Origin of the sequence: Streptomyces cyaneochromogenes (assembly GCF_003963535.1) — a bacterium.
GTDB lineage: Bacteria > Actinomycetota > Actinomycetes > Streptomycetales > Streptomycetaceae > Streptomyces > Streptomyces shaanxiensis.
In genome coordinates, this window is sequence record NZ_CP034539.1 from 1,255,150 (window position 1) to 1,369,767 (window position 114,618).

Consider the following 114,618-nt stretch of genomic DNA (forward strand, 5'->3'; position numbering starts at 1 on the left):
GATTTCTTCTGCGCAACGCGTTGACTAGAAAGCGCTTGCACCCTACGTTCCGTTCAACAGTGTGACCGAGCTGCCTACATCAGACCCCCACAAGGCCGCACTGTCCGCACGCGGCGTTCAACATGACGCACATCGTTCACCTACACGATCGAATCAGCCCTTCCGAAGGGACGCACCCGCATGCGCACTCTCCCCCCACGTGCACGCCCGCAAAGAACCGCGGTGGCGACAGCCGCCGCAGCAGCAGCACTCGCCACTGCGGCTGTCATGATCCTGCCCACTCCAGCGGGAGCGGCCGAGACCTCGCCGATCGGGTTCGGCGCCGGGACGACCGGCGGCGGCAGCGCCTCGGCGGTCACCGTCTCGACGCTGAACGCGTTCAAGTCGGCGGTGACCGGCAACTCGGCCAAGGTCGTACGGGTCAACGGCCTGATCTCGCTGAGCGGTCAGGTCGACGTCGGCTCCAACACCACGGTGCTGGGCGTGGGTTCCGCGTCCGGGTTCACCGGGGGCGGGCTGCGGCTGAAGAACGTCACGAACATCGTCGTCCGGAACCTGAACATCAGCAGGCCGCTGGCGCCGTCCGACGGCATCACGGTGCAGGCGTCGACGAAGGTGTGGATCGACCACAACTCCTTCTCGGCCGACCGCGATCACGACAAGGACCACTACGACGGTCTGCTGGACATCAATCACGGCTCGGACAACGTGACGGTGTCCTGGAACACCTTCAAGGACCACTTCAAGGGCTCGCTCGTCGGACACAGCGACAACAACGCGAGCGAGGACACCGGGCACCTGAAGGTGACGTACCACCACAACCAGTTCAACAACGTCTACTCGCGCATCCCCAGCCTGCGCTTCGGCACCGGGCACTTCTACAACAACTACGTGGCCGGCGCGGACACCGCCTGCCACTCACGCATGGGCGCCCAGATGCTCGTGGAGAACAACGTCTTCCGCGACACGAAGATCGCCGTCACCACGAACCGCAGCAGCGACGTCGACGGCTACGCCACCCTGCGCGGCAACGATCTCGGTGGAGCCGCGACCGAGATCTCCCAGGCCGGCACCTTCACCACGCCGCCCTACGGCTACACCGCCGAGTCCGCGTCCACCGTCGTCGCCTCGGTCACGGCCGCTGCGGGTGCCGGAAAGATCTGATCACCCTCCAGGAAAAGAAGGATCCACCCCCCAACTGGAAGAAGGCATACGGGACATGACTTCACCAGCAAAGCCCCGCGCCCGCCGGCGCGCACTGACCGGCGGTCTGGCTGCACTCGGGCTCTCGTCTGTCATGATCACGACAGTCGGTGCACCCCCGGCGAGCGCCGCCACCTGGCCCACGCCCACCAGCAGCCAGCCGGTGAGCTCCACGATCTCCGTGTCCGGTGTCCGCGACGGCGGCATGGTCCGCTACTACGGCAGCGGCGACCTGGCCGGCGACGGCCAGGAAGAGGGCCAGGACCCGATCTTCAAGCTGGCCGCCGGCGCGACGCTGAAGAACGTCATCATCGGCGCGCCCGGCGCCGACGGCATCCACTGCGAGGGCAACTGCACTCTGCAGAACGTGTGGTGGGAGGACGTCGGCGAGGACGCCGCCACCTTCCGGGGCGGCTCCACGTACACGGTGACCGGCGGTGGCGCCAAGAAGGCCGCCGACAAGGTCTTCCAGCACAACGGGCCGGGCACGCTGAACATCTCCAACTTCGCCGTCAGCGAGTTCAAGACGCTGTACCGCTCGTGCGGCGACTGCTCCACGCAGTACACGCGCAAGGTCAACCTCAGCAACATCGAGGTGACCGGCACCGGGTCCACGGCGCGCCTCGTCGGCATCAACGTCAACCGGGGCGACGTGGCGACGCTGCGCGGCATCACGATCCTCAACGACGCCGGCCGCAAGGTCATCCCGTGCCAGAAGTACAACAACAACACGGCCGTGGGCACCGGCCCGGACAGCACGAACTGCCTGTACTCCAGCTCGGACATCACCTACAGGTAGGCACCGGCCGCAGACACCCCCCACGGTGAAGGCGGCCGTACGAAGCGTCCCCGCACGGCGCTTCGTACGGCCGCCGCGGTATGTGCGGGCACGCGCGCGCGTTCGCTCTCCACCCACCGGCGTTTTCGGCTACCGGCCGCCACGCGCGCGTGCGTCTTCGGCCGCCTCCTCGCGGTCACGCGCGCGTACGGCGTCGGCCACCTCCCGCCGGTAGTCCGCGTACACGTCCCGCAGCCGCGCGCCCGGCCAGTCGGGCGGGAGGAGTTCGGGTGGCAGCACCGGATCGGCGAGCAGGTGCCGTACGACGGCCGCGAAGGCGGTGAAGCGCGCGGAGGGGTGCCGCGCGCGGGCGACATGGGCGAGCAGGGCGTGACCCGTTCCGCTCCACGTGTCCAGTGGCCACAGGGTCGCGGCGAGCTCGCGCGCGGGGCGGTCGGGGCGGGCCGTGCAGAGCTCGGCGACCTGGCCGAGGTCGTCCGGCAGCGGGCGGAGCAGGTTGGCGGGCCGCAGCCAGACGCCCTCGCGCAGCTCCGCGAGCCGGAGCCGGGTCAACTCGGTGCGCAGTTCCGCCCGTTCGGCCGGGCCTCGACCGGTGGCCGTGACCACGACCATCTCCCAGTCGCCGGCCCAGGACAGGGTCTCGGGGTGGACCGCCTCGTCCTGGCGGCGCTGGCGGTCCAGGAGCCGGTCGCTGAGCCGGTACACGGTGTCCGCCCGCCGCAGGTCTCCGGCCGCCACCATCCGGCTGAGCGCGGCCCGCACCGTGGATCCCGCGATGCCGAACGGCTCCACGCTGCGCACCAAGTCCTTCACCGGCAGCTCGGGCGGATGCAGCCCCAGCAGCAGGCTCAGGACGACCGACCGGGCGGACAGCGGGCGCAGTTCCACGTCGTCGGCCTGCGGTGACGCGTTGTTCGGCATGGCCACGACTGTACGGGGCGGGGTGACGCACCACAGGAGACGTATTACAGGATTGCTACAGTCGCAGCTATGGTGCAACACTGACGCCATGGTCTCGATACTCGCCCAGGAGCCGTCCGGAGCCGCGCACGAGCGGTCGTCCGGGCAGTACGCCACGCACGACGTCACCAACCAGCCCCCGCCCCTGGCCCCCTACGACGCGTCCGAGGACGCGGCCCTCCTCGAAGGGCTGCGCCGTGAGGGCGCCGGGTGGGCCGAGGAGGACATCCGTCGGCTGGGCCGGCGGGCCGGCAGCGCCGAGGCGCAGGAGTGGGGTGAGCAGGCCAACCGCTTCGAGCCCGAACTGCGGACCCACGACCGGTACGGCCATCGCGTCGACGAGGTCGAGTTCCATCCGAGCTGGCACCAGCTGATGCGGGTCGCGGTCGCCGAGGGGCTGGCGGCTGCGCCCTGGGCGGACGAGCGGCCCGGCGCCCATGTCGCCCGGACCGCGGGCGGGCTGGTGTGGGGGCACACCGAGGCCGGGCACGGCTGTCCGACGTCGATGACGTACGCCGCCGTCCCCGTGCTGCGTCGCCGGCCCGAGCTCGCGAAGGTCTACGAGCCCCTGCTGACCAGCCGGGAGTACGACCCGGGGCTGCGTGTGCCGACCGAGAAGCGGGGTCTGCTCGCGGGCATGGGGATGACCGAGAAGCAGGGCGGCTCCGACGTCCGTACGAACACGACCACGGCCTGGCCGAGCGCCGAGCCCGGCGTGTACACGCTGCGTGGGCACAAGTGGTTCACCTCGGCGCCCATGTGCGACGTCTTCCTGGTGCTGGCCCAGGCACCCGGCGGCCTGTCCTGTTTCCTGGTGCCACGCGTCCTGCCCGACGGCAGCCGCAACACCTTCCGGATCCAGCGCCTCAAGGACAAGCTGGGCAACCGTTCCAACGCCTCCTCCGAGCCCGAGTTCGACGGGACCGTCGCCTGGCTGGTCGGACCCGAGGGGCGCGGCGTCAAGACGATCATCGAGATGGTCAACTGCACCCGGCTGGACTGCGTGATGTCCTCGGCGACGCTGATGCGCAAGACGCTCGTCGAGGCGGGGCACCATGTGCGCCACCGCAGCGCGTTCGGGGCGCGGCTCATCGACCAGCCGCTGATGCGCAACGTCCTGGCCGACCTCGCGCTGGAGTCCGAGGCCGCGACGACGCTCACGCTGCGGCTGGCCGGTGCGGCGGACCGGACGGTGCGCGGGGAGGACGCGGACGGGGGCGAGGCCGCGTTCCGCCGGATCGCCACCGCCGTCGGCAAGTACTGGGTCACCAAGCGGGGCCCGGCCTTCACCGCGGAGGCCCTGGAGTGCCTGGGCGGCAACGGCTACGTCGAGGACTCGGGCATGCCGCGCCACTACCGCGAGGCTCCGCTGCTGTCGATCTGGGAGGGCTCGGGGAACGTCAACGCCCTCGACGTGCTGCGCGCGTTGGTCAAGGAGCCGGGTACCGCCGAGGCGCTCTTCGCCGAACTCGCCCTGGCCCAGGGTGCGGACACCCGGCTCGACGCGTCCGTCACCCGCCTGAAGAGCCTGCTGTCCACCGGCTCCGAGGCCGGCGCCCGCCGCCTGGTCGAGCTCATGGCCCTGACCCTCCAGGCCTCCCTCCTGGTCCGCCACGCCCCCACGACCGTCGCCGACGCCTTCTGCGCGACGCGCCTGGGCGGCGACTGGGGGCACGCGTTCGGGACGCTGCCGGATGCGGCGGACGTGGACGGGATCCTGGGGCGGGCGCTGCCGGGTGGGGAGTGACGGTGGGGTGGGGTGGCGGGGGTGGCCGTCGCCGCGATGGGATGCTCGGGTGGGGGTTGAGGGATCGGGGACTTGCCGGCGACGTGGGCGACGATCGCCGAGATGAGGTGGCGCGGGTGGTGGAGCCGAGGGGCCGGGGCGTAGTCGGCGGCGCGGACGGTCATTGCCGAGGTGAAATGGCCCAGTGACGGCGACGAGGCATCGGGACGGCGCCCACGACCTGGACGTCCGACGCCAGACTGACGTAACCCTGGTGACGGCGCCACGGATTGGGGCGCGCAACCCGCCGCGTGGTGGCCGGCGCCGAGATGAGCTGACCCTGGTGACGGCGCCGAGGGACCGGTGTCGGCGGAGCCGTTGGTGCGACGGGGCGCCTACGCACCAAGGGTGCACGGCCGGTGTGACGGGCCGCGGATTTGTCAGCGGGTTCGCGGAACGCCTGCCGCAGGCCGATCCACATCAGACCGGCGGCCGGGGCGGCCTCGGCCGCGCGAGCGGGTCCCCGTAGCCGAGGGGGCGGGCCGATCCATTTCAAGCCCGCGTCCGGCGCAGGCCCGGGCCGCGTGAGCGCGTCCCGCCCCATCACGCCGACCGCTCCCCGCCCTCCGCGCCACTCTGCCCAGATCCCTCACCTCGTCGTCCGTCCTTCTCCCCCCCCAGCCCTCACTTCGCCGTCCCCCTGCAGCCCCACAACCCTCACTCCGCCGCCCCCTGCAACCCCTCACCCCGTCGTCCGCCCACCCCACAACGGTCCGAACCGCGCCCACTCATACCCCCACTGATCGATGCGCCGGCTCTCCAGGCGGCTGCGCAGGGCTCGGCCCGCGACGAAGGGGACGGACGCGGCGGACACGCCGGCGAGGCCGCCGACCAGGGCGGCGCGTGAGCGGGCCTCGGACGGAGAGGCGGGCTTGGTCACCAGGCGGCCCTCGGGGTCCGTCCAGACGGTGACCGGTGTGCCGACGCCGCTGCCGGGCCGGACGCGGGCCTGGCCGGTGTGCGTGGAACCGTCCTGCGCGCTCCAGCGGACCTTCGCCCAGATCGTCGCGCCACTCGGCGTGACCGTGCGCGAGTCGGCCGTGCCGGGCGCCTGCTCGGTGAGCAGGGCGACGACCGGCCGCCACTCCACGCGCTCTCTGGCCATGCCCCGCTCGACCGTGCCGGCCGTCGCCAGGCCGGCCAGCACTCCGGCGAGGGCAGTGAGTGCCCAGGCGGCGAGCAGTACCCAGGCCTCCACCGCATCGGCCCGGCGCTTGAGCGGATTGCGCCGCCAACGCCACAGCCACACCTTCGGACCACGGAACGCCATCGAAGGCTTCCTCCTCATGAGCACACGAACATGCCGGACCGACCGCTCTTCCATACGGGAGACGGCAGCCGGTTGCTCACGGCACGCACCCTCGGAGTCGAGCGTCACACGGACCCGGCGGCCCGCGCGGCAGACTTCGCGAAAATGCCCCGCGGCTCCCGGCCGCGAGCTATCCTCGCCGCTCTGACCTGCGATGGAGGCCTTTGCAGGGGTGACTGTCAGTGCCGGGGTGCAGACTGGCCGGTGTTCGGGACAACGACGTCGCGGAGGTGATCGGCATGACCGAGGTACTGCTCGCCGTGGGCACGCGCAAAGGCCTGTTCATCGGGCGGAGGCGAGGTGGCACCTGGGAGTTCGACGAGAGTCCGTACTTCAACGCGCAGGCCGTGTACTCGGTCGCCATCGACACCCGGGGTGAGCGTCCGCGGCTGCTGGCCGGCGGCGACAGCGCGCACTGGGGCCCGTCAGTGTTCCACTCCGACGACCTCGGGCACACCTGGACCGAACCGGCGCGGCCGGCCGTCAAGTTCCCGAAGGACACGGAGACCTCCCTGGAGCGGGTCTGGCAACTGCACCCGGCGGCCGCGGAGCCGGACGTGGTCTACGCGGGCACGGAACCTGCCGCGCTGTACCGCTCGGAGGACCGCGGCGAGACCTTCGACCTGGTCCGCCCGCTGTGGGAACACCCGACGCGGTCGAAGTGGGTGCCGGGCGGCGGCGGTGAGGGCCTGCACACCGTGATCACGGACAAGCGCGACCCGAAGGCCGTGACGGTCGCCGTCTCCACGGCCGGGGTGTTCAAGACCGCCGACGGAGGCGCGAGCTGGGCTCCCTCCAACTCCGGTGTCTCCGCGGTGTTCCTGCCGGATCCCAACCCGGAGTTCGGCCAGTGCGTGCACAAGATCGCGCAGGACGCGACGACTCCTGACCGTCTCTATCTGCAGAACCACTGGGGCGTGTACCGCAGCGACGACGCGGGCGCGCACTGGACGGACATCGGCGAGGGCCTGCCGTCCACCTTCGGCTTCGCTGCCGCCGCCCACCCCCACCGCGGCGGGACGGCGTACGTCTTCCCGATCAACGCCGACTCCGACCGTGTACCGGCGGACCATCGATGTCGCGTGTTCCGTACGGCGGACGCGGGCAAGACCTGGGAGCCGCTGTCGACGGGCCTGCCGCAGGAGGACCACTACGGCACGGTGCTGCGCGATGCCATGTGCACGGACGACGCGGACCCGGCGGGCGTGTACTTCGGCAACCGCAACGGCGAGGTGTTCGCGTCGGCCGACGACGGCGACAGCTGGCAGCAGTTGGCGTCGCATCTGCCGGACGTGCTGTGCGTGCGGGCCGCGGTGACCGGATGAGCCGTCAGGGCTTACGGGCCGGCCTTGGCCACTGGTTGATCGCCACTGTCCGTACGGCAGTAGGGTGACGCCCGTGGCACCACGACCCTTGCATGAAATCGTCGAACCGGGCTGGGCGAAGGCCCTGGAACCCGTTGCCGAACGGATCGCCTCGATGGGCGACTTCCTGCGCGCGGAGATCGGCGCGGGACGCACCTATCTGCCGGCCGGGCCGAACGTCCTGCGGGCCTTCCAGCAGCCCTTCGACGACGTGCGGGTCCTGATCGTCGGACAGGACCCGTACCCGACACCGGGACATGCCGTGGGGCTGTCGTTCTCGGTGGCGCCCGACGTGCGTCCGCTGCCCGGCAGCCTCATCAACATCTACCGGGAGCTGAACACCGACCTTGGGCTGCCGCAGCCGTCCAACGGCGATCTGACGCCGTGGACCCAGCAGGGTGTGCTGCTGCTCAACAGGGCGCTCACCACGGCCCCGCGCAAACCGGCCGCCCACCGCGGCAAGGGCTGGGAGGAGGTCACCGAGCAGGCCATTCGCGCACTGGCCGGACGCGGCAAGCCGCTGGTGTCCATCCTCTGGGGGCGCGACGCCCGCAACCTCCGCCCCCTGCTCGGCAACCTCCCGTCGGTCGAGTCCGCGCACCCCTCCCCCATGTCCGCCGACCGCGGCTTCTTCGGCTCCCGCCCGTTCAGCCGGGCCAACGACCTGCTGATCCGGCAGGGAGGACAGCCGGTGGACTGGCGCCTGCCGTGACCGAGCCCTCCGGGTTCCTCGCCGTCGACTCCGGTGGGTCCGGGCTGCGCGTCGTCATCGGGACGGTGGCCCGGGGTGTGCTGGCCCGCCGGGAGTCACGCGATCCGGTGCGTATCGGGGACCGGGGCATCGACCCCGGGCATCTGATGGAGCAACTGGTGCCCATGGTGCGGTCGTCGGTCGCCGAGGCCGGTGTCGACCGGCTGGGGGCGGCCGTGATCGGGGCCGCCGGGCTCGCCTCGCTGGGTGACGCCCTGCGCGCCGAGCTTCCGGCCGCGCTGGGGCGGGAGTTCGGCATCGGGCGGGTCGCTCTCGTCGCCGATGCCGTCACCGCGTATGTCGGCGCCCTCGGGTCCCGGCCGGGTGCCGTCGTCGCCGCCGGTACGGGGCTGATCGCGATGGGCACGGATCTGACGCGCTGGAACCGTGCCGACGGCTGGGGGCATCTGCTCGGCGACTGCGGCAGCGGTGCCTGGATCGGTCGGGCGGGGCTGGAGGCGGCGCTGCGCGCGTACGACGGGCGCAGCGGTGGGTCGGCCGGGCTGCTGGCCCGCGCCGAGGAACTGTTCGGCCCGATCCGGGGGCTGCCGGGCAAGCTGTATCCGCGCCCGGACCGCCCCGCTGTCCTTGCCTCCTTCGCTCCCCACGTGGCCGCCGGCGCCGACGCCGACCCGGTCGCCGCGGACATCCTGCGCGCCGCCGCTCGGCACATGGCCGAGTCCGCGGCGGCTGTGTGCCCCGGCACCGGAGAGCCCCAAGTCGCGCTCACCGGCGGCCTGTTCAAGATGGGCGACCCTCTTGTCGTACCTCTGGACGAGGAGTTGGCGAAGCGGCTGCCGCACGCACGGCGGGTGCCGGCCGCCGGGGATCCGTTGCTGGGGTCGGTGCGGATCGCGACCGATCTGGCGACGGACGCGCTCGCTCTGCCGAGTGACGAGAGGCTGCTCTGCGTGGTGGCAGAAAGCCGGTGACACAAAAGGGGGACTGATCCCCCACGCCGTTCGGTTCCGCACTGCAGGTAACTCAATCAGACAAAAGCGGACGGATACCGCTCACCTGCACCCTCCCCGAACAGGGGAGCCCAAGAAGCCAGTAACATGCGTCGCCATGAGCTCCCCCACTGGGCCCGCGTCCGGCCTGCCAGTACGAATGCCGCGACCTCGTCAGCCCGGGCGGCACCGCCGACCCGAGCCCCTGGCGGCTCCCGAGGGCGCGCCCGCGCTCGTTCTAGCGGTGCCGGGCACGCCGAGCGCCGCCACCCGTGGCCTCGCCGAGGAGGTCGTGAGCATCGCCCGCTCCGAACTTCCCGGTCTCGACGCCCGGATCGGGTACGTCGACGGTGACGACGCGGAGTTCCCCACGATCCAGGCCGTGCTCGTGCACGCCGCGGAGGAGCGCACCGCCCGCTACGAGCAGGCGCTCGCCGCAGGCGTGGAGGTCAAGGAGCCGGAGGGCCCCGTCGCCGTAGTGGTGCCGCTGCTGGCCGGCCCGGACAACGCGCTGCTGCGCGTCATCCGCCAGGCCGTGATGGACAGCCGGGTCGCGGCCGACCTGACCGACGTGCTGGGCCCGCACCCGCTGCTGGCCGAGGCGCTGCACGTGCGCCTGTCGGAGGCCGGTCTGGCCCGCGCCGACCGTGCCCGTCTGTTCACCGTGGCGACCGCCGCGGACGGCATCGTCCTGGCCTCGGTCGGTGGCGAGGAAGCCGTGCAGGCGGCCGGGATCACCGGCATGCTGCTCGCCGCGCGCCTGGCCGTGCCGGTGATGGCGGCGGCCCTGGACCAGGACGGCTCTATCTCGGCGGTGGCCGAGCAGCTGCGGTCCTCGGGCTCGCAGCAGCTGGCGCTGGCGCCGTACCTGATAGGGCCGGAGATCGACCCGAGCCTGATCGCGGAGGCCGCGCAGGAGGCGGGCTGCTCCGCCGCCGAGGCGCTCGGCCCGTACCCGGCGATCGGCAAGCTCGCCCTGTCCAAGTACACGACGGCGCTGGGTATCGCCCCGCAGCAGCCGCAGGGCACGCCGGTCCGCTGACGCCGGGCCGCAGCCGCAGCCGCACACGTATCGCCGAAGGCCCGCTCCTCATCGGGGAGCGGGCCTTCGGCGTACGGTCATGCCCGGCCCGTCTCCGGGCCGATGACCACGCAGGACGCTGCGGGGGCCTCGATGGAGCCCTCGTAGCGCGGGAGGCCCCGGTCCGGGTCCAGGGCGAACCAGGACACGTCACCGGAGCGTTCGTTCGCGACGTACAGGAACCCTCCCGCCTCGGTGATCGCGCGCGGCCAGTGCCCGGCGCAGGTCACCGTCCCGGTCAGCCGCAGTTCGTCGCCCTCGACGACGAACGTGGACAGCACGTCCTCGCCGCGTGTCGCGGTCCACACGAAGCGCCCGTCGGGCGAGGCGACGATCCCCGAGGGATAGGCGTCGCCGGCCGGAGCCCCTGGCAGGACCGGCGTCTCCACCAGGGGTTTCAGCGTGCCGTCGTCGGCGTCCCAGTGGCAGACGGTGACGGTGGGGGTGAGTTCGTTGAGGACGTAGGCGTAGCTGCCGTACGGGTGGAAGGCCAGGTGGCGAGGCCCGGAGCCCGGCCGCAGGGCGATCTCCCGGTGCAGGTCGAGCGGGCCGTCGGCCAGGGTGCACACCCGTACCGAGTCGGTGCCGAGGTCGATGCTCACGGCCCAGCGGCCACTTGGGTCGGGCAGCACCTGGTGGGCGTGCGGGCCCTGCTGGCGGGGCGTGTGCGGGCCGGAGCCGGTGTGGCGCAGGACGGCGGACGGGACGTCCGCGAGGGTGCCGTCGGCGCGGACGCGGACGGCGCTGACGCTGCCGGAGCCGTAGTTGGCGGTCAGGACGTGGCCGGCGAACAGGCTGAGGTGCACGGGCCCGCTGCCGCCCACCGGCACCGGCGGCCCGAGCGGCTCCGGCGTGTGTCCGGTCACGCGGTACGCGGCCACCGCGCCCTCGGCCGTCTCACTGACGGCGTAGAGCGTGTCGCCGCCCGGCGACAGGGCCAGGTAGGCGGGGTCGGGCAGGTCGTCCACGCCGCTCAGGACGGTCAGCGCCCCGCTGCCCCCGTCCACGGCGGCCGTGATGATGCCCTGGCCACCGGCCGCCGTGAACGACCCGATGTAGGCCCGCCCTCGCCGTCTGTCGACGTCTGCCACCGTTGTCCCCTTCCGGTCGAGTGCCGTCCGGGGCGACGTTAGCAGTGGATCAGTATCGGTCTAGACCAAGAATCCCGTGCCGCAGGGAGAGTTCTGTACGCACACCCCACCGAGCTCACCCAGCAGGCTCACCCGCGGGCCGCTCCCGCGCGGCTCGCGAGGTCCGTGACGTCCGATGGCGCGGAGTTACCCGGCGATGCGGCTGATCCACCCTCCGGATGGCCGATAAAGCGACTTGTCCATACGGGTGGGTCAGGAGAGCCAGTCGCTGTAGCGGGTGGGAGCGAGGTGGGCCTCCTTGTCGGTGAGCACGTCGCCCTTGACGACGGCGAACATGCCGGCCGTGGGGTCGGTGACGACCGTGCGGCTGTCGCCCTTGTGGGACAGCGTGATCCGGCCCAGCTCGTCCAGGGCGAAGATCTCGGGGCCGCCGATGTCGCGGATGCCGTTGAGCGGGGTACCGACGGCGACCTTCGCCACCGCCTCGGCCACGTCCCTGGCGGCGATCGGCTGGATCGGCGTGGCGGGCAGCCGGACGGTGTCGCCGTCGGCGGTCCAGGACATGACGGCGTCGATGAACTCCATGAACTGCGTCGCCCGGACGATCGAGTAGGGGACCGGCCCGGCCGCGAGGACGGTCTCCTGGAGCGCCTTGGCCCGGTAGTAGTCCAGCTCCGGCACCTGGTCCACGCCGACGATCGAGAGGATGACGAAGTGGGCCGCGCCGGCCTTGTGGGCCGCGGCCAGGAGGTTGTCCATCGAGGTCCGGAAGAAGGCCAGGGAGGCTTCGTCGAAGGTCGGGGAGTTCGTCAGGTTGACGACGACCTCGGCTCCCGCGACCGCCTCGTCCACCCCCTGGCCGCCGATGACGTCGACCCCGGTGGACTTCGCGTGCGGCACCGCCTCGTGCCCGGCGGCGTTCAGGATGCTGACGACCTGGGAGCCGATCAGTCCGGTACCGCCGATGACTGCGAGCTTCATGGCATGCCTTTCGTTGCGGTTATCTGCCGAAGGTGGCGTGAGAGCCACCGCGCGGGCGCGGCGGGAGGCAGCGCCCCGGTCGACCGAAGGCGGGCGGTCCTACCCACCATCGACGAACGCGAGCGTCTCGTCGAGCGGAGACCGTCCGGTGCGGGCGTGGTCCACGGTGGTGTCCTCGAACCTGATCGACATCCCGCGGAAGAGCATCTGCAGGTCCATGCCGACGTCGGACCACTGGGCCCGGCCCAGGTCGCGGTCGATGTAGCAGAACAGCGCGGCCGGGGCGCCGAAGCACTCCCCGTTCGCGGAGGATGCCCGCCGGCGGGCCTCGATGTCCTCGCCCGGGCACTGCTCGTACTCCGGCTCTCCCCAGGGGTCGCCCGCGGCCAGGCGTTCGCCGGCGCGCTTCTTGAGCTCGGCCAGGGGCGCTGGTCAGCACGGGGGCGTGCCAGGGCTGGAGGTTCGACGCGGAGGGCGCCCAGGCGGCGGACAGGACGCGTTCGAGCACCTCCCCCGGGACCTCCCGGTCGGTGAAGCCGCGGACCGCTCTTCGGCTGGTGACCGCCGAGGCCGTCCTCGGGCGCACGCTCGGCCCGGACCTCGACTTCGTCGTCCCGGAGCTCACCATGGCGCCCCGCAACCCGGCCATCTCAGAGCTGGTCCCGCTCTACGAGGCCTCCCGCAGGCGCGCCTTCGAGGACGCGGCCGCCAAGGCCAAGGAACTCGCGCAGCGCCAGGCCGCTCAGCCCTGGGCCGAATCAGCCCCGAGCCGAAGACCCACGGCGCGACCGCGCGTCGGACAAACGTCGTGCGGGCGCGCTCACGCCTCGCCGTCCGCGGCGGGATGGGCGAACCGGGTCAGCAGATCCATCAGTTCGGTCTCGCCGGGCGCCAGTCCGGCGACGAGCCCCTCCGCCGGCGGTTCCGCCGCCGCATGAGCCGTCTCGAAGAGTTCGAGCCCCGTGGGCGTGATCTCCACCGACCGCGCCCGCCGGTCCCCGGGGACGGCCTTGCGGACGGCCAGCCCCTTGCGTTCCGGGTCGTCGACGACCCGCATGCTCCCGGCCTTGTCCGAGCCGGTCGCCGCCGCCAGGTCCCGCTGCACCGTGGGTCCCTGGTTGACCAGCACGATCAGCACGGCGAAATGCCGCAGCCCGACACCCAGCGGCCGGAGCGCCTCGCTCATCACCGCGGCCGCGCGCCAGTGCGCCCGGCGCAGCAGCAGCCCGAGAGCGAACGGCGAGGCGTCACCGGGACGGTCGGTGGCACGCGCGGCGGGGGCGGGGACATCGGCGGTCATGAGGTCGCCGTACCGCCGCCTGCTCGATCGATACGGTATCGGCTGAAACCGATGGCCCGCGCAATGGCGGAAGCCCTACGGCTGCTGCGCCACGAGCCGTGAACCGGAACCGGACGGTGTGCGCAGCGGCTGGGCCAGTTCGGCCAGCGCCCGCTCCAGCCCGTGCAGATGGGCCAGCGCGGGGTCCGACACGGCCGGCTGCGTGGTCGGGGCGGTGACGTCGGTGCCGCCGGTGAGGGCCTCGACCGCGGCCTCCACACGCCAGCACGCGGCGGCCAGCCGGGCGTCGTGCGAGGCCTCCGGATCGGCGGCGACGGCGACCAGGCCGCGGATCTCGCGGGCGCATTCGTCGAGCAGGGCCAGGACCTGTCGAGCGCGCCGCTTGCGGGCCGGCATCGGGTTCAGCGGGTGCACGAGGGGGGCGACCGAGAGCCGTACCCGGGCCAGCAGCTGCTCCAGGTCGGCCACCCGCGAGGCCGGGTCGGCACTCTCGTCACCGGCGAGGCGGGCGGCGGCCTCGGCGGTGGCCGCGTGGACGCAGCGCAGAGCGCGCTGGATCCAGGCGTCGGTGACGGTGTGGGTGGTGACGGGCAGGACGAACAGCACGGCCAGCACGGCGCCGACCGCACCGACGCCGGTCTCGGCGAGCCGCAGCGCCAGCAGGGCGGGATCGAGGACGCCGAGGAGGCCGTAGAGGAGCTCGGCGAGCACCGTGACGCAGAGCATCATCCAGGTGTAGGAGACGGCGGCGGTGTAGAAGATGCCGAAGACACAGACGGCGAGGAGCACGGCCGTCGGGACACCCGCTCCCTGCAGCGGCACGGCGACGAGCAGACCGAGCCCGATACCGATCACCGTGCCGAGGACCCGGCGGAAGCCGCGGACCAGGGTCTCGCCGCGCGAAGTGGTGTTGACGAAGATCCACCAGGTGGCGCCGACGGCCCAGTACCAGCGCTGCCCGGACACCAGCTGGCCCACGACCAGGGCGAAGGCCGCGCCGGCGGTGGCCTGGATCGCCTGGCGCGTGGTCACGCGGGCCAGTCCGCTGCCACCCGGCGGTGCGGGTACCGGTGCCGGGGGCATCCGGCGCTCGTAGCACCACAGCCCGAAGCGCACCGCCGACGCGGTGAGCAGGGACAGCAGGACGGCGGCGTAGAGCTCGGGGAGCTGCCCCGAGGTCGCCTGGAGGAACTGCGCCACGAAGAAGGTCATGAACGCGAACACGCCGAGGCTGTGCCCGCGCGGCCCCCAGCGGCGGGCGTACACACCGGCGCCGATCACGGCGAGGAAGGTGAGGTCGCGGGCGACCGGGTGGTCGTGCAGCTCGGCCGCCGCCGCGAGGACGGGGAGGCCGACGAGGGGCAGCAGGGCGGTGGTGAGCGCCTGGCCGCGGACGGTGGCGTCGGTGACCGTGAACAGGGCGAGCAGCGCGGCGAGACCGCCGGTGACGGCGCCGACGAGGGAGTGTCCGGCCATGGCACAGACGACGACCGCGAGCCCGATGCCGAGGACGGCCCGCACGGCGAAGCGCAGCCGCGCCCGCCCCGGGTCCGGCGCCGCGAACACCCTCTTCAACACTGCTCTCCGCCCCTTCGCACCGGCATGAAAAAGGCGCCGCGGGGGTCCGCAGCGCCATCGACCGGTCCATTGCAGCATCACCGGGGATACTGGCTCAAGTGGCACCCAATATGCTGGGCCATTGGCACAGACATACCGGTCCCGGCTCGCCCATCAGCGAGCCAACGGACCACAAGCGCGGAAAGGCCGGACCCCATGGCCGTGGACGAGCTCGACACCCGCATCCTGCGGCTGCTCCTGGAGCAGCCCCGCACCAGCGTGCGTGAGTACGCCCGCATCCTCGGCGTCGCGCGCGGCACGCTCCAGGCGAGGCTCGACCGGCTGGAACGGGACGGCGTGGTCACCGGCACCGGGCCCACCCTCTCCCCCGCCGCCCTCGGCCATCCGGTGCTGGCCTTCGTGCACATCGAGGTCACCCAGGGCCACCTCGACGACGTGGGCGACGCACTGGCCGCCGTACCGGAGATCGTCGAGGCCTTCTCGATCACGGGCGGCGGGGATCTGCTGACCCGCGTGGTGGCCCGCGACAACGCCCACCTGGAGGACGTGATCCAGAAGCTGATCAGCCTGCCCGGCGTGGTCCGCACCCGCTCCGAGGTGGCCCTGCGCGAGCGCGTCCCGCACCGCCTGCTTCCGTTGGTGGAGTCGATCGGGCGGGCGGCGGCCCGGAGATGACCTTTGACATGCTGGGGCCATGAGCGGTCTCGGCGGCACTTCGGTCATCTTCGATCTCGACGGAACACTCGTGGACAGCGAGCCCAACTACTTCGAGGCGGGCCGCGACACCCTGGCCGAGCACGGGGTTCCCGGCTTCACCTGGGCGGATCACGAGCGGTACGTCGGTATCAGCACGCTGGAGACGGTCACGCTCTGGAAGCGGGAGTACGGTCTGCGGGCCTCCGTCGACGAGCTGCTCGCCGCCAAGAACCGTCGCTATCTGGAACTCGCCCGCACCTCCACGCGCGCGTACCCGCAGATGCGCGAGTTCGTGGAACTGCTGGCGAGCGAGGGTGTCCCGATGGGCGTGGCGTCGGGCTCGTCGCCCGAGGCCATCACGGCGATCCTGGCCGGCACGGGCCTGGACGCCCATCTGCGCACCGTCGTCTCGGCCGACGAGGTCGACCGCGGCAAGCCCGCTCCCGACGTCTTCCTGGAGGCGGCCCGCCGACTGGGCGCCGTACCGGGCGACTGCGTGGTCCTGGAGGACGCGGCCCCCGGCGCCGCCGCGGCCCACGCGGCCGGGATGCGGTGCATCGCGATCCCGTACGTGGCCGCGCAGGCCGATGCCCCGGAGTTCGCGACGGCCGATCTCCTACTGCGGGGCGGTCAGGGGGAGTTCACGGCGCGTGCGGCGTACGACTGGCTCCTGAACTGACCGGAATCAAACGCTCCAGGCCCATTGACCCCTACTCTCCTCACCCCTATCGTCCGGTCGACCATCCGCACGCTGTTCGTAATACCGAACGGACGTCCCCCCGCGTGGAGGAGCACACATGGCAGAGCCCCTCTCCAGACGATCCCTTCTGCAAGCCGCGGCGCTCGCGGCGGCGACCCCGACGGCCTCGCTCGCCGCACCAGGCCGGGCCTCGGCCGCCGTCGAGGCACCGCAGGCGCTGGTCACGCGAGTGCGGTCCACCGTGAACGCATGGGTGAGCGCGGGTCTGCTGAGCCAGACCGACGGGGCGACGGTGGTGCGTACGGCGGAGCAGGCCACGTACGCCTCCTGAGCCGCCGGCGTCAGCCGTCCAGCCATCCAGCCGTCCAGCCGTCCAGCCGTCCAGCCGTCCAAGGGCCCCGGGAGCGTATCCAGGGCCCTGCCGGTCTCAGCGGTTGCGGGGCTTGCCCCGCCGGGTGCCCTTGGCGCCCTTCGTGCCCTTCGTGCCCTTGGCTCCGCCGGAGCCGCCGCGCCCGCTCCGGCCGCCGGCTGCGGGCTGCCGCCGTGCGCTGCCGCCGCCCTCGGGGCGCCCCCGCTTCGGCTGCTCCTTGGCGGCCGGGGCCTGGGACGTCGTACGACCCCGGGTGCTGTTGACCGTGCGGCCGCGGACGACGCCGATGAAGTCCTCCACCTGGTCGGTGGTGGCGTCCTCGGGCCAGGACAGGGCGACGCTCGACTGGGGGCCGTCCACGAGGGGGCGGTAGGTGAGGTCCTTGCGGTGGTGGAGACGGGCCAGTGACTGGGGCACGACGAGCAGGCCGACGTTCGCCGCGACGAGCTCGACGGCGTCAGCGGTGGTCGCCGGGCGCTCGAAGGCGGGCTCCCCCGGGGGCCGCTCCCAGTCGAGGACGTCGTCGAGGGGGTGGAAGACGACCTCGTCGGCCAGGTCCTCGACGCTCACCTCGTCCACGGCGGCGATGACGTGGTCCTTCGGGACGACGACGACCGTCGTCTCGGTGTAGAGGGGGATCGCGCTGAGGACCGTGCGGTCGACCGGCAGCCGTACGAAACCGGCGTCGGCGTCGCCCGCGCGGAGCACGTCCGGCGCCTCGGCGGCGGTCACCGAGTGCAGGGCGAGGGGGACGTCCGGGAAGCGCTCCTGCCAGACCCGCACCCACTTCGCGGGGGTCACGCCCGGGACGTATGCGAGCCGAAACGAAGGGGGTACTTCCGAGCCTGTCACCTGGCCAGGTTACCGGCCGTGGTCGGTGGCCGTTCACCCAGTCGATACCCTGGGGAGCATGACGTCGCACCAAAGCACCCAGACCATGAAGCCCGCGACCGCGGCGAAGAAGCTGGGTGTGTACCTCGAAGCCACCCCCGCCGAGTTCCGGGAGGGTGTCGTCACGCGCGCCGAGCTGAACGCTCTCCAAGCGGAGCCGCCCCAGTGGCTGCAGGACCTGCGGCGCAACGGCCCGCACCCCCGCCCGGTCGTCGCGCAGAAGCTGGGCGTCTCCATCGCGGGGCTCGCCCGCGGCGGCCTCACCGAGGCACTCACCACCGAGCAGATCGAGGCGCTGAAGCAGGAGCAGCCCGAGTGGCTGCAGAAGGAGCGCGCCACTCAGGCCGAGGTCCGCAAGGAGGCGGCCCGGCTGAAGGCACGGGACGCCGAGCGCTCCTGACCTCATCCGTAGCCGTAGCCGTCGCCGTAGCGTCTCCGGGTGAGGCGAGCCGCCCTCGCGACCCGCCTCACCGCCGGACGGTTCAGTCCGTCACGGAGCGTTCCGGAATCGCCTCCAGGAAGGTGACCGAGGGGATGAAGAACAGGGTTCCGGTGACGGCCTGGGAGTAGTCCAGGATCGGGTCGGGGCCGGATTCCCGGCCGCCCAGGAACATCTTCCGGAGCATGGCCTCCGGTATCTCGGGCGTACGGGCGTAGGCGATGAAGTACGTGCCGAACTCGCCGTGCCCCGGCCGGCCGAACGGCATGGCGCCGCGCAGTATCTCCAGCTCCTCCCCGTCCGGGCCGGTGACCGTGTTCACGTCGATATGGGAGCCGGGTACGTCGAGTTCGATGTTGGTCAGCTTGGAGCGGCCGATCACCTTCTCCTGGGCCTCGACCGCCAAGGCCTCCCAGGCGTCGACGTCGTGCAGGTACTTCTGGACGATCGCGTAGCTTCCGCCCGTGAACGCGGGATCCTCGTCTCCGACGATCGCCGCCTCGGCCGCCGCCTGGCCCACCGGGTTCTCCGTGCCGTCGACGAAGCCGAGGACGTTGCGCGAGTCGAAGTAGGCGAAGGCCTGGACCTCGTCCTGGACGGTGACCGCGTCGCGCAGCCGTTTCATGATCTCCGCGGCCAGGGCGAAGCACAGGTCCGTGCGGGTGGCGCGGATGTGGAACAGCAGGTCGCCCGGGGTCGCGACGGCGTGGTGCCGGGACCCCTCCAGTTCCTGGAACGGATGCAGCTGCGCGGGGCGCGGGCCGCCGAAGAGCCGGTCCCACGCCGCTGACCCCACTCCTGCGACGCAGCACAGGCCGCCGTCGGGGCTCGGGAACCCGACGGCCCGTACGAGTCCCGCGAGCCCGGCGAGCAGATCGAGCGCCTCGGGCTCGCCACCGGGTTTGATCGTGACCACCAGGAAGACGGCAACGGGCGCCGGCGGACTGAGCATTGCTTGTGGCTGTGCTCCGGCCCACCGTATGGACGACGACGGCATGGTTCCCCTCTCACCCTCAAACCCCGCCAACTAACGATGCCCGGCCGAACGGCGAACGATACCCGCCGAATTCCGCACATCCGGCGACTGCGACGGGTGAGGAAGACCGGCTCCGACGCGGGAAAACCCGCATGCGAACAGGCGTATGGGTCTGGGACCATCCCGGCATGGTCCACCGCCTCGAACCCCTGGTCGTCCGGCATGCCCACCGCCTCCCCTGCCCCGCGGGACCCGCCGGGGAAGGCGCCGTCGCGGCACGGCAGTTCGACGCCGCTCTGATCTCCGTGGGCTTCAAGCTCTCGGGCGAGCTGCTGACCCGTCTGTCGGGGCTGCCCGAGGGAACGGTCGTCGACACCGCCGTACGGACGCTGGACACCGTCCGCGAAATGGTCGGCGACCATGTGCGGCACAACGTGTACTTCATCGACTTCCCGGCCAACGTGCCGGACACCTACGACTTCTGGACGCGCTGCATCACCGAGGCGCTCGCCGACGACGCGACGCGCGAGAGCGTGCTGGAGCAGTTGAGCGACGGTGTCGTCGACCTGCTCACCCTGCCGTCGTACGGCCGCTACCAGCACTCCTACACCGAGATGCTCGGCCACCACGAGGAGCTGATCGCGGCGGCGGGCGACCGTATGACGGTGCTGCACGCGGGCGGCGACGCGGGCGCCGAAGTCACCGCCCTGTACCTGGCGTTGGCGGGCAGCAGCACCCCGCTCGGCGAGGACACGCTGCGGGATCTGGAGGTGCTCGCCGAGGCTTGCGTGGGCGGGCCGCAGCCCTCGGAGATCCCGGTCCGGGAGAACCGTGCCGTGATCAACCGAGCCCGACTGCGGACCGGTTCGGAGCCGCTGCTGGACACGGTCACCGATGTGCTGCGGCTGGCCTGCGCGGTGTCGGGCGGTGACGTGACCCTGCTGGAGCCGACACGTTTCCGGGGGCTGTCCCGGCCGGTGCGCCGTGCCCTGCTGGCGGGCCTCGACTCGGTGGTCGCCGCCGCGCCGGCCAAGCTCGCGGACGTCCATGCGCACCGCGAGGAGTTCAAGCGGCTCGGCGAGCGGCTGCACCCGCACGAGTACCCGCAGTGGCCGCACGCCGCCGACGTGTTCGCGGTCGCCCGCGGGGAGAAGAAGGCGCGTTCCCTCGACAGCCTGGTCGAGGAACTGCTCGGGGCGCATGACGTCACCGGCGCGGTGGGGCTTCTCAAGTCCGCGCCGGGCAAGCTGTTCCGGGCCCTGGACCGGCTGCTGCGGATGGCGCTCACGCAGGAGGAGCGGTTCGCGGTCGTGGCCGCCGCCGAGGAGGTCGCCCCGCAGGTCGCCGGACGGGTGCTGCTGTCGGTGCGTGAGCACCTCCACAACCGGGCGAAGGAGACCGGCGAGCGCCGTGTGTTCGTCAACCGTCTCGGCCGTGCCTGGGTCACCGAGGACACCCGTCAGGGGGTCCTGCCGTCCTTTCGGCTGCGCCTGACCACCGTGCTCGACGCGGAGCTGCGGCGCCGTCTGCCGGCTCCGGGTCATCTACTGATCGACCCGGCCGTGCTCGATGTCGCGCTGCCGCTGAGCGGCAAGGCGGTCTCGTCCGGTCTCGGCGTGCTGCCGCGCGGTTCCCTGTCGACGATCGACGGCGAGCTGCTGCGCTTCTTCGTGTACTGGAAGCAGAAGAGCCGCGACACCGACTACGACCTGTCGGCGCTGATGCTGGACAACGACTACCGGACGGTCTCCTGGCTGTCGTACACCAACCTCGCCGAGGTCGACGGCGAGCACTCCGGTGACATCACCGAAGCGCCCGACGGTGCCTCGGAGTTCATCAACGTGCGGCTCGGCGCCGTGCGGGGCACGTTCATCGTGCCGCAGGTCAACCTCTTCTCCGGGGAGGGCTTCGAGGAGGTCGAGGAGTCGTTCTTCGGGTTCATGCTGCGCGAGGGTGAGCAGCAGGGGCGTCCGTTCGAGGCGCGTACCGTGCGGATGAAGTCGGAGCTGCGCGGCCCCGGCCGGGTGGCGCTGCCGCTGGCGTTCCGGCGCGGGGAGGACGGGCAGTGGCGTGCCAAGTGGCTGCACCTGTATCTCAAGGGCAGCCCGGCGGCCAACCGGGTCGAGGGCAACCAGGTGTCGGTGGCGACCCTCCTGCGCGGCATCGTGGAGCGCGAGCAGCTGACGGTGCGCTATCTGACGGGCTTGATGGACGCCGCGACGACAACCCTGTGGGACGGCGAGAAGGTCCCGGACGGCCCGGTCACCTTCATCGGTCTGCAGCGCCCGGACGGGCTGCACCCCGAGTCGCGGATCCTCACTCCCGAAAATCTGCGCGACCTGATCCCTGCGTGAGTGCTAGCGTTCGTCGTGGCGAGGCCATGAAGGGGCTTCCTTCTCAACCTCCTTGAATTAGTCCCTTCGCTTTCCTCGCCACCCAACTCCTTCTTCCGTCGGCTCAGCTGTCGTAGTCCACCGTCAGCGTCTCGGACACCGGGTACGACTGGCAGGTCAGGACGTATCCCGCGTCCACCTCGGCCGCCTCCAGCGCGAAGTTGCGCCGCATGTCCGCCTTGCCGTCGGTGACCAGCGCCCGGCAGGTGCCGCAGACGCCGCCCTTGCAGGCGAACGGCAGGTCGGGGCGGGTGCGTTGGGCGCCGTCGAGGATGGTCCGCTCCCTCGGCAGGGCGGCCGTGGTGGAGCGGCCGTCGAGGGTGATGGTGACCTGGCTGACGGGCCCCTGCGGGCCGGCCTCCTCGTGGTGCACCTCCCGTACGGGCTCGTCGTCGGCGTAGAACAGCTCCTGGTGCACCCGCTCCGCCGGAACCCCGAGGCCCTCCAGCACCCGCTGCGCGTCCCGGACCATGCCGTGCGGGCCGCACAGCCACCAGTGGTCGGCGGTCGTCACGTCGACCAGCGCGCCGATGAGCGTCGAGAGCCGGTCGGCGTCGATACGGCCGGAGAGCACCTCGGCCTCGCGCGGCTCGCGGGAGAGCACGTGGGCGAGCTGGAACCGGGTCGGGTAGAGGTCCTTCAGGTCGGCGAGTTCGTCGGCGAACATCACCGTGTCGGTGCGGCGGTTGCCGTAGAAGAGGGTGACCGTCGAGCGGGCGTCGGCGGCCAGGACGGACTCGGCGATGGACATCATGGGCGTGATACCGGAGCCCGCCGCGATCAGTACGTGATGGCCGGGGGTGGTGAGGTCGGGGGTGAAGGCGCCGGTGGGTGCCATGACCTCGACGGTGTCGCCGGGGCGTACGTCGTTGACGAGCCAGGACGAGAACAGGCCTCCGGGTACGACCCGGACGCCGATGCGCGGACTCGACCCGGCCGGCGAGCAGATCGAGTACGACCGCCGCTCGTCCCGCCCCTCGATCTCGCGCCGCAGCGTCAGCGACTGACCGGGCGTGAAGGCGAACTCCTCGGCCAGCTCCGCCGGGATGTCGAAGCCGACGGCTACGGCGTCCGCGCACAGGGGCTGTACGGCGGCGACGGTCAGGGTGTGGAAGGCCGGACGGCGGCGGGTGAGCGGGCGTACCTCCGGGGCGGGGCCGACCCCGGTCCCGGCCTTGGCCCCAGGCCCAGGGGCGGCCGGAGTCGGGCCGGCCGACGCCGGGATGCCCGGGGCCTGGCCGGCCGACGCCGAGACGCCCGGAGCCGAAGCAGCCGTGGCCGGGACACCCGAGTGCGCTCCGGCCGGGGCCGGTGTGCCCCGAGCAGGGTCGGTCCGGGCCGTCGGCTCTTCCCTCAGGCCTTCCATTCAGATCTCCTTGACGTACTCGAACGGCTCGCGACAGGCGCGGCAGCGCCACAGCGCCTTGCAGGACGTGGCGGCGAAGCGGGAGGTCTCCTCGGTGTCCGCCGAGCCGCAGCGCGGGCAGCTCACCGTGTGCCGGGTGGGTGACAGCACGAGCGGGACGGGGCCGGCGCCGCGCGGTGCGGGTCCGGGCGGGGCGATGCCGTGCTCGGCGAGCTTGCGGCGGCCGGCCGGGGTGATCCAGTCGCTGGTCCACGGCGGGTCCATGACCGTACGGATCTCCACGCGCTCGTACCCCGCGTCACGCAGCCGCGCCGCGACGTCGGCCCGCATCTCGGCCATGGCCGGGCAGCCCGAGTAGGTCGGGGTGAGGCGGGCGACCACCGTGCCGTCCTCGGTCAGTTCGACGCCGCGCAGGACGCCCAGGTCGGCCAGGGTGAGCATGGGCAGCTCGGGGTCCGGCACCTGTTCGGCGACATGCCGGGCGCGCCGTGCGTCGAGCAGGGTGGTCACCATGTCGCCTCCGGGTGGGCGCGGGCCACGCCCTGCAGCTCGGCCAGCAACGGGGCCAGATGCTCGGTGTGCTCGCCGTCGCGGCCAGAGCCGGGCAGCGGGCGGTACACGGGCATGGGCAGTCCGGCGGCCTCGGTGACCTGGCGCAGGACGGCGACGACCTCGTCCCGTACGTCGTACGCCGTGAACAACTCGCCGAGGTACGGGGCGACTTGCTCCTGGGCCCGGCGCATCCGCCGGTGCGACTCCTCGGTGCCGTCACCCAGGCGCACCGCCCACTCGGCGGCGTACTGCCGGTGGTAGGCCAGCTCCTTGACGCCCTTCGCGGCGATGGCCGCGAGCACCGGGTCCGGGTGCGACGCCAGCCGTTCGAAGTGCGCGAGGCGCCAGCTGGAGAGCATCAGCAGCCGCGCGATCGAGAACGCGAAGTCGGCATTGGGCAGTTCGGCCAGGCGTACGTTGCGGAAGTCGCCGGCGTCCCGGAAGTAGGCGTAGGCGTCCTCGTCGCGACCGGTGCCGTCGACCTGGCCGGCGCGGGAGTAGAGCAGGCGTGCCTGGCCGAGCAGGTCGAGGCCGATGTTGGCGAGCGCCACCTCCTCCTCCAGCTCGGGGGCGCGGGTGATCCACTCGGCCAGACGCTGCGCCGAGACCAGGGCGTCGTCGGCCAACGCCACGCACAGGGCGGCCAGTTCGCCGGCGTCGATGCCCTCGGGCACGGTGGTGTCGACGCCGTGCAGGGGGTCCTCGAAGCCGGTGCCGTACGCCCAGCGGGCGTCGTCCTCGTGTCCCTCGGCGAGGGTCAGATAGACGTGGTCGTCACTCATGCCCTCTCCTTCAGATGTGGGGGACGTCGTCGGGGATGTCGTAGAACGTCGGGTGGCGGTAGACCTTGTCGGCGCTGGGCGCGAAGAACGGGTCCTTCTCGTCGCGGGTGGAGGCGGCGATGTGCTCGCTGCGCACCACCCAGATGCTGACGCCCTCGTTGCGGCGGGTGTACAGGTCGCGGGCGTGGGTGAGTGCCATCCGGTCGTCGGCGGCGTGCAGCGAGCCCACGTGGACGTGGTTGAGTCCGCGCTTGCCGCGCACGAACACCTCGTACAGCGGCCAGTCCTGCTTGTCGGCGCTCATGCCACCGCTCCCTTCTCCGCGCGGGCGGCCTGCTTGGCCGCGTGGGCGGTGGCCGCCTCCCGCACCCAGGCGCCCTCCTCGTGGGCGCTCCTGCGCCGCTGCATCCGCTGGTCGTTGCACGGCCCGCCGCCCTTGATGACCCGCATCAGCTCGTCCCAGTCCGGGGTGCCGAAGTCGTGGTGGCCGCGTTCGGCGTTCCACCTCAGGTCGGGGTCGGGAAGAGTGACACCGAGCTTGTCGGCCTGCGGGACGGTCATGTCGACGAAGCGCTGACGCAGCTCGTCGTTGCTGTGCCGCTTGATCTTCCAGGCCATCGACTGCGCGGAGTTGGGCGAGGAGTCGTCGGGCGGGCCGAACATCATCAGCGAGGGCCACCACCAGCGGTTCACGGCGTCCTGCACCATCTCGCGCTGGGCCTCGGTGCCGCGCATCATCGTCATCAGCAGTTCGTAGCCCTGCCGCTGGTGGAACGACTCCTCCTTGCAGATCCGCACCATCGCGCGCGCGTACGGCCCGTACGAGCTGCGGCACAGCGGCACCTGGTTGCAGATCGCGGCGCCGTCCACGAACCAGCCGATCACTCCGACGTCGGCGAAGCTCATGGTCGGGTAGTTGAAGATCGACGAGTACTTCTGGCGCCCTTCGATCAGCCGGTCGGTCAGGTCCGCACGGTCGGCACCCAGGGTCTCCGCCGCCGAGTACAGGTACAGCCCGTGTCCAGCCTCGTCCTGCACCTTGGCGAAGAGGATCGCCTTGCGGCGCAGGGACGGCGCCTTGGTGATCCACTCGCCCTCGGGCTGCATGCCGATGATCTCCGAGTGGGCATGCTGGGCGATCTGGCGGACGAGCGTCTTGCGGTAGCCGTCCGGCATCCAGTCCCGGGGCTCGATGCGCTGGTCGCGCGAGATCGTCGCATCGAAGTGCTCCTGCAGGTGCCCCGGTGGGGGCGCCTCGGCGGAGAGTGAAGTCGTCATCGATAACCAGCTTCCCAACCGACCATTCGTTCGGTTCCAGTGTGACGTGTTTCCGGTGGGTGGGCAAGACCTTCGACGTGCGCGAAGACGGCCCAGGACACCCCCGAGGGGTACCTGGGCCGTTCAGTGACCGGGAGAAACCGTCACACGTTGGGCACCTTCAGCTTGTCCCAGCTGACCTTGCCGGGAATCCCGTCCGCGTCCTTGCCCCTGAAGTGCAGCTTCTGCTGCCAGGCGGCGTAGGAGCGGCGGTCGGCCTCGGTCCACTCGGGGCTCGGGCCCTCCTCGTAGCGACCGCAGCCCTCGGCGACCAGGCGGTGACCCATGGCCGTGATGATCGGGGACTTCTGGCCGATGTGGAAGAAGCCGCTGCCGGGGAAGGGCTCGTACTTCGGCTTGGGCGCGGGCTTCGGGTCCGGGGTCGGGGTCGGATCCCCTCCCCCGCCGCCCTTCAGCCGCTGCGCGATCCGCTTGCGCATGCCGTCCATCGTGAAGCCGCGCGGGTCCGTCTTGCCCGGCTGCCACTCCTTGTGGCCGATGACCGAGCGCTCGGTCCAGCCGTGGTGGCGGCAGATCGCCGCCGAGACCCTCTCGATGGCCTCCTTCTGCGCCTCGGGCCAGGGGTCCTTGCCGTCGCCGAGGTTGATGCACTCGAAGCCGTAGAAGTGCGCGTTGCCGTCGGTGTCGGCCTCGTTGTCGGGCGGCAGCCTCGACTCGTTGATCACGGCGCGCAGGACGTCGCTGTCGCCGAGGCCGGCGTGGTTGGCCCGGCCGTTGCCGACGAGGTGGATCTCGCCCTTCTTGTCGATCACGCCGTGGCACAGCGGGCCCGGCAGGCCGGAGTAGCCGTTGTAGCAGATGTTCACCGAGGACTCGGTGCCCTTGGTGACGGTGTGGTGGATCATCACGCCGTTCACCGGGCCCCAGGGGCCCTTGCTGTTGCGGTTGTGGGTGCGCCACTTGCGGACCTCGTGGACCGTGAGGCCCTCCGCGCGCAGTATCTCCACCATCTTGGACGCGCTCAGGGGCTTGGCCATTACTCGTCTCCCTCCGCCGCCGCCTCCGCGTCCGCCGTGGTCTGCGACCTCCCGCGCGACGGGTCCTCCGCCAACTGCTCCTCGCGGCGCGCCTGTTCCTCCGCAGCGAGCGACGCCTCGTCCGCGGCCTGGACGCTGCTCGCCAGCGGGTTGAAGGCGAGGCGCAGGTCGACGGTGCTGCCCTCGCCCTTGACCAGGGCCAGCGGCGCGAAGCCGCGGACGATGCCGGCCGGGCCCTGGAGCAGCGGGCGGCGTGCCGCGTCCGTGGGCCACTCGACGCTGCCGGTGGCGGTGCGGGCCGGGATGATCCAGTGGTCGCCGGTGCGGTAGGAGGCGCCCTTGGCGAAGTACACCTCGACGCCGTCCTCCAGCGTCAGCCACTCCCCCTCGGCGACGGGCACGGCGCCGCCCTTCAGAGCGGTCGTACGCCCCTTGCGCCTCGGTCCCTCGTGGTGGTCCCAGCGGCGCAGGAACGGGTTGAGGTGGGGCAGCCGTCCGACGCCCTGGTCCGGCTCGGCGGACAGGCGGACCCGGCGGCCCGGCAGGTCCAGCTCCTCGACCCGGAGCAGGGGCAGGGGCTCGAGGCGGGAGGCGTACGCGGTGTCGACGAGCTCCACGTGGTCGCCGACGTCCAGGTCCAGCTTGTCGTCGTACCCGAGCGACGCCAACTGCACCCACGTGCCGTCGAGTTCGTCGACCGGGAAGACCACGGAGCCGTTCTCGCGGGACCACTTGAAGGTGGCGTCCTTCGCCGCGCCGCCGGCGTGCACCTCGACGCGGTACAGCTGGTTCTCCTGGCCGCGGTAGCGGGCGTCCGGCTTGACCAGGCAGGGGTCCTCGTCGGCGTGGTCGGGCCGCTCGCTGCGGGCGGCGAGGCGCGCGGTCGCGGCCTGCTTCAGCGCCCACTTGTCGAAGGCGGCCCGCACGACCTCCTTGGACGGGTTGCCGTCCTCGATCTCCAGCGCGGCGAGCGACAGCGGCAGCACCTGCCACACGACCTTCACGCGGGCCGCGGTGTCCGGCATCGCGGCGCCGAGGGCGACCTCGCGCAGGGCCGGGTCCTCGGCGGCGGAGACGGCGCGCTCCCACACCTTCAGATAGACCACGAACGGCGTCGTGGCGGGCGAGGGCAGCCGGTCGCCGGGCTTCTCCGGGTCGCGGAAGCCGTCGGGCTGGTCCCAGTAGGTCCAGTACGCCGGCGGGGCGGCGGTCTCCTGCTCCTCGGCGTCCTCGTCCGGGACCGGCACGCCGGGCGCCGGGCGGGTCGCGTCCAGCAGGATGCCGTCGACGTAGTAGCGGCCGCCGTTGATGTGGAGCGTGTCGATGTCGTGCTTGCCGCCCACATAGTCGATCTTGAAGCCCGCGGCGTCGCGCGGCCCGCCGTGCCGGCCGATCAGGTCGGCGGCGAGGGTGCGGGCCTGGTGGAGCTGGATCGCGGTCTGCTCGTTGATGTCGGCGTCGAGCTGGACGCGCCCCTGCTGGGCGATGACCGCCGAGTAGCGCCGCTGCGGGCGGAACGTGAGGCGGGAGAGATCAGCGTGCATGAAGGGGGTCCCCCTGGTTCAGGAAAGTGCGGGTAGGGCTTACGGCGGCGTCGCGCACGGCTCGGCTCATGGCCGGCATCACGTCAGGGATCACGTCACGCCTCACGTCACGAAGAAGATCCCGGCGTCCGTGCCCGCCGGCGTGTACTCCGCGAGCCGTGCCCTGAGGCCGTCCTCGCGCTGCGGCCGGTACAGGTCGTGGAAGGCGCCCATCTCGGCGCCGTCGTCCGAGCCGCGCCGGATCTCCTCGGCGCACCGGTCGGCCAGCAAGCCGTACCAGGGCGTCCCGTAGCGCTCCGAGGTGAACAACGGCCGTACACGAGCGGCCTGTTCGGGTCCGGCCAGGTCGGGCTGGCAGCGGAACCGGCGCGGGGTGCGCGAGCCCGGCGGCACATACGAGTACCGCACGCAGCCGATGCCGCGCCGGGCCACATGGAGCCTGCCGGTGAGGATCGAGTTCTCGGCGATCTTCACGGCGTGGGTGTGGATCTCGCCGATCACGGTGGTGCGGTGCAGATGCAGCACGGCGTGCGCGTGGCGGCAGTCCGGTGCGGACAGGGCCTCACGGCTCGGGCCGGTGGCGTCGAGGATGCTGTCGCGCAGGTGGATGTCGAGGGGGTCCTCGCTCACCTCGTCGCCGATGACCTCGATGGTGCCGAGGATGCTGTGCTCGACCTGGAGGCACGCGGTGGTGCGTTCCAGGACGATGCTGGGCTCCTCGGGCGAGTGCGGGTCGCACTCGGGCTCCAGCGACCAGCCGGGCACGAGCGTGGAGTGCCGTACGACGACCGCGCCCATGGGGCCGGTGACGTTGATGCCGCGTCCGGCGACCAGCAGGCCGTCCAGGACGATGCGCGGACGCTCGTGCGGGGCGCAGTCCTCGGACACCGCACGGATGTTGAGGGCGTCCGGCCGGTTGCTGTACCAGTCGAGCAGGCGTATCACCGGCCGGGTGCCCTCGGCGGCCCGCACTTCGAGGCGGTCGCCGGGGTCGAGGTCGAAGTCCAGCTGCTCCTGGTAGGCGCCGCTGTGGGTGATCTCGATGATGCCGTCGGGGCCGCTGCGGCCGGCGCGGCGGTCGTGCTGCCAGGCCCGGTACGCGTCCATGATCTGGCGGTACGGCTGCCCGGGCCCGACCCGGTAGAACTCGGCGTCCGGACGCGGCTGGCGGTCCAGCCGGTCGTACTCGCCGCCGCCCATGTCCGCGCCGAACGCGTGGTGGTAGTCCACCCACACGCCCTGCCGGGGCGCAGACCGCGCCCCGAAAGCGATCCGGCCGAGCTCCGGGTCGACGGCGACCTGCCCGCGCTTGGGCCGGTAGCGCCAGTCGGACAGGTCGGCGACCACGATGTCGGAGGGCGGCACCGGCTGGTCCTCGCCGTCTCGCCGGATGACGAGGCTCTTGCCGGGGCCGTAGTAGTCGGTGAGCCGGTCGTGGAGCTGACGGCGGGTGACGAACGCCGGGACGTTGTCGATCGTCGCGATGTGCGTGGGCGAGGGCTCCGGGAACGGCTTGGTGACCAGCTGGGTGTCGTTGCCCAGGATCGAGAAGGTGTAGAGGTTGCGGGCGCGGTCGATGCAGTACGCCGGGGACTGCGTGAGCGAGTGCGCCTTCAGCCGCCAGACGAAGAGCGCGACCCCGGCCGGAGTCCAACCACCCTGACGGTGCCGGGAGTTGGCGCGGCGGACGTCGACCGTGCGGGCCGTGGCGCCGAAGGGGCCGCCCGCGAGGTCGAGGGCGGAGTTGTCGCGCAGGTCGACGAGCCGGCCGCGTCCGCCGCGGTGGACGCCGGTGTCGCCGTGCAGCTTCACGGGCTGGGTGTGGGACACCTGCCGGGACAGTTCGACGGCGCGGGCGGGCCAGCCGGTGACCTGGCCGGAGAGTTCCTCCAGGAGGTGCAGGGTGCCCTTGCGGCGGCGGTTGGCGACGGTGGCGGCCACGTCGGCGCGCGGGGCGACGGCCTCGGCGAGGGCGGCGCGGCCACCCTCGTGCAGGCCGGTCGTCAGGACGCGTTCGTAGCCGGGCAGGGTGCGGTAGCCGACCAGGTCGCCGAGGTACGGCAGCACCCAGGGCGCCGCCGTCTCCACGAACAGGTCCTCGTAGCCCTGCTGGACGCCGTCGCGGACCCGGTCGAGCTGCTCGGCGATCACCGCGAGCAGCGCGCGCAGCGGTTCGCCCTCCTCGGCGTCGCGCAGCAGGTGCCAGCGGGGCAGCAGCGCGGCGAGCCCGTCGGGTTCCCTGGACGTCGTCGCCGGGGTCGCGGTCTCCAACTGGACATCCGCCGAGTGCGCGGCCATCACTTGACCTCCGTCAGAATCAGTGTGTCCGCGGCCTTCGGCGACAGCATCGCGAGCTGTGCCGGGCGGATACCGCGGAAGACGAACACCGAACGGCCCTTCGCCAGGCGGCGGGTGTCGGTGATGTCGGGGTTCAGGCGCAGCAGTTCGGCGAGCGGGACGCCGTACCTGGCACTGACCTCCGACAGTGTCTCGCCGTTCGCGGCGCGGACCGTGTGGGTCTTCTCGTCGTACGTCGCCGGGTGGGCCGGGACCGATGCCCTGGGCGGGCCGGGATCGGCGAGGATCCCGGTGAGTTCCTCGGGCGTGGCGGACGCGGGGACGCCGGTGAAGACGTCGACGTCGACGTAGTCGACGCCGGGTACCGAGTGCGCCGTGGCGAGGACGTCGGAGAGCCGGGCAGGCCGGCCCAACTCACGTCCCTCGTAACCGAGTCGGCGCAGCAGGGCCTGACGCAGACGGGGCTCTACGATCTCCCACGCGTGGTCGGGAGCGACCTTCACCTTGGCGGCGACCAGCAGCAGCACGAGTTCGCGCACGTCCACCCGGACGGGGATGTTGATGTCCCCGTACTCGGTCAGGGCTCCGCGCAGCGCGCGCAGCGTGTCCGAGTCGCCGTCGATCGGTACGTCGTCCGTGCCGGCGACCGTCACGTGCAGGACGCGCCGCCGACCGTCGAAGAGTTCGCGCGCAAAGGCCCGGCCGATGCCGGCACGGGAGCGGGAGAAGTCCTCGTAGTCGGACTCGGAGACCAGGCGGTCCAGGGCCGACACGGCGAGCGGGATCGTACGGCGGGTCAGGCCGGGGCCGTCCGCGTCCGCGCCGCCCTTGGCCGGGCGCGGGTTGGTGACCTGCGTGACGCCGAGCGGGCGGGTGAGCGGCTGGGTGACGCGGTCGGCCGCGACGTTCGCCGCCTTGCCGGTGCCGAAGCGGTAGCGGGCGCGGATGTTCTCGTGGCCGGAGGGCAGCCGGGCGCCGTGGACGCCGTCGCCGAAGGTCACCGTCGTGCGGCCGTCGGCGGTCGAGCCGGTGATGTAGACGCGCTCGCCGGGGCCGCGTCCGGCGAGGCTGTCGACCTCGTGCCAGAGGACACCGTCGACGCGGATCTCCAGCACCGGCGTGGCGCCGAGGGGGTTGTCGTCGGCGAGCCAGGTGAGCGGGGACTGCCACAGCGCGAACGTCTGGTTCACGCGGCCCGAGTCACCGCTGCCGATGGCCTCCTCGCGGCTCTCGCCGTGGGTGGCCTCGACCACGTTGCCGAGGATCCGGACGGTCTCGCGGCGGTAGCGGTGGGCGAGGTCTGCGGTCAGGGTGAGCCTGGTGTGGACGTGGTCGCCGGGCAGTTGGAGGTCGACGGCCGGGTCGGCGGCGGCGATCGTGACGACCTCGGTGGCCTGGACGCCCGCCGTCCCCGGGATGTCGCTGCGCTCGCCGCTCACGATGAGCGTCCGTCCGGGCCGCAACCCGTCGTACAGCACGGCGAGTTCGATCTCGTTGCCGTGGACGTCCTCGCCGAGCGGTTCGTCGGCCAGGCGCAGCGGCTCGCCGGCCGCGTGCACCGTGGTGTCGCGGATGTGCGAGAGCAGGACGTCGAACTCGTCCAACCACGGGTCGGCGAGGGTGAGTTCGGTGCCGCGGCCGGTGATGCCGTAGTTGGTGTACGCCGCAGTACGCGCCGCGACCACCTTGGTGGTGACGAACGCGAGCCTGGCGTCGCCGGGGATGCCCTCCTGGGCGCCCTTGGCCGGGCGCTGGATCGCGACCCAGCTGTCGACCGTGATGCCGGGGTGGACCGTGTCCAGCTGAAGGATTCGGCGGTTGAGAGGCTCGGGCTTGCTGGCGATGACGACCTCGACGTTGGGCTCGGTGCTGCCCACCGTGTACTTGAGGCTGACCTCGTACTCGCCGTGCGTGAACTGCTCGCTCGTGTTCGGCCGCAGCGCGATCTGCTCGGACGTGCCGTTGTGGACGCCGACGTGGACCAGGCCCTCGTCGTCCGGACGGGACACGAAGAGGGTGCGCTCGGGAAGGCCCGAGTGGAGGCGGGCCGTGACACCGGGGTCCTGGGAGTCGGTGGGGCGGCGGTTGAGCCAGTTCAGGTCGCGGTCCTGGCCGGAGCGCACGGACAGCTCGACCTGGCCGGTGCCGAGCGGGAAGTTCACCGGCTGCGGGACCGGCAGGTTCTCGGCGCGCTGGTCGGAGCTGCTGCCCTCGACGTACTGGAACTCGGCCCGGACCGGGGTCCGGCCCGACGTGTCGTAGACGACCCGCAGGCTCGCCAGCACGGCGCCCGTGAGGGGCCAGTCGGCGGTGCGGATGACGCGGCCGCGGTCGTCCTGGACCGGTTTGAGCGGGGCCGTGGCGCCGAAGGGCGCGGCCGTGACCCGCATGGCGAGCAGTTCGCGCAGGAGCTGCGGGGTGCCGGGGACGGCGGCCGCCGCCGTACGCCAGGCCGGGTAGAGGCTGCCGAGGGCTGGGTTGAGGGCGGAGAGCAGGCGCGCGGTGTCGCTGCCCGGACGCCGGGCACCGGTGCCGCCGCGGGGCGCGGGGGTTGCGGCGCGCAGGGCGGGCAGGACGGCGCTCAGGGTCCGCAGAGCGGCCGCGCGAGGCTCGACGGCGGCCTGCCCGCTGCCCTCGCTCTCCTGCGCGCTGCGCACCCCCGGCTCATTCCCGGCGTCCTGCGCGGGCGCCAACCGCAGTGCCCGCTGGGCGAGTTCGGCGAGCACCGCTTCCAGCTGCTCGAACCAGGCCGCGACGTCCTCATACGGCTCGGCCAGCACCTGGGCCTCGCCGAGCCGGGCGACGGGTTCGGCGAGCCGGGCCGCGAGCCGCTCGGGGGTCTTGATGCCGTCGAGGTCGTCCCGCAGGGGCGCGAGGACCTGGTCCTCGAAGTCCTCGATCAGCCGGCTGACCGGCCTCGGGTTGGGGACCTCGGGCGTGGGCGGCTCGTCGCCGGGCTCGCCCGGTGCCGCGGGGGCGGCGGTCCAGCGCCGTACCTCGTCGACGAGTTCCCTCAGGGTGGGCGGGGTCGACCTCGGCAGGGAGATCGCCGTGACCTCGTCCTCGCGGTCGACGCGTGCCTTGGCTACGGGCAGCAACGTGCGCTCGCCGCCCGCCTGTTCACCGAAGACGAAGAGCAGCTGCTCGCCGGTCTGCAGCGAGTTGGCCGTGCCCTCGACGAAGATCTCCGAGCGGCGCTCCAGGTCGGCGGGGGTGATGAGGGAAGGGCGCCGGCGGCGCACCTTCAGCTCGTTCCAGTCCCAGCGGGCCGTCAGGTCGCGGCTGGTCTCGAAGGTCAGGGACTGCTCGTCGGCCGACGCGGGCACGCTGTGGCTGCGCGCGCCGCGCGGGATCAGCACGGGCAGCGCCTCGGCGCGCGGGTCGCGCTCCAGGGTGTACGCCAGGTGCGTGGCGGCGGCGACGCCGGGGCGCGGGCGGTGGCCGACAAGGCGGCCGAGCAGGACCAGGGACCGGTGCTCGTTGGCCGTACGGATGTAGGCCTCGTCGGCGATGCGCTCGGAGTGGAAGGTGAGCAGGTCGCCGAGGACGGCGGTGGCCTCCAGGAGGCCGATCGCCGGGTCGTCCGGGGTGCGGACGGTGAGTCCGGCCAGGGCCGGGTACGCCGGTGAGGCGAGGCGGTCGAGGAGGGCGGCCCGGAAGGATCCGTACTCGCCGACGCGGTAGTCAAGGGCCGTGCGGCCGGGCGGGTTGTGCACGGGGGCCGGAGCGAGGCGCTCGTCGTGGCCGCCGCGGCAGGCACCGCCGCAGCCGCACTCGTCGGTGATCGCGCCCTCGGTCGTCGGGACGCCGGTCATCGGGCACCTCCCAGGGAAATCGCCAGCCGGCCGTTCTCCGGCCGGTCCGGGTCGTTGTCACAGGTGGCGATCTCCAGCGGGCCGAGCCGCAGCACGCCGTCCTCCCTCTCTCCTCGGTCCGGCTCGAACAGCCGTTGCAGCCGGGTGACTTGGACGCTCTCCACGCCGGGGACCGCGGCCGCGACGGCGACGAGCCGGCTGAGCCGTACCGGTTCGCCGAAGGTCAGCGCGTCCGGGTGGAAGAAGCCCCGCACACCGCTGCCGAGTACGCGGTACAGCTCGGCCAGGATCTGCCCGTGCTGGTGGCCGGGCTTGGCGCACACGGTCAGCGCGATGTCCAGCGGGACGAGCCGCGCGGCGCCGACGACGAGGTCGTGGCCGATGCGCCGGTACGGCTCCAGCGCCTGGGCGACGGAGGTGAGCAGTTCGCCGGACGGGGCGCCGGTGCCGTACGCGTCGACCGCGATGTGCGCCTCCTGGACGCTGCCGGTCCAGCGCAGCTCCGCCGCCGCGCGCTGCACGCCGGGCAGTGCGGTGGCGAGGGCCGTGTAGTCCTCGGCGGTGACCGCGCGCAGGCGGGTGCGGCGCAGGTCGAGCGGGGCCAACTGGCGTACCTGCTCGACGGGTTCGGGCTCGACACCGCCGACGGCGGGCAGCGGGTTGCGGACCACGGCGGCGGGCGGCGTCTCGCAGTCGGACTGGACGACGAGGTGGTTGATGGCTTCCGCGCCCACGTTGCCCGCGGTCCCTCCGCCGAGCCGGTAGTGCAGGGCGAGCCGGGATCCGGGCGTCGGCTTCGCACCGTGGCGCCCGTCGCCGAATCGCAGGGCCAGACGACCGTCGTCCTCCAGTTCGCCGACGAAGTGCCGGTCGCGGGGGCCGCTGTCGAGCAGGTCGCGGCGCGGTTCCCAGGCGAGGGCCTCGCCCTCGTTCTCGTGGACGCGTACGGCGGGCAGCGCCCGGCGCGGGTCCTGGTCGAGGCCGGCGGTCGCGGAGCCGCGCAGCACCAGCTCGTCCGGGTGCAGTCCGGCCGCGTACGACGGGCCCCAGCTGTGGGCGATCTCCCAGGCGATGTGCCCGTCCAGGACCGTGCCCGCGCGGGCACGTGCCGTGAGGACCTCGATCCGGCGCAGCTTGGCGTCGAGCAACTCGTCGCTGCGGTACAGGAGTTCACGCAGGGCACGGACGGGGTGGCGGCGCAGCTCGATGCGCTCCAGGATCCGCAGGCCGTAGATCACCGCGAGTTCGGCGATCTCGGCGTCGGCGAGGCCGTCCCGGTCGCGGGCGCTGCGCCACAGCTCGACGAGCCGCTGCCGCACCCGTCCCGGAATCGCGGCGATCCGCTCGGCCTGCCCGGCGGCGACGGTGCCGCGCTCGGGGAACGGCACCGCCTGGGTCACGGGCGCGCGGCCGAGGACGGCGCGAAAGCGGGGCTGGATGCCCGGGTAGACGGACTGGGCGAGCAGTGTGCGCAGGGCGGCGGTCTGGGCGTACGCCGTGCCGGGCACGACGCGCTCGTGGCGCTGCCCGGCGCGTTCCAGACCGATTCCCGCCCTGGTGGTCGCCCCTTCGCCGACCACCTGGAACAGCTCGCGGACGTCGTCGGGCGACAGGGCGTCGCCCGACTCGGCCTTGTCCGTGAGGGAGTTGATGAGCCGGGCGGGCGCGTTGCCCTCGTCGCGGTCGGCGCACCCGAACACGGGCGGGTCGCAGGGGGCGGTCTCCGCGGGGACCTGCGGGACGGTGAACGTCTCGGGCAGCCCGTGCAGGGTACGGCCGTGGTCGACGAGGACGACGTTGCCGCGGGCGAGGCTCACGTCCTCGACGGGCAGGCAGTCGCGGCCACCGCGCGTGGTGAGGCAGAGCGGGAAGCGCAGGGCGTCCCCGGCGGCCCAGGTGACCTCCAGGACCGGCTGGTCCTCGATGCGGTCCACGGCGGGGGTGACGGAGGTCAGGCGCACGGCCTGGCGATGGCCCGGGTCGGCGTCGCCGGGGGTGCCGGTGCGCGGGCCCTTGACCTCCTCCAGGATCAGCAAGTCGCCGGGCCTGAGGTCGAGTTGACGTTCGCGGCAGGTCTCCGGGTCGACCCACTCGTCGCGCAGGGTGGCGGAGGTGGCGCCCTTGGGCAGGGTGCGGACCTCGTCGCCCCACGTCCACAGGCGGATCGCGTTGTGCGCGACGCGCAGTTCCAGCGGGTCGGCGGTGACGACCGGTTCGAAGACCTCCACCGAGCCGCGCTCGTCGAGGTCGCCGAGGTCGGCCTCGTCGACGACCGTGCCGGGTTCGGGCCGGTCGTGCGGGTCGAGGGTGCGGACGTCGACGGAGGCGAAGCGGAAGGTGCCCGGGGCGAGCGTGTGGTCGCCGGCGGTCTCGACGGCGACGTACGCGCGGGCGGTGCAGCCGTCGTGCATCGCGTAGTCGATGAGCCGGACGTGCCGCCGTACGGAGACCCTGCGGCGCGCGGTGTCGAGGTAGGCCTCGGTGGCGACCGCGTCCTGCTGGTAGCTGATCTGGTCACCGGTGTGGGCGAGCAGCTCGACCAGGGTCATGCCGAGGTCGGCGGGGTTGCGTTCGACCCAGTCCGGGGTGGTGAGCGCGAGCCGGTCCAGGAGCAGCTTGCGGATGGTGTCGTAGTCGCGGGCCGTGTAGTCGATGACGGGCGCGGCCGGGAAGTCGGACGCGTCCTGCTCGTCTTCCTTGCAGTCGAAGGGAGTCGGGCAGTCGGGCCGGAAGACGAAGGTCGCGCTGTGGTAGCGCTGGTCGAAGCCGCGATACGGCTCGGTGCCGGGCCGTCCGTACGGGTCGGTCTCCACGAGGGAGAGCCGGTAGCGGGAGGTGTCGCCGGCCTTGTCGAGGGTGACGTAGAGCCGGTCGTCGAGCTCGGGGTCCTCCTCGCGCTCCACGCTGACGTCCACGGCGGTGACGCCCGTGATGCGGCGGCCGCCGTCGATGCGGACGTTCTCGGGGACGAGGCCGTGCGGGGCCTTGCCGAGGAAGGTGACGGTGAGCAGCAGACCGTCGTCGCCGACCTCGACGGAGTCGACCCCGTTGAGCTGGGCGGCGCGGACCTTGGCCCGGCGGGAGGTGGTGGTCGTACCGGTCATGCCGCGGCCCTCCCTTCGAACACGTCGTCGCGCCGGGCGCCGTCGGCGCGTATGACGTACGACAGGTACACACGGACGACGTTGTCCTCGCTGACCACGTCGAGGGCCTCCACGTCGATGAGGTCGCCGAGCCAGCGCTGGAGCGAGGCCTGGACGGAGAGTTCGAGGGTGCTGATCAGTTCCGGGCTGGTCGGCGCGAAGACCAGGTCGAGGAGCCCGCAGCCGAAGTCGGGGCGCATGACGCGCTCGCCGGGGCTGGTGAACAGCAGCTGCTCGATGAGGTCGTGGACGTGCTCGCCGCGGGTGGCGTGCGCGGTGCGGCCCCGGCGGTCGGGACGGAACGGGAACGCGATGTCGGAACGGGTGACCGGCCTGGTCATCGTGTGGACACCTCCTGCTGCGCGGCGTTGACGACGGGTGGTCCCTGTGCGACCAGGGCCGCGCTGAAGCACTGGGCCGCGGAGATGTCGAGCAGCACGGGGGCGCCCGCGACGGATACGCCGCTCGCGGGGGCCGTGAACCGTACGGACACGCAGGGCTGCGGCACACCGTTCACGGTGTGGACGCAGCCTGCGACGGTGTAGGTATGAGCGGCGGTGGCCGCCGCCCGGCCGCCGATCAGCACCGCCGGGGACGGCGTGTGCGCCGGTGTGGCGCGCCCCCCGTGCGGGCAACTGATCACCGTGTCGGCGGCCAGCAGCTTCCCTGCTGCCCCGGATGTCCCGGACACGTTCGTCGTTCCCCCGTTCCTAACGCTTCGGTTCCACGGTCAGCTGGCCCTCGTTGACGATGACCCTGCCGTCCTGGAGTGTGATGCGGGCGTTGCCGGCGGCGATGACGATCGCCGCCTCGGTGATGCGGATGTACGCCCCGTTCTTGGCCTGCAGCAGGATTCCCTCGTCGGGGCCGGTCACGTCGTTCATCACGATCTTGTGCGCCAGCTGGGTCTGGACGACGACGGGCTTGAGCTCGGAGGGCCGGGCCAGCTCCCGGCGCGCGTCGGGCGGCAGCTCGGCGCGGTCCCCGTACCAACACCCCGTCCAGATCGGGAAGCTGGGATCGCCCTGCTCGAACTCCACCCACACGCCGGCGTCCTTCGGCGGCACCACGACCTGCCCCGCCTCCTGCCCGGTGAAGGGCAGGCAGGGCAGCGCCCAGGTCGAGGGCTCGTCGCCGAGCACATCGGGGACCTGGACCGTGATCCGCCCGATGCCCAGCGGGTCGTTGTTGTCGATCACCCGGCCCCGGAACTTGCCCAGGTACCGGTTGTTCGGTGCCGCCATGCGTCAACTGCTCCTGTTTTCGGTGTTCCGGTGTCCCGGAGTTCCTGCGTTCCGGTGTTCCGGCGTTGCTCGGGTTGTCGCCGTCGTCACGGCCGTACGGTGTCGCCGCGCGCGACCAGGCCCTCCCGGGAAAGCGTGAAGTTCTGGGTGAACGAGCCCGGGCGCAGGCTGTGCGTGACCGACTTGACGTAGTAGTCGCCGTCGTACATCGGTCCCGAGCCGCGCACTCCGACGAGGCTGCGCGGGTGCAGCAGGTAGCCGTGCCGGGTGACGTCGAGAGAGCCGGAGCCGGTGATGACGTCGGCGGATGTCGCGGCCCGGGCGAGTAGTTCGGCCTGGGCCTGCTGGATCTGCTGCTTGGCCGTGCCGGCCAGGGTCCGGCGCTTCAGCGCGGGCGTGGGGCGGCGGCCGAGCGGGGGCCGCAACGGGCTGATCGACGGCTGACCGAGCAGCGTGGCGTGCCGGTTCTCCGGGTTCTGCCACCGTGCCTGGGGCTCCTCGCGGGCGGTGCCGTCGTAGGCGAACGTCAGCTGGTCCACGGTCGAGTTGGCGTCCATGTTGACGTTGAGGGCGTGCTGACGCACACCGAGACGCACCTCGGGCCCCCAGTAGGCGGACGACAGCCCCGGCGCGGGCCCGGGCTCGAGGTAGAAGACATAGCCGTTGGCCTTCGCCAGCTCCGTCACGTACTGCAGATCCGTACTGGTCTGGTACGGCACCCGCAGCTGCTCCTGCGGGGGCTGCAGGATCTGCTCGTCCTTGACGTCGGGGCGGATGCCGTAGTCCCTGTACCGCCCGAGGATGGAAAGAACGCGCCGCGAAGGTGCCAGGTTGGGGTACCCGGCGGTGCGCTCTTCCAGATCCATGAGCAGGGTCAGGTCCTCGCCGGTCACGGTGAGGGTGGTCTGGCCGGGCTGGTTGCTGGCACCGACCTCCTGCCGGACGATCAGCCCGTCGAACAGCACCTGGGAGGTGCCGCGCACGCTCACGCTCACGATGACCCGGGTCTTGGGGTCGAAGAAGCCTTCGGGCAGCAGATTGCGCTGGATGAGGCCGCGTTTGGTGAGGTCGAAGGCGAGCTGGAACCCGCTGCGCTCCCCCGCGGTCGCGGTGATCTGCGCGGACAGCAGCGCTTCCATGACCTCGGCGGGCACGGGGCGGGTGAGCCTGGGCCCCATCTGCAGGGACATATGGACGGGCCCCGGCCCGACGGGCAGTTCGTCAGGCACTCCTACCCCCCTGTGGGAACCCGCCGGGGAGCGGTACGTCGATCGCGCGCCCGGGTTCGGCGGTCAACTCCTGCGGATCGAGTACCGGATTGGCGTCGGCGATCTGCCACCACTGCCCCGGATCGCCGAACAGCCGCTGCGCGAGGAGGTCGGGACGCTCGCCGGCGCCGACGGTGTGGACCTCGGTCTCCTGCACCCCGATGTGCGGCAGCAGCCTCCGCTTCGTGTACCTGACTTCGGTGCCGTCGGGTCCGGTGTGCACCCCGATCTCGGCGTCGTGGTACCGGCTGTCCCGGGGATACGGATGAGCCCCCGGGATCGAGTCCAAGGCACTCCCGTACGGCTGTACTCCCTCGGCCATACGCAGCTCAGCCCCTTCCCAAGGTCATCGTGTCGCGCCCGGCCAGCCCGAGCGCCCCGAGGCTCCCGCCACGGGCGGCCGCGGCGAGCCGCTCCTTCTGCGCGAGGTGCGCCATGTACAGATCGGCGCCTCGGTGCCCGGCTGGCAGGTCGCTCACGCTCAGCACCTTCAGCCCGATGCTCAGGCTCGCCCGGATCGGGTTGAGGTTGACGTCGAACGCGGACTCGTTGATCGACAACTCGGTGAGCCGCACGGGCATGACGCGCTTGCTCCCCCAGGTGAAAAGGGTCAGCGGCATCTCGATCGGCGTGATCTCGATGGTCCCCTTCTGCGTCTGCCGTGCCGCCTCCCGCAGTTGGGCGGTGGTCGGCTGCACCAGCATTTCCAGCACGGCGAGTTGGGGGTGAATCCCGTCGGGAGCGGCGACCTCCAACTGGTCGGTGGCGTCGATCTCGGCGGTGAACTTCCAGGTCTCCTCGGCGGGGCCCTTGAGGCGGAGAGCCTCGTTGCGGTCACCTCCGCCCGTACCGCCGCCTTCGGCGTTCTGGCCGCCGGCGGTTTGGGGGGCGAGGGAGCGTTCCAGGGTGTCGGGGTTGAACTGGAGGATGATGATGCGTTGGGGGGTGCCGGTGTCGGGGTTTACTACGACCAGGCCGGAGCGGATGGGTTTGGGGATGTCTGCGTAGCGGGTCACTTGGTCTCCCTGTCGTCTTCTCGCAGGAGCCGCCGGACGTCCGCGGCCGGGTAGGGAGCCCCCTCGGGCCAGGAAGCCGCACGTTCCTCGACAAGGCCGCGGTAGGTGGCCATGTCGTGGAAGGCGAGTGCCTGAACGGCCGTCACCTGCAACTCGAGGTCCTCCAGAGCCGAGGCCCGCACCATGACGGCCAGTACGCGGGGAGAGCTCCCCTGGGCGAGCGCCTGCAGCGCTTCCAGCCGTTCGTCGAAGTCCTGGGAGTCGTCGAAAACGAGTCGCTCGACGGCGGCGACGAGGCGGTGGCCGGGCTCACGGACGGAGTCCAAGATCGTACCGGCCGCGCCGAGAGCCGCGGAAAGCGCATCGGGGCCGGGAGCCTCCTCGATGCTTCGCGCGATGAGATCGGAGTCCTCGGGCGTCGCCTCATTCACCAGAACGAGCAGCGCACTGGCACGAGCAGCTCTGTCCGTTGCCGCACCTTCATCGGCCGCGGAGGGCAGAGGGCGGCGCAAAATCTTCCGCACGCACTCCACGACCTCGGAGGCATGGGAGGCGAGGAGGCTCGACATTCCGTGCCGTTCACCCGAGAGCGCATAGTGGTAGTGGTCCAGGGCGATCCCCATGGCCGGAATGCTGTCGCTGTGCAGAAGCCGGATGAACGCGCGCCGTGCGGCATCACCGCTTTGCGGGGACACCAGCTCGAGCCGAGCCTCCTCGAGTTCCGGATCCTCAAGGCGCCGACCCTGCCAGTAATACGTGTCGAATTTCTCCATGTTCTTTCCTGGTTCGCAGCCTGGGGGTTCAGCTGGTGACGCGCTTCCCGTTCTTGTCAATGATCAGCTTGATGGCGTCCTTGGGGATGCTTCCGCGGATGAGGACCTCCTGGGTCCGCACAACGTCCCGCAGCGCCTGTTGCATGATCTTCTTCCCGGGCGCTTTAAGGTTCCACTCCTGTTGGCCCTTCCTCGTGGTGAGGTCGAGAATATAGTCGGGATTGATGTGCGCGAGGTCGATCTCGATCGTTCCGTAGAACTCGAATCCTTCGGCCGTGGCCCACTTCTCCCCCTTCGGATCGGTAATGTTCCCTTCCTTCATCTTCGTCGTGGATATGAAGGGAGAGTTTTTGGCGCCCGCGACATGCTGCCACGGGGCGATGTTCGTGCCCTTCTTGCGTGCGGATATCCCCTTGTCCTTGTAGTTCTGCAGATCCGCCTGGGACATGTTTCGGGTTACGCGGCGAGGGACGTACTGCCCCTTCTGATCGCGAACGTACTGACCGCCATTGCTGTCCATGAACACACTTTGGGCAATCACTTCACCGGTGGGTTCGTACAGGCTCTGCTTCTGGAAGCGTCCTACCGCCGAAATGGCAGCGCCCGGGTGATCCAGCAGAAGAGTCGACGCATCGGGTGATTCGTCGAGCCACCTCAGCTGTTGAGCCTTGATTCCACGCGATTTGTTAGCGAGACGCGCACACAGCCCCTTGACCTCACTCAGAGGGGCATCCTCGTCGAGCTCCTTCAACTCCCCGGCGATGGCCCTCCGGAATGCCGCCACGTCAGGATCATCCTCTTTGAGATCCTTGTCCTTTTTGCCCTGGGGATCGGTTTCGAAAGGCTCGAAGCGGGCGACCTTGTACCCGTCCTCGTCCTCGTCCCATGTCCCCGGCGTGACAGTGCCACTGGGGTTGAGGGTGGCGGTGATTCGGAAATCCGGCTGGCCGGACGAGGCCAGGCGTGTCAGCCGATGCCACACTCGCAGAGCTTGGAGGAGCCCGTAATAGATCGGCCCTCGCAGTCCTCGCTTGAGGAGCGGAACAATCGTGCGTCGAAGGCGCTCAATGATCAGGGAGAGGCGCCGCTGCTTCGCCTCGGGAGATCGCTCTTGCCTGCGCCGATCATCGCGGCGCTGTTTCCTTTCATCCGTGCGCCGCTTGTGCCGATCACGCAGTTGGTCGCGCTTCTTCTTGAAGGCGTCACGCAGCTTCGACGCACTGTTCTTAAGGGCTTTGCCCGGCTTGCTCTTCTTGAGCTTGCTACCGAGAGTCCTCGCCGCGTTGCCGACCTTCTTCAGGGCCGACTTGACCGCACCCTTGGCCTTCGACAGGGCTTTCCCCGCAGGGGACTTGGGCTTCTTCGGCTTGGTCGGCTTGGGGCCCTCGATCTCCTTTTTCTTCTTGAGGGTCGGGGAATCGGGGGTCTTGCCTCCGGCGGGTCCCTGGTCCTTGTCGGGGGTCCGGTCCTTCGCCGACTCCTGCGTACGGTCCTTGCCCGGCGTCTCCTGCTTCCCAGGTGCCGCATCCTTCGGCTTCGCCGCCACCGGATCCGGCTTGGCCGGCCCCTTGGGCGTAGCCGTGTCCTTCGGCTTCACCGGCGCCTTCGGCCCAGGTGAAGGCGCCGACTTCGGCTTCGGCGCCGCAGCCCCAGGCGCCGAAACCTTCTGATTCGCGTTCCGCAACGCCCCTCGCGCGTTGTTGACCGCGTCCCCCGCCGCTTGCTTGGCGCCCTTCCCAGTCCGCTTCAGCCCATCCGTGATCTTCTGCGCCATCCCCTGAAGCCGCTTGCCCACGCCCTTCGTCGCCGAAGACAGGCGGATCATCAGGAAGTTGGCGATGAAGTCGAGCAGGGCCACCACGCCCGCCGCCACCGCCTCCGCGAACAGACACGCAGCCGGGCCGGCCTTGACCGCCTTCAGGTACGCCCAGAACTTCGAGAAGGCCGCCAGGATGGAGCTGATGCTCTGCCAGGCGGCCATCAGGCCCTGGACGATCGTCAGGATGGCGCCGGCCGCGGGCATGATCATCGAGACGACCTTCTCGATGACCAGGGAGGCGATCATCATCGGGAGGGAGGCGATGATCGCGTCCCAGGCCATCTTGCCGATCTGCTTCAGCGACACGCAGCCCTTGACGAGGACGTTGATGACCGCCTTGCCGAGGCCGAGGATGCCCTCGACCTTGGTGTCGAACCACCGCTTCACGGCCACCTTGATGGCGCCCCACAGGTGGTCCGAGATACCGGTCTTGGCCGCGGAGCCCGCCTTGGAGATCCAGCCGCCCGGGTCCGGCGCGATGTCCGCGATGAGCGCCGCGAACTTGCCGAGCGCCTCGATCGCGGCCTGGGCGAACTTGATCGCGCCCTCGATCACCGCCTGGAAGGCCTTGATGACCCCCTTGAGGCCGGCTTCCAGGACGTCCAGCAACTTGTTCAGGCCCGCGGCGAGAGCGTCCAGGAGGGCGTTGACCGCCTTCTTCAGGCCGTCCGCCAGTTCGTTGACCTTGGCGATCGCCGCGTCCCGCATGCCTTCGATCGCGTTGCGGAACTTGTCGCGCAGTTCGGGGAAAGCGGCGAGAAGGACGTCACCGATGGCGATCAGGGCGTCAGCCAGCGCGTTGATCGCCGAGATCGCCAGGTCACGGACGAAGTCGATCGCCGCGTTGGCGAACTCCTTGAACTTGTCGATGATCCCGTTGACGGCGGCCCGCGCCGCCTCGAAGACCGCGGTGACCGCTTCGAGCAGGCCCTTGAAGAAGTCGCCCACCGCGTCGGCGAGCATCCCGAAGAAGCCGCCGCTCGGCTTCTCCTCCTCCTTCTTCTTCTCAGCCTCCTTCTCGGCGTTCTCCCGCTCCTTGTCGATCTGCTCGTTGTCCTTGCCCTTGCGGTCGTCGACCTCCTTGTCCTTGTCGTCGCGGGCCTTGGTGATCTCCTTGTTCTTGGCAGTGTGCTCTTCGTCGGACTGCTTGTCCGCGTCCGCTACCTTCTTGTCCTGCTCGGCCCGCCACTGCTCGCGCTGCGTCTGGGTCTCGCGCGCGACCCGGCCGCGCTCGGCGGTCTGCTTGTCGGCGTTCTGCGCGACCTCGCGGTCGATCTCGGCCTGCTTGTCCTGCTTGGCCTGCTGCTCGCCCTGCCGCTGCTCCTGCTCCTTGGCGGCCAGGTCCCCCTGCGCCTGCCCGGCGGCGCCCTGGATCTCGCCGCCCTTCTCCTCCGCGGCGACCTTGCCGACGCCGGCCTTGGGCGGCGACATGGCCCGCAGGGCACCGCCCTTTCCGCCCCCGCCTCCGGAGGCCTTTCCGGTGAGCTGCTCCTGGGGCGCGTCGGGGAAGATCTGGTCCTCGCCCATCGGCTTGGCCGCGTCCTCACGGCCCGTCGACTGGATGTCGGACTGCTTCTCCTTCAGAGCCTTCTGCTGGTCGTCCGTGCGGGTCGGGTCGCTGGCGCCCTCGAGACGGATCTTCGGCGCGGGACCGACGGTCTTGTTCTCCAGGGCAGGGTCGCGCGTGGGCACGGCATCGGCCGCGGCCTCCACGTTCTGTGCCTCGGCCTCGCTGAGTCCCTTGGTCGGCACGGCCGGGGGCGGCGGCGGAGGGGCACTCGGCTTCTCACCCTCGGCCTTGTCGCTGCCCTTGGCCTTCTGCTTGTCGCCCTGGCTCTCCGGGCCGATCCTCTCGACCTTGCCGGAGACCTGCGCCGCCGCCGGAGCCGCCACGGGCGGTGCCGAACGGGTCTGCGGTGCGCCCGAGGGACGTTCCCGCGTGGGCGGGGCGGCATCCAGGCGCTGCTGCTCCTCGCCGACCTTCTTGTCGGCGGCCTGGTCCACGCCGGGCATGGCGGCGGCGGCCTGGTCCGGCGCGAGCTTGCTGACGGTCTGGACGGCGGCCTTCGGGTCCTGCCCGGAGACGTCCGGCGCCTCCTGCTCCTTCTCCTCGGGCGCGGCTTCGCCACCGCCCCCGCAGCTGCCCCCGCCACCGTCGTCCTTCTCCGCGGCGGGCTCGGGCGGTGCGCAGCCACCGCCGTCCTTCTCCAGCGACGCCTCGGGCCGGGGCGCGGCGGCCCCCGCCGACTGGCCGGGTCCCCCGGTCTGTTCGGCCGCCGGACTGACCGCCGCCTGTCCGACGGACGGTGCGGCGCCGGGCCCGGCGGCGGTCGTCGGTCCGGGGCCTTTCTCGCTGCCGCCGACCGGCCCGCGCGGCGCGGGTGCGGCCGCGGACTCCTGCGGCACCTGCGACTTGGCCTTGGGCGCCTCGCGCTCCGGCTTGGGCGGCGCCGCGGCGCGCCGCGCGGCGGGCGACGGGTTGCGGTCCTCTGCCGGTGTCTTCGGGGTCTGCGCACCGGCGGGCTTGCGTACGGGAGCCGCAGTGACGGCAGCGGTCACCGGCGCCGCGGCCGCAGCGGCGGCCGACTGCGCCCCGTCCGCCGTACGAGACCCGGGCTCGGCGCCGGCCCGCGCCGCCTGCGGTTCCTCCCGTACGTCCGTCGGCTCGTCCGGGTCGCGCTCCTCCTCGGCCGCGTCCGGCTCCTTGGCCTGCTCCTTTTCCTGTTCCTGCGCGGGATCGGGCTTCTCGGCCTCGGGCTCGGGCCGTTCCTTGTCCTCGGTCGCCGGGTCGGGACCGACCTCCTGGTCGAGCGGTTTCTCGGTCTCCTGCAGGTCCTTGGCGCTGCGGTCCTCCGCCTGAGCGACGGGCCCGCCCTCGGGCTGCGGCGCCTCGCCCTCGACGGGACCCTCGTCCTGCCCTGGGGCCTTGGCCTCGGGCCCGGCCGCGTCCTCGTCCTGCTCCTGCTCGTTCTGCTCGCGCTCCCGCTCGATCCTCTCGGCCTTGGTGGGCGGAGGCGTCGGGAAGGACGGCACGGACGGTTCGGGGTCCCCGGGCTTCAACTGCTCGGCGGTCGGTACGGCGCTGAGGTCGAGGTCGGTGTCCGGCAGATGGTCCTCGGGCTTGATCGAGGGTTCCGGCTCGGCCTGCGCGGCCTTCCCGCCCTTGTCGTCACTGCCCTCGATCTCCCCGTCGGCCCCTGCTTCGAGCCCGAGCGGCTTCTCCTCCTCGCGGACGTCGTCCTCGTGCTCGTCCTTCTCGTGCAGCCCGTGCTCGGACAGCGCGGAGTCGCGCTGCTCGGCCCGCTCGTCCACCTTCTCGGGGCGCACGGGGCCGGGCTGCGCCTTGGCCTTCGGGTCCAGTTCCTCGCGCCTGGACCCGGCGGCGGGCTGGGTCTGCTCGTCGCGCCGCCTGCGCTTGTCGGCGCCCGGCGCGCTCGCCTGCTGCGGGTCGGCCTCTTCGCGTTCGCGCTGCTCCTTGCGCTCCTCCTTGGCCTCCTCGGCGCCCTGCTGCTGTCCTTCGGTGCGCCGGTCGGCGGCCTCGTCGACGCGTTCGCGGTCGCCGGCGGCCTGCTCGTCCTCCTGCTGCTGCTCTTCCTTGGCGCGCTGCCGGGAGGCGTTGCGCTCGTCCTCCTGCTCCTTGCGCTGCGCCGCCTCCTGGTCCTCGGTGGCGGCGTCGGACTGCGCCCGGCTGCGATTCGAACCGGCCTTCTCGTCGCGGTCCTTGGCGTCCTTGCGCTCCTCGCGGGCGTCGGCGGCACGCTTCTCCTTGGTGCCGCCGGCCGTCTCCTGCTTCCTCTTCCACTCGACGCGTTCGACGCCGAGCTCCGCGAACAGGTCCACCTCGGGCAGCGGCACCTCGGCGGGCTGCAGGTCGAGCGGGCCGGTCGTCCCCGACTCCTCGAAGAGGTCGAGCAGTTGCTCGTACTCGGACGTGAGCAGTCGCCGTTCCAGCCGGTCGACCACCTTGTCCGCCAACTGGTCGGACATCCGCCCCAGTTGGAGCCGCACCCGGCCGGACGCGTCGCTCGGGTCGCCGCGCAGCGAGCGCAGCACATTGTTCGCGAGGCGGTCCACGAGCGTGGCCGGGTCGACGGCCTCGGCCCGCATCCGGTCGGCGTCGAGCGTGGCGTAGCGCAGCCAGCCGGGCGTGGCCTGCCCCTCCTCGACCTCCGCAGCGGCCCCCTGCGCGCGTGCCGCCTCCGGACGGACGAGGTCCTGCGCGGCCGACTCCGCCTCCCGCTCGATCGCCTGCTGAGGCAGGCTGACCGCGCCGAGGTCACGTCCGGCGCGCAGCGTGCCGAGGCCGTGCGGGTTCTGCACGGTGTGCAGGAGTTCGTGGGCGAGCAGGCGGCGGCCCTCGTCCGTGCCGGGCTTGAAGGCGCCCTCGCGGAAGAAGACGTCCTGGCCGACGGCGACCGCGTCCGCGCCGAGCAGGTCCGTGAGCTGTCCGGCGTCACGGCCCGTGTGCAGCCGTACGCGGCTCAGGTCATGGCCGAGCTGCTCCTCCAACTCCCGCCGCACACCCGGGTCGAGGGGCTGACCGGCGCCGCTGACGATGTCCTTGGGTTCCGGCGTGCGGGACTTGGCGGCGCGTTCCTTGCGCTTGCGGCGGCGCTGTTCGGCCGACTGTTCCGAACGGGCGTCCTGCGCCTGGGCGTTGCTCATCGCGACACCTCCCCGTGGCCGCTGAGTCCCTCGTGCACGACGCGGGCCAGCTCCTGTCCGAGGCGGCGGGCGGACAGTCCGGAGGGCAACGGGGGGAGGCCCGTGAGCGCGTCGACGGCAAGAGCGCCGTCGGCCGCCAGCGGGACGCCGTGCGCGCGGACCAGGCGGCTCAGCTCCTGCTCGAACGCGGCCGAGACCCGCTCGGGGTCGGCGCGGAAACCCTGCAGGGCGAGTTCGCCGATCTCCACCCGGATCGCGCTCGGTTCCCTGCTGACGTCCCGGTTGACGTCCCTGTTCACACCCACCCGCGGACCTCCGTCGGCGTCAGGGAGCGCTCCAGCTTGAGGTATTCGGTGCGGGCCGCGGCCAGCATGTGCCGCATCTGCAGCCGGTCGCCCTCCTCCGCGGCGAGGAACGCCCCGGACAGCGCGATGTTGCGGATCGAGCCGCCTGCGACGGTGAGCTGCGCGAGCAGGCCCGGGTCGATGTCCTTGACGGGTGCCTGCGACGGCAGCACCCGGCGCCAGATCTCGGCGCGCTCGTGCTCGGCCGGGAAGGGGAAGTCGACGACGAAGCGGATACGGCGCATGAAGGCGGTGTCGAGGGCCTTCTTCATGTTGGTGGTGAGGATGGCCAGGCCCCGGTAGGCCTCCATCCGCATCAGCAGGTAGCTGACCTCCAGGTTGGCGTACCGGTCGTGGCTGTCCTTGACCTCGCTGCGCTTGCCGAACAGGGCGTCGGCCTCGTCGAACAGCAGCAGGGCGCCACCGCGTTCGGCGGCGTCGAAAACCCGGCGGAGGTTCTTCTCGGTCTCGCCGATGTACTTGCTGACGACCTGGGAGAGGTCGACGATGAACAGGTCGAGGCCCAGCTCCTTGGCCATGACCTCGGCGGCCAGCGTCTTGCCGGTGCCGGAGCCGCCCGCGAACATCGCGGTGACGCCGAGGCCGCGGCGCAGGGTGCCCGCGAAGCCCCACTCCTGGTGGACGGTGCCCCGCTGGCGTACGTGCGCGACGATCTCCCGCAACACGTTCACCTGCCGCTCGTGCAGCACCAGATCGTCCCAGCCGGCCTCCGGCTCGATCCGCCGGCCGAGCTGGTCCATGCCGACGCGGGCCTCCTCCAGCCCGGCGCGCCAGGCGAGTTGGGCGGCGTCCAGCTCGTCCTCGTACGGCAGCCGGCGGCGTACGGTGGCGGCGGCGGAGCGTACGACGTGCGGGGGCAGCTGGAACTGGGCGACCAGGGAGCGCAGTTCACCGTCGTCGAGGTCGGCGACGGGGTGGAAGGCCTCGGCCCACAGCTCGACCTGTTCCTCGTCGTCCATCCGGGGCACGGCCACCCGGGCGCCGTGCGGCCGGTCCGTGCGGAGCGGGTCCTCGCTCGACACGACGACCGGTACGGCGGCCCCGGCCAGGAAGGCCTCGGTCGCCGCCCGCTGGTCGCGGTCCAGCTCGCCGACCTCGACGAGCAGCGCGGCGGGCAGCAGGATCGCCTCGCGCTGCCAGAGCCGGGCGAGCCGGTCGCGTTCGGCGGGGTCGGTCGGTACGTCCTCGGCGCCCATGGTGTACAGCCCCAGGCCGGACCGCGCGGCCGCGGCGGCGGCGATGTCGGCCCGGCTGCGCAGGTCACCGCCGGTCACCTCGACGAGCAACGGCGCGTCCGGGCTCGCCCCCGTCGTCCAGCCCTCGGCGGCACGGCTCGCGGCCAGGTCGTACGACGGCGGCAGCTCCCCCGGCACCGGCGTGCGGCGCAGGCGGCCGTGCAGGCGGGCGTCCAGGTAGGGGGAGCCCAGCAGGAAGTGCAGGATCCGCTCGTCGAGCCGCAGCCGGGAAGTCGTCAGCCTCGACTCGTCGTCCAGCTCCACGATCCGCCAGCGACGCAGCGGCGCGACGGGCGTGAGCGCGCTCCAGTGCGGTTCGGCGAGGGCGGCCAGGGCGAGGGAGAAGGTCGGGTACGCCCGCTGCGGGTCACCGCTGGCCGCGGCGCAGCGGGCTGCCGTGGTGGGGTCCAGTTCGTCGGCGGCGGTGAGGAGGACCAGGTCGCGTTCGAAGGGGGTGAGGCCGAAGCAGCTGACGAGGGCGTCGAGGGGAGCGGTGCCGGGTGCGGCCAGGGGAGCCGGGCTCGCGGAGCCGGTGGCGCCGGGTGCGGCGGATCCGGCGTCGGATTCTGCGCCGGCGGCCTGTCCGGCGCCTGCCGCGTGGGCGTCGATACGGGTCAGGACACGTCGGATCTCCACGATCAGCGTCGCGCTGCCGCCGTGTTCGCCCGCCGTGCCCGAAGTACCCGCCGTGCCCGGCTCGTTCGTCCCCATGCCCTCACCTGCCCCCGTCGTTCCCATGTCCTGTCAGCTCTCCGCGCCGTCGGACCCGCCGTCCGCGTCGCCGCTACCGGGCGCCCCGCCTCCTGTCTTCGACGGCCCGCCCGGCTGCGCCCCCTTGCGGCCACGTGCCGGAGCCTTCACGGGCGTCTTGGCGGCGGTCTTGCCGGGGGCCTTCGCGGCGGCGCTCTTGGCGGCCGTCTTCACCGGCGCCTTGGCCGGGACCTTCGCCGGTGTCCTGGCGGCGGACTTCGCGGGTGCCTCGGACTTGTCGGCGCCGTCGGCGACCTCGACATCACCGCCGGACCTGCCGGCCGAGTCGACATCACCACCCGACCGGCCGGATGCCTCGACGTCACCGCCGGACCTTCCGGTTGACGCCCCGTCACCGATCACCGGCGGCACCGGCGCCCCCGGCGCTCCGAACGGCAGAACCCGTACCTCGGGCCGCTCCACCGGCTTGCCCGGCACGGGTGTCTCGCGCCCGTCGATGAAGATCAGGGACGCCTGGTAGACCACCGACAGCGAGTACGGCGTCTGGTAGAGCATCCCCCACAGCTTCGACGTCTCGTCGACGTCCATCACGGTCGGCGAGAACCGCACCCGCTGTGCCGCCTCCGCGAGGTCGCTGCCCGCCAGGTACGGCCGCTCACCGGCCTGTTCGATGACGTCCTTCGGCAGGATCGGGATCTCGTGCAGGGTGCGCACGACCGAACCGATCAGCCGCTGCCCGACCAGTTCCGTCTCGTCGCCGTAGGCGCTGATCAGGTAGTGCAGGTCCAGCGCGGCGGCCGGCCGCTTGACCAGCGTGCCGTCGGCCGCCCTGGTGGGCAGGTCGTTGTTGCGCATCGACGTGTTGGGCGTGACCTGGTACAGGAACACGTTGATGGTGGGGTGGTCCGGCGCCTCCGCGGGCGGCTTGCGCGGTTCGACCTTGACGGCCTCGCCGAACTCCGGGCCCACGTTGTTCTCGAGCAACAGGGCGAGGGCCTGGGTGACATGCGCGATGGCGAGTGCGTTGCTCATGGCGTCGGTTCCTCGGTTCCTCGGTCTGTCATGTCACTCCCGTCCCCGCGCCAGGTAGTCGGCCAGGCTCAAGGTCGCCCCGTTACGTCCCGTCGCGGGCGTCCGCTGCCGCCCGCCGCCGCTCGGCGACGGTCCGGCCGTCACCTCCAGCCGCCCGATCTGCACCTGAACCACCTGCTCGGGCGCCTTCCCGGGCCGCCGGGCCGCGGCCTGCCGTACGGCGTCCCGTGCCGCCGCCGTGTCCGCGGCGCTGGGCCGCAGGGGGGTGGACACGGCGGCGGGCGAAGCGGCGTCCCGGCCCGGGGGGATGGGCACGGCCGCCGCGCTCTGGGTGGAGTCCCGCTCCTGGCGCCCGCGGCCCACGGCCCGGTGCGCGGCGTCGGGCGTCGGGCGCGGGCCCGTCGCGACCGGCGCGACGGGGCGCAGCAGCGGCGCCTCGGGAAGGGCCCTCGGGGCGGGCTGAGGTGCCGGGTCGGCGGGGGCGCGTTCGGTGCGTACGACCGTCCGCTCCCGTTCGGCGTGCGGCCGGACGGCGTGCGGACCCGGGCGCGGCGCCTCCACCGGCCGTACCTTCGACGGCGTGGTGGAGGGCCACAACAGGTCGGTCCCGTCGTCCGGTTGCGGTGCCGTGGCCCGTACCGCCTCCACCCGTTCGAACGGGCCGGGCAGCCGGGGACGTACCCGCGACACGCCCGGGCGCGGTCCGGCGGCGGCCGGCGCGTGCCGGGCGATCAGCCGGTCGAGGAAGTCGGGAACCGGCGCCCCTTCGGCGTCAGACATCCGCACACAGCTCCAGGTAGTAACGGCGCCGCAGCGGGCTGAGCGCCAGGATCTCCGGCTCGCTCCAGCCGTACGAGGTGGCGAGCAGATGGACGTCGAGCAGCAGGTCCCGGGCCCAGGCGTCCAGTTCGGTCCACAGGTAGGAGGCGATGTCGAGTTCGGCCCGGGTGGCCGCACCGCACTCGGGGCAGCCGACGTTGAGCGTGACGTCGGCCCCCGGGTCGGCGGCCTCCACGGCCTCGGCGATCCGGCGCTGCACCGGGACGGGCAGGTCACCGGCCGCCACGGCAGCCCCGTCGCGCGTCGCCGAGACGACGCACCGGGCGAGCAGGGCCGCGCGCGGGTCCGCCGCCCGGGCCGCCGCCGTCAGGTCGGCGACGCCGGGCAGCCGGAACGCGACGTCCCAGCCGTCCTGTCGGACCCGCACGACGGCCCCGGCGGACGGATCGGGTCCGGCGGACGAGTCGCCCCCGCCGACCGAACCACCGTGGCCCAGCGAACGCGCGAACTCCCCGGCGTCCAGGTCGAACTCCATGTCCTCCCCGCACGCCGAGCAGCCCAGCCGCACCTGCATCCGCTCCCCGAACAGGGCGCGGCGCAGAGCGAAGAGGTCGGCCTCGCGCTCCCCCACCGGCAGCACCGGCAGGCTCGCGGCCCCGACGTCCGGGCGGGCCGCTCGGTGCAGCAGCAGGGCGCGCCCCGTCGGTGCCTCGGCGAGGCCCGCCTCCCAGGTGGCCAGCAACTCGGCCGCCCCCGTGTTCGCCATCTCGTCCCCCCTCAACTACCCGCTGGTCAAGCTGGGTTGAGGAACGACGGCTCCTCCGGCTCGGGCACCTCGTAGTCCCGCTCCCAGCCCTCGCACTCGAGCTTCAGCGACTGGATGGCCACCGCGTTGGCGTTGGCGTCCAGCTCACCGAGGACCTGGTACTCGCTCGGCCAGGTCCGGTAGAGCTTGTGCGAGACGGCGACCTGTCCGGCCTCGTTGAGGACCTGGATCACTATGTCCTTGCGGAAGTCGGCGAGGGACACCTCGGAGCCGAGGCCCGCGCCGACCTGCCAGACCTTGTTGGCCCAGCGGTCGAACTCGGGGTCGTGGGTGACCCCGCGCTCCAGGGTGATGCCCTCGAACTCGGAGCGGCCCGGCGACTTGCGCGGGGAGGAGGGGTCGCCGCCGTGGCGGTGCTTGACGACCTCCGTCGTCCGCTTGAGCGGACTGATCTTGCTGATGCCGGCGACCGTACGACCGTCCCACAGGACCAGGAACTTGAAGTTCTTGTAGGGGTCGAAGCGATGCGCGTTGACCGTGAACTCAGCCATCGGATTCCTTCAGTTCTCCACGATTCCCGGCGCCTAGAGCGCGAACTGCCCGGACGTCTGCTGGATTTTGACGATCACGAACTCCGCCGGCCGGACCGGTGCGATGCCGACGAGGACGTTGACGATGCCGTTCTCGATGTCCTCGGCGGTCGTCGTGTCGCTGTCGCACTTGACGAAGTACGCCTCGCGCGGGGTGCCGCCCTTGAAGGCGCCCTGGCGGAAGAGGGTGTGCAGGTACGAGGAGGCGGCGAGCCGGATCTGCTGCCACAGGTTCTCGTCGTTGGGCTCGAACACCACCCACTGCAGGCCCCGCTGGAGGCTCTCCTCCACGTGCAGCGCGAGGCGGCGCACCGGCACGTACTTCCACTCGCTGTCGAGCGCGTCCGAGCCCTCCAGCGTGCGCGCGCCCCAGACCACGGGGCCGGTCACCGGGAAGGTACGCAGGACGTTGACGCCGAGCGGGTTCAGCAGGCCGGTCTCCCGGTCGGTGAGGTTGACCGTGAGCGAGTGCACGCCCGCGAGCCGCGCCTCGGTGCCGGCCGGGGCCTTCCACACGCCGCGCTCGGAGTCGGTGCGGGCGATGACGCCGGCGACCGCGCCGGAGGGCGGGAAGGAGCGCAGCCGGCCCGTGAGCGGGTCGGTGAGCTGCAGGTGCGGGAAGTACAGGCCCGCGTGGTTGCCGCGCACGGCGTCGAAGGCGGCGAGCCCGGCGCGTGCGGTGTCGACGCTGACCCAGGTGCTCGGCGCGTCGACCAGCAGGAAGATCCGTCGCTCGGCACACAGCCGCTGGGCGGCCGAGATGACGGTGAGGGCGTCCTCGGTCTTCTCGTACGCCGCGAGCTCGGGCAGCGCCAGCAGGTTGACGTCGGCCACGCCGCGCAGCGCCTGGATGCCGCTCTTGTCACCCTCGCTGCCGATGAGGTCGCGCGGTCCGGGTGCCTCGCCGTCCTCGCCGCCCTCCAGCGGGAAGACCGGCGGGTTCACGGAGGCCTCGAGACCGAGGTCGTTGGCGCACTCGCCGAGGAAGCGGACGATGTCCTCGGGGTCGGTGGAACCGGCGACGACCTGGATACGGCGGCCGAAGGCGGTGACCTCGGCGCCGGCGAAGGCGTGCTTGCCGGGCGCGTCGGGCAGGGCGCGCAGCTTGCGCTCCAGGAGCAGTGCCAGCTCGGCGACACTGCACGGCGCTTCGCCGTCGCAGTCGGGGTCGTAGAGCTTGAACTCGCGCTCCACGTCACCGATCTTGACGGTCAGGTCGACTTCCAGGTTGGGCAGTTCGTCGCCGAACGGCTTGGAGACGGTGCCGGACGGGTCGGGACGGCCCTCGCCGACGACCTCGACGCGGATCAGCTTGGAGCCCGCGTTGATCACGGTCTGCGCGTAGCGGCCGTGCGAGGAGTCCATGGACAGGCCGGTGAAGCTCTCCCGGGCGTCGCCCTTGGCGTCGTAGACGCGCAGGTTGAACGTCTCGTCGGGGCACGGTGTGTCGTGGTCGACGGCGACACGCAGGCCGTTGCCCCAGAGGCCGGGCTCCTTGGCGTGCACTTCGAGGACCGAGCCCTCGCTGTGACCCTCGGTGGACTTGAGGGTGACGCAGGCGGCCTTGCCGCTGCCGGCCTTGGCGACGCGGACGATGACCGCGACGGTTCCGCCGTTGCCGAAGAACTGGTGGACGGCGTAGCCGACGGCGCTCTGGGCGCTCAGCCCACCGAAGCGGCGCTCGAACTCCGCGAAGCTGGTGACGCGTACCGGCTCGTTGAGCGGACCCCGCCGGGTGTGGCCCACAAAGGCCGTCACGGACGTGGTCAGGGTCGAGATGGTGCGGGTACTGCTGGGAAGTTCCTCTACGTAGACGCCGGGATACGTCGGCTTGGCGGCGCTGACCGCGCTCATCGGCATTCCCCCTCCTACTCCCTGTCTCGGGCACCGGACAAAGGCACCAAGAGATGGCAGAGGGAGGCATTCCCGACCGGGGCACGAAAACGCCACTCACACGAGCGACGTCGAGACGTGCACCGCACCAGTTTCCCCCGTCATCACCGTGGGCGATCGACCGCACGGCTCAAGCAACGCGCTTGTGACTCCTGATGCTCAAGTGCTCAACACACCTTCACGTGTTCGAAGTTGACCGAACAAGGCGCCTTCAGGCCACCCCCGGAGGGGGTTTGGTGAAGGCCCCCTCGCGGCATCCACACATGTCACCGGCGCGCCCCGGCCAGGTGGTTCACAGATTCCGCACGCAAGGGGTCGCCACGGAGCGCCGAGCGGGTCCCCGCGTCCCCGAAAGGGCCTCCATCCCCACCGTTCGACTGGTCGCACGTCCGTACGCCTCCCCGAGTCGTACACAACATCCCGTGGCTGGTTTTCCGGGGGTGACGCGAACTCGCCCCTCCACAACCGCCCTGATGGGACCGGTGAAATCTCGGCGTCATGTCTGGACATACGCATGATCAACCCGGCCCGGCAGGACTTCGCCGAGGAGGGGAAGGGGTCCGTCGAGGTCGGCAAGGTCGCGGACCTCTGTGCTAGGGCTCCGCCTGTGCAGAAAGGCTTCGCCTTGAAGGCATGGCCGTGCACAGATGGCGCCGCTACCGTGATCGACCGGCTTCCGCGCGGGAGAAGGAGTGACGGTGGGCGCAGTCGGGTCGAGGACCGTGTTGGTCACCGGTGGCAGCGGGTTCGTCGGCAGCCATCTGGTCAAGCGGCTTCTGGAGCGTGGGTACGAGGTCCACAGCACCGTGCGGAGCATCGCCGACCCGGCGAAGGTGCGCCCGCTGCGGGAGATGCAGGAGGCGTACCCCGGCCGACTGTCCCTGTTCGAGGCGGACTTGCTCACGGAGGGCTCCTTCGACGAGGCGATGAGCGGCTGCCGGGTCGTGTTCCATGTGGCCTCGCCGTTCCGCATGCCGGAGAAGATCAAGGACGGCCGCCGGGACATGGTCGATCCGGCCCTGCTCGGCACGCGCAATGTGCTGGCGGCCGTCGAGCGGACGCCCACGGTCGACAGGCTCGTCCTCACCTCCACCGTGGGCGCGATCTTCGGCGCCTACGCGGACGTCCTGGACATGGACGACGCCGTGCTGTCGGAGCGGTACTTCAACACGACCAGCACGGTGGAGAACAACCCCTACCACTACGCCAAGACGGTCGCGGAGCGCGCGGCCTGGGACGCCGAGGCCGCCCAGGGCCGATGGCGGCTGGTGACGGTCAACCCCGGCCTGATCCTCGGCCCTTCCCTCACCCCCGCCTCGGAGTCCGGCAGTCTCTTCCTGCTGGAGGAGCTGTTCAAGGGCTACTTCTTCTACGGCGCCCCGGACTTCAGCTTCACCACGGTGGACGTCCGCGAGGTGGCCGACGCGCACATCGCGGCCGCGGAGAACCCGGACGCGAAGGGCCGTTACATCCTCGCCGCCCCGACCATGACGTCCTTCCACGACATGGCCCGCATCCTGCGGACCCGCCGTCCCCGCGACGTCCGCCTCCCGCGCACCGCGCTCCCGCACTGGCCGGTACGCGTCCTGGGCCCGGCCTTCGGGCTGACCCAGGACTACATCCGGGGACACCTCGGCATCCGCTTCCGGGTGGACAACAGCCGGAGCGTGAGCGAACTCGGCATCAGCTACCGTCCGATCGAGCAGACGGTCCTCGATCATTACGCGGCGTGGCGGAGCCAACGCGCCGCGAAGTGAATCCGGCCGCCTACCCGCTCCGAGCGTCGAAGGTCACAAAAACGTATCGGACATTTCACACGTCAACCTTCACGCGAGTCACACAAGTTGGCTAGGTTACGCCTAGGCCGCACGACGACCTCCGGCGAACACGTCGGGACGTACGGCCTCCGCTGAGTCCGGTGCACCCGCAAGGGCGAACCGGAGCCGGGGACCCAACCGAACTCGGGGTGAATCGGCCCAACCGCCTTTCGGGGCAAGGGCCGTAGGGCACACCTTCCGGAACCGATCGCCCGAACCCTCCCCCAGAGCCTGAACGGCCTGGGGGGACCCCCACCGCTGACCCGGTAGGCGGACTACGGAAGGAGTACGTCGCCCATGGCGCCGGAACGCACCGCGCGTCCGGGGGCTTTGAGCCTCCCCGGCATGCGCAATTCCGCACTCGCGTCGGCGGCTCTCACCTCTGTGGCCCTGCTCGCCCAGACGGCCAACGCCGCCCCCTCCGCAGGGGACGAGGTCCCGAGCCGCGAGGAGGTCAGCCGACGGGTCAGCTCCCTGTACGACCAGGCCGAGTCCGACACGGGCACCTTCAACGCCACCCGCGCCGCGGCGACGGGACCGCGCAAGCGCGCCGACCGGCCCACGGACGCCGGACGCAGGCCCGCCGGCGGGGCCGGCAAGGGCCGCAGCGAGGAGAGCAGGCGCAGCGACCCCGCACTCGACGATGTCACCCGGCAGTGGTTCGACGCCGCCCGCTCGAAGGTGGGTCCGACCGTCCCGGCCACGCTGCCGAGAGACAGAATGCCGAACCGTCCCACCGGGGCACGGCCCGCCCGCTCGGCGGAGCGCGCGCTGGAGGGCCTCACCGACCGGGGACGGGAAGCGTCCGGGCGTGCCGCCCTGGAGCTGCCCGCCGCACCGGTCGCCGCGCTACCGGCCGCACCCGTCGCCGAGCTCCCGGCAGCCGGGGCCGCAACGGCACCCATGGCGGAGCTGACCGCCGACCCGATCGCCGCCCTGCCTCCCGCCCCCGAGGCGCTGCCTGCCCTGCCCGCCCCGACGGCCGACCCTCAGCGGGCCCCCCTCCGGACGACCAAGGAGCAGAACCAGCGCAAGCTGGACCGCGCCCGCGAGCTGCTGTCCGCGTACACGGTGCGGCAGAGCATGGAACTCACTCCCCTCGAGACCCCGTTGGGCCAGGCCCCGGCCGCCGACACCTGGAGCGCCCCACAGGCTCCGGTCCAGCCCTCGGCCGAGACACAGTGGCAGGCCCTGCAGGACCTCGGCGCATCCGACCTGACCCCGGTCCCGGCGGGCACAACGGCCTGGTCCGGCGTGGCAGTTCAGCCTGCCTACACCACTTCCGTCGCCACCACCGACCGGAGCACCGCCACGAGTCAGGTCCTGGACACCGGCCAGACCTACACCGCCGGCCAGGCCTACACCGGTCAGGCCCTCGACACCGGCCAGGCCTACACCACCAGTCAGTCCTTCGACACGAGCACCACCCTCCCCACCATCACCGCCACCGCCTCCCAGGACACCCGAGCCATGCGGGCACTGGACTTCGCCCGCGCCCAGATCGGCAAGCCCTGCGTGTGGGGGACGACAGGCCCGGACGCGTACGACGGCGGGGGCCTCGCCCAGGCCGCCTGGAGGGCCGCCGGCATCACGCTCCCCCGCACCCCGCAGGAGCAGGCGACCGCCGGCCGCGGCATCGCCCTCACCTATGCCGAGCCCGGCGACCTGGTCCTCTTCCACGTCGGCCACGTCGGCATCTACTCCGGAAACGGCTTGATGATCCACGCCCCCGGTCCGGGACGGGTCATACGCGAGGAGCCGATCGACTACGCCGGTGAGTCGGCGATCCACAGCGTGATACGCCCGGCCTGACCAGCCGGAACGCGCCCTTCCCGAAGCGTCGGTCGTCCGCCGCCCCGCCTCCGTGAGGCGGGGCGGCTTCGCGTTTCCCCGCCGCTGAAGCCGGCCGCGACGCCGATCCCGACGCCGATCGCCACGCCCACAGCGCCACCCATCGCGACACCCCTCCACCTCCGCTTTGTCGATACGTCCTGACAATCCCATTGACACCCACCTCCGGACGACCGCATAGTACGTGCCACTAGAGCGCGCTAGTAACGCGCTCCAGCCGTATCCGACGGGCGGCGACCCGTGACTCTCCCCCCACCTGAAACCCGCCCTGATCAGCACAGCGAGGTGCATGGGACATGCGCAGACACCACCGAGCCGCCGCTCTGACCGCCACCGCCGTGGCCGGCGTCCTGTTCGCCGCGGGCTGCTCCAGCAGCTCCGGCGGCAAGGACTCCGAGGAAGGCGCCGCGGACGCCTCGGCGGGCAAGGCCACCACGCCGCGGATGACCGTGGCCATGATCACTCACGCCGCCCCCGGCGACACCTTCTGGGACCTGATCCGCAAGGGCGCCGAGGCCGCCGCGGCCAAGGACAACATCAAGCTCGTCTACTCCAGCGACCCGAGCGCGGGCACCCAGGCCAACCTGGTGCAGAACGCCATCGACCAGAAGGTCGACGGCATCGCGCTGACCGCGGCCAAGCCGAGCGCCATGAAGGCCGTGGTCGCCAAGGCCACCGCCGCCGGCATCCCGGTCGTCGGCTTCAACTCGGGCCTGGACAACTGGAAGGACCTCGGCATGCTCGAGTACTTCGGGCAGGACGAGAACATCGCCGGCCAGGCCTTCGGCGAGCGGCTGAACGAGAGCGGCGCCAAGCACGCCCTGTGCGTCATCCAGGAACAGGGCCACGTCGCCCTGGAGGCCCGCTGCGCCGGTCTGAAGAAGGGCTTCAAGGGCACCACCGACACCCTCTACGTCAACGGCACCGACATGCCGTCCGTGAAGTCGACGATCACCGCCAAGCTCCAGCAGGACTCCTCGATCGACCAGGTCGTCACCCTCGGCGCACCCTTCGCCCTGACCGCCGTGCAGTCGGTGTCCGACGCCGGGAGCAAGGCCAAGATCGCCACCTTCGATCTCAACAAGGAACTCGTCACCGCCGTCCAGGACGGCAAGGTCGAGTTCGCCGTCGACCAGCAGCCCTATCTGCAGGGCTACCTCTCCGTCGACTCGCTGTGGCTGTACAGGACCAACGGCAACTTCAGCGGCGGTGGCACGGCGCCGGTCCTGACCGGACCCGCCTTCATCACCGACGACAACGTCGACGCGGTCGCCGAGTTCGCCGCCAAGGGAACGCGGTAACCCCGAGAACGGGCGGGGCCGGCCGTGACCGCGACGGGGCACGGCCGACTCCGCCTCCCTGCTCTCCCAGGGCCTGTGCACAGGCTCTCAGGCCGGCTCCTTCGGGGCCGGCCCGCTCGTGCCCCGGACGACGAGCTTCGGGTCCAACACGGCCTCGCGCGGCTCCAGTTCCCGGTTCTCCAGCCGCTCCACGGCGAACCGCACCGCGTTCTCGGCCATCAGCGGCGCGTCCTGACGGACCGTCGTCAGGCCGATCGGCATCAGGTGGGAGAGGTGGCTGTCGTCGTAGCCGACGACCGACAGGTCGCGCGGGACCTCGACGCCCGCACGGGTCAGGGACATCAACAGGCCCATGGCGCACCGGTCGTTGCCCGCGAGGACGGCGGTGGGCAGGGGCTGTCCACGGTCGCGCTCGGCGAGGAGCAGCAGCCCCGTCTCGATGCCCGACTCCTCGGTGTGGGCGCCGGGGATCACTCGCGCCTCTGACTCCAGACCGTGCCGGCGCATCGCGGCCCGGTACGCGCGCCGCCGCTCGGCCGAGCCGGGGCCGCGCCCGCCGTCGATGTGCGCGATACGGCGGTGGCCCAGCTCCACGAGGTGGTCCATGGCCTGCCGTACGCCCTTGGCCTCGGCGCTGTGCACGAAGTCCACATGGGCGCCCGGGGCGCGGCGGGCGACCGAGACGGTCGCGGCGCGGTGGCCGAGTTCGTCGAGGTAGGCCGGGTCGGCGTCGGGGGCGAGCAGGATCAGCCCCTCGCAGCGGTGACTGAGCAGCGCCTCGATCGCCTTGGCCTCACCGCGGCCCGGAGTGGTGCCGGAGAGCAGGACGTCGTAGCCGAGCCGTTCGGCCTCCGGATAGATGCCTTCGATGAGGTCGGTGTGGAAGATCTGATGCACGATGAACATCACGCCGAGCGTGCGGCTGCGGCCGCGCGCGAGCAGCCGGGCCGCGCTGTCGGGCCGGTAGCCGATCTCGTCGGCGACGCGCAGGACCCGCTCACGGGTCTCCTGGCTCGCTCCCGGCTGGTTGCGGAAGACGATCGAGACGAGCGCCCGGGACACACCCGCCCTCTCGGCGACATCCGCCATCGTGGGCCGCTGCCTGCCCGAACCGTCCACCTGTGCACCCACCCTTCGCCGTCGCTCACCTTAGCCGGGTCGCGAAATCCGCGGCCGGGTCTCGCGATCTCCCGGCAACAAGCTATTGACATGACATTTGGACCAGGGTCATCGTACTTGGACTAGAGCGCTCTAGTAGAGCGCGACAGCACCATCGTCCACTGACTTCCGTCCCCTCCCCGAAGGACCCGTCATGGCAACGGCGCCAACCTCGCTCCGCACCACCGCGGGCAATCTCTGCCTGGGCTCGGCCCCCGACTCCTGGGGCGTCTGGTTCCCCGAGGACGACCAGCAGGTCCCCTGCACCCGCTTCCTCGACGAGCTCGCCGCGGCCGGGTACACATGGCTGGAACTCGGCCCGTACGGCTACCTCCCCACCGACCCGGCCGTCCTCGCCGAGGAACTCGCCGTGCGCGGTCTCAAGGTCTCCGGCGGCACCGCGTTCGGCGCGCTGCACCGCCCCGAGGCCTGGGACGGGATGCTCGCCCACGTCCGCCAGGTCGCCACCCTGACCGCCGCCGCGGGCGCACACCACCTCGTCCTCATCCCGCCCATGTACCGGGACGAGAGGACCGGCGCGTTCACCGAGTCCCCCGAGCTGACCGCCGAGCAGTGGGCGGGCTTCGGCACGGCCGCCGACCGGCTCGGCAGGCTGCTCCTGGACGAGTACGACGTACGGCTGGTCGTCCATCCCCACGCCGACAGCCACATCCAGACCCAGCCGGAGATCGAGCGGCTGCTGAACGAGTCCGACTCCCGCTGGACCAACCTCTGCCTGGACACCGGCCACGTCGCCTACGGCGGCGGCGACAACCTGGACCTGATCCGCCGGTTCGGCGAGCGCGACGGGTACGTCCACATCAAGCAGATGGACCCCGAGATCCTCGCCCAGGTGGCCGCCGAGGACCTCTCCTTCGGCGAGGCCGTCAAGCGCGGTGTGTGCGTCTCCCCGCCCGCCGGGGTGCCCAAGCCCGCCGACGTCGTCGCCGAACTCGCCCGGCTCGACGCCGAGTTGTTCGTCATCGTCGAGCAGGACCTGTACCCGTGCGCGCCCGAGGTGCCGCTGCCCATCGCGGTCGGCACCCGTGAGCACCTGGCCGGCTGCGGCCTGACCGGGACCCGCCGTCCGAGCCTCACGACCCCCGAGCGGTGAGGAGGCGGCACATGGACGTCAGGGACGACGCGACACAGGCCCCCACCACCGGCACGGACGACGCCCCGCCCGCGGTGTCCCGCAGGCTGCGGCTCATCACGGTCATCGCCACGTTCGGCGGACTGCTCTTCGGCTACGACACCGGCGTCATCAACGGCGCCCTGCCCTACATGACCGACGACCTCGGCCTGACCGCCGTCACGGAGGGCATGGTCACCAGCTCGCTGCTGCTGGGCGCGGCCCTCGGTGCCGTCGTCGGCGGTCGATCGTCGGACGCGCGCGGACGGCGCCGTACGATCCTCGCCCTCGCGGTGCTGTTCTTCGTCGGCGCGCTCGGCTGCACACTCGCGCCGACGACGGCCGTCATGGTGGTCGCCCGGTTCGTGCTCGGCCTCGCGGTGGGCGGTGCCTCGGTGACCGTGCCGGTCTACCTGGCGGAGGTCTCGCCCGCCGAGCGACGCGGCGCACTGGTCACCCGTAACGAACTGATGATCGTCAGCGGCCAGTTGCTGGCGTTCACCTCCAACGCGATCATCGCCCGGGTGGGCGGGGAGTCCGGCGGGGTGTGGCGCTGGATGCTGGTGATCGCCACCCTCCCGGCCGTGGTGCTGTGGTTCGGGATGCTCGTCATGCCGGAGAGCCCGCGCTGGCTCGCCTCGCAGACCCGCTTCAACGAGGCCCTGGACGTGCTCAAGCAGGTAAGGTCCCGGCAGCGTGCCGAGGCCGAGCTCGCCGAGGTGTCCGCGCTCGCCGTCAAGGAGGAGCAGGAGAAGCTCGGCGGCCGGCAGGACATGAAGGCCACGCCGTGGATCCGCAAGCTGATGTTCATCGGCTTCGGCATCGCCGTCGTGCAGCAGATCACCGGCGTCAACACGATCATGTACTACGGCACCCGGATCCTCACCGACGCCGGCTTCGCCTCGGACAGCGCGCTGACGGCGAACATCGCCAACGGCGTGATCTCGGTGCTGGCCACCTTCGTCGGCATCTGGCTGCTCGGCCGGGTCAACCGCCGCCCGATGCTGATGACCGGCCAGATGGGCACCACCGCCGCGCTGTTGCTGATCGGCGTCTTCTCACTGGTGCTGCCGTCCGGTGACGGCCGTGCCTACGCCGTGCTCGCCATGACCGTCACCTTCCTCGCCTTCCAGCAGGGCGCGATCTCGCCGGTGACCTGGCTGATGCTGTCGGAGATCTTCCCGATGCGGATGCGCGGCTTCGGCATGGGCGTCGCGGCCGTGGTGCTGTGGCTGACCAACTTCGTGATCGGACTGGTCTTCCCGTCGCTGGTCTCCGGCATCGGGATCTCCAACACCTTCTTCCTGTTCGTGGTGGCGGGTGTCTTCTCGCTCGCCTTCGTCAAGCGCTACGTCCCCGAGACGAAGGGCCGCTCGCTGGAAACCCTCGAAGCCGAACTCCGGGCGCGCTTCTCCTGATTCCCCCCTGTCCCCGGTCCGGCCGGGGGCCGCAGAAAGGACCACCCCCATGACTGTGCGAGTAGGCGTCATCGGCGCCGGCTGGATCGGCAAGGAGCACATCCGGCGCCTGACCGGCACCATCACCGGCGCCCGGGTCACCGCGGTCACCGACATCGACGCCGCCCGCGCGCGGGAGGCGGCGGCGCCGGTCGGCGCACGCGTGCTGCCCGACGGTGCGGCCGTGGTCGCGGCGGACGACGTCGACGCCGTCCTCGTGACGTCCTGGGGCCCGACCCACGCCGAGCACGTGCTGAACGCGATCGCCGCCGGGAAGCCGGTGTTCTGCGAGAAGCCCCTCGCCACCAGCGCCGAGGACTGCCTGAGGATCGTCGAGGCCGAGGCCGCCCACGGCCGCCGGCTGGTCCAGGTCGGCTTCATGCGCCGCTACGACGCCGGCTACCGGCAGATGAAGCGGGTCATCGACTCCGGCCGGATCGGCGAGCCGCTGATCGTGCACTGCGCCCACCGCAACCCGACCGTCCCGCAGTCGTACACCTCCCCCATGGCCGCCCTGGACACGGCGGTCCACGAGGTCGACGTGCTGCGCTGGCTGCTGGACGACGAGATCGTCTCCACCCAGGTGGTCACCCCGCGCGCCACCAGCAAGCGGTTCGCGCACCTGAAGGACCCTCAGATCATGCTCTTCGAGACCGCCAAGGGCATCCGCATCGACCTGGAGGTCTTCGTCAACTGCCAGTACGGCTACGACATCCAGTGCGAGGCGGTCGGCGAGGAGGGCCTCGTCCGGCTGCCCGACCCCGCCGCGGTCGAGGTGCGCACCGCCGGTCAGCACAGCACCGAGGTGCTCACCGACTGGGTGGGCCGCTTCCGGGACGCCTTCGACACCGAGTTCCGCGAGTGGATCGCCGGCATCGCCGTCGGCGACGAGCCCACCGGGCCCTCGGCGTGGGACGGCTACGCCGCCACCGTCATCACCGCCGCGACCGTCGAGGCCCTGGAGTCGGGCCGCGTCGTCGCCACCGACCTCAAGCCCCGTCCCGCCTTCTACGGAGGCGCCGCGTGAAGATCGCCCTCGACCCGTACATGCTCCGAGCGCTGCCCATCGACGAGATGGTGCGCACGGTCGCCGAACTCGGCTACGAGTACATCGAGTTGTCGCCCCGCGACGACTTCATGCCGTTCTTCCGGCACCCTCGCGCCGACGACGAGCGGATCGCCGAGCTCAAGAACTCCCTGCGCACGCACGGCGTCCGGCTGTCCTCCGTGCTGCCGCTGTACAAGTGGTCCTCGCCGGACGAGACGGAGCGGCAGGCGGCCGTCCGCTACTGGAAGCGGATGATCGAGATCACCGCCGACCTGGAATGTCCGCTGATGAACTCGGAGTTCAACGGCCGCCCCGAGCGCGCCGCCGAGAGCGAGGCGGCCTTCTGGCGCTCGCTGGAGGAGCTGCTCCCGCTGTTCGAGCGCGAGGGCATCGCGCTCAACCTGGAGGCGCACCCGGACGACTTCTGCGAGGAGAACACCCCCGCCGTCGACCTGGTCCGCGCGATCAACAGGCCGTGGGTGAACTACCTCTACTGCGCGCCGCACTCCTTCCACCTGTCCGGCGCCGACCCGACGGCGGACATCGCGGCGATGATGCGCTACGCCGGAGACAAGCTCCAGCACGTGCACATCGCGGACTCCTTCAACCACAAGGGTTCGTCCGGCCTGCGCTACATCCTCAACCCGCCCGGCACCCCGGCCCGTATCCACCAGCACCTGGACATCGGGCAGGGCGAGGTCGACTGGGACGCCTTCTTCGGCACGCTGCGCGAGCTGAACTTCGACGGCGTGGCCACGGCCTGCGTCTTCGCCTGGGAGGAGCGGGCCGAGGAGTCCTCCGCGTTCATGCTGGACCGCATCCGCAAGGAGCTGCCCGCGTAGGCGGTACTCAGGTGGGCGGGCCGCCCGATTCGCGAGCTCACCCGTAGCTCTCGGGACGGCGGCGGTCCGCCCTGCGCTGTGCCAGCCACAGGGCGACCGCCTCCGCGATGGGCTGCCCGGTCTCCAGCTCCACGAAGCCGAACTGGCCGCCCTGGTTGCACTCCAGGAACCACCAGATGCCGTCCTCGTCCTCGGCGAAGTCGAAGGCCGCGTACGCCAGTCCGGCCAGACTGACGTACTCCTGCACCGACTTGCCGATGCGCTCAGGGACCGGGACCGGCTTCCAGGCGTGCCCGGTGTCGCCGTAACGGCCGTCGATCTGGCCGGGTTCGGCGTTCTTGCGTGCGGCGAAGAGACGGGTGCCGACGCAGGTCAGGCGGATGTCGGCCCGCTTGGGGACGTACCGCTGGAGCAGCGCGGGCCCGGCCGCGACGGCCGAGAAGTCGGCTTCGGGGCCGACGAGGGTGGTGGGCAGATCCAGCACGGGGTCACCGGGCGGCGGCCCTGAGGCCGACTTCACCACCACCTCCCCGTACTCCTCGGCGAACTCCCTCGCCAGCCGAGGTGCCGTGGTGAAGACGGTCGGCGGCACGGCGAAGCCGCTGAGGTGGGCGACTCTCAACTGCCAGGGCTTCAGGCGGGCTTGGTCGGCGTTGCGCGGATGGTTCATCCACCGTGCGGCGGCGGAGTGGAGCATGCCGTACAGCGCCTGCCGGGTCTCGGCGGTCAGCCAGGGCGAGGGCTGCGCGGCGTGCGCGGCCGGTTCGCCGGGCCTGCGCACCCAGATGGAGCGCAGCCCACCCATGCTGAGCACATGGCCGTTGACCGACAGGTGGCCGTCGAAGTCGCCGTGCGCGTAGTCGGCGGACAGCACGGCCTTGCCGGGCAGGTCGGCGGGGTCCAGCCGCAGCACGGGCGTCCCCGCCGCGTGCAGCCTGGCCACCACCATGTCGGCCGTCACGTCCTCCTCGGACGTGAGGATCAGTACCGTCATGCGCGGTCCGGGTCGTCAGTCGTCGAAGTGGGTCGCGGATCCGGCAGTGGACGTCGTGGTGCCGACGGCGAGCAGAAGGTCCGGGTCGCTGACGGCGAGGCGACCGTCGGGCAGGACGTTCAGCTGGCGGGCCGGGTCGAAGTGATACGGCGTCACGGCGTCGGAAAGGCCCCTGGGAGACGTGTAGTTGAGGGTGAACGGTCGCACTCGAAACCTCCGGGTCTCGTTCCTGATTACCTTGCCGTCACTTACGCGTTCCTTGCGTAAGGAATTCACTACTTACCGCCACATCGGGGTGAAGGTCGTCACATCAACCGCACGGGTCGCACGCGTCTTCCCCGCGAATAGCTCATCGAATGAGATGCCACATCTGTCACCGAAGTTGCCTGCCGGCACAGGAGTCCTTGACGCTGAACCGTTTCATTGCTTCTCTCAAAAGGCAGTTCTTCATGGGAGCGCTCCCAATGAGGCGTCCGCAAAGGACGCCGCTCCCGGGCAGCCCGGCGACCCGGACATCAAGTTCGTCGGCCGCTGGGACACCCGCAGCTCCAGCACCCTCTACACCCCGTACGCGTGGGCCTGGAGCAGCAGTTCGGCAGGCTCAACCCCAACTCGCCCACGCCCGACCGGGACTTCTCCCGCTACCAGGCGACGCCGTCGTCATCAACCTGGGCACCAACGACGTGGGCCACGGCGTCAGCTCCACCCGGTTCCAGTCGGCGTACTCCAGCCTGCTGCGCAAGGTCCGGGCCGCCTGTCCCCGGGCCTGGATCTTCGCGCTGGAGACCTTCCGCGGCCGGCTGCCTGGTCATCCCTTCGAGGCGGCCGATCGCAGCCGGCGGAGCAAGTGCGGTGCCGCCTCGCTCAGTTGGTCCACCTGGTCGTCGATCAGCCGGAGACACCCGTCGAGCGAGTCGGCGGGTGTCTCCGGTATCTCCAGCAGGTAGCGGTACCCGCCGTTCTCGTCGTCATCAGCGCTCTCAGCGCTGTGCGGATCGTCGACACCGATGTCCGCCTCGACCGAGAAGGCCTCCGGTGACATGCGTACGGTCAGGCCGCACGTCATCTCGCGGCCGTCCCGCAGATCGAGGGTCACCCCCAGGACCTGCATCCCCGGCGTCGCGCCGTACGACGCGAACTGCCGCCAGGTGATCGCCGGTTGGTGCTCCAGGAACAGGTCGTACGCCATTGTCCTGAGCCGCCCCGCGGCACTCCACAGGGCGATGGGCAAGCGCTGGGCGTCCAGGTCGGCTGTGTCCACGGGCCGATCATAGGACCCGCCCTTCGCGCGTGACCCGTGGTCAGCGGAAGGCTCGCCAGTCCGCGTGCAGCGGGGCCGAGAGGCGGATGGTGATGAACTCGTTGTCGTCCGCCTTGCCCGGCGTACGGCCGGACGAGAAGGGGAAGTTGTTGTCGTTCAGGACCGCCAGCGTCCGGTCGTCGACGAGGTTGACGTCCTCGATCGTCTGGAACGGGAACCGGAACGTCTCCCCGAAGCCGCCGAGCCTCTTGGGGTTGGCGATGTCCAGCAGGTCGGCGACCAGGGTCTTGTCCATCAGGCCGTCGCCGTCGCGGTCCCGGGTGTCGGCCAGGTAGACGCGCTTGAACTTGGCGGTGTCGCCCTGTCCGCCGTCGCGCTCGATGACCAGGAAGCGGTGGCGGTCGACGGCGATGGCGTCGCCGATCGCGTTCGAGGTCGACTCCAGGCGGTAGACGAAGCGCTTCCCGGTGTAGGCGCGCTTGCGCAGATCGAACTCGCTGAACCGCAGGTCGCCGGGCGTGTCGCCGGTCACCGTGCCTTCGAGGAGCGGGTAGAGGCGGCAGCCGTCCACGGAGCGGACCAGGCCCTCGAAGCCCTTGCTGCTGCCGATGTTCGGCTGGGCGCCGTTCAGGTAGGGGTTCTCCGGTGCCTTCACCCCGTCGAGCGCGACCGGTGCCTCCAGGAGGCGGCCCTTGGCGGAGAAGTGCAGCAGCCAGGGGCCGAACTCGTCGCCCGACCAGTACGTGCCGTCCGGCATCCGCACGATCGACTCGACGTCGAAGTCGGCACCGGTGAGCACCCGGTCGGCCCGCGTGAGGGGGAACGGAACGTGGCGGTCGGGATCGCTCAGGTTGAACCCGCCGAGCACGGTGACCTTCCCGGTCCGCGGGTCCGGCTCGATGCGGTGGACGCGGAGCAGGAAGTCGGCGCTGTTGGCCTTGGTGCCGTACCCGTTGTCCGACAGCACGTCGAAGGTGCCGTCGCGCCGGTTCACCACACCGCTGAAGCCCTGGACGGGCTGGTGGGCGAAGGGCGCCGCTATGCCGTTGAAGGGGCCCGCCCCGATGGCTGAGCCGGACGGCTCGCTGCCCGGCACGAACGTCTCGGCCGGCAGGGACGCGAAGCCGGTCAGCGTGGCGCGGCCGAAGTCCGGTGCGCCCCGGTCGGCCACCGCGGGCGACGCGAGGGAGAGGGTCAGCAGCGCGGCACTGACCATGATCGAGGTTCTTCTCATGGCGCGCACAGTAAGAGCATGCGGTGACGGGGGTCCCAACGACAGGGGAACACCTCACGGCACCGGCATTCCTCCACCCTGCAGGCGTTCCAGGTCGGAGGACCGGACCTGGATGACGAGGAGGGCGATCACCGCGGCGATCGCGGTGAAGATCGCGGCCATGATGAAGGCGGCGGAGACTCCGGCGGTGAGGATCTCGTCGGCGTACTGCGCCGGCAGCTGTCCGGTGCGCTCGAAGCGCAGCCGCTCCAGCGGGGTCGCCTGGGACAGGAAGGCCGGGATCTGTTTGTCGGCCTCGTTGTTGCTGGCGGTGCCGAACACCGTGACCAGGATGGACAGTCCGAGGGAGCCGCCGACCTGCTGGGTGGCGTTGAGGAGTCCGGAGGCGGCGCCCGTCTCATGGACGGCCACGTTGGACAGCGCCATCAGGGTCAGGGACACGAACTCCATGCCCATGCCGAGGCTGAAGACGAGCATCGGGCCGAGGATGCTGCCCAGGTAGGTGGAGTCGATGTCGGTCAGGGTCAGCCAGGCGAGGCCCGCGGCGGCCAGGATCGCGCCCGTCACCATGAAGGGTTTGGGCCCGTACCTCGGCAGGAGTTGGGATGCGAGCCCTGCGCCGATCGCGATGACGGCGCTCACCGGGAGGAAGGCGAGCCCGGCCTGGAGCGGGCTGAAGTCCAGCACGTTCTGCACGAAGAGGGTGAGGAAGAAGAACATGCCGAAGATCGCGGCGGCGAGGCTCAGCATCATGCCGTAGGTGCCCGCGCGGTTGCGGTCCGCGAACATGTGCAGGGGTGTGATGGGCTGCCGGGAGCGCGACTCGACCAGGACGAACAGCAGCAGGAAGACGACGGCCGCCCCGAACGCGGCCAGCGTGAGCGGGTCCCGCCAGCCGTCCTGCGCGGCCCGGATGAACCCGTACACCAGCAGCACCATGCCGATGGTGGAGGTCAGGGCGCCGGTCAGGTCGAAGTGGCCGGGGTGGCGCTCGGACTCCCGGATCCAGCGCGGCGTGGCGAGCACGATGAGCAGCCCGATGGGCACGTTGACGAACAGCACCCAGCGCCAGTTGAGCCACTCGACCAGGATGCCGCCCATCAGCAGCCCGATCGCGCCACCGCCCGCCGAGACCGCGGCGAAGACGCCGAACGCCCGGTTGCGTTCGGGCCCTTCACGGAAGGTCGTACTGATCAGGGCCAGGGAGGTCGGGGAGGCGATGGCGCCGCCGACGCCCTGGAGGGCACGGGCGGCGAGGAGTTGCCACTCGTTCTGGGAGAGTCCGCCGAGCAGTGAGGCGAAGACGAAGAGCAGGACGCCGAAGACGAACACGCGCCGTCTGCCGAGGATGTCGCCCATCCTGCCGCCGAGCAGCAGCAGTCCGCCGAAGGTCAGCGTGTAGGCGTTGATCACCCAGGACAGGCTGGTCGTGGAGAAGCCGAGCGAGCGCTGGATGTCCGGCAGGGCGATGTTCACGATGGTGATGTCGAGCACCACCATCAGCTGACAGGATGCGATGACCAGCAACGCCATACCGCTGCCACGGCCATCACCTCGCTCCGTCTCCTGCGGGGTGGTCCGTGCGTCGGGGGTCTGCTCCGGGTTGCTCATGGCATCGCGCCAGTGCGGCGGGTGGTCGGTGCTGGTTCCCGCACACCATTCGACCGTACGCCGCAACCGGACGGCCCTCCAGTCGATCACCGGGCGGCTGCGGCGCCGCTGGTCAGCGTCCGGCGCGGATCAGCCCGGTGAGATAGCGCCACAGTGACGAGCGCTGCCGGGTGGCCTGGTCCGGCAGCACCGGGACGGTCGGCTCCGGTGCCGGCCGGGCCGCGGTGTCCGCTGCCGTCAGCTGTGCCGACGCCGGCCGCGGTGCCGGTGACCGCTCGGCCGCCGCGGGACGCCCCGGCATGGGGGCGAGTTCGTAGCGGACGGGCAGTGAGCGCAGGCCGCGCATGAACGGCGAGGAGCGCCAGGGCAGTTGGTCGGCCGGGAGCGCGAGGTCGAGATGGGAGAACCGCTCGAAGAGCCGGCCCACGCCGACCGCCGCGACCGTGGAGGCGAGCTCGCGCGCCGGGCACTGGCGGGCGCCCGCGCCCCAGGACAGGTGGGCCCGGGTGCTGATGGTGCTGCTCGGCGCCACGTGGTCGGCGAAGAGCGGGTCGGCGTGCGCGGCGGCGGAGGAGACCCACACCGGGTCTCCGGCCCTGATCGTGTAGTTGCCGAGCGGCGTGTCCTCGGCGGCGAAGCGCGGGACGAAGTTCACCAGCGGCGGCTTGCGCATGACCACCCGGTTCATGGTCTCCCGGATCATCCCGGCGGACAGGCTGGCGCGTACGCCGCCGTCGCCGTCACCGGAGATGACCTCGACCACGGTGTTGGACATCAGGATGCCGACGTGGTCGGACGTCATGCCGAGCAGCATGAACAGCTCACGGGCCAGTTCGTCGAGGGAGAGATCGGGATGCGCGGCCAGCAGGTGGGAGGGGAAGTCGTCGCCCGGCTCCTTCAGCTTCACGGCCGCCAGTTCGGCGAGCGTGGCCAGCAGCCGCTCCAGGGCGGGCTCGGCGTCGGGCCCGGCGTCCAGGACCCGCCACATGTCCATCAGCGCGTCGTCGCCCTGGGAGCCGGGGAAGCCGAGGAGGTGGCTGGCCACCATCAGCGGCAGCGGGCGGGAGAACTGCGCGGACAGGTCGGCCACGCCGGTGCCGCCGCCCTGCCCGACGAGGGTGATCAGTTCGTCGGCGTAGGCGGTGACGGCCGCCTTCAGCCGCTTCGCCTGGGGGTGCGCGGGATCCTGGAACGGCTTGAGCGCCGCGTCCCACGCCGTCCTGAGCGGCTTGTATCCGGGACCGCCCTGGATCAGTACGTGGTTGACCTCCAGGGACGGCCCGAGCGGCCAGTCGGCGGGTACTTCGCCCGCCGTGCGGGCCCGCCAGTTCTCCAGTCCCTTCGGCCAGCCGTCGTCGTCCTGGAGTACCCGCAGCGCCTCCCGGTAGCCGAGCACCAGCCAGGCGGGCACGCCCAGCAGATCGACGGGGGCGACGGGGCCGTGCTGCTGTCTGAGCCGCTCGTACACGAGCGAGGGGCGTGTCTCGTAGTCGCGGGTCAGTAACGGCTGGGGAGTCAACTCCTCCAGTCCGGTGCCGTCGGCGCCCACGGATCCGCTCCCGCCCACCTGGGACTCCATCTGTCTGCCGCCCCCTTCGACACTCCCCGCACCGGCGCACTACCAGTGAGTAGCCGACAACGCCCGCGACCCTACCCCAGGGGGTCCGCGGGGTGAACGACGGGTACGGCGAAGGTCGACCGCGGTCAGCCTGCCGTCGGCGGGATGTTCTGGTTGGCGTGGAAGAAGTTGTCCGGGTCGTATGTGCGCTTCGTCGCGGCCAGTCGGTCGTAGTGGCCGCGGTAGGTGGCGCGGACGCGGTCCGGGCTCTCCCCTTCGCCGATGAAGTTGATGTAGGAGCCGCCCATGGAGTACGGATGCAGGTCGCTCCAGTAGTCGACGCACCACTGCCGGATCAGCCCGGCGTTGGCGGGGTCCGGGTCGACGCCGGCGATCACTCCGGAATACACGGCGTCCCGGTAGGCCCAGGCCGTGTCGTCGGAGCGGACTTCGTGGGCCTGCGCGTCCACGGGATACAAGTGCATCAGGGACAGCTCGGTGGGGAGGTTGTCGCCGTACTTGTGGTGCACCTCGATCGAGGCGTCGGAGATCTCGTCGAAGAAGTCGCCACGCCAGTACCACTGGTAGCCCTTGGGGATCAGCTCGTCGAACATGCCCTGCAGGGCGGGGTAGGGCATGGGCGTGCTGAAGTGGAAGGCGGGCGGGGCCGGTTCGTCCACCGTGGCCAACGCCTGTTCCAGGCGGTCGCCCTCCAGGTCACCGGTGTAGCACCAGACGACGCCGCACATCTTCTGCCCGTGGATCGGCTCGGGGAACGGCGGCCCGGGCGGGATGGTGAAGAGGGTGAAGAAGCCGTTGAGGTCCTGCGGTGCGGCAGGCAGGAACTCCCGGTACCAGCGCAGCACTTCCGGAGTGCGGTCGACCGGCCACACCGTCACCGCGACACCGACCGTGCCCACGGGGTGCAGCCGGAAGGTGAACGAGGTGACGACGCCGAAGTTCCCGCCGCCGCCCCGCAGCGCCCAGAACAGATCGGGGTGCTCCTCCTCGGACGCGGTGACGAAGGTGCCGTCGGCGAGGACGACATCGGCGGACAGCAGGCTGTCGACGGTCAGGCCGTACTTGCGGGTCAGGTGACCGTGGCCGCCGCCGAGGGTGAGGCCGCCCACGCCCGTCATCGAGATGATGCCGGCCGGCACGCCCAGGCCGAACGTGTGGGCCGCGTGGTCGAGGTCGCCCAGCTGCGCGCCGCCGGCCACCTGCGCGATCCTCGCGCCCGGGTCCACCCGCACCCCGCGCATCGTCGACAGGTCGAGGACGAGCGCGTCGTCGACCAGGCACAGACCCGGTCCGCTGTGGCCCCCGCCGCGCACCGCGAGTTCCGCTCCGGTGTCCCTGGCGAAGGAGAGCACGGCCCGCACGTCCGCCACGTCCACGCACTGTGCGATGGCAGCCGGACGCCGGTCGATCATGGCGTTGTAGATGCTGCGGGCCTCGTCGTAGCCCGGGTCCCGCGGGGTGATGACAGGCCCCCGCAGTCCCTCGCGCAAGACCTCCAGTGCCGTTCCGTTGATGCCGCCCATGACCGGACCCCTCTTGGTGAGGACGTCTGTGTGAAGACGTCCGTGCGAAGACGGTGAACCGCGGACGGATGGCGGCGCCCGACGTCCGGGCGGGCTGCGGGGGCGTGGTGCGCGGATCCGTTCGCACCTCATGTCGATGTCGGCAAGGCGCAGCGGCCCCGCCGTGTCCCAGTCTTCACCTCTCCATGGACGGTCGCACGTCGGCGATGGGCATGGCGGCCGTCAGGCCAACTCCTCGGCGGACTTCGCCCCCTGCTCGCGCAGCCAGGTGACCAGCGTGTCGTGGCCGGAGCGGTGCGCGGCGTCGAGGGCGGTCAGGCCGTCGTATCCGATCCAGTTGCTGTCACCGCCCCGTCGCAGCAGGTAGTCGGCCGTCTGCCGCTGCCCGCCGTGGCAGGCGCACCAGAGGGCCTCGGTGATCTCCTGCTCGGTGGGCGAGGCGGACTCGGACGTCCAGCGCGCGGCAACACGGTCGGCCTCGCCGAGAGCCGCGGCCTGCCACAAGGTGGTGCGCGCACCGCGCTCCACCAGTCGACGGGCGCAGTTCCACTGCCCGAAGGCCACCGCGTCCGCGAGCGGCGTGCCGTTGCCGATGACCGCGCCCTCGGCCTCGATGTCGGCGCCCAGGTCGAGCAGCGCGTCCAGCACGGGCACGTCGTCGCAACTGGCCGCCCAGTGCAGCGGGGTCTCGCGGTGCGCCCCGGTGAACCGGGCGTCCACGTCCGCGCCCGCGGCGACCAGCGCGGCCACCGTCCGGGGGCCGTTCGGCAGGTGGCCGGGCCAGTCGGTGGCGACGTGCAGCAGGGTCCGGGCGGTCTTCATGTTGCCCAGCCGGGCCCTGGCCAGCCCTCGATGTGCGGTCAGCAGGTCCTGCAACGCGTTCACGTCACCGGTCCGGATCGCCTCGACGGCGGCGCGGCCCAGTGGATCAGTCGTGTCGATCAGCATGGGAAGACCTCCCGGGTTCCCTGAAAGTCGCCGGATTCCTCAGAAGCTGAAGGTCATGAACGCCCCGAGGCCGCGATCGGCGGCCTTGCCGAAGAACTCGACCAGTTCCTCGTAGGCGTCCTCGAGCCATTCCCCGCCGTCGTCGTCCCAGATCCGGGGGTACACGTCCTCCTTGGTCATCTCCTCCGCGTCGTAATGTGCCGCGACCTGCTCCCACGGGGTGGCCCTCAGCTGCCGTGCCACGGTCTTGACCTCGTCCGCGGAGTACCCGAACAGCGTGCCGTCCTCCAATATCGGGAACCCGTCCATCAAGAACTCGAGGTGCACGTCGGTCTCGTCGAGCAGGAACTGCAGGCCGGCCCACTTCTTGTCCAGGCCGACGTCGGGGCGGCCCGGCAGCGGGTCGTCCTCGTTGTCGTAGAGCTCGTAGACGAACTCATCGGCCCAACTCGGGTCCTTCTCCGCCCTGTCGAGCTCCTCCGTGGTGGCGCCGACGAACGAAATGTACATGCCCATAACAGGCAGTCCCCCTTGGCGATTCGGTCGTTCGACCCCTTGATCGAACCGACGCAGGCGAGTGTTCCACAGGGCACTGACAACCGGGCTGACCTCCCTCTGTTACGCTCCCCGGGCCTCCCGCGGGGGAAGTCCGGTGAGAGTCCGGCGCTGACCCGCAACGGTGTGCGCGGGGACCTGGTCGTCCCTCGCGCGAGCCCGATCGCCCGTGGTTGGTGCGACCCGTTGACTGCTCGCCGTGGACTGCGAGAGGGGACCGCGCGGCCGGCACGGTCGTTCGGGCCGTCTCCCTGCTCGATGTTCACAGGCGGCCCCAGGCGAAGGACCGCCCCTCCCGTGCACCGAAGTCCGACCCGGATACCGACATCCGCACCGAGTCCCGGTGCCTCCCGCGTGGCGGTGTTGCCGCTCGCCCTGGGACTGGGGCTGCTGCTGCTCGTCTCCCTCGTGTGCGGCGTCGGGCTCGGGGCCGCCGGGATCGGGTGGGGAGATGTCTTCCGGCTGCTCGGGGCGGGGCTGACCGGCGGGACCATCGACGGCCGGGACATCGCCGCGTACACCATCGTGTGGGAGATCCGGCTGCCACGCGTCGTGCTCGGCGCGGTCGTCGGGGCCGGGCTCGCCGCCGTCGGGGTGGCCGTGCAGGCGATGGTGCGCAACGCGCTGGCCGATCCGTTCGTGCTGGGCATCTCCTCGGGCGCCGCGGTGGGCGCCAACGCCGTGATCCTGCTGGGGGCGTTCGCGGGGCTGGGGGTCTGGGCGCTGTCCCTGTCGGCGTTCGCCTCGGCGCTCGCGGCGATGGCGCTGGTGTACGCCGTGGCGCGCTCGCCGCACGGCCTCACCCCGCTGCGGCTGATCCTGACCGGGACGGCCTTGGCGTACGGCTTCGAGGCCGTCACCACCGTCATGGTGTTCGGCGCGGCCCGCGGCGAGGCCGCACGGTCCGCGATCATGTGGCTGCTGGGGAGCCTGGGCGGTGCGACCTGGGCCCAGGTGCCGCTCGCCGCGGTGACGGTGGCGGCCGGCTGGGCGTGGCTGCGGTGGCGGGCGGAGGCGTTGAACGCGCTCGCCATGGGGGACGAGACCTCGGCCGCGCTCGGCGTCCGACCGGCGCTGCTGCGGCGGGAGTTGTTCCTGGTCACCGCCGCCGTGACCGGGACCGTGGTGGCGGTCAGCGGGGCCATCGGGTTCGTCGGGCTGATGGTGCCGCATGTCGTACGGATGCTGGTCGGCGCCGATCACCGGCGGGTGCTGACCGTGGCGCCGCTCGCCGGGGCGGTGCTGCTGGTGTGGGCCGACCTGCTGTCGCGGCTCCTCGTCGCCCCCGCCGAGCTGCCGGTCGGGGTGATCACGGCGGTCGTCGGGGTGCCCGCGTTCCTGCTGCTGATGCGGCGCGGCGGCTACGCGTTCGGGGGGCGGTGAGCATGCGGCTCGACATCGAGGGCGTCACGGTCGAGGCCGCCGGGGCGCGGCTGGTCGACGACATCCGGCTCGCCGTGGACAGCGGTACGTTCGTCGGGCTCGTCGGCCCGAACGGCAGCGGCAAGTCCACGCTGCTGCGCTGTGTGTACCGGGCGCTGCGTCCGGCCGCGGGCGTGGTGCGGCTGGACGGGGACGACGCGCACGCCATGCCGCCCCGCGCCGCCGCCCGGGTGCTGGCCGCGCTGCCGCAGGAGTCGTCGGCCGAGTTCGACTTCACCGTCGCCGAGGTCGTGGCCATGGGGCGGCTGCCGCACCGGGACCGTACGGCCGCCTCCGACCGGGAGATCTGCGTCGCGGCCATGGACCGCACCGGCGTCGCCCACCTCGCCGACCGCGGGTTCCTCGCCCTGTCCGGCGGCGAGAAGCAGCGCGTGCTCATCGCCCGCGCGCTCGCCCAGCAACCGCGGGTGCTCGTCCTGGACGAACCCACCAACCACCTCGACATCGCCCACCAGTTGGACGTGCTGTCCCTGGTGCGCACCAGCGGCCTGACCGTGCTGGCCGCCCTGCACGACCTCAACCTGGCCGCCGCCCACTGCGACGTCCTGTACGTCATCGCCGACGGCCGTGTCGTCGCGTCGGGCACGCCGCTCGACGTCCTGAGACCCGACCTGCTCGCCGAGGTGTTCGGGGTCCGTGCCCATCCGGTACGGCACCCGGAGACCGGCGCGGTCCAGCTCCTGTTCGACCTCCTCCCCCAAGGACCCACATGCGCAAGCTCCTAGCCACCGCCCTCTGCCTCGCCGCGACGGTCACCGCGACCGGCTGCGGCGCCACGGTGGAGAAGTCGACGGACGCCAAATCGGCCACGGTCGCGCTCACCAACTGCGGGCGCAAGGTCACCTACGACCAGGTCCCCGAGCGCGTGGTCACCAACGACGTCGGCATCACCGAGCTGATGTTCGCCCTCGGACTGGAGGACCGCATGGCCGGGTTCGCCATGCCGGACGACAAGGGCGACCTGACCGACGTCCCCTGGAAGGACGGCTACGACAAGGTCAAGTGGCTCTCCAAGGACCAGCTCACCAAGGAGAACGTCCTCGACGCCCGCGCCGACCTCGTCTTCGCGGGCTGGAACTACGGCTTCCGCGAGGACGGCGGTTTCACCCCCGACGCCCTGAACAAGCTCGGCATCCCCTCGTACGTCCTCACCGAGTCCTGCCGCAACGGCCGTACGGAGACCTCGCGCGGCATCATGCCGCCGCTGGACGCCCTGTACGCCGACCTCACCAACCTCGGGAAGCTGTTCGGCGTGGAGCAGCGGGCCGCCACGCTGATCGCCGACTTCAAGAAGCAGGTCGCGCAGGTGAAGGCGAAGGCCCCCACGGGTGCCGACCGGCCCAAGGTGTTCCTGTACGACAGCGGCCAGGACCAGCCGTTCACCTCCGGCCGTTACGCCGCCCCCGAGCAGATCATCAGCGAGGCAGGCGGCGTCAACGTCATGCACGACGTCGAGGACTCCTGGACCACCGCCGGCTGGGAGAGCGTCGTGGAGCGGGACCCGGAGGTCATCGTGATCTGCGACTACGGCGATGTGAGCGCCGAGGAGAAGAAGAAGTTCCTGCTCTCCTACGCGCCCCTGCGGAACGTCTCCGCCGTCAAGCACAAGCGGATCTTCGTCCTCGACTACGTCGACCTGGTCGAGAGCCCCCGCAACCCGTCGGCGATCGCCCGCCTGGGCGGCTATCTTCGGGCGGTGGCCGCCGAGCGCTGACCGCCTGCATCCGACCGCTCGAAGTGGCTCGGCCTGCCGTCGCGATGGACGAGGCGGCCGAGCTGCTGCGCCGTGGCGCGCGGCATGAGGGTCCAGGTGCCGTCGGGCTCGCGCAGGGCGGCGGAGTGCCAGGGGGTGGTCCAGGCGTCGGGGGCGTCGAGGAGCCGGATGCCGAACTTGGCGGCGCCGGCCGGCTGCGGGTGGATCGACAGGCGTACGGCACGCGGGTGGTGGTCGGCGATGAGGGCGCCCCAGGCTCGGCTGCGCTGGATGACGCCGTACGCCCGTCTGCGGCACTCGCGTTGGAGCGCCGAGCGGGTGCCGTGGAAGTCGGCGGTGTCCTCGACGAGGAAACGGGTGATGCCCCGGTACAGCGCGAGGGTGGGGGCGTCGGTGCGGACCTCGGCGCGCAGGGCGTCCAGGGTGGGGGCGTAGCGGTCGTGGACGTGGGCGCGTTTGGCGTCGTGGGGGAGGTCGCCGAGGACGTCGCGCAGGTCGAAGACGGAGAGGCGGTGCAGGCCCGATTCCCGTATGAGCGCGCGCAGTTCGTCGGCGTAGGCGTCTATGTGGGCGTCGGGGACGCGGATCAGGTCGCCGAAGACATGGCCGTCGGAGCAGATGACGACGCGGGCGCCGGGCGGATGGATCCGTGCGATTTCCGTGCACAGAGTGTCCAGGAAGGCAAGGGAGAGGCGTTCGCCCATGTCGGGGAGGTGGCCCAGGGTCTTGGCCGGGTTGGGCGACTTGCAGGGGAAGCCGGGCAGGGTGAAGACGATGGGGGCGCCTTCGCGGACGAAGTCGGTGATCGGGCGCAGTTGCCGGGGGAACGCCTCCGCCGCGGCCCGGGCCCGGTCGGTCGTGCGGTGGTGCGGCAGGAGCAGGTTCAGGATCTGCGCGGCGGCGGTGGTGGGCAGGGGCGGGGTGTCCGGTGCCGTCGTCAGGAGCATGTCTTTCCTCCAGGGGTGTGCGGGCAGGCCGGCATGGCGCCTTGGCGGGCAAGGCGCTGTCGGCCGGGCCGGTGGGATCAGCCGGTCACGGTCAGGCGGGAGATCGGCCGCTCGGGCGGTGGATCAGCCGCTCGTCGGTCTCGCAGCCATCGGTCGCGCAGCCGTCGGTCTCACAACACTCGGTCGTAGCCGACGGGCAGGTGGTTCGTGCCGCGGCCGAGGACTGCCGGGATCCACTCGATGTCCTCGTCCCGGATGGCGAGGTGCAGGCCGGGCAGGCGCGTGAGCAGGGTGCCCAAGGCGATCTGGAGTTCGGCGCGGGCGAGGGCGGCGCCGGGGCAGAAGTGGATGCCGTGACCGAAGGCGAGGTGGGGGTTGGGGCTGCGGTCGAGGTCGAGGGTGTCGGGATCGGAGAAGCGGCGCGGGTCCCGATTGGCGGCGCAGAGGGAGACGATCACGGAGTCGCCGGCCGGGACCTCGGTGCCGTGCAGGTCGCTGTCCTGGTCGAAGAAGCGCCAGGTGGTCAGCTCGAAGGCGCTGTCGTAGCGCAGGAGTTCCTCGACCGCGCGGGGCAGCAGGCCGGGGTCGTCGCGCAGGCGGGCGAGCTGGTCGGGGTGGCGGAAGAGGGCGATCAGGGCGGTCGTGATCTGGTTCGTGACCGGTTCCTGGCCCGCCACCAGCAGCTGGAAGATCATCGAGTCCACTTCCGCCCGGGACAGCTCGCCCCGGTCACGGGCCGCGACGAGGCGGCTCAGCAGATCGTCGTCCCCGTGCTCGCGTTTGTGGGCGACGACCTCGGCGATGTAGCTCTCCAGACCGTGCAGCCGGGCTTCGTACAGCGGCCTGCCGGGATCCGTCGGCCCGACCGGCTGTACGACCTTGCCCCAGTCGCGGTCGAAGCGCGCCGCCAACTCACCGGGCAGGCCGATGACTTCGGCGAGGACCTGGCAGGGAAAGCGGGCGGCGAAGCCGCTGACCAGGTCGGCGGGTCCGGCCGCCGGAAGGGCGTCGACCAGCGAGTCGGCCAACTCCTGGAAGCGGGGCCGCAGTTGTTCGACGCGACGCGGGGTGAAGGCGTCCGTCACGAAGCGCCGCATGTCGGTGTGGGTCGGCGGGTCCTGGTGGAGGAGATGGACCTGGAGCCGGGAGTGCTGCGGCTCGGGCATGATCGAGGCGCGGGCGCGCCAGCGGTCGTTGCCCCGGTCGTGGTTCTTGCCGAGGCGGTCGTCGTTGAGGGCGGCGTGGGCGGAGTCGTAGCCGGTGACGAGCCACGCCCGGACTCCGCTGGGGAAGAGGACGGGATGGACCGGGCCGGCCTCGCGCATCCGCTCGTACAGGGGGTAGGGGTTGCTCTTGTACGGGCAGCCCATCAGCGGGACCGGTTCCGGCAGGGTGGCTTCGGCCGCCGTCGTCTCGGGTTCCTGGACAGTCATGAACGGGGCTCCTCAGAGGGCGATTTCTGGCTTGTGGTGGTCCAGCCACAGGGCGAGGTCGACGACGCGTTCGAGGCGCAGGCGGTGGCCCCACTCCAGTCGCTCGGGCGGGGTGTCGAGGCAGGGCTTGACGCGGGTCTCGTCGGCCAGCGCCCGGACCTGCTCGACGGACAGCGCGTCGCGGGCCATGTCCTGCAGGCCGCGGTTGTAGTCGGGGTGGTGGGTGGCCGGGTAGTGGTTCTTGGGCCGGTGCAGGACCGATGCGGGAGCCAGCCCGGTTCCGGCGGCGCGCAGCAGGCTCTTCTCGCGGCCGTCGAAGCTCTTCAGCGCCCAGGGCGCGTCGAAGGCGTACTGGACGAGCCGGTGATCGCAGTAGGGGACGCGCACCTCAAGGCCCTGGGCCATGCTCAACCGGTCCTTGCGGTGCAGGAGTTGGCGCAGCCAGCGGGTCAGGGACAGGTGCTGCATCTCGCGCTGCCGGTGCTCGGTGGGGGTCTCGCCGTCGAGGTGGGGTACGGCGGCCAGGGCGCTGCGGTAGGTGTCGTCGCGGAACTCGCCGATGCGCAGGTCGAGTTCGGGGTTGAGCGGCATGGCGGCCTCGTCGCCGGTGACCAGCAGCCAGGGGAAGGTGTCGGCGGCCAGCGCCTTGGGGTTGTGGAACCAGGGGTAGCCGCCGAAGACCTCGTCGGCCGCCTCGCCGGACAGGGCGACGGTGGAATGCCGCCGTATCTCCCCGAACAGCAGATACAGCGAGGTGTCCATGTCACCGACCCCGATCGGCGAGTCGCGGGCGGCGACGACGGCCCTGCGATGCTCGGGGTCGAGCAGGGCACGCGGGTCGAGTACGACCGTGCTGTGGTCGGTGCCGATGAAGGCGCCCGCCTCTGTGGCGTACGGGGTGTCGTGCCCGGTGCGCAGGATGTCGCCGGTGAACTGCTCGGCCTGGTCGCTGTAGTCGACGGCGTAGGAGCGGATGCGGGCGTCCGGGCCCTCGCGCAGGCGGAGTTCGTCGGCGAGCAGGGCGGTCAGGACCGTGGAGTCGATGCCACCGGACAGCAGGCTGCACAGCGGGACGTCGGCCTCCAACTGGCCGCGGGCGGCCCGACCGACCAGGGTCCCGATCCGGTCCACGGTGGCGTCCCGGTCGTCCTCGTGGACACCGGCCTCCAACTGCCAGTAGCGGCGCTCGCGGATGCCGCCCCGGTCCAGGACGAGCAGACCGCCCGGCTCGACCTCGCGTACGCCGGACCACACTGTCGGCCCGGTGTTGAACAGCAGGCTGTACGCCTCCCGCAGCCCGTCCGCGTCCACCCGGGGCCGTATCTCCGGGTGCCGGAAGAGCGCCTTGGGCTCGGAGGCGAAGGCGAGGCCTCCGTCGACGGCCGCCCAGAACAGCGGTTTGACGCCGAGCCGGTCGCGCACCAGCAGCAGCCGCTCCGCACGCTCGTCCCAGACGGCGAACGCGAACATGCCCTCCAGATGGTCGGCGACCGCCTCACCCCACTCGGCGTAGGCCCGCAGGACGACCTCGGTGTCGCTACGGGTACGGAACACATGCCCGCGACCGCGGAGTTCGGCTCGCAGTTCGTGGTGGTTGTAGACCTCGCCGCTGTAGCTCAGGACCAGGGTCGGCGCGTCGGGCCGGTCGGTCATCGGCTGGGCGCCGCCCGCGAGGTCGATGACGGCCAGGCGGCGGTGCCCGATCGCCGCCCGCTCGCCGAGCCACACGCCGTCCGCGTCGGGGCCACGCGGGGCGAGGGTCGCGGTCATGGCCTCGATGACCGGGGCCTGGATGCGGGCGTCGTGGTGGAAGGACGCCCAGCCGGTGATTCCGCACATGGGGACTCCTGGGTCAGGTCGAGACGGTGTCGGTGGTCCGCTCGGGCACGGCGGCGGCCCGTCGGCCGGGCAGCGCGAGCAGAGGTACGGCGAGACAGGCCGACGCGGCGGCCAGAGCCAGCCCCGCTCGCGCTCCGTCGCCGGGCCCGGCCAGGGCCCACACGGCGGTGGCCAGGGCGGGGCCGAGGGTGAAGCCGAGGCTGCGGGCGACCTGCACCGTCGAGCCGACCGTCGCGGTGCGACCCGGTGGGGCGGCGCCCATGAGCAGGGCCTGCGTCGGGCCTCCGTTGAGGCCCATGCCGACGCCGGCCAGCGCCAGCCGCCAGGCCACGTCGGGCGGGGACCAGGCGTCACCCAGCGGGACCAGCAGGAGGAGGCCGGCCGCGGTGAGGACCGCGCCGGTGACCGCGACCCGCCGGAACCCGTACCGGTCGGCGAGCCGACCGCCGAAGGGCCCGGCCAGCCCCATGCCCAGCGGGAAGGCGAGCACGGTCAGCCCGGTCGCGGTGGCGCTGACGCCGTCGTCCCGCTGGAAGTGAAGGGCTACGACGTAGTGCATGGCGGCGAAGCCGGACGCGAGCGCCAGCACCGCACCATGCGCGCGAAAAAGCCTCGCTGCCCGCAGGACTCCGGTCACCGGACGGCCGCCCGACCCGCGCAGCCACCACCACAACGGCGGTACGGCACCGGCTGCGAGCAGCAGCCACGTCGGTTCCCCGGAACCGAAGGTCAGGGCGAGCAGCAGCGCGGACAGGCCGGCGGCCACCGCGAGCGCGTCACCCAGTGCCCGCCTGCCGGGTCCGCGCAGCGCGCCGTCCCTGGGCATCGCCCGCCACGCCACGGCCAACGCCAGCAGGCAGAACGGGATCTTCACCAGGAACACCCAGCGCCAGCCCAGCTGGTCGAGCAGCAGCCCGCCCACCGCCGGGCCGGTCACCGCGCCCAGCGGGCCGAGCGTCGCCGGGACGCTCATCGCCCGGCCGCGCGCTTCGGGCCGTACGGCGCGGATCACCAGCACCGGCATCAGCACGAACAGCACCGCCGCGCACGCGCCCTGCCCTACTCGGGCCGCGATCAGCCAGGCGGCCCAGGGAGAGAGGGCGGCCAGAGCACTGCACAGCGCGAAACCGGCGGTGGCCGCCGGCAGCGCGTGCCGCGTGCCCGTGCCGTCCAGCCAGCGCCCGACCGGCAACAGCAGGGCGACGACCGGGAGTTGGTACCCCAACGCCGCCCACTGTGCCGTCGCGGCCGAGACGTGCAGGCCCTCGGCGATGTCGGCCAGCGCCACGTTGACGATGTTCATGTCGAGCATCGCCACGAACGACAGCAGGCCCGCCACGGCCACGAGAACCCAGCGGTCCGTCACCCTCGCGCCCCCTCCCCCTCACGACCGGCTGCCGGTCGGCAGCCTCGTTCCAGAGGTCGGGGGCACAGGGGGTCGAGTTCCCGAACATGGCCGGAAATATGATGAAACGCGGAATGGGCCTGCGTACGGCCCTCTACGGCCCTTCTACAGCGGTCAGGCCGACACGATGCCGTCCAGCTTCCCGGACTTGGCCTCCGCCACCAGCGAGGAGAACTGGTCCGCGCTCATCTGCACCCGTTGCCCGAAGTCGTCCGTGAGGACGACGCGGCGCTCGGCCGGGGCCGCGGGGTCGACGAAGAGTTGCGGACAGCCGCAGTCGCAGTTGCCGCAGAAAGTCGCCACCGGGTCCAGGCCGTTCATACCGTCCACGCCGTCCGTGCCGCCCATGCCTTGGATTTCGCTCATAGTTCACAACCTTCGCGATCGTGGGCGCTCACCGGTGTGACCGCCCGGGACCAGCACCCGAGACGCCGCTCGGGGCCGACATGGGGATACCCGCGCCGTCCGGCCCGTCCACCGGAGACCGATGATCGAAGGCGATCAGCGGGTCGCCGGTCAGCGGATGCTCAGCCACGGCCGCCCGCACACCGAACACCGCGGCCAGCAGGGCGGGTTGGAGCACCTCACGGGGTGGGCCCGAGGCGACCACCCGGCCGCCGTGCAGGACGTGCAGCCGGTCGCAGACGGAGGCGGCGGCGTTGAGGTCGTGCAGCGACACCAGGGTCGTGCGGCGCCGGGTCCGGAGCAGGGCGAGCAGTTCGACCTGGTGGCGGATGTCGAGGTGGTTGGTGGGTTCGTCCAGGACCAGGACGTCCGGCTGCTGGGCGAAGGCGCGGGCCAGCAGTACGCGTTGGCGTTCGCCGCCGGACAGTTCCGTGAAGCGGCGCGCGGTGTGCCCTGCCATGCCGACGTCCGCGAGGGCGCGGGCGACGACGTCCCGGTCGGTGGCGTCCTCCCCGGCGAAGGCCCGCTTGTAGGGCGTACGGCCCATGGCGACGACCTCGCGGACGGTCAGCTCGAAGTCGCCGCCACGCTCCTGTGGGAGGGCGGCGACATGGCGGGCCGACCGGGCCGGGGGAATGTCCCCGATGTCGGCCCCGTCGAGCAGCACCCGTCCGGCGGTCGGCTTCAAGTGCCGGTACACGGTGCGCAGGAGGGTGGACTTGCCGCTGCCGTTCGGACCGACGAGGCCGGTGATCTCCCCTTCGGCCGCGATCAGATGGGCGCCGGCGACGACCGTACGGCCGGCGTACGCGACGTGCAGGTCTTCGATGTCGATCCTCAACGCCCGCTCCCCCAGATCCTCAACGTCCGCTCTCCCAGATCCTCAACTTCCGCTCCCCAGACGCCGGTCGAGCAGATACAGCAGTGCCGGAGCCCCGATGAGCGAGGTGACCACGCCGACCGGCAACTCCTGGGTGTCCATCGCCGTACGGCAGACGATGTCGACGACCACCATCAGCAGCGCCCCGAACAGCGCGGAGACCGGCAGCAGACGCCGGTGGTCGCCGCCGACGACCAGTCGGCAGACGTGCGGCACCATCAGCGCGACGAAGGCGATCGCCCCCGAGACGGCGACCAGGACGCCCGTCAGCACGCTGGTCACCGTGAACAGCTCCCGTCGCAGCCGGGTGACGTCGACACCGAGCCCGGCCGCGGTCTCGTCGCCCATCAGCAGGGCGTTCAGTCCCCGGGCGCGCGCCTGGAGGCACAGCCACCCGGCCGGTACGGCGACCGCGGGGACGGCCAGCAGTTCCCAGTTCGCCCCGCTGAGGCTGCCCATGAGCCAGAACAGCACGCTGTGGGTCTGCTGCTCGTCCCCGGCCCGCAACACCAGGTAGCTGGTGAACCCGGACAGGAACTGCCCGATCGCCACCCCGGCCAGCACCAGCCGCAGCGGCGCGAATCCGCCGCCCCGCCGGGCCACGGCCCACACCAGCGCGAAGGTCGCCAGTGCTCCGACGAAGGCCGCCCCGGACCGCCCGAGCCCCAGGGACCCGCCGGCGCCGAGACCGAGGACGATCGCGGCGACCGCGCCCAGGGAGGCACCGTTGGAGATGCCCAGGAGGTAGGGGTCGGCCAGGGGATTGCGCACCAGTGCCTGCACCGCCGTACCGACGAGTCCGAGCCCGGCGCCGACGAGGGCCGCCAACAGGGCACGCGGGACGCGCAGTTGCCAGACGATCAGGTCGTCGGTGCCGGGGCGCGCGGCCTCGCCGGACAGGCGGCGCCCGACCACGCTCCACACCTCACCGGCCGGGATGGACGTCGAGCCCCAGGACACCGCCGCGGTGAGGGCGGCGAGCAGCGCCAGGGCGAGGGCCAGTGCCAGCGGTCCGGCGGGCACGGAGCGGGTGCGCTCCTGCCGGTCCTGCCGGTCCGACCGGCCCCGCGTCTCCTTCCGGCCTGCCAGGGTGCCGATCATGGTCAGCCGACCTTGCCGGGGTACAGGGTCTTCGCGATCTCCTCGACCGTGTCGGCGTTGGTGACACCGGCGATGGTGGTCCGTTCGGAGCCGATGCGCAGGAAGCGGCCCTCCTCCGCGGCCTTCAGGCCCTTGGTGGCGAGGTTCGACTCCAGCCACCGCTGCGCCTCGTCGAACGCCTTCTCGTTCGCGGCCGCGCTGCCCCGGTCACGCACACCGAGCTGGATCCAGTCCGGGTTCGTGGCGATCACGTCCTCCCAGCCGACCTGCTTGAAGTCGCCGTCACAGTCGGCGAAGACGTTGCGGGCCCCGGCGAGGGTGATGACCGCGTTGGCGACCTGGCGGTTGCAGACGGCCATGGGCTGCTTGGTGCCGGCGTCGTAGTCGAAGAAGAAGTACGTGGGCCGCTCGTCCTCCGGCGTCGCGCCCACCGCCTTCCGGACGGCGTCGACCTTCTTCTTCATCCCGTCGACGAGTTCCTTCGCCTTGGCGCTCGTCCCCGTGACCGCGCCGAGCGAGGTGATGTCGGCCTCGACGGCCGCGAGGTCGGTGACCGGGCCCTTGCTCGTCGCGGCGCAGGCCGTCGACTTCAGGAAGGTGTGCTTGATGCCGGCCGCCTCGAACTCCTCCTCGGTCGGGGCGTCCCCCATTCCGCCGCCCATGTTCATCGAGGCGAAGGTGTCGATGTAGAGGTCGGCGCCGGAGCCGAGCAGCTTCTCCTTGGGGATGACGGTGTCGCTGAGCACCTTCACCCGCTGTGCCTGCGCGTCGAGTTCGCCGGGCAGCGTGCCCTTGCCGGGCGGGAAGCCGGTGCCGATCACCTTGTCCCCGGCGCCCAGCCGGAGCAGCAGTTCCAGACCGGCGGCGTTGCTGGTGACGATGTTCTTCGGGGCGTAGGTGAAGGTGGTCCTGGCGCCCGCGCAGTCGGTGACGGTGACCGGGTACCCCGCGGAGTCGCCCTTGCCGCCCTTGCCGGCGGCGGGGTCCGTCTGGTCCCCGCCCCCGCTGCCGCAGCCCGCCGCCAGCAGGCCGCCGAGCACCGCGGCCGTCGTAGCCCGCCCCACACGAGAACGCATCAAAACTCCCCGAATTCACTGGATGCACGGGGCGGATCTCCGCCGCCCGAACCAGTAGTCGGGGCGAACCCGGCGTCAGTTCCCGGCAGGGGGAACCGACACCGGGTTCCCGGTCAGGCGGCCACGGCTACCGGTTCGGCCACGGTCACCGGGTCCGCCTCGGCCTCGGCCAGCAGTTCGACGAGGGTCGCCCGGGCGCGGGCCACGCGCGAACGGACCGTCCCGACGGGGCAGTCGCTCACCTCGGCCGCCTCCGCGTAGGGCAGGCCCGCCAGCTGGGTCAGGACGAACGCCTCGCGCCGCTCGTCGGGCAGCGCGTCCAGCAGGTCGAGCAGGGCGATGCCGTCGTCGAAGCCGGGCAGTCCGGTCGGCTGGGCACGTTCCGCCAGTACCGTCCAGTCGTCGGTGTCGGACAGCCGGGGCCGGGCGGCCGCGTAGCGGTGGCTGTCGATCACCGCGCGGCGCGCGATGGACAGCAGCCACGCGCGCGCCGACGAACGGCCCTCGAACCGGTGCAGGCTGCCGAGCGCCCGCAGGAACGTGTCCTGCGCGAGGTCGTCGGCGGCCTGCGGATCGGCGGACAGATGGGCCACATAGCGCACGACGTCGCGGTGCAGCGACCGAACGAAACGGTCGGTCGCGTCCGGGTCGCCGCCGCGGGCGGCGAGTGCCCAGGCGGTCGTGGACTCGTCGCACGAGGCCGTTCTGGAGGGGGTGGTCGGGTGGGAGGTGTTGTCCGCCTTCGTGTGCCTCACGCGTACGGCGCGCGAGGAGGGCAGGGCAGGAGTGATCACCTGAGTCCTTCTCGAGTAGTCCGGGCTCCGGTACGGCGAAGGGCACAGCGGCGGGCACGAAGGCGTCACCGCCGGGCACCAAGGCACGTGAGAGGTACGGGCACGCCGTACCGGAGGAGTCCGGGGTTGCGGGAAACGGCCGTACGGCAGGTACGGCCGAGGCCCGAGGCACGGTCGGCGTCGACGACGCGACAGCCGTGTCCGTACGGCCTCGGGGAACCGGCTGTCTCAGACGACAGCGATCCCCGTGGGAGGCCCCCGAGAGGTGATCGTGTGGACGAGCGGCAGCAGCCGCGGCGCCCGGTCGGAACGAGCGCGCGGCGGACGCAGACGCGGGCGGTACGGCGGCGCAGGCAGGGTGAGCGACAGCCGCAGCGGCGCGGCCAGCCATCCGGCGACGGCCCGCAGGATGCGGAACGCCGCACGCTCACCATGGCCCAGCCACAGGCCGCACAGCAGCGCGGCAAGCGTGTGGGCGGCGAGCATGCCGAAGGAGGACATGCCGGCCATGTCGTGGCCCATGTCCATGGGGCCTACGGACATGTGGCCCGCAGACATGTGGCTTGAGGACATGTGGTCTGCGGACATGTCGCTCATGCCCGTGTTGCCCATGTCCATGGAGCCCATGTGCGTCGAGCCCATGGTGTTGGGGCCCATGTGCGCGGACGTGGAGCCCATGTCGTGCCCGGCGGCCATACCCCCAGGGGCCAGGGACTGCGCGTACTCGAACGCGGCGTGCAGTCCGCCCTGGGCGACGACCACGACGGACACGACCAGCGCAAGCCCGCGCTCCCGGCCGGCCAGGCACCAGCCCGCGCCGCCCGTGAGGAGGGCACCGGCCGCCAGCGTCCACCACGGGACCGCGGCGCCCGACATCAGGATGTGGCCGAGGGCAGCGAGCAGCACACAGACGGCCGCGAACATCGCGGCCCGTACCGTGCGCACACCCCACCCAGCAGTCATGACGGCCCTCATCCTCGCATCCTGGGCCCGCTCGTCACGGGTGGGTACGCACAACACCCCCACCCCGCACTCAAGCCCAGAAGAGTGATACAGGACACACGGCCACGAGGGAACCGGGCACGCACGCAGACCGACTGGTAGAGGTGAGGGGTCGACCAAGGGTGCGGGGCCGCCTTACGAGTCCTCAGCCATCGCCGGGGCGGACCACCACCGCCGACACCTCGACCCGCCCGCCGTGCTCGAAGTGCAGCGTGAACGGGACGAGGTCCCCCTCCCGCCACCCCGGCTTCGCCCGCAGCGTCACGTCCAGCCCGAACGGGGACATGGCGAGGCCGCCGCCGGCGGGGACCGGAGCCGAGTCGACCGTCTCCGCGTACGCCATACGGCCGCTGGTCATGCGATGCCTGCTGAGCGTCCCCTCACCGCCCACGGCGGACGACGTCACCTTCACGAGCCGGTCGTCCGCGCCCCCGGTGTTGGTGATCCGGAAGAACGCGGCGGATTCACGGACGTCCCCGTACGGCAGAAAGACCCGCCCCTCGGTGACCGCGATCCGCGGCGGGCTGCCCGCCGCCCCCGAGTTCACCCAGGTGGTCAGGCCGCCCAGGGCGACACTGCACGCGGCGATGGGGGCGAGTGCCGCGAGCAGGCCGTCGGAGATGCGGCGGCGGGTCGGGCGCCAGGGGCGGGGCTCGGGCGGATGACCGGACGTGCGCTCGGAGGTCTGCGCGGCCACGGGTATGTTCATCGGTCACTGCCTCCAGCACCCACGGGCTTCCGGTCCCGGCCCGCTCCATGCCCACGGCCCGCTCCGTGCTCACGACCCCGGGCAGGCCCCGGCTGCCACGCCCGCAGCCGCAGGCTGTTGCCCACCACGAGCAGCGAGCTCACCGACATGGCAACGGCGGCCACCATCGGGTTGAGCAGGCCGACCATGGCGAGCGGCACGGTCACCGCGTTGTAGCCGAAGGCCCACAGCAGGTTGGCGCGGATCGTGCCCAGCGTGCGCCGGGCGAGCCGTACGGCGTCCCCGAGGGCTTCGATGTCGCCGCGTACCAGGGTCACGTCGGCGGCCCCGATGGCGACGTCCGTGCCGGTGCCCATGGCGATGCCGAGGTCGGCTCCGGCGAGCGCGGCCGCGTCGTTGACACCGTCGCCGACGGCCGCGACCCGGCGGCCCTGCTCCCTCAGCTCCCGTACGAGGTCGGCCTTGTCCTCGGGGGTGCAGCGCGCGTGCACCTCCTCGATGCCGAGCGCGGAGGCGACAGCCCTGGCCGGTGCCTCGCGGTCGCCGGTTGCGAGCACCGGTTGCACGCCGAGGCGCCGCAGCCTGTCCACGGCCCGGTAGCTGCCCGGACGTACGACGTCGCCGATCTCGATCAGCGCCTCCGTCGCCCCGTCGACCCGCACGAGCACCGGCGTGTGCGCGGCGGCCTCCGCCACCGGCAGCGCGTCCGCCAGTGCCGTGGGCAACTCGTCGTCCGGCGCGAGGACTTCGACCAGCCTTCCCTCGACCTGGCCGCGCACGCCCCTGCCCGCCTCCGCGCGGAAGTCGCGCACCTCGGGCAACGGCCCTTGCAGGGTCCTGCGGGCGTACGCGACGACCGCGCGGCCCAGCGGATGTTCGGAGCCCTGCTCCACCGCCCCGGCAAGCCGCAGCACGGCCTCCTTGCCGAGCCCGCCGGGCACGGCCGTGACGCGGGCGACGCTCATGTGCCCGGAGGTGAGGGTGCCGGTCTTGTCGAGGACTACGGTGTCGATGTGCTGGAGCCCCTCCAGGGCCTGCGGGCCCCGGACCAGGACGCCGAGCTGGGCACCGCGTCCGGTGGCGGCCATCAGCGCGGTCGGGGTCGCCAGGCCCAGCGCACAGGGGCAGGCCACGACCAGGACGGCCACGCACGCGGTGATCGCCGCCTGCGGATCCGCCCCGGCCCCGAGCCAGAACCCGAGCACGGTGACGGCCAGCGCCAGCACCACGGGCACGAACACCCCGGCCACGGCATCGGCCAGCCGCTGCGCCCGCGCCTTCCCGGCCTGAGCCTCCGTCACCAGCCTTGTGATGCACGCTAGTTGGGTGTCGGCGCCCACGGCCGTGGCCCGGACGAGCAGCAGCCCACCCGCGTTGACGGCACCGCCCACGACGGCCGAACCCGGCCCGACCTCGACGGGTTCGCTCTCGCCGGTGACGAGCGACAGGTCCACGGCGGAGTTGCCCTCCACCACTGTTCCGTCGGTGGCCACCCGCTCGCCGGGCCGTACGACGAAGACCTGCCCGGTCGCCAACTCCTCGATCGGGACCAGGCGTTCGATGCCGTGCTCGTCGCGCACCGACACTTCCTTGGTGGCCAGGTGGGCCAGTGAGCGCAGTGCCGCGCCGGTGCCGTGCCGGGCCCGTGCCTCCAGGAAGCGGCCGGCCAGCACGAACAGCGGGACGCCGACCGCCGCTTCGAGGTACAGGTGCGCCACGCCGTCCGAGGCCGACGTCAGCAGGCTGAACGGCATCCGCATCCCGGGCGCGCCCGCGCCGCCCAGGAACAGGGCGTAGGCCGACCAGGCGAAGGACGCCACGACTCCCAGGGAGACCAGCGTGTCCATGGTCGCCGTCGAGTGCCGCAGCCCGCGCAGCGCCCGCACATGGAACGGCCAGGCACTCCACACGGCGACCGGCGCGGCCAGTACGAAGCACAGCCACTGCCAGTTGCGGAACTGCCAGGCGGGCACCATCGACAGCACGAGCACCGGCACCGCGAGCAGCGCGGTGACCAGCAGCCGGGCGCGCTCCTGTCGGACATCGTCGGACTCCTGCCGGAGGTCCTCGGACTCCTGTCCGCCCGCAGGCTCCCGCTTCTTCGGCGGCTCCGGCAACGCGGCCGTGTATCCGGCCTGTTCGACCGTCGCCACCAGTTCCTCGGGGCGGACGTCCGGCGGATGGCTCACCCGGGCGCGGCCGGTGGCCAGATTGACCGTCGCGGTGACGCCCTCCAGCTTGGCGAGCTTCTTCTCCACTCGCCGCACGCAGGCCGCACAGGTCATTCCGCCCACGGTCAGGTCCGTGGTGGTCAACGGGAGTGACGGTTCGATGGCCATCAGCCGCCGCTCCCGTGCCGCATGTCCATGTCCCCCATGTCCCCGGTGTTCATGCCGCCCCCGCCCCCGTCACCGCTCGTTCCGGAGCGGTGCATGCCGGGCGCGACGGGACCGGCGGCGGTCCCGACGACGTACGACACCGTGAAGACGAGGGCGAGCAGCAGCAGAAACCCGCAGAGGGCGGGCGGCACAAGTGGGGGTTGTTTCATCGACGGCCTCCTGACGCACGTACCGCTTCAGGAGTCGGGCGCGAGGGGCGCGGAGTTCCCGGCCCCTCCCCTCGGCGGGAGATCCCGGCCGTCGTCCTACGAAGCCGCGCCGCGACGGCTCCTGAACCACCAGACCCCGGCACCGAGCACGACGACGGCCGCGCCGATGCCGATCGGCAAGGCCACCGGCATGCCGTCGTCGTCGCCGTCCGTGGTGTCCGCCGCGACCTGCGAGGCCTGCGCCGAGGGAGTCGACGGCGCGCTGGTCGAGGGCGCCGCCGTCGTCGGTTCCTCGGTGGGCGTGGGGCTCACGGCCTTCGCGCCGGGGGCGGCGGCCTTCAGTTCGAGCTGCGGCGCGGGGTGGCCGTGCCCGTGGCCGTCGCCGGCGCTCTCCTCGTCCAGTTCGATCCAGCGGTCCACCTGGCCGTCGCTGTACGTCTGCAGGGTCTTGAAGACGAGCGTCCTGGTGTCGGGCAACTGCCGTACGGTGACGACGTACTCGGCGTCCTCCCCGACCGCGAGCTTCGACCCGGACACGGTGTAGCCGCGCTCGGTGGGGACGAGCTTCCAGCCCTTGGGGCCTTCCTTGTAGGTGATGTCGGCCGGGGTGACGCCCTCGGGCAGGATCACCTCCAGCTTGCTGATCCCGGCGGTAGCGGACTCCGACTCCGCGGTGAAGGTCAGCGCGACGTTCTGGTCGAGCGCCCGGGCGCCCTCCGCCTCGACCTCGGCGTGCGCCGCGGCGGGTCCCGGGAAGGCTACGGCGGCCGCGAACGCGAACGCGGTGAGGGCGCCGGTGCGGCGCAGGCTGCGGGACAGGGTGGGGCGGGGCACGTGTGACTCCCTCGTACCGGTGATGTGGTCGCTGCATTCAAGCGCAGGGGACTCCGCAAGGCGAGGGGCTCTTGTGGACGCGAAGGTTCATCGCGAGGGCTCCTCGGCCTCGCGCGGGCGGCGCAGGCAGGAGGCGACCACCACGAACGGCCAGAAGGACTGAAGGGCCGTCACCAGGCGTTCGGCGGCTCCGTCGGCACCGTCGTAGTGCATCTCCATCATGAACCAGGCCGCGCTGACGAACATCAGGGCGGTCGCGGTGAAGGAAGGCATGGGCCGCAGTCCCCAGGGTGCCGCGCCACGGCGGTCGGCGGCCAGGACCGGCCACACCGCCAGCAGCGTGAAGCCGACCACGACCGCCGAACCATGGCGCAGGGACCCTCCGCTGCTCGGCGGCGGGAGCAGGGCGACCACGAACGCGGCCACTCCTCCCGCGCCCAGAGCCACCCGGCCGGGCAGGGCGGCCGGACGCAGGCCCAGGGCGGTGATCATGTGGCAGACGCCCAGGGCGGCCAGCGCCGCGGTCATCACCCAGAATCCCGCGGCGCCGGAGGCCGCCAGGGCGCTGATCGGCTGCGTGGCGGGGTCGTAGGCGGGCCCTTCGAGCAGCGCCGCGATCGTCCAGCCGGCGATCAGCACGGCAGGTGCACATCCCGACGACAGCAAGGCCCATCTTGGGACAGATTGCATCATGACACCGTAAAACGCCCCCTCGATCCCTTCCGCCCCGCACACGCCGCGTCGTCAGGCCACCGCGAGCACGGCTGAACGCGGGGGGAAGGCGATCACGAACGCGCTCGACGGCCAGTAGCCTGCCTCGGGTGAAGGTGGGCACCTCGGAGACCCGGCTCGTCGTCCTTCGGGGGAACTCCGCGTCCGGGAAGTCTTCCGTCGCGGCCGGGATCCGTGAGCGCTTCGGCCGTGGCCTGGCTCTGGTCGGCCAGGACAACCTGCGCAGGATCGTGCTGCGCGAGCGCGACCGGCCGGGTGGCGCGAACATCGGCCTCATCGACACCGTCGCCCGCCATTCGGAGCTGCGGGAGTGGTACCGGCGGCTCGATCTGCTGCCCGGTGGTGTCGAGACCGTCGTATGTGCGCAGAGCGGGCTGGACGACACGGTGGACCGGATCATGCGTGAAACCGGGTTGGCCGTGCTGCCCGCCCGGGAGCACTGAAGGGCAGCCGGGCCGGTCCAGCCCGTGGCCCTCGGGCGCCTGGGAGTGGGCGGCCAGGAACGGGCACACGATGCCGACGGCCCCTCTGGTTCCGGCTCCGGCACCGCTGGGGAACGGTCGTGCGGGAATCGAATAAATCGGCCTGAATCGCCAGGCTGCGCCAGAGTGCGCCACCCCTTCCGGCACATAGAAATATCCACCAGCATGAAGGGCCCTGCACGGGACGGCAGGGCAGAGAGTGCTGGGGGTTGGACATGCAGCGCACCATGGGGAAGGCCGTCGAGTGGCTTGCCGCGGCCGCTACGGATCCTCGCTCGTGCAAGCGGCAGTGGGACCAGGGCGCGGACGCGGTCCTGCTGGAGGCCGGGCGGCTGTGGGACGTGCTCTCCGTTCCCGAACACCTCGGCCTGGGCGCCCTGGATCTCCTCAGACGTTCCCGATTGCGCGCCCCAGGTCCCGTGCTGGTGAACTGCGGGGCGCGCAGAGTCGGTTTCTTCCTCCCGCCCGACCCGGTCACCGAGTGGGTGGGGCCCGGCGTACGTCATGTCGGCAAGGGGTCGTGGGTCGCCGTTCCGCCGCCCGACCGGTCCGCCGGATGGCGCCTTGAGTGGCTGTCGCCGCCCGACGGCACCGGCGCCCTGTACCACCCCGACCTCGTGGAGCTGGCGCTGCGCGAGGCCGGCGGCACCGCTGCCGTCCCGGCGCGCGTCAGTCGGTCGTAGGCGGGGCGGAGACACTGACGCGCCCGCTGGTGCCGCGCCACTCCCACAGTTCCATCGGCCCGGGAAGGCCCCGGGGGACGACGACGGCCGGTACGCGCTCGGTCTCCTCGCCGTGCCCCTCGCCCGCCGGTGCGGCCTCGAGAGCGCCGGCCAGGCCCGTCCATCGGCCGACCGCCCAGGAGGTGACGGAACGGCCGGGGCCGTCGGCCACGGCAACGGAATCCCACCAGGTGTCGCGGCGCCGGGGCACGGCACGGCCGTTGGCCTGCCACTCGGCGACCAGCGCCGCGTAGATCGACGGCTGGGCCCGGACACCGGTGACCGGTACGACGTACGTCACGGGTGCGGCACCGCCTCCGCGGACACGCCGCGCCGACTCAGTGCTGTCCATGCCCGGGCAACGCCGAGGTGTGCGCCGGTGGTACGCGGACCGGCCCCGCTACCACCCAGTCGGGTGAGACGGTCCCCCGGATGGAGCCGTGGTCTGTTCGACCCATTCGTCCACCCACGATCGAGACAGGAGCCGCTTCCATCGACGGACGACAGCACGTTCCCACCTTCGCCGACATCCGCGACGACGCCACCGACACCGACGACGCCACCGACTGCCCGTGGTGCGCGGCCCTGCACGAGGCGAGCCTGCCGTCGCCCGGCCGGCCGCCCATGCCGTCGGGACGACGGCATGACCCGTATGTCTCCGGAGCACAGTACGACGACTGGTGAGGGCCGGGACGCTCACAGTCACCCGTCGAGGTCCCGCTGTGTGCGTGCGTGCAGCTGGGCGGCGAGCACGGCGACGTCGTCCTCGGCATGCCGGGCGTCGAGTCGGGCCAGCACCGTGTCGATGACGTCCTCGACCCCGGCGGTGGCCTCGAACGAGACTCCGGCCAGCCGGTCGAGGGAGTCGTCGATGTCCTCGCCGCGGTGCTCGACGAGCCCGTCCGTGAACAGCACCAGCGTCTTGCCCGGGTCCAGCTCGTAGGTGGCCGGCTCGTAGCCGCCGAGGCCCGTGCCCAGGGGTGGGCCCACCGGCACCGCCAGCAGTGAGGTGCGGCCCCGCGCGTCGATCACGGCCGGGGGCAGGTGGCCGGCGCTGGCGAAGGTCACCTGGCCGCGGTTGGGGTCGACGCGGGCGATGAGACAGGTGGCCGGCCGGCGCTCGGGCTCCGCGGAGGCGCTGTCGTCGAGACGGCGCAGCACGCGGTGCGGCGGCAGGTCCGCGGAGGCGATGGAACGCAGCGAGGAGCGGTACGCGGTCATGTCCACGGCGGCCTCCAGACCGTGCCCCATGACGTCGCCCACGACGAGCAGCGTCCGGCCGAAGTGCAGCCGGACGGTCTCGCACCAGTCGCCTCCGACCAGTGCGCTCTGCCCGACGGGCAGGTAGCGGATGGCCACGTCCAGGTTCGGGTGCGGGCGCCCCGGTTCGGCGAGCAGGGCCCGCTGCAGCTTGCCGACGATGCCCCTGACCCGCTCGTGCTCCTGGGCCTGCCGGATGTGGGAGGCGGCGCGTTCGGCGAGGAGGGCGAGGAGCCCGGTCTCCTCGGGCGTGAACGGCGTTCGCTCGCGGGCGCAGACCAGCCAGCCGTACCGGTGCCGGTCGGTGGCCAGCGGCACGCACAGCGCCGGTCGGGCGCCGCCGGACGCGAGGACAAGGTCCGGGTCCGCTGCCTCGCCCGGGGCGCTCGTCTCCTGTGCCGCTGCCCCGACCCACCGGACGTCGGGCAGCAGCGCCGGGTCACCGTTGACGGTCTCGTACTCCCCGGGCCCGTGCTCCCCGGCCTCATGCTCCCCGGCCCCGCCCCCGGCCCGCAGCACCGCCGCCGTGCCGCCCACCTGTCGGACGGCCTCCCGGGTGAGCTCCGCGCACGTGGCGTTCTCGTCCAGCGTGGTGCCGATCCTGGCCGCCGAGGCACGCAGCGCGGTCAGCCGGGACCGCACCGCGGGGTCCTCCTCGGGACCGCCGCCGGACGCGAGGGGGTCCACCGTCGCGGGCCTGCGAAACGACTGAAACCAGCGCACCACAAGAAACACCCTAGAACGGGGACAAATGAAGGTCTGGCCCGGCGCGCTCCGCCGACGTGGGGGCGCACGCCCTGCACTCTGCCTGTTTGGTGCGCGGGCGCTCGCCCCATACGGGGAATTGAGCTCCCGACGTATGGCCGCGGCACCGGGCACCCGGTGCACTGAGGGCCCACCGGTCAACGCACCGAGGCTCCACCGGTCATCGGGAGGCTTTTTTTGGCACTCATGGAGTGGACGAAGTCAATGGAGTGGCTGGCCGCGGCGTCGGAGGACCCCGGCGCCTGCAAGGAGGAGTGGCAGAACGGCACCACCGGGGTCGCGCTGCTCGCTGCCGGACGGTTCTGGGACGTGCTGATCGTGCCGGAACAGCTCGGGCTGCGCGTCACCGACCTCCTGGAGGAGCTGCCGCTGCTCGAGCCGGGGCCCTGCCTGCTGGACGCCCGCCGCCGAACCGTGGGCTTCTTACTGCCCCCGGAACCGCAGTCGGTATGGATCGGCACCGGCGTGCGGCTGCTCGGCGCGGGGACGTGGATCACCGCTCCCGCCCCGCACTGCCGCTGGGGCGCGCTGCGCTGGCTCGTCCCGCCGGACGGCAGCGGGACCCTGACCATGCCCGACGTCCTGGAGGTGGCCCTGCAGCGCTGCGCGGGCGAACTGTCCCGCCTCCAGGGCAACCCCGCGCCTTCCGGGCACAGCCGGACGGCACCGGAGGACGGGCAGGCCGACGGCGCGCAGATGGTGCGCCAGTGCGCGGCACGGGGGTACACGCAGCCCTGACCGACGCCGGCTCCCCTCGACGACCTGCTCCGGCCTCCGTAGACCTCTCCGGCCTCCGTAGTGCGCACGCCGATGGCGATGTTCTCGCGGTCGCCGCAACCAGCACCTCATCCACAACCTCACGCAGGCCCTGGCGTCACTTCGGACGACTTCGGGCGGGGAAACCCGACACGCCAGGGGTCCACTCCATTGGAGGAGAGAAGGGCTGATCAGGCCGGGTACGCGGGGCCGAGTCCTAGCCTGCGAAGGACGCGCAGAAAGTCCTCAGGCAAAGGAGCCGGCCCCGTGGCAGCCGAACTCAAGCATGACGTCTTTCGATTTGTTGCCCTTCGTCCGCCCGTACTTCCCGACGCGACCGATCCCGTCGCCTACGTCATCCGGGACGGCCGCCTGCCCGGCGACACCGCCGTCGGGCAGGTCGTCGAGGAGATGACCGGCGGAGGAGGCGGGGAGGGGCAGGCGCGGGCGGCACTCGGTGGTCCCTCGCACGGGGAGTTCGCCCAGCGGCTCCAGGAGTACGTGCAGGCGCGCGGGCTGGAGCCGGAGCTGCCGGCAGGAGAGGTCGCCGATCAACTGCGCTCCGTGGGACGTGCGTTGCGGGACGCCATCGACGCGCGCGAGCCGGGGCAGGTGGCGGCGCGGGTGCGGGAGGTGCTCGGGCGGGAGCCCACGGAGTTCCTCGCCGACGAGCAGGTCATCCGGGTCCGGGACGAGGTGTGGGACCGGCTGCAGAGCTTCTACCTGCTGGGGCGGCAGGATCCGCGCAGTGTTGACGAGCTGGTCGGCGCGTTGCGGGCGCTGCGGCTCGTCGAACTGATCGCCGCCGAGGTGGCCGTCGCGGAACTGGCCACGCTGCGCCGGGTCGCCGAGACCACCCTGGTGCTGCCCGGCCTCGGCGTCGAGGCCGAGCCCCAGCCCGTCGTGCCCACCCCCCGTTCCGAGGCGCAGCAGGCCGCCGACGCCGCGAAGGCGGAGCGGTACACGGCGCAATGGACGGAGTTTCTGGAGCTCAGTGCCGCCGCCAAGACTCTGCGCGAGACGCGGTTCGACGTCACTGTCCAGCAGGGCAGGCACCAGAACGCCCTCGGCGGCACGCTGCCGCCGCCGCTCGGCGGCTCCGGCAACCGGGAGACGGAGACGGTACGCCGCACCCTGCCCACCGAGACCGTCGCGAACCTCCCCGAGGCCGCCAGGCGCGTCGTCGCGTCGCTGCCGCTCGGGCAGTCGCTCTCCGACAAGCCGCTGGTGATCGAGGCGTTGCAGAACCGGCTCGGCGCCGTCACCGACCGGATCGTCAGCTCCAACGACCCGATTCTGTTCGAGACCATGCCGCCGGCCGCCGCCGCGCTGCCCGGTATGCAGTCCCTTGGCCTGAAGTACCAGCCCGAGGCTTCACCGGAGGTCGAGTACGAGCCCCCGACGCTGCCGTTCCCCTGGGTGGTGCGCCCGGTCATCCGGCCGCTGGGGATCGGCGATCTCAAGGTGGTCAAGCAGAAGCTGCTGCGCTACGTCGCGGGCGAGGTGGCCCACATCGAGAACGTCCTCGACGGCGAGAAGAAGGAGCGCACGCACCGCCGCCTCGACCGCACCGAGCAGACCTTCACCGTCGAGACCGAGACGGTCGAGGAGACCGAGCGGGACAACCAGACCACCGACCGCTTCGAGCTGAAGAAGGAGTCGGAGAAGACCATCAAGGAGGACATGAGCGTCGACGCCGGCATCACCGTCTCGGCGTCCTACGGCCCGGTCGAGCTCGGCGCGTACGGGAACTTCGCGTACAGCCAGTCCACCACCGAGACCATCAAGAACAGCCTGAACTTCGCGCGGGACGTGGTCGACCGTTCGCTCACGAAGATCCAGAAGCGGGCCCGCGAGGAGCGGGTGACGAAGACGCTGAAGGAGATCGAAGAGTCCAACATCCACGGGATCGACAACAGCCCGGCCGGCGGCGGGCACGTCACCGGCATCTACCGGTGGGTGGACAAGCACTACGAGGCCCAGGTCTACAACTACGGCCGCCGGATGATGTTCGAGTTCGTCGTGCCCGAGCCCGCCGCGTACTACTACTTCTCCCAGGAGAACGACCCGGCGAACAAGCTCGACATCCGCAAGCCGGAGGACCTCGGCCTGCTCTCCCACTCGGACGTGCAGTACTGGAACTTCGGCAACTACGTCCGTGCCTACAACGTGCAGGGCATCACCCCGCCGCCGCCGCACTGGAAGGTCATGACCGCCGCCTTCGAGCAGAGCGGCATGCAGGACAACCAGACCAGCTCCAAGGCTTCGAAGGACTTGATCGTCCCCGACGGCTACGTGGCACGCAGCTGGGGCTACAACTACTCGGGCTGGGTGGGCAGCAACAAGCTGTTCACGATCCATGTGGGGCTGGAGGAGAACGACCCGAACGGCACGTACGACCTCAACGGCGAGGACTCGGTCGTCCCGATCAGCATCGTCACCCATGACGTCCGCGCGTACGCCGTCAACGTCGAGGTGTTCTGCGAACGCACCGACCGCGCCTACGAGATCTGGCAGATCCAGACCTTCGAGAAGATCGTCGCCGCGTACGAGGCGGCCCGGGCGGCCTACGAGGACAAGGTGAAGGCCGCCGAGGTCGCCCGCGGCATCGTGATCGAAGGCCGCAACCCCGGGATCAACCTCCAGATCATCCGCAACGAGCTCAAGAAGCAGTCGATCACTCTCTTCACCGGTGAGGACTTCTCCTCCTTCGACAGCGTCAGCGGTACGCCGCCGACCGTCGACCTCAACGAGGCGGCCGACGAGGCCAGGTTCATCCAGTTCTTCGAGCAGGCCTTCGAGTGGGAGCAGATGACGTACCTCTTCTACCCGTACTTCTGGTCGCGCCCCAGTACCTGGAACAAGCGCCTGGCCTTCAACGACCAGGACCCGCACTTCAATCAGTTCCTGCAAGCCGGCGCCGCCCGCGTGGTGGTGCCCGTACGCAACGCGTACAACGACGCGCTCCTGCACTATGTGGAAACCGGCGCCCTGTGGAACGGCGGCACTCCCCCGCACCTCGACGACCCGATGTTCGTGTCCATCGTCGAGGAACTCAAGGCCCGGACCGATGACCTGGAGGGCGCGACGCCCGAGGGCGACCCGTGGAAGGTAGTGGTCCCGACCACCCTCGTGTACCTCCAGGCGGACGCCACCCTCCCCGACTACACCGCGCCGTAGGCGGACGGGCATGGGCGATCTGCACCGGCACGCCGAGATCTTCCGCCACGTCCACCGGACGGTGGCTCCGCTGCGGCCCGACGAGGACTGGATCTGCCTGGAGTTCGGCAACTACCTCACCGACATCAGCCAGTTCCGCGACCCGTTCGCCAATATGCTCGCCAAACGGGCCGTGTGGGGGCAGGGGCTGGGGTCCTTCGGGCTGTTCGCCCTCGTGCCCGTCATCGGCACCCTGGTGTCCGAGGCCATCCTCAACTGGGCCGTCGATCTCGACGAATGGATCGACCGGATGTTCGGCGTGCACGAGCCCGCCGAGAAGCGCCACGGCAAGCTCGCGGCGTACTTCAAGGACGTCTTCGAAGGGGTCACCCATCTCGTCTTCGCCGACGACGTGAAGGAAGCGGCGGTCTGGCACCCCCTCCTCGCCCCCGCCCTCGGTGACATCGAACGGCTGCCGTCGGCCGAGGTGACCCGCCTCTACCGTGCCTTGTTCACCCAGTACTACCCGCACGAGCACACCGACTTCCCGCCGTACGTCCTCTACGGCGAAAGCCGGGTCAACCACCGGCTGTACCGCAAGGGACCCCACGGCCTCTCCGCCTACCTGGAGGAGTACACCGACTACCTCTCCGAATCTTTGAGCAAGCTGGAGGTCGAGTGGAAGGAGGCGTCCCGGGCCGCCAAAGGGGACCCGCGCCGGCATGACGTCCTGGCCCGGCTCGGCAAGGCCCTGCACGGTGTGGAGGACTACTACTTCCACTCCAACCACCTCGAACTGCACCTGTGGAACGAACTCCGCCGCGGCCGCCCCAAGGGCGAGACCGAGGAGGAGTACCGGCGCTGGTTCGCCGCGAACGTGGCTTCGCACTGGCTGCCGCCCGAGCGGAGCAGCGCTCCCGAACCGGGCGCCGCGGAGGACCGGCCCAGCCGCGCCCACCAGGTACGGGCACATCTGCGGCGCCTGCGATACCCGCTCTACCGGCCGGTCAACACCCTGGACCCGGAGAAGTCCGAGCCGGCCACCGGCATCCTCTTCACGGCGGGATTCGACAAGAAGGACCTCTTCCACACCCTCTCCCTGGCTCTGGAGAGCATGGAAGGCGCGCTGGCCCGGATGGAGCACCTCTTCGTCCGCCTCCCCGAGGACATGCAGACGACGCACGGCTCCAAACGCCCGACCCGGCTGCACGACTCCGAACTCGTCCTGCTGCGCGTGCTGTTCAACAAGGAGGAGCGGTCCCGGATGGGCCGGGACGAGGACTACCTGAGGAATCGGCTGGCCATCCACGTCAAACAGCTCGGCGACGGCCTGTACGAAAAGGGGATCGCGCATCTGCACGGCAGCGGCTACCTCAACGACGCGGCCCGTGACTCCTGGCTGCGCGCCATCGCCACCGACCGTGAGATGGAGGACTTCGGCGATCTCACTCCGGGGGTCAGCGGGTTCCTGATCAATCTGCTCGCCCAGGGCCAGCAGGAACTGGAACGCAGCCGCCGGCTCAGCCGGCAGTTCGACACCGCCCGGGACTTCGGCCCGGGAAACTCCCTGGACACCCGGTCGGACAACGGCGCCAGCGGTGAGCACATCGGCACCCACACCCTGATGTCCAAGGACACCGCGAAAAGCCTGCCCGTCCACGAGGAGACCCGCCGGCTGGCCCGGTTCGCGTCGATGGCCGTCGCCCGTCACCTGGTGACGGAGGTCAACACGAACCCGAGCACGGCCGGCGGGCTCGACTGGGACCGCATCCTCCGTCACTACCTGAGGTTCCCGTCCGCCGGCGCCGCCATGTGGGAGTCACAAGTGCTCGCCCACGTACGGCGCACGGGCGCGGACCCGACGTACGACGACATCCCGGACAAGGTCGTCCAGCCCCAGGTACAGGGGCCGGACGCGGCACTGCGGCTGGCCGCGCGCCGCAAGGGCACCCTGCGTTCGGAACTCGAGAAGCGCTACCACGACCTGGAGAAAAGGGTCGACCAGTTCCAGCTGCTGCTCAGATTCTGACCAACCGAGGTCTTGCAGGAGCCGACGGCTGCGGGATCACCCCCCTGTGCTCTCGGTCCGGCGCGCGATGCCCTCGAAGGCGTCGAGTGTCTTCCGGTCGGCTACGGAGCCCGGCTGCCCAGCGGCCTGCCGGGGCGCGCATCATCAAAGGAGGGGAGACCATCGACGAGGAGTTGCGATGAGGTTGTCGTTCCTTGACCCCCTCTACGCGGAGCCGGGCCCGTTCGCCTCCGTGTACCTGGACACCTCCCGTAACGTCGCCCATCCCGAGCGGACGATCGCGCTGCGCTGGCGGCGACTGCGCGAGAGTCTGTCCCGTCAGGGCTCGGACCGGGCGCTGCTGAACGTACTGGAGGAGGTGGTCGGCGCCGACACGGAGGTGCCGGGGGTGCACGGTCAGGCCGTCTTCGCCACCCACGGCACGGTCGTCCTGGCCGGGGAGCTGCCCAGGCCGCCCGAGCACGACTCCGCGCGCTACAGCACCCTGCCGCACGCGATACCCCTGGTCACCCAGCACCTTCCGGAGATCCCCTACATGGCCGTAGTCGTCCACTACGGCGGCCTTCCGACCGCCGAGACCCACGGCTGGGTGACTCTGGAGGCGGAAACCGGCACCTGGCCCGCGTCCACCGTCACCCCGGGTGAGCGGCTGCACAGCAGGGTCGCGGTGGCGACCTGGCACCGCACCTGCCTCCGGCTCGGCCACCGGCTGGACGAATGGGCGCGGCGCGCCCATGCCGACGCCGTCGTCGTGGGCGGGGACGAGTGGGCGGGCAACGTACTGATCCGCCGCCTGCCGCACACCCTGCGGGACAAGGTCGTACGCGTGGGCGGCCGGACCCCCACCGACACCGGACGTGCCCTGTTGGAGCAGCAGCTCGATGGCGTCTTCCGCGGCCGCATGGCCGCGCACGACCGGGAACTCGTGGACATCTTCATCGGCCGGCGTGCCCTGGCCGGACCCATGACGGAGGGGCTGGCCGCCACCGTCGCCGCCCTCCAGCGTGGCCAGGTCGCGGCACTGCTGCTGAACCGGCCACCAGGGTCTTCGCTGCAGCTCTGGGCGGGCTCCCGGCCCACTCAGCTCGCCCTGACCGAGGCGGAGCTGATGTCCTTCGGCGTGCGGGCCCCGCGCGAGGAACGCGCCGACGAGGCCCTCGTCCGGGCCCTCGTCGGCACCGGTGCCGAGCTGGTCGTCGTACCGGAGAGCGAGCTGAGGCTGTACGAGGGCGTGGGCGCCCTGCTGCGGTACACCGACCCGGGGACCCCGTCCTGACGCCGACGCTGCGCCACGACGAGCAGAGCTGGAACGGGGGGGGCAATGGCGGGCTGCACGGAGTGGGTTCGACGGACTTCCGAGACCAGCACCAGGGCCACGGTCACGGCACCGTGGCCGGTGCCGGCCCGTACACGGCCGAGCACGGCATCCCAGCTCCCCCCGCTGGTGCGGGGGTCAACTGCACGCTATCCGTGCGCAGTTAAGCGACTGCAAATGACGTATAAAGCACGCACGGGTGCGCGGCCCCGCGTTTCAGCGGATGGCGGGGATGACGCCGGCGGCCTCCAAGCGTGCCGGATCCGCCCGGAGTATGGCCTCGTGGGCGAGGCGCAGGGTGGGCCCCGGCTCGACGCCGAGCTCCTCTCTGATCATCCGGCGGGCGCCGCGGTACGTCTCCAGCGCGTCCCCCTGACGGCCCGCGCGGTACAGGGCGACCATCAACTGGCGGTAGAAGGGCTCCCGCAGCGGATGCCTGACGAGGAGGCCCTTCAGGTCCTCGATCACCTCGTGATGGCAACCGAGTGCCAGCGTGGAGTCAATGCTCAGCTCGGTGCAATTCAGCCGCTTTTCCTCGTGCACGGCCGCGAACGATTCAATGTCCAACGACCCTTGAATTCCCTCCAGAATAGGTCCACGCCACAGCGAAGACGCCCTGCGGAGAAGTTCGGAGGCATGCAGGAAATCGGCCGCGCCGTATCGTTCTCGGCCACGAGTGTAGAGCACTTCGAATTCTTGGAAATCTGTTGTGGCGCCGCTCACATCAAGGATGTATCCCGGCGATGTCGTGACGATCGGAGACGTTCCTCTGGGTCCGTTGAGGATTTTCCGTAACTGTGAGACGTACACGCGCAAACTCGCCAAGGCACAGCGCGGCGGACCCTGCTCCCAGAGTTCCGCCACGAGCTTCTCCCCCGGTACGGTCTTGCCCGCCCTGATCAGCAGCAGGGCGAGCAGTTTGGTGAGCTTGGGCTGCTCGGGCGTCAGGTCGACTCCGCCACGAGTGACCCGCAGCCGCCCCAGCAGCTCGTAGCGGAGCCCAAGGTCGGCCTGTAAACAGGGCACGGACACGACAACCCCCCGAATGCGCGAAACGCATTCAATTAAGATTCCGGTTCCCCCGCTCGACCCCAGGCATGGGGCCCCATATGGACAGCAGTTTCCTGCTGTGCCATGCAGCATATGCGAGGTCGTTGCATGTTGCCAGCACGTTCCGTTACACAGCCATTAAGGAGAATGAAAATCTGATGGCCCGGATACGGGCGGCCGGAGAAATATCCACCGCCACCTACCGGTGGCCGAACGACATTCAGCCAAGAGCCCGGCCCGCCGGTGAGCGGGCCGGGCTGTCCGGGCCTAGAGCATGCTCGCGTCTGCGCCGCCGGTCGGGCGGCCGCCGGTCAGGCCGCCGCCGGCCGGTCCTCCCCGAGTGTCTCCAGCAGCCAGGAGAAGAGCCGCTCGTGGAACAGCCGCATCGCACCCGAGTGGCAGTGCGCCCCACCCCCTTCGTCGGCCGTGAACACATGCAACGTCTTGGGCGAGTTGAGCCCTGTGTACACCTTCTTCGCGTGCTCCAGACCGGCGAAGAACAAGTCCTCCTCCGCGTCGAGGACGAGCACGGGGCTGCGCACTTGGCCGATCACCTCCGACAGACCGAACGCGGTCAGCCTGCGCAGCAGTTGGGACGGGGTGTCGACGCCGAAGGTCCACAGCGTCTGCCGCAGCAGCCAGCGGGTGAAGGTCTGCCGGGCGGCGATCCCCCACATCACCGGGTCGGCGAAGTCGTCGCATCCCTGCTCGACCCATTCCAGGACAAACGGCGGCAGCCCCACGACGTCGCCCAGCTGCCAGACCGCGTCATGGGCGACGCAGCCGGCCAGCCGGTGCTCGAACGCCGCGGCCCGCACCGCGAGCAGGCCGCCGAGGCTGGTGCCCATCAGCGTCAGACGGTCGGGGTCCACGCCGGGCAGGGACAGTGCGTGGTCCACGACCGGCGTGACCACCTTCTCCCAGTCGGGGCGGAAGACCAGCCCCTGCTCGCGCAGGACCGACCCCTGCCCGGGCCCCTCGAAGCACAGACAGTGGTACCCGCGGGCGAGGGCCGCCGCCGCCACGAAGAAGTAGCCCTCCTCGACGGTGGAGTCGAGGCCGCCGTGGTGGATGATGGTCGGCCTGGGCTCGCCCGAGTCGTCCGCCCGGTAGAAGTAGGCGGGCAGTGACGTGTCCTCGTAGGGGATGCGGACGAACTCGGGCGGCCGGTCCATGAGTTCGGCCGCGTCGGCGAAGGTCTCCCGGGACAGCCGCATCAGTCGCAGGGCCTCCGGGTCCCGTGGTTGTTCGCGCTGGAAGAACTCGGCGGTCCGGTAATAGTTGTGCGCCCGCAGCAGGGCGGAGCGGGCGTCGACGGTGCGGCCCTCGTCGCGGGCTGCGGTGCCCAGCCGGTGGACGCGTTCGGCGAGAGTGGCCCACGCCTGCCGCCAGGCTTCGGTGTCGCCGTCGGGGATCTGTGCGGCGACTGCGATGACCTCGCCGAGCTGCGCACCGCCGTAATCGGCGTAACCGGCGGTGCGCAGCGCCTGGTAGTCGAAGGCCGGGTCGTCGAAGAGGAACTTCATAACTGCGGCTCCTGTGGTGGTGGGAGGTGATCCGGTGCCGTGCCGGGGCCTGTCCCGGCACGGGTGGTGCGGGTTCCGTTCAGAAACGTGTCGACGATCGACTCGGCGAACGCCACTGATTCCACAGGGCGTTGACGAAGGATCAGCCGAGCGGCCATCGGACCGGTGAGCAGTTCGACCGCGTCGTTCAGGTCGAGGTCGGCGCGCAGCTCACCGCTCGCGACGCCGTCCCGCAGCGCCCGCAGCATGGCTTCGCGTCGTGCGGCGACGACGGTGTCCTCGAACCTCTCGACCAGCTGCGGGCGGCGCACCGCCTCACCGAGCAGGCTGCCGATCAGGCGGTGCAGGTTGGTGTCCTGGCCGCGGTGGCGCAGCTGGTCCACCAGGGCCACCAGCTGGTCCCGCAGGCCGAGTCCTTCCAGCGGCGGCACGGGGAGATCGAGGGTGCTCAGCGCGGCCAGCACCAGCTCCTCCTTGTTGCGCCAGCGGCGGTAGATGGTGGCCCGGGCGACACCGGCGCGTTGGGCGACCAGGTCCATGGACAGGTCGCCGAAGCTGCATCCCTCGCTGAGCAGGCCGAGCGTGCTGTCCAGGATCGCCCGGTCGGCGGCGGGGTCGCGCTGGCGGCCGCCCCGGGGAGTTTGTCCCGGGGCGGCCGCCGGACGTTCGACGTGTGGCGGCATGCGGTTCAGACCTCCGTGGTGTGGACCTCTTTGTCGGCGGTGGGCTCTTCGGCGCCGGGCGTCCCGGCTGCCGTACGGGAGGGCAGGAGCAGCAGGCAGACGAGGGCGCCGAGGAAGGTGACGCCGGCGGCGACGAGGGCCGTGAGGTGCATCGCGGACACGAACGCGTCGACGGCGCGGGCCGCGAGCGCGGAGCCGGGCGCCCCCAGCTTCTCCGCGGCGGTGAGGGTGGCCGCGACGGACTCCCGCGCCGTGTCGCGGACCGGGGCGGGCAGCGGCGTCAGATGGTCCTCGACCCGGGAGCGGTAGGCGACGGAGAGCACCGAGCCGAGGACCGCGACGCCGAGGGCGCCGCCCACCTGTCGGAAGGTGGTGCTGACCGCCGCTCCGGTACCCGCGCGGTCCCGGGCCACGGCGGACATCGCGGCGGATGTCGCGGGGGGCATGACGCAGGCGATGCCGATGCCCATGACGAAGAGGACGGACTCGATGACCCAGACCTCGGTGTGTTCGTCAATGGTGGCCACGGCGAGGAAGGCGAGCGAGGCGAGCAGCATGCCGCCGGCACACACCGGCCGGACCCCCACGCGCTTGGCGGCGAGCGTGGCCGGCGGCGAGAACGCCAACTGGGCCACGGCCAGGGGCAGCAGCAGGCAGCCGGCCTCCAGCGGGGTCCAACCACGGACGCTCTGCAGGTAGAAGACCAGGAAGAAGGTGGCGCCGAGCAGGGCGAAGAAGACCAGGCCGATCACGGTCACGGCGGCGGAGAAGCGGCGGTTGTGGAAGAGGGCGAGGTCCAGCGCGGGGCGCGCGCTGCGGCGTTCCCAGAGAGTGAAGAGAGCCAGGACGGCGAGGCCGCCGAGCATCGGCCCCCAGACCGTGGCGTCCGCCCAGTCGTCCGACTCGCCGCCCTTGATCACGCCGTACACCAGGACGGTCAGGCCGGCCACGGAGAGGACGACGCCGAGGGGGTCGAAGCCGGTGCGCTCGGGATCGCGGGACTCGGGTACGACGAGCAGGGTGGCGACGGCGCCGATCACGACGATGGGCAGGTTGATCAGGAACACCGAGCCCCACCAGAACCGTTCGAGCAGGGCACCGCCGGTGATGGGCCCCAGCGCGACGGCGAGTCCGGCGGCGCCCGCCCAGACGCCGATGGCCTTGGCGCGTTCGGCGGGCGGGAAGACGGCCATGATGATCGCGAGGGTGGCGGGCAGTACGAGGGCGCCGCCGACGCCCAGCCCGGCCCGGGCGACGATCAGTTCGCCGGCGCTGTGGGCGTAGGCGGACCACAGGGAACAGCCGCCAAAGACGACGAGTCCGGCGAGCAGCGTGCGTTTGCGGCCGCAGCGGTCGGCGAGGACGCCGGTGGTGAAGAGCAGGGCGGCGAAGACGAGGGTGTAGGAGTCGATCGACCACTGCAGCTCGCTCTGCGTGGCCCCGAGGCCGACGGGTGCCGGCTCAGCGAGTGTCTTCAGGGCCACGTTCAGGATCGAGGTGTCCAGGACGACGAGGAGGAGGCTCACCAGCAGGACCGCGAGGACGCGCCACCGGTGCGGGTGCGCGGTCTGCGGGGTGTGCTCGGCGAACTTGAGGCGGGGCTGAGATGTCACGGATTCCGCTCCTCGAAAGGAAGAGGGGTGCGTGAGCCGAGTGCCGTTCTACTGCCGTGTGTTGTCGACGCTAGACCTGGCGGGCAATCGAGTCAACGGTGTATCGAAACATCGTTGACTCGATTGCCGACTCCCCGCTGGGGCGCACTTCCGCGAGCCGTCACGGGCCGTCCGGGCCGGCGCACTGCCGAGCAACCAGCCGTTCATCCCGGCAATTGGCGAGCTACCGCCCATCCGGGGCCGGCGCGCGGCCGAACAACCGCCGTGCGGGCCCGGGCGCCCTGACAGTCGGCCACCGCCTTTCGATCCCGGACCGTTGCCGAAGGACCGTCGTACGGTGAGGCGCGCAGTCGGCCTACCCGCCTTCCGGGCCCAGCGCGCCGGCGACCACAAAGCGGCCCGCGACCTGGTCGCAGCGCAGGTGCCAGCCTCCTGCCGTCCCGTCCAACCGCCAGCCGCCGTCCCGCGGTTCGGGCCGGGGGCGCAGGCGGGAGAAGTCGTGCGCCAGGCCTACGCCGAGTGCCTTCGTGTAGGCCTCCTTCAGCGTCCACAGGCGTACCAGCCTCAGGTTCCGCTCGGCCGGCGGCAGCCCGCACAGTTCCGCCAGTTCTTCCGGGTGGCAGAACTTCTCGGCGAGTCCGGGTGCCAGCAGGGGGCGGTCCGAGGCCTCGACGTCCACGCCGATCCGGCGGCCGCGGGCGACCCCGACCACCAGCATCCCGGCCGTGTGGCTGATGCCCACATCCAGTCCGGCGGGCCGGTGCAGGACCGGGCGCCCGTGGCCGTCACGGCCCACGACCACCCGGTCCGGTGCGGTGCCCGCCACGACGGCCACCGCGTGGCGCAGCAGCAACCGGGAGCCCAGAAGCCTTGCCCGTACGAGGGGTTCGCGCGCCGTCCGGTAGCGCGGCCAGTCCGGGCCGAGCACCTCACGCACGGCCGACTCCGTCTCCCCTCCGCTTCCCCAGTCGTCCAGCCGGCCGTGGCAGACCGCGTATCCGTGCCGCAGCACGGCCTCATGGACCGCGCGCCAGCCCACCGCGGCCAGAGGGTCAACAGGGAGCGGTCTCCCGTCAGTTGGGGAACCTCCGGGAAGCGGCTCCCCTTCAGGTAACGAGCCCCCGGGGGCCGCCCCCTCGAATGCCGCGTCCGAACCCACCATCGCCGTCTCCTTCGCCGCCTCGGTAGGCACTGCGTGCCAGCACCGACTGTGCCAGTTCGCGCACCCACCGTTGTATCGGCTCGGACAGCGACCGTCCCGAGGACCCCAAACCCGTGACGTGCGCGCCAATTTCCGCTTTACGTCTCCTTTTCGCGGCACCTCAAGGCTGATGTCACCGGGTGGCACGCGGTGCCTCCCCAAGGTTCCACACCGCACCAGTACCCACCGCGGAAAGGACAGCCTGTGCCTCACCAGCCTGACTCCCGAACCTTGACGGACGCCGTACGGGCCGGCGTGGAACGCCATCCCGACCGTGCCGCCTTCGTGTACCTGCACGAGGACGGCCTGGGGATGAGGCCCGAGGAGCTCAGTTACGCCGAACTGGACCGGCGGGCCCGCGTCGTGGCCGCCCGGCTGCGCCAAGCGTCCAAGGGCGACCCTTCTCGCCCGGTCCTGCTGCTCTACCCGCCGACCCTGGACTTCGTCACAGCCTTCCTGGGCTGCTTCTACGCCGGCCGTACGGCCATTCCGGCCCCACTGCCCGACGAGCCCGGCGAACGGCTGGCCCGGGTCAGCGGCATCCTGCGGGACGCCAAGGTGGGAGCGGTCCTGACCCTCCCCCAGTACCGGCAGGCCATCAGCGCCTGGCTGGCCGCCTCGGGGGAGCAGGACGTGGTGTGCCTGTCAACCGGCGCCGACGAGGACGACGGCACCGATCCCGACCTGTGGACCCCGCCCCGGGTACGCGGCACCGACGTGGCCTTCCTCCAGTACAGCTCCGGCTCCACCAGCGAGCCCAAGGGCGTGATGGTCACGCACACCAATCTCGCCGCCAACCAGGAGGCCATCCGTTCCGCCATGAAGACGCCGCAGGGTGTCGTGGCGGGCAGCTGGCTGCCGCTCTACCACGACATGGGGCTCATCGGCATGACGCTGCAGCCGCTGTGGGTGGGAGGCACCAGTGTGCAGATGTCACCGATCTCGTTCATCAAACAGCCGGGGCGCTGGCTGCGCATGATCCACGACTACCGGGTGGAGGGCACCGCCTCGCCCAACTTCGGCTACGAGCTGTGCGTCCGGCGCGTCTCCGAGGAGCAGTCGGCGGGGCTGGACCTGTCAAGCCTGCGGGTGGCGCTCAACGGGGCCGAGCCCGTGCGCGCCGACACCCTGCGCGCCTTCGTCCGGCGCTTCGCCGGCAACGGACTGCGCGCCGAGGCCGTGCTGCCCTGCTACGGCCTGGCCGAGAACACGCTGCTGGTCTCCGGCAACGACCCCGAGTCGCCGCACCTGGAACTCGCCGTCGACGCCCAGGCCCTGGAGCAGGACGAGCTGCGCCCCGCCCGCACCGACCGACCGAGCCGCACCCTGGTCAGCTGCGGCCGCCCGAAGGACACCGAAGTGCTGATCGTGGACCCGATGACCCTGCGGGGGCTGCCCGACGGCCAGGTCGGCGAAATCTGGCTGCGTGGACCGTCGGTGGCCGCCGGCTACTGGAACCGGAGCGAGCTCACCGCCGAGACCTTCCGGGCGGTGACGGCGGACGGCCGGGCGGGCTGCTTGCGCACCGGCGACCTCGGGGCGCTGCGCGACGGGGAGCTCTATGTCACCGGGCGGATCAAGGAGATGCTCATCCAGCACGGCCGCAACCTCTACCCGCAGGACATCGAGCAGGCCGTTCAGGAGTCCGGGGACGCGTTCCGGCGTGGCGGCGGCGCGGTGTTCAGCGTCACCGACGAGGCGTCCGAACGAGCCCACGTGGTCGTGGTGCAGGAGCTCAAGGCCTGGGCGACCAGCGACGAGGAGGCCCTGGCCCGCCTCGCCGCCTCCGTGCAGGCGCTGCTCAGCCGCCAGTTCCAGCTGCCCGCGGTGAGCGTGGTGCTCGTACGGCCCGGGGTGATCCGCAAGACCACCAGCGGCAAGACGCAGCGCACGCTCATGCGGCGGCTCTTCCTCGACGGCGGCCTGCCCGTGCTGCACCAGCGCCTGGCACCCGCGGTCGTCGCCCTGCTGCCCGCCACGGACGCGGCACCCGAGCCCACCGCCGCCGTGTCTCCCCGCCCCTGAGATCCGCGTCCGAGATCCCGAGAGAGAAGTACGCCATGAGCATCGCCCCCGACACGCGTACCGCCACCCCCCAACCCCTGGACCGTCCCTTGCCGCAGGGGAACGCCCCCGACCTCGAGCTGTGGCTGACCGAACGGGTGGCCTTCCACCTGCACCGGGCGTGCGACGAGATCGACCCCGACACCCCGCTCGCCGACTACGGCATCGACTCGGTCGCGGCCATCAGCATCTGCGGCGAGATCGAACAGCACTACCGGCTCGCGGTCGCCCCCACCATCGCGTACGACTTCCCGACCGTCCACGCGATCACCGGTCACCTCGCCGAGCTCCTGGCCGACAAGGCGAAGCACGACGAGGAGCCCTCATGACCGAACGCGAACCCATCGCGGTCGTCGGCCTCGACTGCCGCTTCCCCGGCGCCCGCAACGCCCAGGAGTACTGGTCGCTCCTCATGGACGGACGCGACGGCACGGACCGTGTGCCCGAACAGCGCTGGGACGCCGACCGCTACTACGCCGCCGCGTCGGCCGCCCCGCAGAGCGCCCGCGAGGCCCGGCCGCGGGGCCGCAGCAACTCGGTGCGCGGCGGCTTCATCGCCGACCCCGATGCCTTCGACCCCGGCTTCTTCGGGATCGCCCCGCGCGAGGCCACCGCCATGGACCCGCAGCAGCGGCTGCTGCTGCAGTGCTCGTGGCGGGCCATCGAGGACGCCGCGCTCGCTCCGCAGGACCTGGCCGGCACCGAGACAGGCGTGTTCGTCGGCGTGATGGCCAACGAGTGGGCGTACCTGCAACTCGCCGACTACGACCGGATCACCGCTCGTTACGGCTCGGGCAACGGCTACTTCATGGGCGCGAACCGCGTCTCGTACCACCTCGACCTCAAGGGCCCCAGCCTGGCGGTGGACACGGCCTGCTCCTCCTCGCTCGTCGCCGTCCACCTCGCGGTGAACGCGCTGCGCGCCAAGGAGTGCGACCACGCCCTCGCGGCCGGCACCAACCTGATCATGACCCCGGTCATCAACATCTTCTACGCCCAGGCCGGCCTCTCGGCACCGGACGGCCGCTGCAAGCCGTTCAGCGCCTCCGCCGACGGGATCGGACGGGCCGAGGGCGTCGCGGTGCTGGTACTGCGCAGACTGAGCGACGCCCTGGCGGACCGTCAGCCGGTGTACGCCGTGCTGAAGGAGACCGGGATCAACCAGGACGGGCGCAGCAACGGCATCACGGCGCCCAACCGCTGGGCGCAGCAGCGGCTCATCGAGTCCGT

At 71.6% G+C, this 114,618-nt stretch carries 97 protein-coding genes and 3 pseudogenes (1 of these 100 only partly in view); 34 read left to right on the forward strand and 66 right to left on the reverse strand.

The window, feature by feature from the left end; translation table 11 throughout:
- The first annotated feature begins 180 nt into the window (after positions 1–180).
- Both EJ357_RS05395 and EJ357_RS05400 read left to right on the forward strand, forming a co-directional pair.
- Positions 181–1,164: a pectate lyase family protein gene (locus EJ357_RS05395; RefSeq protein ID WP_126389143.1), complete on the forward strand. Its 984-nt coding sequence runs from the start codon at positions 181–183 to the stop codon at positions 1,162–1,164.
- A 55-nt stretch (positions 1,165–1,219) separates the two neighbouring features.
- Positions 1,220–2,002, forward strand: coding sequence for a pectate lyase (locus tag EJ357_RS05400; RefSeq protein WP_126389145.1), 783 nt, complete (start codon positions 1,220–1,222; stop codon positions 2,000–2,002).
- 129 nt (positions 2,003–2,131) lie between these two features.
- Here the strand turns inward: EJ357_RS05400 and EJ357_RS05405 are convergent, their stop codons facing one another.
- Positions 2,132–2,923: a PaaX family transcriptional regulator C-terminal domain-containing protein gene (locus EJ357_RS05405; RefSeq protein WP_126389147.1), complete on the reverse strand. Its 792-nt coding sequence runs from the start codon at positions 2,921–2,923 to the stop codon at positions 2,132–2,134.
- Positions 2,924–3,011: 88 nt separating this feature from the next.
- Between EJ357_RS05405 and EJ357_RS05410 the strand changes: the two genes are divergently transcribed.
- On the forward strand, positions 3,012–4,709 hold the full coding sequence (locus EJ357_RS05410) for a DNA alkylation response protein (protein WP_126389149.1): 1,698 nt from the start codon (positions 3,012–3,014) through the stop codon (positions 4,707–4,709).
- Positions 4,710–5,430: 721 nt separating this feature from the next.
- Here the strand turns inward: EJ357_RS05410 and EJ357_RS05415 are convergent.
- Positions 5,431–6,018, reverse strand: coding sequence for an Rv1733c family protein (locus EJ357_RS05415; protein ID WP_126389151.1), 588 nt, complete (start codon positions 6,016–6,018; stop codon positions 5,431–5,433).
- Between the two features lie 221 nt (positions 6,019–6,239).
- Between EJ357_RS05415 and EJ357_RS05420 the strand changes: the two genes are divergently transcribed.
- The 4 genes from EJ357_RS05420 (at position 6,240) to EJ357_RS05435 (ending at position 10,164) form a co-directional block, all read left to right on the forward strand.
- On the forward strand, positions 6,240–7,382 hold the full coding sequence (locus EJ357_RS05420; protein ID WP_126389153.1) for a WD40/YVTN/BNR-like repeat-containing protein: 1,143 nt from the start codon (positions 6,240–6,242) through the stop codon (positions 7,380–7,382).
- 73 nt (positions 7,383–7,455) lie between these two features.
- Positions 7,456–8,133: a uracil-DNA glycosylase gene (locus EJ357_RS05425; protein WP_126389155.1), complete on the forward strand. Its 678-nt coding sequence runs from the start codon at positions 7,456–7,458 to the stop codon at positions 8,131–8,133.
- Entirely contained in the window at positions 8,130–9,104 is a 975-nt protein-coding gene (locus EJ357_RS05430; RefSeq protein ID WP_126389157.1) for an N-acetylglucosamine kinase, read from the forward strand. The genes EJ357_RS05425 and EJ357_RS05430 overlap by 4 nt, the downstream gene beginning before the upstream one ends.
- Positions 9,105–9,240: 136 nt before the next feature.
- Complete coding sequence (locus EJ357_RS05435) at positions 9,241–10,164, forward strand: sirohydrochlorin chelatase (RefSeq protein WP_126389159.1); 924 nt, start codon at positions 9,241–9,243, stop codon at positions 10,162–10,164.
- A gap of 77 nt (positions 10,165–10,241) precedes the next feature.
- Here the strand turns inward: EJ357_RS05435 and EJ357_RS05440 are convergent, their stop codons facing one another.
- The 3 genes and pseudogenes from EJ357_RS05440 to EJ357_RS05450 form a co-directional block, all read right to left on the reverse strand.
- On the reverse strand, positions 10,242–11,294 hold the full coding sequence (locus tag EJ357_RS05440; RefSeq protein WP_126389161.1) for a lactonase family protein: 1,053 nt from the start codon (positions 11,292–11,294) through the stop codon (positions 10,242–10,244).
- 252 nt (positions 11,295–11,546) lie between these two features.
- Positions 11,547–12,275 carry an SDR family oxidoreductase gene (locus tag EJ357_RS05445; protein ID WP_126389163.1) on the reverse strand — a complete coding sequence of 243 codons (729 nt, stop codon included), beginning with the start codon at positions 12,273–12,275 and terminating at the stop codon, positions 11,547–11,549.
- A gap of 99 nt (positions 12,276–12,374) precedes the next feature.
- A pseudogene (locus tag EJ357_RS05450) lies at positions 12,375–12,861 on the reverse strand (nitroreductase family protein).
- Here EJ357_RS05450 and EJ357_RS49120 point away from each other — a divergent pair.
- A pseudogene (locus EJ357_RS49120) lies at positions 12,779–13,018 on the forward strand (FMN-dependent NADH-azoreductase); the annotation flags it as partial. The pseudogenes EJ357_RS05450 and EJ357_RS49120 overlap by 83 nt on opposite strands.
- A 77-nt stretch (positions 13,019–13,095) precedes the next feature.
- Here the strand turns inward: EJ357_RS49120 and EJ357_RS05460 are convergent.
- Together EJ357_RS05460 and EJ357_RS05465 are read right to left on the reverse strand one after the other, a co-directional pair.
- Positions 13,096–13,575 (reverse strand): MarR family winged helix-turn-helix transcriptional regulator, encoded by a 480-nt coding sequence (locus EJ357_RS05460; protein WP_126389165.1) that lies wholly within the window; start codon positions 13,573–13,575, stop codon positions 13,096–13,098.
- A gap of 75 nt (positions 13,576–13,650) precedes the next feature.
- Positions 13,651–15,153, reverse strand: coding sequence for an FUSC family protein (locus EJ357_RS05465; RefSeq protein WP_126389167.1), 1,503 nt, complete (start codon positions 15,151–15,153; stop codon positions 13,651–13,653).
- Between the two features lie 195 nt (positions 15,154–15,348).
- Here EJ357_RS05465 and EJ357_RS05470 point away from each other — a divergent pair, with 195 nt between their 5' ends.
- The 3 genes from EJ357_RS05470 (at position 15,349) to EJ357_RS05480 (ending at position 16,880) form a co-directional block, all read left to right on the forward strand.
- The gene (locus EJ357_RS05470) at positions 15,349–15,828 is read left to right on the forward strand and encodes an Lrp/AsnC family transcriptional regulator (RefSeq protein WP_126389169.1); all 480 of its coding nucleotides are present in this window, start codon (positions 15,349–15,351) and stop codon (positions 15,826–15,828) included.
- 19 nt (positions 15,829–15,847) lie between these two features.
- Positions 15,848–16,528, forward strand: a complete 681-nt coding sequence (locus EJ357_RS05475; RefSeq protein ID WP_126389171.1) for an HAD family hydrolase — start codon at positions 15,848–15,850, stop codon at positions 16,526–16,528.
- A 118-nt stretch (positions 16,529–16,646) separates the two neighbouring features.
- A complete protein-coding gene (locus tag EJ357_RS05480; protein ID WP_126389173.1) occupies positions 16,647–16,880 on the forward strand; it encodes a hypothetical protein in 234 nt (77 codons plus the stop codon).
- A gap of 96 nt (positions 16,881–16,976) precedes the next feature.
- On the opposite strand, the gene EJ357_RS05485 is transcribed toward EJ357_RS05480, so the two are convergent.
- Positions 16,977–17,771 carry a LysR family substrate-binding domain-containing protein gene (locus EJ357_RS05485; protein ID WP_126389175.1) on the reverse strand — a complete coding sequence of 265 codons (795 nt, stop codon included), beginning with the start codon at positions 17,769–17,771 and terminating at the stop codon, positions 16,977–16,979.
- A 58-nt stretch (positions 17,772–17,829) separates the two neighbouring features.
- Between EJ357_RS05485 and EJ357_RS05490 the strand changes: the two genes are divergently transcribed.
- Positions 17,830–18,210, forward strand: coding sequence for a DUF5997 family protein (locus tag EJ357_RS05490; protein WP_126389177.1), 381 nt, complete (start codon positions 17,830–17,832; stop codon positions 18,208–18,210).
- A gap of 82 nt (positions 18,211–18,292) precedes the next feature.
- On the opposite strand, the gene EJ357_RS05495 is transcribed toward EJ357_RS05490, so the two are convergent.
- The gene (locus EJ357_RS05495) at positions 18,293–19,246 is read right to left on the reverse strand and encodes a Dyp-type peroxidase (protein ID WP_126389179.1); all 954 of its coding nucleotides are present in this window, start codon (positions 19,244–19,246) and stop codon (positions 18,293–18,295) included.
- Between the two features lie 167 nt (positions 19,247–19,413).
- On the opposite strand from EJ357_RS05495, the gene EJ357_RS05500 reads away from it, so the two are divergent.
- Complete coding sequence (locus EJ357_RS05500; RefSeq protein ID WP_126399212.1) at positions 19,414–21,579, forward strand: TerD family protein; 2,166 nt, start codon at positions 19,414–19,416, stop codon at positions 21,577–21,579.
- Between the two features lie 103 nt (positions 21,580–21,682).
- On the opposite strand, the gene paaE is transcribed toward EJ357_RS05500, so the two are convergent.
- The 25 genes from paaE to EJ357_RS05625 all read right to left on the reverse strand — a co-directional run bounded on the left by paaE (position 21,683) and on the right by EJ357_RS05625 (position 55,557).
- Positions 21,683–22,984: a 1,2-phenylacetyl-CoA epoxidase subunit PaaE gene (gene paaE / locus EJ357_RS05505; protein WP_228472976.1), complete on the reverse strand. Its 1,302-nt coding sequence runs from the start codon at positions 22,982–22,984 to the stop codon at positions 21,683–21,685.
- On the reverse strand, positions 22,985–23,497 hold the full coding sequence (paaD, locus tag EJ357_RS05510) for a 1,2-phenylacetyl-CoA epoxidase subunit PaaD (protein ID WP_126389181.1): 513 nt from the start codon (positions 23,495–23,497) through the stop codon (positions 22,985–22,987).
- Positions 23,491–24,318 carry a 1,2-phenylacetyl-CoA epoxidase subunit PaaC gene (paaC, locus tag EJ357_RS05515; protein WP_126389183.1) on the reverse strand — a complete coding sequence of 276 codons (828 nt, stop codon included), beginning with the start codon at positions 24,316–24,318 and terminating at the stop codon, positions 23,491–23,493. Before paaC ends, paaD begins: the two co-directional genes overlap by 7 nt.
- 10 nt (positions 24,319–24,328) lie before the next feature.
- The gene (paaB, locus tag EJ357_RS05520) at positions 24,329–24,622 is read right to left on the reverse strand and encodes a 1,2-phenylacetyl-CoA epoxidase subunit PaaB (protein ID WP_030050769.1); all 294 of its coding nucleotides are present in this window, start codon (positions 24,620–24,622) and stop codon (positions 24,329–24,331) included.
- Entirely contained in the window at positions 24,619–25,596 is a 978-nt protein-coding gene (paaA, locus tag EJ357_RS05525) for a 1,2-phenylacetyl-CoA epoxidase subunit PaaA (protein WP_126389185.1), read from the reverse strand. The genes paaB and paaA overlap by 4 nt, the downstream gene beginning before the upstream one ends.
- A 143-nt stretch (positions 25,597–25,739) precedes the next feature.
- Positions 25,740–26,633, reverse strand: a complete 894-nt coding sequence (locus EJ357_RS05530) for a peptidoglycan-binding protein (RefSeq protein ID WP_126389187.1) — start codon at positions 26,631–26,633, stop codon at positions 25,740–25,742.
- Complete coding sequence (locus tag EJ357_RS05535) at positions 26,633–28,177, reverse strand: DUF6519 domain-containing protein (protein ID WP_126389189.1); 1,545 nt, start codon at positions 28,175–28,177, stop codon at positions 26,633–26,635. Before EJ357_RS05535 ends, EJ357_RS05530 begins: the two co-directional genes overlap by 1 nt.
- A gap of 102 nt (positions 28,178–28,279) precedes the next feature.
- Positions 28,280–30,475: a hypothetical protein gene (locus EJ357_RS05540; RefSeq protein WP_126389191.1), complete on the reverse strand. Its 2,196-nt coding sequence runs from the start codon at positions 30,473–30,475 to the stop codon at positions 28,280–28,282.
- On the reverse strand, positions 30,475–34,290 hold the full coding sequence (locus EJ357_RS05545; protein ID WP_126389193.1) for a putative baseplate assembly protein: 3,816 nt from the start codon (positions 34,288–34,290) through the stop codon (positions 30,475–30,477). Before EJ357_RS05545 ends, EJ357_RS05540 begins: the two co-directional genes overlap by 1 nt.
- Positions 34,287–37,394 (reverse strand): putative baseplate assembly protein, encoded by a 3,108-nt coding sequence (locus tag EJ357_RS05550; RefSeq protein WP_126389195.1) that lies wholly within the window; start codon positions 37,392–37,394, stop codon positions 34,287–34,289. Before EJ357_RS05550 ends, EJ357_RS05545 begins: the two co-directional genes overlap by 4 nt.
- Entirely contained in the window at positions 37,391–37,774 is a 384-nt protein-coding gene (locus EJ357_RS05555) for a GPW/gp25 family protein (RefSeq protein ID WP_126389197.1), read from the reverse strand. Before EJ357_RS05555 ends, EJ357_RS05550 begins: the two co-directional genes overlap by 4 nt.
- Positions 37,771–38,124 carry a hypothetical protein gene (locus tag EJ357_RS05560; protein ID WP_126389199.1) on the reverse strand — a complete coding sequence of 118 codons (354 nt, stop codon included), beginning with the start codon at positions 38,122–38,124 and terminating at the stop codon, positions 37,771–37,773. Before EJ357_RS05560 ends, EJ357_RS05555 begins: the two co-directional genes overlap by 4 nt.
- Positions 38,125–38,143: 19 nt before the next feature.
- Positions 38,144–38,677 carry a phage baseplate assembly protein V gene (locus tag EJ357_RS05565; RefSeq protein WP_126389200.1) on the reverse strand — a complete coding sequence of 178 codons (534 nt, stop codon included), beginning with the start codon at positions 38,675–38,677 and terminating at the stop codon, positions 38,144–38,146.
- Positions 38,678–38,763: 86 nt separating this feature from the next.
- A complete protein-coding gene (locus EJ357_RS05570; RefSeq protein ID WP_175647801.1) occupies positions 38,764–39,855 on the reverse strand; it encodes a hypothetical protein in 1,092 nt (363 codons plus the stop codon).
- Positions 39,856–39,898: 43 nt separating this feature from the next.
- Positions 39,899–40,267 (reverse strand): hypothetical protein, encoded by a 369-nt coding sequence (locus EJ357_RS05575; protein ID WP_126389202.1) that lies wholly within the window; start codon positions 40,265–40,267, stop codon positions 39,899–39,901.
- Between the two features lie 7 nt (positions 40,268–40,274).
- Positions 40,275–40,961 (reverse strand): hypothetical protein, encoded by a 687-nt coding sequence (locus EJ357_RS05580; RefSeq protein ID WP_126389204.1) that lies wholly within the window; start codon positions 40,959–40,961, stop codon positions 40,275–40,277.
- The gene (locus EJ357_RS05585; RefSeq protein WP_126389206.1) at positions 40,958–41,734 is read right to left on the reverse strand and encodes a hypothetical protein; all 777 of its coding nucleotides are present in this window, start codon (positions 41,732–41,734) and stop codon (positions 40,958–40,960) included. Before EJ357_RS05585 ends, EJ357_RS05580 begins: the two co-directional genes overlap by 4 nt.
- A 28-nt stretch (positions 41,735–41,762) precedes the next feature.
- Positions 41,763–48,218, reverse strand: a complete 6,456-nt coding sequence (locus EJ357_RS05590) for an eCIS core domain-containing protein (RefSeq protein WP_126389208.1) — start codon at positions 48,216–48,218, stop codon at positions 41,763–41,765.
- Positions 48,215–48,523 (reverse strand): hypothetical protein, encoded by a 309-nt coding sequence (locus tag EJ357_RS05595; protein ID WP_228472978.1) that lies wholly within the window; start codon positions 48,521–48,523, stop codon positions 48,215–48,217. Before EJ357_RS05595 ends, EJ357_RS05590 begins: the two co-directional genes overlap by 4 nt.
- A complete protein-coding gene (locus EJ357_RS05600) occupies positions 48,514–50,529 on the reverse strand; it encodes an ATP-binding protein (protein WP_126389210.1) in 2,016 nt (671 codons plus the stop codon). Before EJ357_RS05600 ends, EJ357_RS05595 begins: the two co-directional genes overlap by 10 nt.
- A gap of 33 nt (positions 50,530–50,562) precedes the next feature.
- Positions 50,563–51,561 carry a DUF4255 domain-containing protein gene (locus EJ357_RS05605; RefSeq protein ID WP_126389212.1) on the reverse strand — a complete coding sequence of 333 codons (999 nt, stop codon included), beginning with the start codon at positions 51,559–51,561 and terminating at the stop codon, positions 50,563–50,565.
- Positions 51,562–51,594: 33 nt separating this feature from the next.
- Complete coding sequence (locus tag EJ357_RS05610; RefSeq protein WP_126389214.1) at positions 51,595–52,341, reverse strand: hypothetical protein; 747 nt, start codon at positions 52,339–52,341, stop codon at positions 51,595–51,597.
- Positions 52,334–53,107: a T4 family baseplate hub assembly chaperone gene (locus EJ357_RS05615; RefSeq protein ID WP_126389216.1), complete on the reverse strand. Its 774-nt coding sequence runs from the start codon at positions 53,105–53,107 to the stop codon at positions 52,334–52,336. Before EJ357_RS05615 ends, EJ357_RS05610 begins: the two co-directional genes overlap by 8 nt.
- A gap of 26 nt (positions 53,108–53,133) precedes the next feature.
- Positions 53,134–53,658, reverse strand: a complete 525-nt coding sequence (locus EJ357_RS05620; RefSeq protein ID WP_004003113.1) for a phage tail protein — start codon at positions 53,656–53,658, stop codon at positions 53,134–53,136.
- 33 nt (positions 53,659–53,691) lie between these two features.
- Positions 53,692–55,557 (reverse strand): phage tail sheath subtilisin-like domain-containing protein, encoded by a 1,866-nt coding sequence (locus EJ357_RS05625; protein WP_126389218.1) that lies wholly within the window; start codon positions 55,555–55,557, stop codon positions 53,692–53,694.
- A gap of 731 nt (positions 55,558–56,288) precedes the next feature.
- On the opposite strand from EJ357_RS05625, the gene EJ357_RS05630 reads away from it, so the two are divergent.
- From EJ357_RS05630 to EJ357_RS05640, 3 genes are all read left to right on the forward strand, one after another.
- On the forward strand, positions 56,289–57,347 hold the full coding sequence (locus tag EJ357_RS05630; protein ID WP_126389219.1) for an NAD-dependent epimerase/dehydratase family protein: 1,059 nt from the start codon (positions 56,289–56,291) through the stop codon (positions 57,345–57,347).
- Between the two features lie 405 nt (positions 57,348–57,752).
- Positions 57,753–59,219, forward strand: coding sequence for an NlpC/P60 family protein (locus EJ357_RS50165; RefSeq protein ID WP_267132843.1), 1,467 nt, complete (start codon positions 57,753–57,755; stop codon positions 59,217–59,219).
- 335 nt (positions 59,220–59,554) lie between these two features.
- Positions 59,555–60,559, forward strand: a complete 1,005-nt coding sequence (locus tag EJ357_RS05640) for a sugar ABC transporter substrate-binding protein (RefSeq protein ID WP_126389221.1) — start codon at positions 59,555–59,557, stop codon at positions 60,557–60,559.
- Between the two features lie 87 nt (positions 60,560–60,646).
- Here the strand turns inward: EJ357_RS05640 and EJ357_RS05645 are convergent, their stop codons facing one another.
- Complete coding sequence (locus tag EJ357_RS05645; RefSeq protein ID WP_126399220.1) at positions 60,647–61,648, reverse strand: LacI family DNA-binding transcriptional regulator; 1,002 nt, start codon at positions 61,646–61,648, stop codon at positions 60,647–60,649.
- 223 nt (positions 61,649–61,871) lie between these two features.
- On the opposite strand from EJ357_RS05645, the gene EJ357_RS05650 reads away from it, so the two are divergent.
- Genes EJ357_RS05650 through EJ357_RS05665 form a run of 4 tightly spaced genes read left to right on the forward strand, consistent with a single transcriptional unit; the run spans position 61,872 to position 66,196 of the window.
- A complete protein-coding gene (locus EJ357_RS05650; RefSeq protein ID WP_126389223.1) occupies positions 61,872–62,831 on the forward strand; it encodes a TIM barrel protein in 960 nt (319 codons plus the stop codon).
- Between the two features lie 11 nt (positions 62,832–62,842).
- Positions 62,843–64,267: a sugar porter family MFS transporter gene (locus EJ357_RS05655; RefSeq protein ID WP_126389225.1), complete on the forward strand. Its 1,425-nt coding sequence runs from the start codon at positions 62,843–62,845 to the stop codon at positions 64,265–64,267.
- Between the two features lie 49 nt (positions 64,268–64,316).
- Positions 64,317–65,333, forward strand: a complete 1,017-nt coding sequence (locus EJ357_RS05660; protein WP_126389227.1) for a Gfo/Idh/MocA family oxidoreductase — start codon at positions 64,317–64,319, stop codon at positions 65,331–65,333.
- On the forward strand, positions 65,330–66,196 hold the full coding sequence (locus EJ357_RS05665) for a sugar phosphate isomerase/epimerase family protein (protein WP_126389229.1): 867 nt from the start codon (positions 65,330–65,332) through the stop codon (positions 66,194–66,196). The genes EJ357_RS05660 and EJ357_RS05665 overlap by 4 nt, the downstream gene beginning before the upstream one ends.
- A gap of 37 nt (positions 66,197–66,233) precedes the next feature.
- Here EJ357_RS05665 and tgmB read toward each other — a convergent pair whose 3' ends face one another.
- A complete protein-coding gene (tgmB, locus tag EJ357_RS05670; protein ID WP_126389231.1) occupies positions 66,234–67,190 on the reverse strand; it encodes an ATP-grasp ribosomal peptide maturase in 957 nt (318 codons plus the stop codon).
- Between the two features lie 15 nt (positions 67,191–67,205).
- Positions 67,206–67,397: a putative ATP-grasp-modified RiPP gene (gene tgmA / locus EJ357_RS05675; protein ID WP_126389233.1), complete on the reverse strand. Its 192-nt coding sequence runs from the start codon at positions 67,395–67,397 to the stop codon at positions 67,206–67,208.
- A gap of 257 nt (positions 67,398–67,654) precedes the next feature.
- Here tgmA and EJ357_RS49130 point away from each other — a divergent pair.
- Positions 67,655–67,969 (forward strand): annotated as a pseudogene (locus tag EJ357_RS49130) (SGNH/GDSL hydrolase family protein); the annotation flags it as partial.
- 29 nt (positions 67,970–67,998) lie between these two features.
- On the opposite strand, the gene EJ357_RS49135 reads toward EJ357_RS49130, so the two are convergent.
- From EJ357_RS49135 to EJ357_RS05710, 7 genes are all read right to left on the reverse strand, one after another.
- A complete protein-coding gene (locus EJ357_RS49135; RefSeq protein ID WP_228472980.1) occupies positions 67,999–68,451 on the reverse strand; it encodes a hypothetical protein in 453 nt (150 codons plus the stop codon).
- A 40-nt stretch (positions 68,452–68,491) separates the two neighbouring features.
- Positions 68,492–69,685: an esterase-like activity of phytase family protein gene (locus EJ357_RS05685; protein ID WP_228472982.1), complete on the reverse strand. Its 1,194-nt coding sequence runs from the start codon at positions 69,683–69,685 to the stop codon at positions 68,492–68,494.
- 54 nt (positions 69,686–69,739) lie between these two features.
- Positions 69,740–71,218 (reverse strand): MFS transporter, encoded by a 1,479-nt coding sequence (locus tag EJ357_RS05690; protein WP_126399224.1) that lies wholly within the window; start codon positions 71,216–71,218, stop codon positions 69,740–69,742.
- A gap of 190 nt (positions 71,219–71,408) precedes the next feature.
- Entirely contained in the window at positions 71,409–72,875 is a 1,467-nt protein-coding gene (locus EJ357_RS05695) for a cytochrome P450 (protein ID WP_126389235.1), read from the reverse strand.
- Between the two features lie 125 nt (positions 72,876–73,000).
- Positions 73,001–74,398, reverse strand: coding sequence for an FAD-binding oxidoreductase (locus tag EJ357_RS05700; RefSeq protein WP_175647316.1), 1,398 nt, complete (start codon positions 74,396–74,398; stop codon positions 73,001–73,003).
- Positions 74,399–74,620: 222 nt separating this feature from the next.
- On the reverse strand, positions 74,621–75,346 hold the full coding sequence (locus tag EJ357_RS05705; protein WP_126389237.1) for an ankyrin repeat domain-containing protein: 726 nt from the start codon (positions 75,344–75,346) through the stop codon (positions 74,621–74,623).
- A 39-nt stretch (positions 75,347–75,385) separates the two neighbouring features.
- A complete protein-coding gene (locus tag EJ357_RS05710; RefSeq protein WP_126389239.1) occupies positions 75,386–75,862 on the reverse strand; it encodes a YfbM family protein in 477 nt (158 codons plus the stop codon).
- A 297-nt stretch (positions 75,863–76,159) separates the two neighbouring features.
- On the opposite strand from EJ357_RS05710, the gene EJ357_RS05715 reads away from it, so the two are divergent.
- The 3 genes from EJ357_RS05715 to EJ357_RS05725 are packed head-to-tail and all read left to right on the forward strand — an operon-like array spanning position 76,160 to position 79,058.
- Entirely contained in the window at positions 76,160–77,284 is a 1,125-nt protein-coding gene (locus EJ357_RS05715) for a FecCD family ABC transporter permease (RefSeq protein ID WP_407698466.1), read from the forward strand.
- A gap of 2 nt (positions 77,285–77,286) precedes the next feature.
- Positions 77,287–78,069, forward strand: a complete 783-nt coding sequence (locus tag EJ357_RS05720) for an ABC transporter ATP-binding protein (protein ID WP_126389241.1) — start codon at positions 77,287–77,289, stop codon at positions 78,067–78,069.
- On the forward strand, positions 78,054–79,058 hold the full coding sequence (locus EJ357_RS05725; RefSeq protein ID WP_126389243.1) for an ABC transporter substrate-binding protein: 1,005 nt from the start codon (positions 78,054–78,056) through the stop codon (positions 79,056–79,058). The genes EJ357_RS05720 and EJ357_RS05725 overlap by 16 nt, the downstream gene beginning before the upstream one ends.
- On the opposite strand, the gene EJ357_RS05730 is transcribed toward EJ357_RS05725, so the two are convergent.
- The 15 genes from EJ357_RS05730 to EJ357_RS05800 all read right to left on the reverse strand — a co-directional run bounded on the left by EJ357_RS05730 (position 79,028) and on the right by EJ357_RS05800 (position 94,721).
- Positions 79,028–80,005 carry an L-tyrosine/L-tryptophan isonitrile synthase family protein gene (locus tag EJ357_RS05730; protein WP_126389245.1) on the reverse strand — a complete coding sequence of 326 codons (978 nt, stop codon included), beginning with the start codon at positions 80,003–80,005 and terminating at the stop codon, positions 79,028–79,030. The genes EJ357_RS05725 and EJ357_RS05730 overlap by 31 nt on opposite strands.
- A gap of 170 nt (positions 80,006–80,175) precedes the next feature.
- Positions 80,176–81,438 (reverse strand): cytochrome P450 family protein, encoded by a 1,263-nt coding sequence (locus EJ357_RS05735; protein ID WP_126389247.1) that lies wholly within the window; start codon positions 81,436–81,438, stop codon positions 80,176–80,178.
- Positions 81,439–81,450: 12 nt separating this feature from the next.
- Positions 81,451–83,277, reverse strand: a complete 1,827-nt coding sequence (asnB, locus tag EJ357_RS05740; protein ID WP_126389249.1) for an asparagine synthase (glutamine-hydrolyzing) — start codon at positions 83,275–83,277, stop codon at positions 81,451–81,453.
- Positions 83,278–83,290: 13 nt separating this feature from the next.
- Positions 83,291–84,643 (reverse strand): MFS transporter, encoded by a 1,353-nt coding sequence (locus EJ357_RS05745; protein ID WP_228472983.1) that lies wholly within the window; start codon positions 84,641–84,643, stop codon positions 83,291–83,293.
- Between the two features lie 153 nt (positions 84,644–84,796).
- Entirely contained in the window at positions 84,797–85,048 is a 252-nt protein-coding gene (locus EJ357_RS05750) for a hypothetical protein (protein ID WP_228472984.1), read from the reverse strand.
- A 28-nt stretch (positions 85,049–85,076) separates the two neighbouring features.
- A complete protein-coding gene (locus EJ357_RS05755) occupies positions 85,077–85,928 on the reverse strand; it encodes an ABC transporter ATP-binding protein (RefSeq protein ID WP_126389251.1) in 852 nt (283 codons plus the stop codon).
- A 42-nt stretch (positions 85,929–85,970) separates the two neighbouring features.
- On the reverse strand, positions 85,971–87,068 hold the full coding sequence (locus EJ357_RS05760) for a FecCD family ABC transporter permease (RefSeq protein WP_228472985.1): 1,098 nt from the start codon (positions 87,066–87,068) through the stop codon (positions 85,971–85,973).
- A 2-nt stretch (positions 87,069–87,070) separates the two neighbouring features.
- Entirely contained in the window at positions 87,071–88,144 is a 1,074-nt protein-coding gene (locus EJ357_RS05765; protein WP_126389253.1) for an ABC transporter substrate-binding protein, read from the reverse strand.
- A gap of 113 nt (positions 88,145–88,257) precedes the next feature.
- Positions 88,258–88,938, reverse strand: coding sequence for a sigma-70 family RNA polymerase sigma factor (locus EJ357_RS05770; protein ID WP_407698467.1), 681 nt, complete (start codon positions 88,936–88,938; stop codon positions 88,258–88,260).
- Positions 88,939–89,166: 228 nt separating this feature from the next.
- Entirely contained in the window at positions 89,167–89,901 is a 735-nt protein-coding gene (locus EJ357_RS05775; protein ID WP_126389255.1) for a hypothetical protein, read from the reverse strand.
- Between the two features lie 184 nt (positions 89,902–90,085).
- Positions 90,086–90,649 (reverse strand): copper chaperone PCu(A)C, encoded by a 564-nt coding sequence (locus EJ357_RS05780; protein WP_126389257.1) that lies wholly within the window; start codon positions 90,647–90,649, stop codon positions 90,086–90,088.
- A complete protein-coding gene (locus EJ357_RS05785) occupies positions 90,646–92,988 on the reverse strand; it encodes a heavy metal translocating P-type ATPase (protein ID WP_228472987.1) in 2,343 nt (780 codons plus the stop codon). Before EJ357_RS05785 ends, EJ357_RS05780 begins: the two co-directional genes overlap by 4 nt.
- Positions 92,988–93,197, reverse strand: coding sequence for a hypothetical protein (locus tag EJ357_RS05790; RefSeq protein WP_126389259.1), 210 nt, complete (start codon positions 93,195–93,197; stop codon positions 92,988–92,990). Before EJ357_RS05790 ends, EJ357_RS05785 begins: the two co-directional genes overlap by 1 nt.
- 96 nt (positions 93,198–93,293) lie before the next feature.
- The gene (locus tag EJ357_RS05795; RefSeq protein WP_126389261.1) at positions 93,294–94,031 is read right to left on the reverse strand and encodes a DUF1775 domain-containing protein; all 738 of its coding nucleotides are present in this window, start codon (positions 94,029–94,031) and stop codon (positions 93,294–93,296) included.
- A gap of 87 nt (positions 94,032–94,118) precedes the next feature.
- Entirely contained in the window at positions 94,119–94,721 is a 603-nt protein-coding gene (locus EJ357_RS05800; protein ID WP_126389263.1) for a DUF998 domain-containing protein, read from the reverse strand.
- A 122-nt stretch (positions 94,722–94,843) separates the two neighbouring features.
- Between EJ357_RS05800 and EJ357_RS05805 the strand changes: the two genes are divergently transcribed.
- Together EJ357_RS05805 and EJ357_RS05810 are read left to right on the forward strand one after the other, a co-directional pair.
- The gene (locus tag EJ357_RS05805) at positions 94,844–95,206 is read left to right on the forward strand and encodes a P-loop NTPase family protein (RefSeq protein WP_126389265.1); all 363 of its coding nucleotides are present in this window, start codon (positions 94,844–94,846) and stop codon (positions 95,204–95,206) included.
- Positions 95,207–95,460: 254 nt separating this feature from the next.
- Positions 95,461–95,928 (forward strand): bifunctional DNA primase/polymerase, encoded by a 468-nt coding sequence (locus tag EJ357_RS05810; protein WP_126389267.1) that lies wholly within the window; start codon positions 95,461–95,463, stop codon positions 95,926–95,928.
- Here the strand turns inward: EJ357_RS05810 and EJ357_RS05815 are convergent.
- Positions 95,915–96,319 (reverse strand): hypothetical protein, encoded by a 405-nt coding sequence (locus EJ357_RS05815; protein WP_126389269.1) that lies wholly within the window; start codon positions 96,317–96,319, stop codon positions 95,915–95,917. The two genes, EJ357_RS05810 and EJ357_RS05815, sit on opposite strands and share 14 nt — an antisense overlap.
- Positions 96,320–96,399: 80 nt before the next feature.
- Between EJ357_RS05815 and EJ357_RS05820 the strand changes: the two genes are divergently transcribed.
- Positions 96,400–96,651, forward strand: a complete 252-nt coding sequence (locus EJ357_RS05820) for a hypothetical protein (RefSeq protein ID WP_126389271.1) — start codon at positions 96,400–96,402, stop codon at positions 96,649–96,651.
- 18 nt (positions 96,652–96,669) lie between these two features.
- On the opposite strand, the gene EJ357_RS05825 is transcribed toward EJ357_RS05820, so the two are convergent.
- Complete coding sequence (locus EJ357_RS05825) at positions 96,670–97,914, reverse strand: PP2C family protein-serine/threonine phosphatase (RefSeq protein ID WP_228472989.1); 1,245 nt, start codon at positions 97,912–97,914, stop codon at positions 96,670–96,672.
- 264 nt (positions 97,915–98,178) lie between these two features.
- On the opposite strand from EJ357_RS05825, the gene EJ357_RS48150 reads away from it, so the two are divergent.
- The 4 genes from EJ357_RS48150 to EJ357_RS05845 all read left to right on the forward strand — a co-directional run bounded on the left by EJ357_RS48150 (position 98,179) and on the right by EJ357_RS05845 (position 105,212).
- A complete protein-coding gene (locus EJ357_RS48150) occupies positions 98,179–98,730 on the forward strand; it encodes a hypothetical protein (protein ID WP_228472991.1) in 552 nt (183 codons plus the stop codon).
- Between the two features lie 285 nt (positions 98,731–99,015).
- The gene (locus EJ357_RS05835) at positions 99,016–101,928 is read left to right on the forward strand and encodes a hypothetical protein (RefSeq protein WP_126389275.1); all 2,913 of its coding nucleotides are present in this window, start codon (positions 99,016–99,018) and stop codon (positions 101,926–101,928) included.
- Positions 101,929–101,938: 10 nt separating this feature from the next.
- On the forward strand, positions 101,939–103,936 hold the full coding sequence (locus EJ357_RS05840) for a hypothetical protein (protein ID WP_126389277.1): 1,998 nt from the start codon (positions 101,939–101,941) through the stop codon (positions 103,934–103,936).
- A gap of 178 nt (positions 103,937–104,114) precedes the next feature.
- Positions 104,115–105,212, forward strand: a complete 1,098-nt coding sequence (locus tag EJ357_RS05845; protein ID WP_126389279.1) for a baeRF2 domain-containing protein — start codon at positions 104,115–104,117, stop codon at positions 105,210–105,212.
- Positions 105,213–105,467: 255 nt separating this feature from the next.
- On the opposite strand, the gene EJ357_RS05850 is transcribed toward EJ357_RS05845, so the two are convergent.
- The 5 genes from EJ357_RS05850 to EJ357_RS48155 all read right to left on the reverse strand — a co-directional run bounded on the left by EJ357_RS05850 (position 105,468) and on the right by EJ357_RS48155 (position 111,162).
- Complete coding sequence (locus EJ357_RS05850; RefSeq protein ID WP_175647317.1) at positions 105,468–106,283, reverse strand: AfsR/SARP family transcriptional regulator; 816 nt, start codon at positions 106,281–106,283, stop codon at positions 105,468–105,470.
- Between the two features lie 329 nt (positions 106,284–106,612).
- Positions 106,613–107,827, reverse strand: a complete 1,215-nt coding sequence (locus EJ357_RS05855; RefSeq protein ID WP_126389283.1) for an alpha/beta hydrolase family protein — start codon at positions 107,825–107,827, stop codon at positions 106,613–106,615.
- Positions 107,824–108,510: a TetR/AcrR family transcriptional regulator gene (locus EJ357_RS05860; RefSeq protein ID WP_126389285.1), complete on the reverse strand. Its 687-nt coding sequence runs from the start codon at positions 108,508–108,510 to the stop codon at positions 107,824–107,826. The genes EJ357_RS05855 and EJ357_RS05860 overlap by 4 nt, the downstream gene beginning before the upstream one ends.
- A 5-nt stretch (positions 108,511–108,515) precedes the next feature.
- The gene (locus EJ357_RS05865; protein WP_126389286.1) at positions 108,516–110,123 is read right to left on the reverse strand and encodes a DHA2 family efflux MFS transporter permease subunit; all 1,608 of its coding nucleotides are present in this window, start codon (positions 110,121–110,123) and stop codon (positions 108,516–108,518) included.
- A gap of 355 nt (positions 110,124–110,478) precedes the next feature.
- Entirely contained in the window at positions 110,479–111,162 is a 684-nt protein-coding gene (locus tag EJ357_RS48155; protein WP_175647318.1) for a 4'-phosphopantetheinyl transferase family protein, read from the reverse strand.
- 366 nt (positions 111,163–111,528) lie between these two features.
- Here EJ357_RS48155 and EJ357_RS05875 point away from each other — a divergent pair, with 366 nt between their 5' ends.
- The 3 genes in view from EJ357_RS05875 to EJ357_RS05885 are tightly spaced (at most 35 nt apart) and all read left to right on the forward strand, a layout consistent with a single transcriptional unit that may run on beyond the window.
- Complete coding sequence (locus EJ357_RS05875) at positions 111,529–113,349, forward strand: fatty acyl-AMP ligase (RefSeq protein ID WP_228472992.1); 1,821 nt, start codon at positions 111,529–111,531, stop codon at positions 113,347–113,349.
- 35 nt (positions 113,350–113,384) lie between these two features.
- Positions 113,385–113,717, forward strand: a complete 333-nt coding sequence (locus EJ357_RS05880; RefSeq protein WP_126389292.1) for an acyl carrier protein — start codon at positions 113,385–113,387, stop codon at positions 113,715–113,717.
- Positions 113,714–114,618, forward strand: the beginning of a protein-coding gene (locus tag EJ357_RS05885) for a type I polyketide synthase (protein WP_126389294.1). 2,152 nt of this gene lie beyond the right edge of the window; 905 of the gene's 3,057 nt are visible here — the first part of the coding sequence; it begins with the start codon at positions 113,714–113,716; the stop codon falls past the right edge of the window. The genes EJ357_RS05880 and EJ357_RS05885 overlap by 4 nt, the downstream gene beginning before the upstream one ends.

Excerpts from the sequence above, each read along its gene's own strand:
- EJ357_RS05715 (WP_407698466.1), top strand. The coding sequence starts at position 76,160 with ATGTTCACAGGCGGCCCCAGGCGAAGGACCGCCCCTCCCGTGCACCGA.
- EJ357_RS05845 (WP_126389279.1), top strand. The coding sequence starts at position 104,115 with ATGAGGTTGTCGTTCCTTGACCCCCTCTACGCGGAGCCGGGCCCGTTC.
- EJ357_RS05460 (WP_126389165.1), bottom strand. The coding sequence starts at position 13,575 with ATGACCGCCGATGTCCCCGCCCCCGCCGCGCGTGCCACCGACCGTCCC.
- EJ357_RS05765 (WP_126389253.1), bottom strand. The coding sequence starts at position 88,144 with ATGCGTTCTCGTGTGGGGCGGGCTACGACGGCCGCGGTGCTCGGCGGC.
- EJ357_RS05400 (WP_126389145.1), top strand. The coding sequence starts at position 1,220 with ATGACTTCACCAGCAAAGCCCCGCGCCCGCCGGCGCGCACTGACCGGC.
- EJ357_RS05815 (WP_126389269.1), bottom strand. The coding sequence starts at position 96,319 with ATGGACAGCACTGAGTCGGCGCGGCGTGTCCGCGGAGGCGGTGCCGCA.
- EJ357_RS05855 (WP_126389283.1), bottom strand. The coding sequence starts at position 107,827 with ATGAAGTTCCTCTTCGACGACCCGGCCTTCGACTACCAGGCGCTGCGC.
- EJ357_RS05645 (WP_126399220.1), bottom strand. The coding sequence starts at position 61,648 with ATGGCGGATGTCGCCGAGAGGGCGGGTGTGTCCCGGGCGCTCGTCTCG.
- EJ357_RS05610 (WP_126389214.1), bottom strand. The coding sequence starts at position 52,341 with ATGTCTGACGCCGAAGGGGCGCCGGTTCCCGACTTCCTCGACCGGCTG.
- paaB (WP_030050769.1), bottom strand. The coding sequence starts at position 24,622 with ATGAGCGCCGACAAGCAGGACTGGCCGCTGTACGAGGTGTTCGTGCGC.
- EJ357_RS05840 (WP_126389277.1), top strand. The coding sequence starts at position 101,939 with ATGGGCGATCTGCACCGGCACGCCGAGATCTTCCGCCACGTCCACCGG.
- EJ357_RS05600 (WP_126389210.1), bottom strand. The coding sequence starts at position 50,529 with ATGGGGACGAACGAGCCGGGCACGGCGGGTACTTCGGGCACGGCGGGC.
- EJ357_RS05550 (WP_126389195.1), bottom strand. The coding sequence starts at position 37,394 with ATGACCGGTACGACCACCACCTCCCGCCGGGCCAAGGTCCGCGCCGCC.
- EJ357_RS05640 (WP_126389221.1), top strand. The coding sequence starts at position 59,555 with ATGCGCAGACACCACCGAGCCGCCGCTCTGACCGCCACCGCCGTGGCC.
- EJ357_RS05590 (WP_126389208.1), bottom strand. The coding sequence starts at position 48,218 with ATGAGCAACGCCCAGGCGCAGGACGCCCGTTCGGAACAGTCGGCCGAA.
- EJ357_RS05480 (WP_126389173.1), top strand. The coding sequence starts at position 16,647 with ATGGCAGAGCCCCTCTCCAGACGATCCCTTCTGCAAGCCGCGGCGCTC.
- EJ357_RS05860 (WP_126389285.1), bottom strand. The coding sequence starts at position 108,510 with ATGCCGCCACACGTCGAACGTCCGGCGGCCGCCCCGGGACAAACTCCC.
- paaA (WP_126389185.1), bottom strand. The coding sequence starts at position 25,596 with ATGACGACTTCACTCTCCGCCGAGGCGCCCCCACCGGGGCACCTGCAG.
- EJ357_RS05810 (WP_126389267.1), top strand. The coding sequence starts at position 95,461 with ATGCAGCGCACCATGGGGAAGGCCGTCGAGTGGCTTGCCGCGGCCGCT.
- EJ357_RS05800 (WP_126389263.1), bottom strand. The coding sequence starts at position 94,721 with ATGCAATCTGTCCCAAGATGGGCCTTGCTGTCGTCGGGATGTGCACCT.
- EJ357_RS05700 (WP_175647316.1), bottom strand. The coding sequence starts at position 74,398 with ATGGGCGGCATCAACGGAACGGCACTGGAGGTCTTGCGCGAGGGACTG.
- EJ357_RS05725 (WP_126389243.1), top strand. The coding sequence starts at position 78,054 with ATGCGCAAGCTCCTAGCCACCGCCCTCTGCCTCGCCGCGACGGTCACC.
- EJ357_RS05780 (WP_126389257.1), bottom strand. The coding sequence starts at position 90,649 with ATGAACATACCCGTGGCCGCGCAGACCTCCGAGCGCACGTCCGGTCAT.
- EJ357_RS48150 (WP_228472991.1), top strand. The coding sequence starts at position 98,179 with ATGGAGTGGACGAAGTCAATGGAGTGGCTGGCCGCGGCGTCGGAGGAC.
- EJ357_RS05735 (WP_126389247.1), bottom strand. The coding sequence starts at position 81,438 with ATGACTGTCCAGGAACCCGAGACGACGGCGGCCGAAGCCACCCTGCCG.
- EJ357_RS05410 (WP_126389149.1), top strand. The coding sequence starts at position 3,012 with ATGGTCTCGATACTCGCCCAGGAGCCGTCCGGAGCCGCGCACGAGCGG.
- EJ357_RS05685 (WP_228472982.1), bottom strand. The coding sequence starts at position 69,685 with ATGAGAAGAACCTCGATCATGGTCAGTGCCGCGCTGCTGACCCTCTCC.
- paaE (WP_228472976.1), bottom strand. The coding sequence starts at position 22,984 with ATGGAAGGCCTGAGGGAAGAGCCGACGGCCCGGACCGACCCTGCTCGG.
- EJ357_RS05500 (WP_126399212.1), top strand. The coding sequence starts at position 19,414 with ATGGTCCACCGCCTCGAACCCCTGGTCGTCCGGCATGCCCACCGCCTC.
- EJ357_RS05705 (WP_126389237.1), bottom strand. The coding sequence starts at position 75,346 with ATGCTGATCGACACGACTGATCCACTGGGCCGCGCCGCCGTCGAGGCG.
- EJ357_RS05820 (WP_126389271.1), top strand. The coding sequence starts at position 96,400 with ATGGAGCCGTGGTCTGTTCGACCCATTCGTCCACCCACGATCGAGACA.
- EJ357_RS05880 (WP_126389292.1), top strand. The coding sequence starts at position 113,385 with ATGAGCATCGCCCCCGACACGCGTACCGCCACCCCCCAACCCCTGGAC.
- EJ357_RS05620 (WP_004003113.1), bottom strand. The coding sequence starts at position 53,658 with ATGGCTGAGTTCACGGTCAACGCGCATCGCTTCGACCCCTACAAGAAC.
- EJ357_RS05470 (WP_126389169.1), top strand. The coding sequence starts at position 15,349 with ATGGCCGTGGACGAGCTCGACACCCGCATCCTGCGGCTGCTCCTGGAG.
- EJ357_RS05540 (WP_126389191.1), bottom strand. The coding sequence starts at position 30,475 with ATGGCCGCGCACTCGGCGGATGTCCAGTTGGAGACCGCGACCCCGGCG.
- EJ357_RS05625 (WP_126389218.1), bottom strand. The coding sequence starts at position 55,557 with ATGCCGATGAGCGCGGTCAGCGCCGCCAAGCCGACGTATCCCGGCGTC.
- EJ357_RS05605 (WP_126389212.1), bottom strand. The coding sequence starts at position 51,561 with ATGAGCAACGCACTCGCCATCGCGCATGTCACCCAGGCCCTCGCCCTG.
- paaC (WP_126389183.1), bottom strand. The coding sequence starts at position 24,318 with ATGAGTGACGACCACGTCTATCTGACCCTCGCCGAGGGACACGAGGAC.
- EJ357_RS05475 (WP_126389171.1), top strand. The coding sequence starts at position 15,848 with ATGAGCGGTCTCGGCGGCACTTCGGTCATCTTCGATCTCGACGGAACA.
- EJ357_RS05405 (WP_126389147.1), bottom strand. The coding sequence starts at position 2,923 with ATGCCGAACAACGCGTCACCGCAGGCCGACGACGTGGAACTGCGCCCG.
- EJ357_RS05545 (WP_126389193.1), bottom strand. The coding sequence starts at position 34,290 with ATGACCGGCGTCCCGACGACCGAGGGCGCGATCACCGACGAGTGCGGC.
- EJ357_RS05535 (WP_126389189.1), bottom strand. The coding sequence starts at position 28,177 with ATGCACGCTGATCTCTCCCGCCTCACGTTCCGCCCGCAGCGGCGCTAC.
- EJ357_RS05750 (WP_228472984.1), bottom strand. The coding sequence starts at position 85,048 with ATGAGCGAAATCCAAGGCATGGGCGGCACGGACGGCGTGGACGGTATG.
- EJ357_RS05435 (WP_126389159.1), top strand. The coding sequence starts at position 9,241 with ATGAGCTCCCCCACTGGGCCCGCGTCCGGCCTGCCAGTACGAATGCCG.
- EJ357_RS05495 (WP_126389179.1), bottom strand. The coding sequence starts at position 19,246 with ATGCCGTCGTCGTCCATACGGTGGGCCGGAGCACAGCCACAAGCAATG.
- EJ357_RS05395 (WP_126389143.1), top strand. The coding sequence starts at position 181 with ATGCGCACTCTCCCCCCACGTGCACGCCCGCAAAGAACCGCGGTGGCG.
- EJ357_RS05490 (WP_126389177.1), top strand. The coding sequence starts at position 17,830 with ATGACGTCGCACCAAAGCACCCAGACCATGAAGCCCGCGACCGCGGCG.
- EJ357_RS05530 (WP_126389187.1), bottom strand. The coding sequence starts at position 26,633 with ATGGCCAAGCCCCTGAGCGCGTCCAAGATGGTGGAGATACTGCGCGCG.
- paaD (WP_126389181.1), bottom strand. The coding sequence starts at position 23,497 with ATGGTGACCACCCTGCTCGACGCACGGCGCGCCCGGCATGTCGCCGAA.
- EJ357_RS05445 (WP_126389163.1), bottom strand. The coding sequence starts at position 12,275 with ATGAAGCTCGCAGTCATCGGCGGTACCGGACTGATCGGCTCCCAGGTC.
- EJ357_RS05570 (WP_175647801.1), bottom strand. The coding sequence starts at position 39,855 with ATGGGGCCCAGGCTCACCCGCCCCGTGCCCGCCGAGGTCATGGAAGCG.
- EJ357_RS05555 (WP_126389197.1), bottom strand. The coding sequence starts at position 37,774 with ATGACCAGGCCGGTCACCCGTTCCGACATCGCGTTCCCGTTCCGTCCC.
- EJ357_RS05565 (WP_126389200.1), bottom strand. The coding sequence starts at position 38,677 with ATGGCGGCACCGAACAACCGGTACCTGGGCAAGTTCCGGGGCCGGGTG.
- EJ357_RS05575 (WP_126389202.1), bottom strand. The coding sequence starts at position 40,267 with ATGGCCGAGGGAGTACAGCCGTACGGGAGTGCCTTGGACTCGATCCCG.
- EJ357_RS05655 (WP_126389225.1), top strand. The coding sequence starts at position 62,843 with ATGGACGTCAGGGACGACGCGACACAGGCCCCCACCACCGGCACGGAC.
- EJ357_RS05415 (WP_126389151.1), bottom strand. The coding sequence starts at position 6,018 with ATGGCGTTCCGTGGTCCGAAGGTGTGGCTGTGGCGTTGGCGGCGCAAT.
- EJ357_RS05720 (WP_126389241.1), top strand. The coding sequence starts at position 77,287 with ATGCGGCTCGACATCGAGGGCGTCACGGTCGAGGCCGCCGGGGCGCGG.
- tgmB (WP_126389231.1), bottom strand. The coding sequence starts at position 67,190 with ATGACGGTACTGATCCTCACGTCCGAGGAGGACGTGACGGCCGACATG.
- EJ357_RS05695 (WP_126389235.1), bottom strand. The coding sequence starts at position 72,875 with ATGGAGTCCCAGGTGGGCGGGAGCGGATCCGTGGGCGCCGACGGCACC.
- EJ357_RS05660 (WP_126389227.1), top strand. The coding sequence starts at position 64,317 with ATGACTGTGCGAGTAGGCGTCATCGGCGCCGGCTGGATCGGCAAGGAG.
- EJ357_RS05790 (WP_126389259.1), bottom strand. The coding sequence starts at position 93,197 with ATGAAACAACCCCCACTTGTGCCGCCCGCCCTCTGCGGGTTTCTGCTG.
- EJ357_RS05710 (WP_126389239.1), bottom strand. The coding sequence starts at position 75,862 with ATGGGCATGTACATTTCGTTCGTCGGCGCCACCACGGAGGAGCTCGAC.
- EJ357_RS05650 (WP_126389223.1), top strand. The coding sequence starts at position 61,872 with ATGGCAACGGCGCCAACCTCGCTCCGCACCACCGCGGGCAATCTCTGC.
- EJ357_RS05775 (WP_126389255.1), bottom strand. The coding sequence starts at position 89,901 with ATGACTGCTGGGTGGGGTGTGCGCACGGTACGGGCCGCGATGTTCGCG.
- EJ357_RS05585 (WP_126389206.1), bottom strand. The coding sequence starts at position 41,734 with ATGGAGAAATTCGACACGTATTACTGGCAGGGTCGGCGCCTTGAGGAT.
- EJ357_RS05760 (WP_228472985.1), bottom strand. The coding sequence starts at position 87,068 with ATGATCGGCACCCTGGCAGGCCGGAAGGAGACGCGGGGCCGGTCGGAC.
- asnB (WP_126389249.1), bottom strand. The coding sequence starts at position 83,277 with ATGTGCGGAATCACCGGCTGGGCGTCCTTCCACCACGACGCCCGCATC.
- EJ357_RS05615 (WP_126389216.1), bottom strand. The coding sequence starts at position 53,107 with ATGGCGAACACGGGGGCGGCCGAGTTGCTGGCCACCTGGGAGGCGGGC.
- EJ357_RS05690 (WP_126399224.1), bottom strand. The coding sequence starts at position 71,218 with ATGGCGTTGCTGGTCATCGCATCCTGTCAGCTGATGGTGGTGCTCGAC.
- EJ357_RS05730 (WP_126389245.1), bottom strand. The coding sequence starts at position 80,005 with ATGCTCCTGACGACGGCACCGGACACCCCGCCCCTGCCCACCACCGCC.
- EJ357_RS05785 (WP_228472987.1), bottom strand. The coding sequence starts at position 92,988 with ATGGCCATCGAACCGTCACTCCCGTTGACCACCACGGACCTGACCGTG.
- EJ357_RS50165 (WP_267132843.1), top strand. The coding sequence starts at position 57,753 with ATGCGCAATTCCGCACTCGCGTCGGCGGCTCTCACCTCTGTGGCCCTG.